The 111,005-nt window shown below is 74.9% G+C and carries 102 protein-coding genes, 6 tRNA genes and 2 pseudogenes; 26 read left to right on the top strand and 84 right to left on the bottom strand.

From position 1 onward, the window contains the following. Positions 1-148: 148 nt before the first annotated feature. The 4 genes from ACHZ99_RS28505 to pyrR form a co-directional block, all read right to left on the bottom strand. Positions 149-742, bottom strand: coding sequence for a hypothetical protein (locus ACHZ99_RS28505; RefSeq protein ID WP_420307658.1), 594 nt, complete (start codon positions 740-742; stop codon positions 149-151). Beyond that, entirely contained in the window at positions 739-2,034 is a 1,296-nt protein-coding gene (locus tag ACHZ99_RS28500) for a dihydroorotase (RefSeq protein ID WP_420307657.1), read from the bottom strand. The genes ACHZ99_RS28505 and ACHZ99_RS28500 overlap by 4 nt, the downstream gene beginning before the upstream one ends. Further along, a complete protein-coding gene (locus ACHZ99_RS28495; RefSeq protein WP_420307656.1) occupies positions 2,031-3,026 on the bottom strand; it encodes an aspartate carbamoyltransferase catalytic subunit in 996 nt (331 codons plus the stop codon). The genes ACHZ99_RS28500 and ACHZ99_RS28495 overlap by 4 nt, the downstream gene beginning before the upstream one ends. A 93-nt stretch (positions 3,027-3,119) precedes the next feature. Further along, a complete protein-coding gene (pyrR, locus tag ACHZ99_RS28490) occupies positions 3,120-3,689 on the bottom strand; it encodes a bifunctional pyr operon transcriptional regulator/uracil phosphoribosyltransferase PyrR (protein ID WP_420307655.1) in 570 nt (189 codons plus the stop codon). 227 nt (positions 3,690-3,916) lie between these two features. Here pyrR and ACHZ99_RS28485 point away from each other — a divergent pair, with 227 nt between their 5' ends. Then, positions 3,917-4,420, top strand: coding sequence for a transcriptional regulator (locus ACHZ99_RS28485; RefSeq protein WP_018836716.1), 504 nt, complete (start codon positions 3,917-3,919; stop codon positions 4,418-4,420). Positions 4,421-4,823: 403 nt separating this feature from the next. Here ACHZ99_RS28485 and nusB read toward each other — a convergent pair. The 5 genes and pseudogenes from nusB to ACHZ99_RS28460 all read right to left on the bottom strand — a co-directional run. After that, positions 4,824-5,258 (bottom strand): annotated as a pseudogene (gene nusB / locus ACHZ99_RS28480) (transcription antitermination factor NusB); the annotation flags it as partial. Between the two features lies 1 nt (position 5,259). Next, the gene (gene efp / locus ACHZ99_RS28475) at positions 5,260-5,826 is read right to left on the bottom strand and encodes an elongation factor P (RefSeq protein WP_420307654.1); all 567 of its coding nucleotides are present in this window, start codon (positions 5,824-5,826) and stop codon (positions 5,260-5,262) included. Positions 5,827-5,892: 66 nt separating this feature from the next. Next, positions 5,893-6,999: a M24 family metallopeptidase gene (locus ACHZ99_RS28470; protein ID WP_420307653.1), complete on the bottom strand. Its 1,107-nt coding sequence runs from the start codon at positions 6,997-6,999 to the stop codon at positions 5,893-5,895. Positions 7,000-7,089: 90 nt separating this feature from the next. Beyond that, positions 7,090-7,824, bottom strand: a complete 735-nt coding sequence (locus ACHZ99_RS28465) for an AAA family ATPase (RefSeq protein WP_420307652.1) — start codon at positions 7,822-7,824, stop codon at positions 7,090-7,092. 143 nt (positions 7,825-7,967) lie between these two features. Continuing rightward, complete coding sequence (locus ACHZ99_RS28460; RefSeq protein WP_420307651.1) at positions 7,968-8,180, bottom strand: hypothetical protein; 213 nt, start codon at positions 8,178-8,180, stop codon at positions 7,968-7,970. A gap of 183 nt (positions 8,181-8,363) precedes the next feature. Between ACHZ99_RS28460 and ACHZ99_RS28455 the strand changes: the two genes are divergently transcribed. The 3 genes from ACHZ99_RS28455 to ACHZ99_RS28445 are packed head-to-tail and all read left to right on the top strand — an operon-like array spanning position 8,364 to position 13,311. Then, a complete protein-coding gene (locus tag ACHZ99_RS28455; RefSeq protein WP_420307650.1) occupies positions 8,364-10,931 on the top strand; it encodes a protein kinase domain-containing protein in 2,568 nt (855 codons plus the stop codon). After that, entirely contained in the window at positions 10,928-11,761 is an 834-nt protein-coding gene (locus ACHZ99_RS28450) for a serine/threonine-protein kinase (RefSeq protein WP_420307649.1), read from the top strand. Before ACHZ99_RS28455 ends, ACHZ99_RS28450 begins: the two co-directional genes overlap by 4 nt. Beyond that, entirely contained in the window at positions 11,683-13,311 is a 1,629-nt protein-coding gene (locus ACHZ99_RS28445; protein WP_420307648.1) for a PQQ-binding-like beta-propeller repeat protein, read from the top strand. The genes ACHZ99_RS28450 and ACHZ99_RS28445 overlap by 79 nt, the downstream gene beginning before the upstream one ends. A gap of 52 nt (positions 13,312-13,363) precedes the next feature. Here ACHZ99_RS28445 and aroQ read toward each other — a convergent pair whose 3' ends face one another. The 15 genes from aroQ to ACHZ99_RS28370 form a co-directional block, all read right to left on the bottom strand. Continuing rightward, the gene (aroQ, locus tag ACHZ99_RS28440) at positions 13,364-13,804 is read right to left on the bottom strand and encodes a type II 3-dehydroquinate dehydratase (protein WP_420307647.1); all 441 of its coding nucleotides are present in this window, start codon (positions 13,802-13,804) and stop codon (positions 13,364-13,366) included. Beyond that, positions 13,801-14,928: a 3-dehydroquinate synthase gene (gene aroB / locus ACHZ99_RS28435; protein ID WP_420307646.1), complete on the bottom strand. Its 1,128-nt coding sequence runs from the start codon at positions 14,926-14,928 to the stop codon at positions 13,801-13,803. The genes aroQ and aroB overlap by 4 nt, the downstream gene beginning before the upstream one ends. Beyond that, a complete protein-coding gene (locus tag ACHZ99_RS28430) occupies positions 14,925-15,497 on the bottom strand; it encodes a shikimate kinase (RefSeq protein ID WP_420307645.1) in 573 nt (190 codons plus the stop codon). The genes aroB and ACHZ99_RS28430 overlap by 4 nt, the downstream gene beginning before the upstream one ends. Beyond that, entirely contained in the window at positions 15,494-16,678 is a 1,185-nt protein-coding gene (gene aroC / locus ACHZ99_RS28425) for a chorismate synthase (protein ID WP_420307644.1), read from the bottom strand. The genes ACHZ99_RS28430 and aroC overlap by 4 nt, the downstream gene beginning before the upstream one ends. A 148-nt stretch (positions 16,679-16,826) precedes the next feature. After that, entirely contained in the window at positions 16,827-17,663 is an 837-nt protein-coding gene (locus ACHZ99_RS28420; RefSeq protein WP_420307643.1) for a shikimate dehydrogenase, read from the bottom strand. Beyond that, complete coding sequence (gene mltG / locus ACHZ99_RS28415; protein ID WP_420307642.1) at positions 17,663-19,303, bottom strand: endolytic transglycosylase MltG; 1,641 nt, start codon at positions 19,301-19,303, stop codon at positions 17,663-17,665. Before mltG ends, ACHZ99_RS28420 begins: the two co-directional genes overlap by 1 nt. A 78-nt stretch (positions 19,304-19,381) precedes the next feature. Further along, positions 19,382-19,846: a Holliday junction resolvase RuvX gene (gene ruvX, locus ACHZ99_RS28410; RefSeq protein WP_420307641.1), complete on the bottom strand. Its 465-nt coding sequence runs from the start codon at positions 19,844-19,846 to the stop codon at positions 19,382-19,384. Between the two features lie 43 nt (positions 19,847-19,889). After that, complete coding sequence (alaS, locus tag ACHZ99_RS28405) at positions 19,890-22,559, bottom strand: alanine--tRNA ligase (RefSeq protein WP_420307640.1); 2,670 nt, start codon at positions 22,557-22,559, stop codon at positions 19,890-19,892. Then, positions 22,559-22,909, bottom strand: a complete 351-nt coding sequence (locus ACHZ99_RS28400) for a DUF6167 family protein (RefSeq protein WP_420307639.1) — start codon at positions 22,907-22,909, stop codon at positions 22,559-22,561. The genes alaS and ACHZ99_RS28400 overlap by 1 nt, the downstream gene beginning before the upstream one ends. Before the next feature lie 5 nt (positions 22,910-22,914). Further along, entirely contained in the window at positions 22,915-23,394 is a 480-nt protein-coding gene (locus ACHZ99_RS28395; protein ID WP_420307638.1) for a DUF948 domain-containing protein, read from the bottom strand. A gap of 181 nt (positions 23,395-23,575) precedes the next feature. Continuing rightward, positions 23,576-24,187 carry a 30S ribosomal protein S4 gene (rpsD, locus tag ACHZ99_RS28390; RefSeq protein WP_420307637.1) on the bottom strand — a complete coding sequence of 204 codons (612 nt, stop codon included), beginning with the start codon at positions 24,185-24,187 and terminating at the stop codon, positions 23,576-23,578. 129 nt (positions 24,188-24,316) lie between these two features. Continuing rightward, the gene (locus tag ACHZ99_RS28385) at positions 24,317-25,702 is read right to left on the bottom strand and encodes a replication-associated recombination protein A (RefSeq protein ID WP_420307636.1); all 1,386 of its coding nucleotides are present in this window, start codon (positions 25,700-25,702) and stop codon (positions 24,317-24,319) included. A gap of 34 nt (positions 25,703-25,736) precedes the next feature. After that, a complete protein-coding gene (locus tag ACHZ99_RS28380) occupies positions 25,737-26,378 on the bottom strand; it encodes a vitamin K epoxide reductase family protein (RefSeq protein ID WP_420307635.1) in 642 nt (213 codons plus the stop codon). 185 nt (positions 26,379-26,563) lie between these two features. Further along, positions 26,564-27,850 (bottom strand): histidine--tRNA ligase, encoded by a 1,287-nt coding sequence (gene hisS, locus ACHZ99_RS28375; protein WP_420307634.1) that lies wholly within the window; start codon positions 27,848-27,850, stop codon positions 26,564-26,566. Next, positions 27,847-28,566 (bottom strand): MBL fold metallo-hydrolase, encoded by a 720-nt coding sequence (locus tag ACHZ99_RS28370; protein ID WP_420307633.1) that lies wholly within the window; start codon positions 28,564-28,566, stop codon positions 27,847-27,849. The genes hisS and ACHZ99_RS28370 overlap by 4 nt, the downstream gene beginning before the upstream one ends. A 188-nt stretch (positions 28,567-28,754) precedes the next feature. On the opposite strand from ACHZ99_RS28370, the gene ACHZ99_RS28365 reads away from it, so the two are divergent. Together ACHZ99_RS28365 and ACHZ99_RS28360 are read left to right on the top strand one after the other, a co-directional pair. Continuing rightward, on the top strand, positions 28,755-29,603 hold the full coding sequence (locus tag ACHZ99_RS28365; protein WP_420307632.1) for a peptidylprolyl isomerase: 849 nt from the start codon (positions 28,755-28,757) through the stop codon (positions 29,601-29,603). Positions 29,604-29,832: 229 nt separating this feature from the next. Next, positions 29,833-31,062, top strand: a complete 1,230-nt coding sequence (locus ACHZ99_RS28360; protein WP_420307630.1) for a DUF349 domain-containing protein — start codon at positions 29,833-29,835, stop codon at positions 31,060-31,062. Between the two features lie 87 nt (positions 31,063-31,149). On the opposite strand, the gene ACHZ99_RS28355 is transcribed toward ACHZ99_RS28360, so the two are convergent. From ACHZ99_RS28355 to pgsA, 15 genes are all read right to left on the bottom strand, one after another. Next, positions 31,150-33,648, bottom strand: a complete 2,499-nt coding sequence (locus ACHZ99_RS28355) for a RelA/SpoT family protein (RefSeq protein ID WP_420307629.1) — start codon at positions 33,646-33,648, stop codon at positions 31,150-31,152. Positions 33,649-33,781: 133 nt separating this feature from the next. After that, entirely contained in the window at positions 33,782-34,330 is a 549-nt protein-coding gene (locus tag ACHZ99_RS28350; protein ID WP_420307628.1) for an adenine phosphoribosyltransferase, read from the bottom strand. Next, positions 34,327-35,592: a protein translocase subunit SecF gene (gene secF, locus ACHZ99_RS28345; RefSeq protein WP_420307627.1), complete on the bottom strand. Its 1,266-nt coding sequence runs from the start codon at positions 35,590-35,592 to the stop codon at positions 34,327-34,329. Before secF ends, ACHZ99_RS28350 begins: the two co-directional genes overlap by 4 nt. Before the next feature lies 1 nt (position 35,593). Continuing rightward, entirely contained in the window at positions 35,594-37,393 is a 1,800-nt protein-coding gene (gene secD, locus ACHZ99_RS28340) for a protein translocase subunit SecD (RefSeq protein WP_420307626.1), read from the bottom strand. Positions 37,394-37,552: 159 nt separating this feature from the next. Beyond that, the gene (gene yajC / locus ACHZ99_RS28335; protein ID WP_420307625.1) at positions 37,553-38,041 is read right to left on the bottom strand and encodes a preprotein translocase subunit YajC; all 489 of its coding nucleotides are present in this window, start codon (positions 38,039-38,041) and stop codon (positions 37,553-37,555) included. 162 nt (positions 38,042-38,203) lie between these two features. After that, on the bottom strand, positions 38,204-39,247 hold the full coding sequence (ruvB, locus tag ACHZ99_RS28330) for a Holliday junction branch migration DNA helicase RuvB (RefSeq protein ID WP_420307624.1): 1,044 nt from the start codon (positions 39,245-39,247) through the stop codon (positions 38,204-38,206). A 70-nt stretch (positions 39,248-39,317) separates the two neighbouring features. After that, positions 39,318-39,941, bottom strand: coding sequence for a Holliday junction branch migration protein RuvA (gene ruvA / locus ACHZ99_RS28325; protein ID WP_420307623.1), 624 nt, complete (start codon positions 39,939-39,941; stop codon positions 39,318-39,320). Beyond that, a complete protein-coding gene (gene ruvC, locus ACHZ99_RS28320; protein WP_420307622.1) occupies positions 39,938-40,597 on the bottom strand; it encodes a crossover junction endodeoxyribonuclease RuvC in 660 nt (219 codons plus the stop codon). Before ruvC ends, ruvA begins: the two co-directional genes overlap by 4 nt. Positions 40,598-40,709: 112 nt before the next feature. Beyond that, positions 40,710-41,462 carry a YebC/PmpR family DNA-binding transcriptional regulator gene (locus tag ACHZ99_RS28315; RefSeq protein WP_420307621.1) on the bottom strand — a complete coding sequence of 251 codons (753 nt, stop codon included), beginning with the start codon at positions 41,460-41,462 and terminating at the stop codon, positions 40,710-40,712. 58 nt (positions 41,463-41,520) lie between these two features. After that, complete coding sequence (gene pdxT, locus ACHZ99_RS28310; protein ID WP_420307620.1) at positions 41,521-42,123, bottom strand: pyridoxal 5'-phosphate synthase glutaminase subunit PdxT; 603 nt, start codon at positions 42,121-42,123, stop codon at positions 41,521-41,523. Positions 42,124-42,134: 11 nt separating this feature from the next. Continuing rightward, positions 42,135-43,055, bottom strand: coding sequence for a pyridoxal 5'-phosphate synthase lyase subunit PdxS (pdxS, locus tag ACHZ99_RS28305; RefSeq protein ID WP_420307619.1), 921 nt, complete (start codon positions 43,053-43,055; stop codon positions 42,135-42,137). 177 nt (positions 43,056-43,232) lie between these two features. Next, a complete protein-coding gene (locus tag ACHZ99_RS28300; RefSeq protein WP_420307618.1) occupies positions 43,233-43,787 on the bottom strand; it encodes a hypothetical protein in 555 nt (184 codons plus the stop codon). 3 nt (positions 43,788-43,790) lie between these two features. Further along, positions 43,791-44,960, bottom strand: coding sequence for a glycosyltransferase family 4 protein (locus ACHZ99_RS28295; RefSeq protein WP_420307617.1), 1,170 nt, complete (start codon positions 44,958-44,960; stop codon positions 43,791-43,793). After that, positions 44,957-45,832 carry a phosphatidylinositol mannoside acyltransferase gene (locus ACHZ99_RS28290; RefSeq protein WP_420307777.1) on the bottom strand — a complete coding sequence of 292 codons (876 nt, stop codon included), beginning with the start codon at positions 45,830-45,832 and terminating at the stop codon, positions 44,957-44,959. The genes ACHZ99_RS28295 and ACHZ99_RS28290 overlap by 4 nt, the downstream gene beginning before the upstream one ends. A gap of 20 nt (positions 45,833-45,852) precedes the next feature. Next, entirely contained in the window at positions 45,853-46,578 is a 726-nt protein-coding gene (pgsA, locus tag ACHZ99_RS28285) for a phosphatidylinositol phosphate synthase (RefSeq protein ID WP_420307616.1), read from the bottom strand. 255 nt (positions 46,579-46,833) lie between these two features. Between pgsA and ACHZ99_RS28280 the strand changes: the two genes are divergently transcribed. After that, on the top strand, positions 46,834-49,032 hold the full coding sequence (locus tag ACHZ99_RS28280) for an elongation factor G-like protein EF-G2 (RefSeq protein WP_420307614.1): 2,199 nt from the start codon (positions 46,834-46,836) through the stop codon (positions 49,030-49,032). Between the two features lie 140 nt (positions 49,033-49,172). Next, complete coding sequence (locus tag ACHZ99_RS28275) at positions 49,173-50,786, top strand: hypothetical protein (RefSeq protein ID WP_420307776.1); 1,614 nt, start codon at positions 49,173-49,175, stop codon at positions 50,784-50,786. Between the two features lie 16 nt (positions 50,787-50,802). On the opposite strand, the gene ACHZ99_RS28270 is transcribed toward ACHZ99_RS28275, so the two are convergent. Further along, positions 50,803-52,260: a PLP-dependent aminotransferase family protein gene (locus ACHZ99_RS28270; RefSeq protein ID WP_420307613.1), complete on the bottom strand. Its 1,458-nt coding sequence runs from the start codon at positions 52,258-52,260 to the stop codon at positions 50,803-50,805. A 63-nt stretch (positions 52,261-52,323) separates the two neighbouring features. On the opposite strand from ACHZ99_RS28270, the gene ACHZ99_RS28265 reads away from it, so the two are divergent. Next, positions 52,324-53,526, top strand: a complete 1,203-nt coding sequence (locus ACHZ99_RS28265) for a trans-sulfuration enzyme family protein (RefSeq protein ID WP_420307612.1) — start codon at positions 52,324-52,326, stop codon at positions 53,524-53,526. 12 nt (positions 53,527-53,538) lie between these two features. Here ACHZ99_RS28265 and ACHZ99_RS28260 read toward each other — a convergent pair whose 3' ends face one another. Both ACHZ99_RS28260 and thrS read right to left on the bottom strand, forming a co-directional pair. Further along, positions 53,539-54,099 carry an HIT family protein gene (locus ACHZ99_RS28260; RefSeq protein ID WP_420307611.1) on the bottom strand — a complete coding sequence of 187 codons (561 nt, stop codon included), beginning with the start codon at positions 54,097-54,099 and terminating at the stop codon, positions 53,539-53,541. A 54-nt stretch (positions 54,100-54,153) separates the two neighbouring features. Beyond that, the gene (thrS, locus tag ACHZ99_RS28255; protein WP_420307610.1) at positions 54,154-56,136 is read right to left on the bottom strand and encodes a threonine--tRNA ligase; all 1,983 of its coding nucleotides are present in this window, start codon (positions 56,134-56,136) and stop codon (positions 54,154-54,156) included. A 561-nt stretch (positions 56,137-56,697) separates the two neighbouring features. Here thrS and ACHZ99_RS28250 point away from each other — a divergent pair. Continuing rightward, a complete protein-coding gene (locus ACHZ99_RS28250) occupies positions 56,698-57,426 on the top strand; it encodes a 3'-5' exonuclease (RefSeq protein ID WP_420307609.1) in 729 nt (242 codons plus the stop codon). A gap of 69 nt (positions 57,427-57,495) precedes the next feature. Here the strand turns inward: ACHZ99_RS28250 and ACHZ99_RS28245 are convergent. The 3 genes from ACHZ99_RS28245 to ACHZ99_RS28235 all read right to left on the bottom strand — a co-directional run bounded on the left by ACHZ99_RS28245 (position 57,496) and on the right by ACHZ99_RS28235 (position 58,197). Beyond that, positions 57,496-57,567, bottom strand: a tRNA-Val gene (locus ACHZ99_RS28245). Between the two features lie 52 nt (positions 57,568-57,619). Beyond that, complete coding sequence (locus tag ACHZ99_RS28240) at positions 57,620-58,072, bottom strand: SRPBCC family protein (RefSeq protein WP_420307608.1); 453 nt, start codon at positions 58,070-58,072, stop codon at positions 57,620-57,622. Positions 58,073-58,125: 53 nt separating this feature from the next. Beyond that, positions 58,126-58,197, bottom strand: a tRNA-Val gene (locus ACHZ99_RS28235). A gap of 300 nt (positions 58,198-58,497) precedes the next feature. On the opposite strand from ACHZ99_RS28235, the gene ACHZ99_RS28230 reads away from it, so the two are divergent. Together ACHZ99_RS28230 and ACHZ99_RS28225 are read left to right on the top strand one after the other, a co-directional pair. Then, positions 58,498-58,911, top strand: coding sequence for an SsgA family sporulation/cell division regulator (locus tag ACHZ99_RS28230; protein WP_018836768.1), 414 nt, complete (start codon positions 58,498-58,500; stop codon positions 58,909-58,911). 186 nt (positions 58,912-59,097) lie between these two features. Then, a pseudogene (locus tag ACHZ99_RS28225) lies at positions 59,098-59,655 on the top strand (CGNR zinc finger domain-containing protein); the annotation flags it as partial. A 127-nt stretch (positions 59,656-59,782) separates the two neighbouring features. Here the strand turns inward: ACHZ99_RS28225 and ACHZ99_RS28220 are convergent. Beyond that, entirely contained in the window at positions 59,783-59,935 is a 153-nt protein-coding gene (locus tag ACHZ99_RS28220; RefSeq protein ID WP_199850565.1) for a hypothetical protein, read from the bottom strand. Positions 59,936-60,087: 152 nt separating this feature from the next. Continuing rightward, positions 60,088-60,567 (bottom strand): hypothetical protein, encoded by a 480-nt coding sequence (locus tag ACHZ99_RS28215; RefSeq protein ID WP_420307607.1) that lies wholly within the window; start codon positions 60,565-60,567, stop codon positions 60,088-60,090. A 128-nt stretch (positions 60,568-60,695) separates the two neighbouring features. Here ACHZ99_RS28215 and ACHZ99_RS28210 point away from each other — a divergent pair, with 128 nt between their 5' ends. Beyond that, positions 60,696-61,208 (top strand): DsbA family protein, encoded by a 513-nt coding sequence (locus ACHZ99_RS28210; RefSeq protein WP_420307606.1) that lies wholly within the window; start codon positions 60,696-60,698, stop codon positions 61,206-61,208. A 43-nt stretch (positions 61,209-61,251) separates the two neighbouring features. Here ACHZ99_RS28210 and ACHZ99_RS28205 read toward each other — a convergent pair whose 3' ends face one another. From ACHZ99_RS28205 to ACHZ99_RS28195, 3 genes are all read right to left on the bottom strand, one after another. Continuing rightward, the gene (locus tag ACHZ99_RS28205; RefSeq protein ID WP_420307605.1) at positions 61,252-62,082 is read right to left on the bottom strand and encodes a GNAT family N-acetyltransferase; all 831 of its coding nucleotides are present in this window, start codon (positions 62,080-62,082) and stop codon (positions 61,252-61,254) included. 132 nt (positions 62,083-62,214) lie between these two features. Further along, complete coding sequence (locus ACHZ99_RS28200) at positions 62,215-63,054, bottom strand: aminotransferase class IV (RefSeq protein WP_420307604.1); 840 nt, start codon at positions 63,052-63,054, stop codon at positions 62,215-62,217. Then, positions 63,051-64,121, bottom strand: a complete 1,071-nt coding sequence (locus ACHZ99_RS28195; RefSeq protein ID WP_420307603.1) for a chorismate-binding protein — start codon at positions 64,119-64,121, stop codon at positions 63,051-63,053. The genes ACHZ99_RS28200 and ACHZ99_RS28195 overlap by 4 nt, the downstream gene beginning before the upstream one ends. Positions 64,122-64,274: 153 nt before the next feature. Between ACHZ99_RS28195 and ACHZ99_RS28190 the strand changes: the two genes are divergently transcribed. From ACHZ99_RS28190 to ACHZ99_RS28165, 6 genes are all read left to right on the top strand, one after another. Beyond that, a tRNA-Gly gene (locus ACHZ99_RS28190) sits at positions 64,275-64,347 on the top strand. 26 nt (positions 64,348-64,373) lie between these two features. Then, positions 64,374-64,444, top strand: a tRNA-Cys gene (locus ACHZ99_RS28185). Between the two features lies 1 nt (position 64,445). Then, positions 64,446-64,520, top strand: a tRNA-Val gene (locus ACHZ99_RS28180). Positions 64,521-64,655: 135 nt separating this feature from the next. Next, positions 64,656-65,891, top strand: coding sequence for a GNAT family N-acetyltransferase (locus tag ACHZ99_RS28175; protein ID WP_420307602.1), 1,236 nt, complete (start codon positions 64,656-64,658; stop codon positions 65,889-65,891). A gap of 241 nt (positions 65,892-66,132) precedes the next feature. Continuing rightward, complete coding sequence (locus tag ACHZ99_RS28170) at positions 66,133-67,299, top strand: S1 family peptidase (protein WP_420307601.1); 1,167 nt, start codon at positions 66,133-66,135, stop codon at positions 67,297-67,299. 113 nt (positions 67,300-67,412) lie between these two features. Beyond that, positions 67,413-67,484: transfer RNA gene (locus tag ACHZ99_RS28165), tRNA-Val, on the top strand. Positions 67,485-67,561: 77 nt separating this feature from the next. Here ACHZ99_RS28165 and ACHZ99_RS28160 read toward each other — a convergent pair. The 4 genes from ACHZ99_RS28160 to ACHZ99_RS28145 form a co-directional block, all read right to left on the bottom strand. Then, positions 67,562-67,849: a zf-TFIIB domain-containing protein gene (locus tag ACHZ99_RS28160; protein WP_420307600.1), complete on the bottom strand. Its 288-nt coding sequence runs from the start codon at positions 67,847-67,849 to the stop codon at positions 67,562-67,564. Positions 67,850-67,916: 67 nt separating this feature from the next. Then, positions 67,917-69,245, bottom strand: coding sequence for a phosphotransferase (locus tag ACHZ99_RS28155; protein ID WP_420307599.1), 1,329 nt, complete (start codon positions 69,243-69,245; stop codon positions 67,917-67,919). Between the two features lie 300 nt (positions 69,246-69,545). After that, a complete protein-coding gene (locus tag ACHZ99_RS28150) occupies positions 69,546-69,752 on the bottom strand; it encodes a hypothetical protein (RefSeq protein WP_420307598.1) in 207 nt (68 codons plus the stop codon). Positions 69,753-69,937: 185 nt separating this feature from the next. Further along, positions 69,938-70,192 (bottom strand): hypothetical protein, encoded by a 255-nt coding sequence (locus ACHZ99_RS28145; RefSeq protein WP_420307597.1) that lies wholly within the window; start codon positions 70,190-70,192, stop codon positions 69,938-69,940. A 170-nt stretch (positions 70,193-70,362) separates the two neighbouring features. Between ACHZ99_RS28145 and ACHZ99_RS28140 the strand changes: the two genes are divergently transcribed. Next, positions 70,363-71,655: a protein kinase domain-containing protein gene (locus tag ACHZ99_RS28140; protein WP_420307596.1), complete on the top strand. Its 1,293-nt coding sequence runs from the start codon at positions 70,363-70,365 to the stop codon at positions 71,653-71,655. Positions 71,656-71,757: 102 nt separating this feature from the next. Here ACHZ99_RS28140 and ACHZ99_RS28135 read toward each other — a convergent pair whose 3' ends face one another. The 7 genes from ACHZ99_RS28135 to ACHZ99_RS28105 form a co-directional block, all read right to left on the bottom strand. Further along, positions 71,758-72,639: a TrmH family RNA methyltransferase gene (locus ACHZ99_RS28135; protein WP_420307595.1), complete on the bottom strand. Its 882-nt coding sequence runs from the start codon at positions 72,637-72,639 to the stop codon at positions 71,758-71,760. Positions 72,640-72,713: 74 nt separating this feature from the next. Then, entirely contained in the window at positions 72,714-73,955 is a 1,242-nt protein-coding gene (gene cobA / locus ACHZ99_RS28130; RefSeq protein ID WP_420307594.1) for a uroporphyrinogen-III C-methyltransferase, read from the bottom strand. A 163-nt stretch (positions 73,956-74,118) separates the two neighbouring features. Then, positions 74,119-78,300 (bottom strand): nicotinate-nucleotide--dimethylbenzimidazole phosphoribosyltransferase, encoded by a 4,182-nt coding sequence (gene cobT, locus ACHZ99_RS28125; protein ID WP_420307593.1) that lies wholly within the window; start codon positions 78,298-78,300, stop codon positions 74,119-74,121. 391 nt (positions 78,301-78,691) lie between these two features. Beyond that, positions 78,692-79,972, bottom strand: a complete 1,281-nt coding sequence (gene cbiE, locus ACHZ99_RS28120) for a precorrin-6y C5,15-methyltransferase (decarboxylating) subunit CbiE (protein ID WP_420307592.1) — start codon at positions 79,970-79,972, stop codon at positions 78,692-78,694. 112 nt (positions 79,973-80,084) lie between these two features. Continuing rightward, complete coding sequence (locus ACHZ99_RS28115; protein WP_420307591.1) at positions 80,085-80,690, bottom strand: GNAT family N-acetyltransferase; 606 nt, start codon at positions 80,688-80,690, stop codon at positions 80,085-80,087. A gap of 77 nt (positions 80,691-80,767) precedes the next feature. Then, positions 80,768-82,288 (bottom strand): MetQ/NlpA family ABC transporter substrate-binding protein, encoded by a 1,521-nt coding sequence (locus ACHZ99_RS28110; protein WP_420307590.1) that lies wholly within the window; start codon positions 82,286-82,288, stop codon positions 80,768-80,770. Continuing rightward, positions 82,285-83,316, bottom strand: a complete 1,032-nt coding sequence (locus ACHZ99_RS28105; RefSeq protein ID WP_420307589.1) for a methionine ABC transporter ATP-binding protein — start codon at positions 83,314-83,316, stop codon at positions 82,285-82,287. Before ACHZ99_RS28105 ends, ACHZ99_RS28110 begins: the two co-directional genes overlap by 4 nt. Positions 83,317-83,896: 580 nt before the next feature. Here ACHZ99_RS28105 and ACHZ99_RS28100 point away from each other — a divergent pair. Then, the gene (locus ACHZ99_RS28100; protein WP_420307588.1) at positions 83,897-84,265 is read left to right on the top strand and encodes a hypothetical protein; all 369 of its coding nucleotides are present in this window, start codon (positions 83,897-83,899) and stop codon (positions 84,263-84,265) included. Then, positions 84,258-84,713 carry a hypothetical protein gene (locus tag ACHZ99_RS28095; protein WP_420307587.1) on the top strand — a complete coding sequence of 152 codons (456 nt, stop codon included), beginning with the start codon at positions 84,258-84,260 and terminating at the stop codon, positions 84,711-84,713. Before ACHZ99_RS28100 ends, ACHZ99_RS28095 begins: the two co-directional genes overlap by 8 nt. Here the strand turns inward: ACHZ99_RS28095 and ACHZ99_RS28090 are convergent. Genes ACHZ99_RS28090 through ACHZ99_RS28080 form a run of 3 tightly spaced genes read right to left on the bottom strand, consistent with a single transcriptional unit; the run spans position 84,646 to position 86,999 of the window. Continuing rightward, entirely contained in the window at positions 84,646-85,170 is a 525-nt protein-coding gene (locus ACHZ99_RS28090; RefSeq protein ID WP_420307586.1) for a GNAT family N-acetyltransferase, read from the bottom strand. The two genes, ACHZ99_RS28095 and ACHZ99_RS28090, sit on opposite strands and share 68 nt — an antisense overlap. 52 nt (positions 85,171-85,222) lie before the next feature. Then, positions 85,223-85,777 carry a sigma-70 family RNA polymerase sigma factor gene (locus tag ACHZ99_RS28085; RefSeq protein WP_420307585.1) on the bottom strand — a complete coding sequence of 185 codons (555 nt, stop codon included), beginning with the start codon at positions 85,775-85,777 and terminating at the stop codon, positions 85,223-85,225. A 52-nt stretch (positions 85,778-85,829) separates the two neighbouring features. Next, entirely contained in the window at positions 85,830-86,999 is a 1,170-nt protein-coding gene (locus tag ACHZ99_RS28080) for a glycerophosphodiester phosphodiesterase (protein ID WP_420307584.1), read from the bottom strand. 216 nt (positions 87,000-87,215) lie between these two features. On the opposite strand from ACHZ99_RS28080, the gene ACHZ99_RS28075 reads away from it, so the two are divergent. Beyond that, on the top strand, positions 87,216-87,902 hold the full coding sequence (locus ACHZ99_RS28075) for a lysophospholipid acyltransferase family protein (RefSeq protein WP_420307583.1): 687 nt from the start codon (positions 87,216-87,218) through the stop codon (positions 87,900-87,902). Positions 87,903-87,959: 57 nt separating this feature from the next. Here ACHZ99_RS28075 and ACHZ99_RS28070 read toward each other — a convergent pair whose 3' ends face one another. The 10 genes from ACHZ99_RS28070 to ACHZ99_RS28025 all read right to left on the bottom strand — a co-directional run bounded on the left by ACHZ99_RS28070 (position 87,960) and on the right by ACHZ99_RS28025 (position 98,703). Further along, entirely contained in the window at positions 87,960-89,258 is a 1,299-nt protein-coding gene (locus ACHZ99_RS28070) for a sensor histidine kinase (RefSeq protein ID WP_420307582.1), read from the bottom strand. Further along, positions 89,255-89,926 carry a response regulator transcription factor gene (locus tag ACHZ99_RS28065; protein ID WP_420307581.1) on the bottom strand — a complete coding sequence of 224 codons (672 nt, stop codon included), beginning with the start codon at positions 89,924-89,926 and terminating at the stop codon, positions 89,255-89,257. Before ACHZ99_RS28065 ends, ACHZ99_RS28070 begins: the two co-directional genes overlap by 4 nt. 9 nt (positions 89,927-89,935) lie before the next feature. After that, positions 89,936-90,853 carry a S1C family serine protease gene (locus ACHZ99_RS28060; protein ID WP_420307580.1) on the bottom strand — a complete coding sequence of 306 codons (918 nt, stop codon included), beginning with the start codon at positions 90,851-90,853 and terminating at the stop codon, positions 89,936-89,938. Between the two features lie 11 nt (positions 90,854-90,864). Beyond that, positions 90,865-91,815: a VWA domain-containing protein gene (locus ACHZ99_RS28055; protein ID WP_420307579.1), complete on the bottom strand. Its 951-nt coding sequence runs from the start codon at positions 91,813-91,815 to the stop codon at positions 90,865-90,867. A gap of 658 nt (positions 91,816-92,473) precedes the next feature. Further along, a complete protein-coding gene (locus ACHZ99_RS28050) occupies positions 92,474-93,442 on the bottom strand; it encodes a DUF58 domain-containing protein (protein WP_420307578.1) in 969 nt (322 codons plus the stop codon). Then, positions 93,439-94,512 carry an AAA family ATPase gene (locus ACHZ99_RS28045; RefSeq protein ID WP_420307577.1) on the bottom strand — a complete coding sequence of 358 codons (1,074 nt, stop codon included), beginning with the start codon at positions 94,510-94,512 and terminating at the stop codon, positions 93,439-93,441. The genes ACHZ99_RS28050 and ACHZ99_RS28045 overlap by 4 nt, the downstream gene beginning before the upstream one ends. Next, a complete protein-coding gene (locus tag ACHZ99_RS28040; protein WP_420307576.1) occupies positions 94,509-94,745 on the bottom strand; it encodes a hypothetical protein in 237 nt (78 codons plus the stop codon). Before ACHZ99_RS28040 ends, ACHZ99_RS28045 begins: the two co-directional genes overlap by 4 nt. Before the next feature lie 179 nt (positions 94,746-94,924). Then, positions 94,925-95,896 (bottom strand): aldo/keto reductase, encoded by a 972-nt coding sequence (locus ACHZ99_RS28035; RefSeq protein ID WP_420307575.1) that lies wholly within the window; start codon positions 95,894-95,896, stop codon positions 94,925-94,927. A 120-nt stretch (positions 95,897-96,016) separates the two neighbouring features. Beyond that, positions 96,017-97,441: an argininosuccinate lyase gene (gene argH, locus ACHZ99_RS28030; RefSeq protein ID WP_420307775.1), complete on the bottom strand. Its 1,425-nt coding sequence runs from the start codon at positions 97,439-97,441 to the stop codon at positions 96,017-96,019. Between the two features lie 65 nt (positions 97,442-97,506). Further along, entirely contained in the window at positions 97,507-98,703 is a 1,197-nt protein-coding gene (locus ACHZ99_RS28025) for an argininosuccinate synthase (RefSeq protein WP_420307574.1), read from the bottom strand. Positions 98,704-98,964: 261 nt separating this feature from the next. Between ACHZ99_RS28025 and ACHZ99_RS28020 the strand changes: the two genes are divergently transcribed. Further along, positions 98,965-99,519, top strand: a complete 555-nt coding sequence (locus ACHZ99_RS28020) for a GNAT family N-acetyltransferase (protein ID WP_420307573.1) — start codon at positions 98,965-98,967, stop codon at positions 99,517-99,519. Positions 99,520-99,618: 99 nt separating this feature from the next. Here ACHZ99_RS28020 and ACHZ99_RS28015 read toward each other — a convergent pair whose 3' ends face one another. The 9 genes from ACHZ99_RS28015 to ACHZ99_RS27975 form a co-directional block, all read right to left on the bottom strand. Further along, positions 99,619-99,942, bottom strand: a complete 324-nt coding sequence (locus ACHZ99_RS28015) for a DMT family transporter (protein ID WP_420307572.1) — start codon at positions 99,940-99,942, stop codon at positions 99,619-99,621. Positions 99,943-100,029: 87 nt separating this feature from the next. Beyond that, positions 100,030-100,554: an arginine repressor gene (locus ACHZ99_RS28010; protein ID WP_420307774.1), complete on the bottom strand. Its 525-nt coding sequence runs from the start codon at positions 100,552-100,554 to the stop codon at positions 100,030-100,032. 7 nt (positions 100,555-100,561) lie between these two features. After that, a complete protein-coding gene (locus ACHZ99_RS28005) occupies positions 100,562-101,767 on the bottom strand; it encodes an acetylornithine transaminase (RefSeq protein ID WP_420307571.1) in 1,206 nt (401 codons plus the stop codon). Continuing rightward, positions 101,764-102,714: an acetylglutamate kinase gene (gene argB, locus ACHZ99_RS28000; RefSeq protein WP_420307570.1), complete on the bottom strand. Its 951-nt coding sequence runs from the start codon at positions 102,712-102,714 to the stop codon at positions 101,764-101,766. The genes ACHZ99_RS28005 and argB overlap by 4 nt, the downstream gene beginning before the upstream one ends. Next, complete coding sequence (argJ, locus tag ACHZ99_RS27995) at positions 102,711-103,874, bottom strand: bifunctional glutamate N-acetyltransferase/amino-acid acetyltransferase ArgJ (protein ID WP_420307569.1); 1,164 nt, start codon at positions 103,872-103,874, stop codon at positions 102,711-102,713. The genes argB and argJ overlap by 4 nt, the downstream gene beginning before the upstream one ends. Before the next feature lie 85 nt (positions 103,875-103,959). Then, the gene (gene argC, locus ACHZ99_RS27990; protein WP_420307773.1) at positions 103,960-104,988 is read right to left on the bottom strand and encodes an N-acetyl-gamma-glutamyl-phosphate reductase; all 1,029 of its coding nucleotides are present in this window, start codon (positions 104,986-104,988) and stop codon (positions 103,960-103,962) included. 143 nt (positions 104,989-105,131) lie between these two features. Next, on the bottom strand, positions 105,132-106,889 hold the full coding sequence (locus ACHZ99_RS27985; protein WP_420307568.1) for an FAD-dependent oxidoreductase: 1,758 nt from the start codon (positions 106,887-106,889) through the stop codon (positions 105,132-105,134). A 131-nt stretch (positions 106,890-107,020) separates the two neighbouring features. Further along, positions 107,021-107,596: a histidine phosphatase family protein gene (locus ACHZ99_RS27980; protein WP_420307567.1), complete on the bottom strand. Its 576-nt coding sequence runs from the start codon at positions 107,594-107,596 to the stop codon at positions 107,021-107,023. A gap of 21 nt (positions 107,597-107,617) precedes the next feature. Next, positions 107,618-108,070: a GNAT family N-acetyltransferase gene (locus ACHZ99_RS27975; RefSeq protein ID WP_420307566.1), complete on the bottom strand. Its 453-nt coding sequence runs from the start codon at positions 108,068-108,070 to the stop codon at positions 107,618-107,620. A gap of 132 nt (positions 108,071-108,202) precedes the next feature. On the opposite strand from ACHZ99_RS27975, the gene ACHZ99_RS27970 reads away from it, so the two are divergent. Further along, positions 108,203-108,406, top strand: coding sequence for a DUF1918 domain-containing protein (locus tag ACHZ99_RS27970; RefSeq protein ID WP_420307565.1), 204 nt, complete (start codon positions 108,203-108,205; stop codon positions 108,404-108,406). Positions 108,407-108,428: 22 nt separating this feature from the next. Here ACHZ99_RS27970 and ACHZ99_RS27965 read toward each other — a convergent pair whose 3' ends face one another. After that, complete coding sequence (locus ACHZ99_RS27965) at positions 108,429-109,718, bottom strand: glycoside hydrolase family 10 protein (protein WP_420307564.1); 1,290 nt, start codon at positions 109,716-109,718, stop codon at positions 108,429-108,431. A 182-nt stretch (positions 109,719-109,900) separates the two neighbouring features. Here ACHZ99_RS27965 and ACHZ99_RS27960 point away from each other — a divergent pair, with 182 nt between their 5' ends. After that, positions 109,901-110,761 carry a 3-hydroxybutyryl-CoA dehydrogenase gene (locus ACHZ99_RS27960; protein WP_420307563.1) on the top strand — a complete coding sequence of 287 codons (861 nt, stop codon included), beginning with the start codon at positions 109,901-109,903 and terminating at the stop codon, positions 110,759-110,761. Positions 110,762-111,005: the final 244 nt, after the last annotated feature.

Genomic DNA, 111,005 nt, shown 5'->3' with positions numbered 1-111,005 from the left:
GCTTCGTCCTTGGCCGCCGGGCTGGCGGTTGCGGCCTGTGGAGCTGGTGTAAGACCTCGGCTTGGGTTCGTCCCGGGGGCTGCCGGCCGAGAAGCAGGAAGGGTCTCCGGGCGACTGGGGGCGCTCCGCCCCTGCGGTGGAGTGGAGGTCAACGTGGGCCTTCCGTGGTCTTCGGCAACGGCTCACTCGTGGGCACGGCGCCCTGGATGAGCCGCTCCAGAGCGGCCACCCAGGCGCCGTGCTCAACGGCCCTGTCCGAGCGGAACCCGGAGTCGTACTCCGCGCCGCCGTGCTCCCAGGTGACCACCAGCAGGCCGCCCTCGGTGAGGACCTTGCCGGCGATGGCCTTGTCGAGCCGGGCGCCGCGCAGCCGCGCGGCGGGGACGAAGAAGTCCGTGGCCCCGGGGCGTACGACCGCGAGGCCCCCTTCGGTGAGGGTCAGCTCGACGCGGCTGCGTACGCCCAGGCCGTGAGCGACGATGCGGTCGAGCCACTGCCCGGCGGCGGTGGTGCCGTGGTAGCGGCCGGTGAGCACGAGGCGCTCCGGGCCGGTCTCCTCGGGGATCGGGGGCAGGTCCGGGATGCCGGACTGGAGCTGGCCGCGCCACTTCCAGCCCTCGCGCATCAGCCAGTAGACCAGGGCGATGAACAGGAGCAGGCCGACGATCCAGCCGATGCGGGCCGCCCAGTCGGTCACGGGCTGCGACTGCCGCTCGTCGGCGAGCAAGGTGGCGAACGTCACGCCGGCTCACCCCCGGCGAGGGTGGCCCGGCCGCGCAGGAACGTGTGCGTGACCCGGCCCGGCAGCTCGCGGCCGGCGTAGGGGGTGTTGCGGCTGCGGGAGACGAAGTGCTGCGGGTCCACCCGGCCACGGTATGCCGGGTCGAGCAGGGTGAGGTTGGCGGGCTCGCCGGGGGCGATGGGCCGGCCGTGGCCTTCGAGGCGGCCGATGGCGGCCGGGCGGCGGGACATCCGGTCGGCGACGCCGGGCCAGTCCAGCAGGCCGGTGTCGACCATCGTCTGCTGGACGACGGACAGCGCCGTCTCCAGGCCGACCATGCCCATGGCGGCGGCGGCCCACTCGCAGTCCTTGTCCTCCTGCGGGTGCGGGGCGTGGTCGGTGGCGACGCAGTCGATGGTGCCGTCGGCCAGCGCCTCGCGCAGCGCGCGCACGTCGGTCTCGGTGCGCAGCGGCGGGTTGACCTTGTAGACGGGGTCGTAGGAGCGGACCAGCTCGTCGGTGAGGAGGAGGTGGTGCGGGGTGACCTCGGCGGTGACGCGCCAGCCCTTGGACTTCGCCCAGCGCACGATCTCCACCGAGCCGGCGGTGGACAGGTGGCAGATGTGCACCCGGGAGTCGACGTGCGCGGCGAGCAGCACGTCCCGGGCGATGACCGACTCCTCGGCGGCCGCGGGCCAGCCGCCGAGACCCAGCTCGGCGGAGACGACGCCCTCGTTCATCTGGGCGCCCTCGGTCAGCCGCGGCTCCTGGGCGTGCTGCGCGACGACGCCGTCGAACGCCTTCACGTACTCCAGCGCCCGGCGCATGATCACGGCGTCGTCGACGCACTTGCCGTCGTCGGAGAAGACCACGACGCCGGCCGCCGACTCGTGCATGGCGCCCAGCTCGGCGAGCTGCTTGCCGCCCAGCCCCACGGTGACGGCGCCGACGGGCTGCACGTCGCAGTAGCCGGACTCGCGGCCGAGCCGCCAGACCTGCTCGACCACGCCGGCGGTGTCGGCGACGGGGAAGGTGTTGGCCATCGCGTGCACGGCGGTGAAGCCGCCGCGGGCGGCGGCGCGGGTGCCGGTCAGGACGGTCTCGGAGTCCTCGCGGCCGGGCTCGCGCAGGTGGGTGTGCAGGTCGACCAGGCCGGGCAGCAGCACGTGCCCGGCGGCCTCGACGACCTCGGCGCCGTCGGCCGGCAGCGCCGCGCCGGGCTCGCCGACCGCGGCGATCGTCTCACCGTCGACCAGGACGTCCCGCGCCTCGCCGCCGAGGACCTGCGCGCCGCGGATCAGGGTCTTGCTCATCGGTCGGTCTCCTCGGTGCGTGCGGTGGTCGGGGCGGGGGCGGCCGGTGCGTCGCCCGGGGCGGCGCCGCCGAGCAGCAGGTAGAGCACGGCCATGCGGATGGAGACGCCGTTGGCGACCTGCTCGACCGCGGTGCAGCGGGGCGAGTCGGCGACCTCGGCGGTGATCTCCATGCCGCGGTTCATCGGGCCCGGGTGCATGACGAGGGCGTGCTCGGGCATGCGCGCCATCCGGTCGCCGTCGAGGCCGTAGCGGCGGGCGTACTCGCGCTCGGTGGGGAAGAACGCGGCGTTCATCCGCTCCCGCTGCACCCGCAGCATCATCACGGCGTCGGACTTCGGCAGCACGGCGTCCAGGTCGTACGAGACCTCGCACGGCCAGGTCCCGACGCCGACCGGCACCAGCGTGGGCGGCGCGACGAGGGTGACCTGGGCGCCGAGGGTGTGCAGCAGGAGCACGTTCGAGCGGGCGACGCGGCTGTGCAGGATGTCGCCGACGACCGTGACCCGGCGGCCGTCGAGGCCGCCGCCGGTGCCGGGGGCGAGGTGGCGGCGCATGGTGAAGGCGTCGAGGAGCGCCTGGGTGGGGTGCTCGTGGGTGCCGTCGCCGGCGTTGACGACGGAGCCGTTGATCCAGCCGGAGGTGGCCAGCCGGGCCGGCGCGCCGGAGTCGTGGTGGCGGATGACGACGGCGTCCGCGCCCATCGCCTCCAGGGTCAGGGCGGTGTCCTTCAGCGACTCGCCCTTGGAGACGGACGAGCCCTTGGCGGAGAAGTTGATCACGTCGGCCGAGAGCCGCTTGGCGGCGGCCTCGAAGGAGATGCGGGTGCGGGTGGAGTCCTCGTAGAAGAGGTTGACCACCGTGCGGCCGCGCAGGGTGGGCAGCTTCTTGATGGGCCGGTCCGCGATCCGGGCCAGCTCCTCGGCGGTGTCGAGGATCAGCACGGCGTCGTCGCGGGACAGGTCGGCGGCCGAGATGAGATGGCGCTTCACTGGGTGCTCCGGGGTGTCGGGTGTGCGGCGGGTCGCGCGCCGCGGGCCACGGGGGCGTACTCCCCCCACGGCCGGCGGGGCGGGGCGGGCGCCCTACTTGGAGCCGAGCAGCACGGCGTCGCGGCCGTCCTGTTCGGTGAGCTGGACGCGGACCGTCTCCCGCAGCGACGTCGGGAGGTTCTTGCCGACGTAGTCGGCGCGGATGGGCAGCTCGCGGTGGCCGCGGTCGACGAGGACGGCGAGCTGCACGGCGCGGGGTCTGCCGATGTCGTTCAGCGCGTCGAGCGCGGCGCGGATGGTGCGGCCGGAGAAGAGCACGTCGTCCACGAGCACCACCAGCCGGCCGTCGATCCCCTCCGCGGGGATGTCCGTGCGGGCGAGCGCGCGGGGCGGGCCCATGCGCAGGTCGTCGCGGTACATGGTGATGTCGAGCGAGCCGACGCCCGACTGGCCGAACTTGCTGCCGGTGATCTCTTCGAGCTTCGCGGCGAGCCGGTGGCCGAGCCACACGCCGCGGGTCGGGATGCCCAGGAGCACCACGTCGTGCGCGCCTTTGGTGCGCTCCACGATCTCGTGGGCGATGCGGGTCAGCACCCGCTGGATGTCCGGTGCCTCCAGGACGGGGCGCGCCGGGTCGGGGCCGCCGGTGCCATGCGTGTCCATACGGAAAGGACCCCCTTCCCCGCCTCACGGGACGGGCGTTAAAGGACGTCAGGTCCCCTCCACCGTAGCAGCGGGGCCGGACACCGCCGCCGCCGGGCTCCCGCCGGACCGCTGCCGCGCGCGTACCACCCTCATGGGTGGCGCCCGGATGAATCTTCCGCTTGACGAAGCCAAGTTACGCTGCGTAACCTCACAGTGAGTTACCAGACTGTCGTCCGGGGAGCCATATGTCCAGCGAATACGCCAAACAGCTCGGGGCCAAGCTCCGGGGCATCCGTACCCAGCAGGGCCTCTCACTGCACGGCGTGGAGGAGAAGTCCCAGGGGCGCTGGAAGGCCGTCGTCGTCGGGTCGTACGAGCGCGGGGACCGTGCGGTCACCGTGCAGCGCCTGGCGGAGCTGGCGGACTTCTACGGGGTGCCGGTGCAGGAGCTTCTCCCGGGTTCGGCGCCCGGCGGGGCCGCGGAGCCGCCGCCGAAGCTCGTGCTGGACCTGGAGCGCCTGGCCCAGATCCCCGCCGAGAAGGCGGGCCCGCTCCAGCGCTACGCGGCGACGATCCAGAGCCAGCGCGGGGACTACAACGGGAAGGTCCTCTCGATTCGCCAGGACGACCTGCGCACGCTCGCGGTGATCTACGACCAGTCGCCCTCGGTGCTGACCGAGCAGCTGATCGGCTGGGGCGTCCTGGACGCCGACGCCCGCCGCGCGGTCGTGGTCCACGAGGACGCCTGACGGCCGCCCGGCAGCAGAAACGTACCGCCGTCGGCGGGCCGGACCCGGATGGGTCCGGCCCGCCGACGGCGGCGTGCGTTCGAGGCGCGCGGGCGCGGCGGCCAGGCGGCTCCGCCGGGACCCGGCGCCGGACGGATTCCGGGGCTCCGCCCCGGACCCCGAGGACCGGCGCGTCCCCGGACCGGCGCCGGAGCTAGCCGGCCTCCGGCCGCGGGGTGCCGTCCGGCGCGTCCTCCGCCGCGGCGGCGCCCGGTGCCCGCGTCGCCGCCCGGGCGGCGGGGCCCCCGGCCTCCGCCGTGGCCGGGCCGTCGCCCCGCGGGGCGCTCCCGGCCCCGTCCGGGACGTCGTCGCCTTCCGGATCCGCGCCGGCCTCCGGAACGGCCTCGGCCGCCTCCCCGCCGTCCTCGGCGGTGGTGCGGCGCAGGCGCGGCTTCAGCTCCTGGAGCCGGCCCAGCAGGCCGTTGACGAAGCCGGGCGAGTCGTCCGTGGAGAACTCCTTCGTCAGCTGCACCGCCTCGTCGATCGCGACGGCGTCCGGCGTCTCGTCCTCCCAGATCAGCTCGTACGCGCCGAGCCGAAGGACGCTGCGGTCGACGACCGGCATCCGGTCGAGGGTCCAGCCGACCGCGTACGCGCCGAGGAGCTCGTCGATGCGGGCGGCGTGTGCCGCGTAGCCCTCGACCAGCCGCCGGGTGAAGTCGCCGACCGGCGGCTGCCGCGGGTCGGTCCGGCCCAGCCGGATCCAGTCCTCCAGCACCTCCCCGGCGGGAGCCCCGCGCTGGTCGGACTCGAAGATGATCTGGAACGCGCGCTTGCGCGCCGTGTTCCGTGCGGCCACGTCAGCCGCTCACGCGGCCGAGGTACTCGCCGGAGCGGGTGTCGACCTTGATCTTCTCGCCGGTGGAGATGAACAGCGGAACCTGGATGGAGTAGCCGGTCTCCAGCTCGGCCGGCTTGGTGCCGCCGGTGGAGCGGTCGCCCTGCACGCCCGGGTCGGTCTGCGCGATCGTCAGCTCGACGGCCGCGGGCAGCTCGACGTACAGCGGCGTGCCCTCGTGCAGCGCGACGGTCGTGTCGAAGCCCTCCAGCAGGTAGTTGGCGGTGTCGCCGACCGTCTTGGGGTCGACGTGCAGCTGGTCGTACGTCTCCATGTCCATGAAGACGAAGTACTCGCCGTCCTTGTACGAGAACTGCATGTCCCTGCGGTCGACGGTGGCCGTCTCGACCTTCACACCGGCGTTGAACGTCTTGTCGACGGTCTTGCCGGAGAGCACGTTCTTCAGCTTCGTACGGACGAATGCGGGACCCTTGCCGGGCTTCACGTGCTGGAACTCGACGACGGACCAGAGCTGGTCGCCGTCGAGCTTGAGCACCAGGCCGTTCTTCAGGTCGTTCGTGGTGGCCACGTCGTGAAATCTCCTGGACTGCGTGGACGACGGAGGAGGCCCGGTACTCCCGCGACCCGGCCGGGGTCAGAGGGCGAGCAGTTCCTTCGTCGTGATGGTGAGTAGCTCGGGACCGCCGTCCGCCGGCGAGCGGACGACGAGCGTGTCGTCGATCCGGACCCCGCCCCGGCCGGGGAGATGGACTCCCGGCTCGACGGTGACCGGCACACGAGCGTCCAGTTTACCCATCGACGTCGGGGCCAGCCGCGGGTCCTCGTGGATTTCCAGTCCCACACCGTGGCCGGTGAACGGCCCGGCCCCCTCGCCGTGGCCGGCGGCGGCGAGCACCTGCCGCGCCGCCCGGTCCACCTCGCGGTACTCCGCGCCCGGCGTCAGCGCCTCCCGGCCGGCCCGCTGCGCGGCGAAGACCAGGTCGTACAGCTCGATCTGCCAGTCGTCGGGGGCGGTGCCGACGACGAAGGTGCGGCCGATCTCGCAGCGGTAGCCGCGGTAGCGGGCGCCCAGGCAGACGCTGAGGAAGTCGCCCTCCTCCACCCGCCGGTCGGTGGGTACGTGCCCGGCGCGGCCGGCGTGCGGGCCGGTGCCGACGGCGGTGGGGAACGCCGGGCCCTCGGCGCCGTGGTCGACGAGCCGCCGCTCCAGCTCCAGCGCCAGGTGGCGTTCGGTCCGGCCGACGAGGATGGACTCCAGCAGTTCGCCGAGCGCCTGGTCGCCGATCTCGGCGGCGACGCGCAGGCAGGCGATCTCCTCGTCGTCCTTGACGAGCCGCTGCTGCTCCACCGCGCGGGCCAGGTCGGTCAGCGCGAGCCGGGGCGCGACGGAGGCCAGCGCGCGGTGTCTGGCCACGGTCAGGTGGTGCTCCTCGACGGCCAGCGCGGTGGCGCCGCCGGCGGCGGCCAGCCCGGTGGCGGCCACCGCGGCGTCGCCGTCGGGGGCGCCGAGGGCGTGGACGCGCAGGTCGTCGGGCTGCGGCGCGCCGGCCGGGTCCTGCGCGGGGTCGCCGGGGCGGACGAGCAGGTCCTCGCCGGTGCCGAGCAGCAGGACGGATCCCGGCGGGGCGCAGCCGGCGAGGTAGCTGATGTTCGCCGGCCGGGAGACCAGCACGGCGTCGCTGCCGGCCGCCTCGCAGTGGGAGCGCAGCCGGGTACGGCGGGCAGCGTGCACCTCGGGCATGATCCGAGCCTAGGGGGGTCCGGCGGCCGGGGCCGCGCAGGCGCGTCCGTACGGGCGGCGGGCCCGGCCGGGCCCGCCCGGGGGCGGCGGCTACCAGGCCGGGGGGCTCGCCAGGCTGCGCCCGACGACCTCGTCGAGCATGCGGACGGTGGCGGGCACGTCGTGGCGGGAGTTGTCGATGATGGGCAGCCCCGAGCCGTACCAGCCGGCCATCCGGCCGTGGATGCGGGCGACTTCCTCGTCGGCCAGCCGCCGGTTGCCGGTGCGCGCGGCGTTGCGGGCGAGGACGGACTCCAGCCCGGGCAGCAGCACCACGGGCAGCAGCCCGGGGCCGACGTGCCGCTTCCAGCCGCCGAGGCCGACCACGGGGCGGTCGGGGAAGACGGCGTCGTCGAGGATGCAGGAGATGCCGTTGGCCAGGAAGTTGCGGGCGGCGAAGCCGCAGGTGCGGCGGGCCAGCCGGTACTGCGCCTCGGAGTGGTCCGTCCAGCCGGCCTGCGGGTCGGCGAACCCGGCCCGCACCCACTCGCGTACGTCGTCGAGGCTGATGTGCGCGGTCGGCACCCGGCGGGTGTCCGCCCAGTGCCGGGCCACCGTGGTCTTGCCGGCCCCGGCCGGGCCGATGAGCAGCACCGCCACCGTCGGTGGCGGTGCGCCGTGCGGCATGGGCGCGGGCGGCGGGCTGGGCAGCGTGACCGGGCCGCCGACCGGGAGCTTGATGTGGCCGGTCGTCTCCACCGCGTCGTGCGGCCCGGCCGCCGGCGGCGGGCCGCCCGGCCCCGGTCTGCCCTGGGGCGGCTGCGGAACCCCCACTGCGTGCTGCATGCCGTGCACCCTCGCTCTTCACCCGTTGCGTACCGACACCCCGGCTGGTCACGGCCGTACGGCGGTACGGGGCCCGTAGCCCCGCACGGTACCGGTACGACCCACCGTGGTGGGAACGATCCTGCCAGGAGCCTCGCGGGGACCTAGTCCCAGGTGTGCCCTCCCCCCAGCAGAAGGGTGTGCTCCAGCACGTCCTCCATCGGATCGTCGATCTGCCCGGTGCGCAGGATCGCGAAACTCGATCCGAACGAGACGTCGCCGTCGTAGTGCTCGTCGGCGGCCGCCACCCCGCCCGTCAACCCCGCGCCGGCCGGCGCCGTGACCACCGCGACGGCCACCCGTGCCCAGATCCTCATCCGTGTTTCTCCTCGTCGTCGACGTTTCTGACGGGGACTCAGAGGTCCCTCCCTCTTATCCGCGGCGGACGCGGTGAGGTTACGGCTTCGCGACGAGGAGAAGATCCGGAACTCCGGCGGCGGTGCACGGCGTCTCTGTCGGGCGGGCGGCGGGAGTCCTTCAGACCGGCGAGGGAGCGGCGGATGGGTGCAGGGCGGGAGGCGGGCGGCGGGCCGCGGTTCGGTCCGTACCGCGCGGTCGGGCTGCTCGGGCGGGGCGCGATGGGGCAGGTGTTCCTCGCCCGCGACGGCACCGGCCGCCCCGCGGCCGTGAAGGTCGTGCACTCCTTCCTGGCCCGCGACCCCGAGTTCCGCGTCCGGTTCGCCCGCGAGGTGGCCGCGGCGGGGGCGGTGACGAGCCCCTGCACGGCGGCGCTGCTGGCCGCGGACCCGGACGCGGCGCGGCCGTGGCTGGCCTCCACGTACGTCGAGGGGCCGACGCTGGGCGCGCTGCTGCGGGCGCACGGGCCCCTGGGCGAGGAGCGGTCGCGGGCGCTGGCGGGGGCGCTGGCGACGGCGCTCGGCGCGATCCACGCGGCCGGGATCGTGCACCGGGACCTGAAGCCGGCGAACGTGATCGTGGGCGCCGGCGGTCCGTGCGTCATCGACTTCGGGGTGGCCCGCGCGACCGACGCCACCCGGCTGACCGGGACGGGCGTGCTGATGGGCACGGCCGGGTACGCGGCGCCGGAGCACCTCACCCGGGGGGTCTCGTCGCCGGCCGGCGACGTGTTCGCGCTGGGGGCGGTGCTGGCGACGGCGGCGACGGGGCGCCGCCCGTTCGGCGACGGTCCCGCGCACGCGGCGGCGTACCGGACGGTGCACGGGGAGCCGGATCTGGCCGGGGTGCCGGAGTCGCTGCGGGAGCTGGTGGCGGCCTGTCTGGCGAAGGACCCGGATCGGCGGCCGACGGTGGCGGCGGTCGCCGAGGCGGCGGGTTCCGCGGGGCCGGCGGGCGGGGTGTCGTGGGCGTTCGCGGCGGCGGTACGGAACCGGGAGGCCGCGGCCGTACGGGACCCGGAGGCGGACGGCGGCGCCGACGCGGCAGGGGGCCCGGGGGCCGACGCCGCGGGGCCCGGACCGGACGCCGCGCCCGCGGCCCACGGACCGGCCGCGGACGCGCCGTCCCCCGGACGCCACCGGGACGCCGCCCCGGCCGGCGCGCCCCTCGGCGTCTTCGGCCCCGCCCCGCCGCCGGTACCCGCCGGCCCGCCCCCGCCCGTCACCCCCGGCGCACCGCGGTACGGCCGCATCCGCCGCCGGGGCGCGGCCGCGGCCGCCGGCGTCGCGGTGCTCGCGGCCACGGCCGTCCTCGCCGCCACCCTGCTCGGCGGCGGCGGGGAGGACACCCCGGCCGCCGGCGGCGGCACGCCGCCCGGCGCCGACGGCCGCGGCCGGCCCGCGGCGTCCGGCTCCCCCGTCACCGACCCCGCCGAGCCGGGCGGCGACCGCGCCCTGCCCGAGCCGGCCGGAGTCGTCGAGGACGTCTCCATGGCGGCCGGCCCGTGGACCGTGGAGTGGGACAACCGCCCGCCGGAGCCGGGGGCCGGCGAGGACGTCAACGAGGTCCGGGACATGGGCCTCCTCGGCGGCTGGCTCACCGACGACGTCGTCGTCAGCGCCAACGAGCACGACGTACGCGGCTACGACCGTGCCGACGGGGACCTGGTGTGGACCGCGAAGCCGCCGGCCGAGGGGCTGGTGCCGTGCGCCATGTCGCGCACCGTGAGCGGCGGCCGGGGGGCCGTCGCGTACGGCACCACCGACCGGCCCGACAAGGGCTGCGACCACCTCGCCGTCCTCGACGTCGACGACGGCGGCATCGTCTGGCGCACCGGGCTGCGCCCGGAGAAGGGCGGCGACGAGTGGGTCCGCACGACGGTCGGCATCGTGGGCGACCGGGTCGTCGTCCGGTCGTACTCCGGGCTGGTCGGCTACGCCCTCGACGACGGCCGCGCGAGGTGGCTGCGCACCCCGGACGCGGACGGGTGCGCGCTGGGCGACGCCGCCGTGGGGCGGACGTCCGTCGCGATGGTCACCGTCTGCGGCGGGGACGCCGACCGGCGGCGCGCCGACCAGCCGAGCGCCGCCCGGTTGCGGGTCGCGCAGCTCAACGCGGACGACGGCACCGAACGCTGGTCCACGGAGCTGGGCGCGGGCATCACCGGGGGCAGCATCGAAACCGTCGAGCCCGTCGCCGTACGCACCTCCGCGGAGGGCTCCGACGACCTGCCGCTCCAGGTCTTCGGCCCGGACGGGACCGCGCACGAGCCGCTGGCCGGCAAGCAGCCGTTCGGCCACGTCTACACGAGCAACTTCGGCGACCTTCTCTCGCCCCAGGTCGTCGGCTGGCGGGACACCCTCGTCACCACGTACTCCGCCGGGCCGAAGGAGCACCCGGTCTTCGGCATCGCCGCCTACGACGCCCGCGCCGGCAAGTGGCGCTGGCACCGCCGGCTGCCCGGCGACGCCATCGGCGAGGTCTACGGCCTGGACGACGACGGCGTGCTCCTCGGCAGCTCGGAGAAGGTCTTCGGCGACATCCCGCTGCTGCGGCTCGCCCTGGCGGACGGGGACATCCGCACGGGCGGCACGCTTCCCCTGCTGATTCCCGGCGTCGACACGCTGCTGGCCCGAGAGGACACCTTGGTCATCTTCGACTCGCCGACTTCCACCGAGGGCATGGCGCTGCTGACCGCGCCGGACGCATGACCGCCCCGCCCGGGGCCGGGCCCGGGGCGGGCGGCCACGAGCCGGGCGGCCCGGAGCCGCACCCGCCGGAGCCCGGCGCCCGGGTCGGCCCGTACCGGCCGGTGCGGCTGCTCGGCGCGGGCGGCATGGGCGAGGTGCACCTCGCGCGCGGCGACGACGGCAGGCACGTGGCGCTGAAGCTGGTGCACGAGGAGCTGGCCGCCGACCCCGAGTTCCGGGCGCGCTTCCGTCAGGAGGTGGACGCCGCGCGCCGGGTGCTGAGCTTCTTCACCGTGCCGCTCGTCGCCGCCGGGCCCGACGACCCCGTGCCCTGGCTGGCCACGCAGTACGTCCCCGGCCCCTCGCTGGCGCACGCGGTGGCGGCGGACGGGCCGCTGCCGTCGCGCCGGCTGTGCTCGCTGGCCGCCGCGCTCGGCGAGGCGCTGGTCGTGGTGCACGGCGCGGGGATCGTGCACCGCGACCTCAAGCCGTCGAACGTCCTGCTCGCCGACGACGGGCCGCGGGTGATCGCCTTCGGGATCGCGCGCGCCGCCGACGCGACCGGCCTGACCGGCACGGGCATGGCCATCGGCACCCTCGGCTACGCCTCCCCGGAGCAGCTCGTCGGCGACGGCCCGGTGGGCCCGGCCGGCGACGTGTACTCCCTGGGCGCGGTGCTGCTGTACGCCGCGACCGGGCGGCCGCCGTACGGCGACGTGCCGGCGGCGACGCTGGCGTACTGGACGGTGCACGGCACGCCCGACCTCACGGGGTGCCGGCCGAGCTGCGGGACCTGGTGCGCCGCTGCCTGGCGCGCGAGCCCGCGGACCGGCCGACGCCGGCGCAGGTGATCGCGGCGGCGCGGGCGGCGGAGTCGCCGGAGCTCCAGCCCCGGCCGGAGCCGCCCGCGGCCGCCGGCGGCACCACCACGTCGTACCCGCTGCCGCCGCCCCACTCCCCCACGGCCGCCCCGGCGCGGCCGGCGCCGCGCCGCGGCCGGCTCCGCGGGCCGGCGGCCCGGCCCGTGGCCGCGGCCGCGACGGCGGCGGTGACGACGGCCGCGCTGCTGGCCGGCGCGTTCCTCTTCCTCCCGGACGACGACGGCGGCGGCCCGGCGGCGCGGCCGTCGGCCTCGCCCGGCGATCCCGGAAAGGGCGCCGACAAGACCGGGGACGGCGGCCGTACCGCGGCGCCCGAGCCGTCCGGCCCCGCCGCCGACACCGCCGCCGCGGTCACCGCCGCCGGCGACCGGGTCCGCGACTGGCGCGCCCCGGCCGAGGGCGGCGAGAACGAGACGGCGCTGGTCGGCGGGTGGCTCACCGGGCACACGGCCGCCCGCACCGACTCCCGCGGCACCGTCGGCATCGACCCCGCGGACGGCGGGCGGCTGTGGTCCGTACCGCCCCCGGAGGGCTCGTCGGTGGCGTGCGAGACGTCGCTCGGCCGCACCGCCACGTACGACGGGGTCGGCGCGGTCGTCTACGGCGACCGGGAGGACGACCGCGACGAGTGCGACACCGTGGGCGCGGTCGACACCGCCACCGGCCGGCTGCTGTGGCACGAGGAGATCGGCGGGTCCTCGACCCGCACCTGGACGGTCGGCATGTCCGGCGGGCGGCTCGTCGTCGCCGCCGAGAAGGGCATGGCCGGCCTCGACCCCCGCACCGGGGACGAACGCTGGCACCGTACCGACGGCATCGACGGCTGCTCCCTCACCGACGCGCTGACCGGCCCGCGCACGGTCGTGCTGATGGAGACGTGCGGGCGGGCCACCGACCCCAACACGGTCGTGGAGCTGGACTCGGCCACCGGCGAGGAGCGCTGGCGCTTCACCCTGCCGGACAACGCCACGCGCGCGCTGCCGCTGACCGCGGAGCCGGTGTCGGTCTCGCTCCGCCGGGGCGGCGACGGCAGCGAGGACGCGCTGCTGGTCTTCGACCGGACCGGCAAGCACCACCACGAGATCCCGCAGCGGTCCGCGGCCGGCGAGCTGAACCTCGACGCCGACGAGAACGCCGACATGCCGTGGATCGGCGCGCACGGCGACACCCTGGTCGTCGCCGCCTCGTCGTCGGGCCTGGCGTCGTCGAACCGGCTGACCGCGATCGACGCCGTCACCGGGAAGATCCGCTGGGACGAGGACGTGGCCCTGGGCACCCCGGTGATTCTGGCGGCGGACGGCGAGTCGGTGACGGTGCGCACCGAGTTCGGCTCCACGGACGAGGTGCACCTGGTGAGGTACGCGCTGGACGACGGGGACGTCCTCGCCGACGGCACGCTGCCGGCGCGGTTCGCGGAGCCCTCGGACCGCCGGGTGGTCGCGGCGGGCGACCTGGTGGTGTCGTTCTTCGGGCGGCTGCCGACCGGCGCGGAGGGCTACGCCGTCCCGGCGGACGGCTGACGGCGGGCGCGCCGACGGCCCGTACCGTACGGGCCGTCGCCGCACCCGGCGCTCAGGACGCGGCCAGGTCCTCCGCCAGCGCGCGCAGCGCCAGCCGGTACGAGCCGATGCCGAACCCGGCGATCGTGCCGGAGGCCACCCCGGCGATCACCGAGGTGTGCCGGAACTCCTCGCGCGCGTGCGGGTTGGAGATGTGCACCTCGACCAGGGGCGCCGTGCGCTGCGCCGCCGCGTCCCGCATCCCGTACGAGTAGTGCGTGAAGGCGCCCGGGTTGATGACGACGGGCAGCCGGCCGTCCGCGGCCTCGTGCAGCCAGCGGATCATCTCGGCCTCGTCGTTGGTCTCCCGCACGTCGACCTCGAAGCCCAGCTCCTTGCCGAGCGCGGTGCACTGCTCGACGAGCCCGGTGTAGGACGTGGCGCCGTAGACGTCGGGCTCGCGGGAGCCGAGGCGGCCGAGGTTGGGCCCGTTGAGCACCAGGACACGCGTCATGCGGCGGCCTCCCCGTCCCCTGCCGCGATCTCGGCGTGCGCGGCGAGCAGCATCGCCGGGTCGGGCCCCTCCAGCACGGCGGGTCTGGCCAGGCCGTCGAGGACGATGAAGCGCAGCAGGTCGCCGCGGGTCTTCTTGTCCACCTTCATCGTCTGGAGCAGCTTGGGCCACTGGTCACCGCGGTACGTCACGGGCAGCCCGACGGCGCGGAGCACCGCGCGGTGCCGGTCGGCGGTGGCGTCGTCGAGGCGGCCGGCGATCCGGCCCAGCTCGGCGGCGAAGACCATGCCGACGGAGACGGCGGCGCCGTGCCGCCACTTGTAGCGCTCGTTCTTCTCGATCGCGTGGCCGAGGGTGTGCCCGTAGTTGAGGATCTCCCGCAGGCCGGACTCCTTGAGGTCCGCGGAGACCACGCCGGCCTTGACCCGGATCGCGCGCTCGACCAGCTCGGCGGTGTGCGGGCCGGCGGGGGTGCGGGCGCCTTCGGGGTCGGCCTCGATCAGCTCCAGGATCGCCGGGTCGGCGATGAAGCCCGCCTTGATGACCTCGGCGAGGCCGGAGACGTAGTCGTGGACACCGAGGGAGTCCAGCGCGGCGAGGTCGCACAGCACCCCGGCGGGCGGGTGGAAGGACCCGACGAGGTTCTTGCCCTCCGCGGTGTTGATGCCGGTCTTGCCGCCGACCGCCGCGTCCACCATGCCCAGCACGGTCGTCGGCACCGCGACCCAGCGCACGCCGCGCAGCCAGGTCGCGGCCACGAAGCCGGCGAGGTCGGTGGTGGCGCCGCCGCCGACGCCGACGACGGCGTCGCTGCGGGTGAAGCCCGACTGGCCGAGCGCCCGCCAGCAGTACGCGGCGACCTCGGCGGTCTTGGCCTCCTCGGCGTTCGGCACCTGGATGACGACGGCCTCGTACCCCTGGCCCGCCAGGTCCTCGCGCAGCGTGCCGCCGGTCTCGGCGAGCGCCTCCGGCACGAGGACCGCGACGCGCCGGGCCCGCTCGCCGATCAGCCGGGGCAGCTCGCCGAGGAGCCGCCGGCCGACGACGGCCTCGTACGGCTCCGTGCCGGCGGTGCCGCCGATGTGGATGCGGGTGGCCTCGGCCCCCTCGGCGCTCGGTGTCATGCGGGGTGGTTCTCCAATGCTGCGAGTACGAGCTCGGCGACCTCGTCCGGCGTGCGGCCGGCGGTGGTGACGGTCGCGCGGGCGACCTGCGTGTAGTGCGGGCGGCGCTGCTCCATCAGGGTGCGCCACTGCTGGCGCGGGTTGACGGCGAGCAGCGGGCGGGGGGCGTCGAGCCCGACGCGCTTGACGGCGTCGGCGAGTTCGACGTCGAGGAAGACGACGCGGTGCGCGGCGAGCAGCTCGCGGGTGGCGGCGTCCATGACGGCGCCGCCGCCGAGGGCCAGCACGCCGGGGTGCTCGGCGAGCGCGGCGCGCACGGCGGCGCGCTCCAGGGCGCGGAAGGCGGGTTCGCCGTCGTCGTAGAAGATGTCGGGGATGGGCTTGCCGGCGGCCTTCTCGACGTCCTCGTCGGTGTCGCGGACGGTGGTGCCGAGGCGGGCGGCGAGCACGGCGCCGACGGTGGACTTGCCGGCCCCGGGCGGGCCGACGAGCACGACGGCGGGGCCGTCCGGCCGGGCCGCGGCGGCTGCGGTGTCGGGGCGCTCGCGGCCCTCGGTGCTGCTGGTCATCGGATCGCCATGTTCTCCAGGTAGCCACGGACGTTGCGGGCGGTCTCCGGGACGCTGTCGCCGCCGAACTTCTCCGCCACCGCGTCGGCCAGCACCAGCGCCACCATCGCCTCCGCCACGATGCCGGCGGCGGGCACGGCGCAGACATCGGAGCGCTGGTGGTGCGCCTTGGTGGCCTCGCCGGTGGCGACGTCGACGGTGGCCAGGGCCCGCGGCACCGTGGCGATGGGCTTCATCGCGGCGCGTACCCGCAGGCGCTCGCCGGTGGTCAGCCCGCCCTCGGTGCCGCCGGAGCGGCCGGAGGAGCGGCGGATGCCGTCGTCGGTGCCGACGATCTCGTCGTGGGCCTGGGAGCCGGGGACCCGGGCGAGCGCGAAGCCGTCGCCGAGCTCGACGCCCTTGATGGCCTGGATGCCCATGAGCGCCCCGGCCAGCCGGGAGTCCAGCCGGCGGTCCCAGTGCACGTGCGAGCCGAGGCCGACCGGCACGTCGTACGCGACGACCTCGACGACGCCGCCGAGGGTGTCGCCGTCCTTGTGGGCCTGGTCGATCTCCGCGACCATCGCGTCGCTCGCGCCCTCGTCCAGGCAGCGCACCGGGTCGGCGTCGAGCCGCACCACGTCGGCCGGGACGGGGACGCTGCCGTACGGGGCGCGGGCGCCGCCCAGCTCCACGACGTGCGAGACCACCTCGATGCCGGCGGTCTCCTTCAGGTACGAGCGGGCCACCGCGCCGAGCGCGACCCGGGCCGCCGTCTCCCGGGCGGAGGCCCGCTCCAGCACCGGGCGGGCCTCGTCGAAGCCGTACTTCTGCATGCCGGCGAGGTCGGCGTGGCCGGGCCGCGGGCGGGTCAGCGGCTCGTTCCGGCCGAGGCCCGCCAGCTCGGCCGGGTCCACCGGGTCGGCGGCCATGACCTTCTCCCACTTGGGCCACTCGGTGTTCCCGATCATGATGGCGACCGGGGAGCCGAGGGTCAGGCCGTGGCGTACGCCGCCGAGGAAGGTGACCTCGTCGCGCTCGAACTTCATCCGCGCCCCGCGGCCGTACCCCAGCCGGCGGCGGGCGAGGTGGTCGGCGACCAGGTCGGTGGTGACGGGCACCCCGGCGGGGAGGCCCTCCAGCGTCGCGACGAGTGCCGGGCCGTGCGATTCCCCTGCGGTGAGCCAGCGCAACCTGCTCAACGGTGCTCCCTTTCGAGTGCGAGTTCCTCGCCTCGATCCTCCCACGCTCCGGGCCGCGCCCCGGTCCAGGTCCACGTTCTGGACGGGGTGACAGGCAGGTTCTTGCACCTTCCGGCGCCCCGGGCCGCCCGCCCGCCGGGCCGCCGGGTCAGACGGCGCGGGTGCGGAGCGCGGCCTCGCCGGCCTCCCGCATCGCCGCCAGCGGCGCCCGGGCGACGCCCGTCATCTGCTCGACCTGGAGCACCGCCTGGTGCACCAGCAGGTCGAGACCTCCGACGACTGTGCCGCCGCGCGCGTCCCAGGCCGCGGCGAGCGGGGTGGGCCACGGGTCGTAGAGCACGTCGAAGAGGGCCCCGGGGCGGTCCGGGACCCGGGCCGCCAGCTCGTCGGTGGCGCCGGCCGGGGTGGTGGCGACGATCAGCGGGGCGTCGAAGGCGGCGGCGGCCTCCGACCAGTCGGCGCAGCGCACCGGGACGCCGAGGCGCTCGCCCCACTGCTCCATCTCCGTCGCCCGGGCGGCGGAGCGTACGTACGCCGTGACCTCCCCCGCGCAGACGGTGGCGAGGGCGGCGAGCGCGGAGGAGGCGGTGGCGCCGGCGCCGAGGACGGCGGCGCGCTCGGCCTTCTCGATGCCGCGTTCGCGCAGCGCCGCCACCATGCCCGGGATGTCGGTGTTGTCGCCGAAGCGGCGGCCGTCGCCGTGCAGCACGACGGTGTTGGCGGCCTCGACGGCCCGGGCCGTGGCGCTGACCTCGTCGAGCAGGGGGATCACCGCGCGCTTGAGCGGCATGGTGAGCGAGAGCCCGGCCCACTCCCCCGGCTGAAGGCTGTCGAGGAAGCCGGAGAGCCGCCGCTCGTCGACCTCGTAGCGACCGTACGTCCAGCCGGTCAGGCCCAGTTCGCCGTACGCGGCGCGGTGCAGCACCGGCGACAGCGAGTGGGTGATGGGCGAGCCGAGCACGGCCGCGCGCCGGGGCCGGTCCATCAGTCGCCCTTCTCGCGCTGCTTCTTGTTGAACTCCTCGACGTTCCGGTCGTGCTCCTCCTTGCTGGCGGTGAAGCGCGTGTCGCCCTCCTCGACGGTGACGAAGTAGAGCCAGTCGCCCTCGGTCGGGTCGAGGGCGGCGTTGATGGCCCGCTCGCTGGGGTTGTCGATGGGGGCGGGCGGCAGACCGGCGTGGAGGTAGGTGTTGTACGGCGAGTCGAACTGGGTGTCCTGGTTGGAGATGTTCAGGTCCGACTCGCCCTTGGCGTAGTTGATGGTGGAGTCGAACTGGAGCATGCCGTTGGTGGCGGTGTTGTCCGGCTTCAGGCGGTTGTAGATGACCCGCGAGACCTTGCCGAACTCCTCCTTCGACTGCCCCTCCGCCTCGATGAGGCTGGCGATGGTGAGGATCTCGTAGGGGGTCATCCCCGTCTTGTCCGCCTTCTCCGCCAGGCCGATCTCGGTGTACTTGGCGTTGGCCCGCTTGACCATCTCGCGCAGCAGCTTCTTGGGGTCGGTGCCCTCGGCCGCGGAGTAGCTGGAGGGCCACAGGAAGCCCTCGGGGTTGCCCTCGGCCCAGTCGGGCAGGCCGAGGCCGCCCTTCTCCGCGACCTTGGCGGTGGTGTCCTCCTTGAGCCCGAGGTGCTCGTCGATCATCGCGTAGACGGCGGTGGCGCGGCGGCCCTCGGGGATGACGAGCTGGTTGGCGGCCTCCGGGCTCAGCATCAGCTCGACCGCGGCCTCGCCGGACATCTCCTTGTGCAGGGAGTAGGAGCCGGGGTGGAGCATCTCGGAGCCGGCGGCGTCGATGAACGCCTGGACGCTCTTGACCACGCCCTTCTCCTTGAGGAGGTTCCCCATCTGCGTGATGCTCGCGCCCTCGGGGATCTCGACGGTCACGTTGCCGTGGCCCTCGCCCGCGTAGTCGGGGGCGGCGCCGAAGCGGTCGCTCCAGAAGTTGTAGCCGACGTAGCCGAGGCCGCCGAGGCCGGCGGCGAGCACGAGGGCGACGACGAAGCAGGCGCAGCCGTTGCGCCGCTTGGCGCCGCGGCGGTTGCGGCCGGCGCTCCGGCCGCCGCGGCGGCCCTCGCGGGGCTCGTCGGGGTCGTCGTCGCCGGGGGTGCCGTCGTCGAAGAAGGGGTGGTCGTCGCGCTCGGGCGGGGCGGAGGCCGGGTCCCAGTCCTCGCGGGGGCGGCGGCCGTCCGGGCCCGGCCGGCCGGGCTGCGGGCGGCGCGGCGGCTGCTGCTGGTGCGGGGACTGCTGGTGGGGCGGCGGCTGCTGCTGGTGGCCGGGCGGTGGCTGGTGGCCGGGCTGCTGGTGCGGCTGCGGCCGGCGCGGGTGCGGGTTCGGCGGCGGATAGGCGTCCGGCGTGCCGTAGTAGTCGGGCTGCGGCGCGGGCGCGGCGTAGGGGTCGGCCAGCGGCATCCCGCCGGTGGTGTCCCAGCCGCCCGGGTACTGCGGTGTCTGGCCCTGGTCCCAGGCGGCCTGGGACTGCTGCGGATAGTACTGCTGCGGCTGCTGCCCCCCGTAGTGGTGGTGCCCGGTGCCGGGCTGCCCGTCCGACCAGTCCTGCTGCCCGCCGTAAAGGCTGTCGTCGGGCTGCCAGGCCTGGGAGCCGGGGTTTTGGCCGTAGTCAGTCATCAGTCCCCTATGCCGCGTGACCGCCGGTGCTTTTATACGACGGGTGCCGTGTCCGCGCGGAACGTTACCGTATCGCGATCACTCGGCGACTTCGACGCTCTCACCCGGAGCGGCACCCGACGCCCGTTCGGCCTCAAGCGCGTTCTGGAGGATGACAACTGCCGCCACCTGGTCGACAACCGATCGCCCCGAGCGGCTCGACCTCCCGGCCGCACGCAGGTTCTGCGCGGCCGTCACCGTGGACATGCGTTCGTCGACGAGCCGTACGGGCACGGGGTGGACCCGCCGCGCCAGCTTCTCGGCGAAGCCGCGCACCTTGGCGGCGGCCGGACCCTCGCCGCCGTGCAGCGAGCGCGGCAGGCCGACGAGCACCTCCAGCGGCTCGTACTCCTCGGTCAGCGCCGCCAGCCTGCGGTACGCCGCCGGCAGGTCCCGGCCCGGCACGGTCTCCACGGGCGTGGCGAGGACGCCGTCGGGATCGCAGGACGCGACCCCGATCCGGGCGTCCCCGACGTCCACCGCGAGCCGGCGCCCGCGGCGCATCACGCCGCCCTCCGGCGGCCGCCGCGCAGGCTGCCACCGCGCATCAGGCGGCGGCCTCCGCCACGCCCCGCTCGACCGCGGCCACGGCCTCGCCGACGGCCGCCGGGTTCTGCCCGCCGCCCTGGGCGAGGTCGGGCTTGCCGCCGCCTCCGCCGCCGAGCGTCTTCGCGGCCGTACGCACCAGGTCGCCGGCCTTCAGACCGCGCTCGCGGGCGGCCTCGTTGGTGGCGATCACGGTCACCGGACGGTCGCCGGCGACGGAGAAGAGCGCCACGACGGCCGGCCGGTCGCCGGGGATCCGGCCGCGTACGTCGAGGACGAGCCTGCGCAGGTCCTCGGCCGCGGTGCCGTCGGGCACCCGGGCGGCGACGAGCGCGACGCCGCGCACGTCCCGGGCGCCCTCGGCGAGGCCCGCGGCGGCCTGCAGCACCTTCTCGGCGCGGAACTTCTCGATCTCCTTCTCCGCGTCCTTCAGCCGGGCGAGCATGCCGGAGATCCGCTCGGGCAGCTCCTCCGGGCGGCCCTTGAGCAGCTCGGTGAGCTGGTGGACCACGGTGTGCTCGCGGGCGAGGAAGTTGTAGGCGTCCACGCCGACCAGGGCCTCCACCCGGCGCACCCCGGCGCCGATGGAGGACTCGCCGAGCAGCTTGACCAGCCCGAGCTGGGCGGTGTTGTGCACGTGCGTGCCGCCGCACAGCTCCTTGGAGAAGTCGCCGATGGTGACGACGCGGACCCGGTCGCCGTACTTCTCGCCGAACTCGGCGAGCGCGCCCTGCTTCTTGGCCTCCTGCATCGACATGACCTCGGCCTGCACGTCGAGGTCGCGGGCGAGCACCTCGTTGATCTTCTGCTCGACGTCGCCGAGGACGCCGTTCGGCACGGCGGCGGGGGCGCCGAAGTCGAAGCGGAAGCGGCCCGGGGCGTTCTCGGAGCCGGCCTGGGCGGCGGTCGGGCCGAGGGCGTCGCGCAGCGCCTGGTGGGTGAGGTGGGTGGCGCTGTGGGCGCGCGCGATGGCGCGCCGCCGGGTCACGTCGATCACGGCGAGGGCGGGCTCGCCGACGGTGACCTCGCCGACCTGGACGACGCCCTTGTGCACGCTGACGCCGGGCACGGGCTGCTGGACGTCGCGCACCTCGACCACCGCGCCGGAACCGAGGCGGATCCGGCCGGAGTCGGCGAGCTGGCCGCCGCCCTCGGCGTAGAAGGGGGTGCGGTCGAGGATGACCTCGACCTCGTCGCCCTCGGTGGCGGCGGGGGCGGCCACGCCGCCGACCAGCAGGCCGACGACGGTGGACTCGGCCTCGGTGTGGGTGTAGCCGGTGAACTCGGTGGCGCCGGCGGAGTCGGCCACCTCGCGGTAGGCGGACAGGTCGGCGTGGCCGGTCTTCTTCGCGGCGGCGTCGGCCTTGGCCCGCTCCCGCTGCTCCTTCATCAGCCGCTGGAAGCCGTCCTCGTCGACCGTCAGGCCCTGCTCGGAGGCCATCTCCAGGGTGAGGTCGATGGGGAAGCCCCAGGTGTCGTGGAGCAGGAACGCCTTGTCGCCGGGGAGCACGCCGGAGCCGGCGGCCCGGGCCTCGGTGACGGCGGTGTCCAGCACGTTGGTGCCGGCCTTGAGGGTCTTGAGGAAGCGGGCCTCCTCGGCGAGCGCGACCGACTCGATGCGCTTGCGGTCGGTGACCAGCTCCGGGTACTGCTCGCCCATGGTGGTGATGACGACGTCGACCAGCTCGCCGACGACGGGGCGGTCGGCGCCGAGCAGCTTCATGTTGCGCACGGCACGGCGCATGATGCGGCGGAGCACGTATCCCCGGCCCTCGTTGCCGGGGGTGACGCCGTCGCCGATGAGCATGACGGAGGCGCGCATGTGGTCGGAGACGACGCGCAGCGAGACGTCCGAGTGCTCGGCGGCGCCGTAGCGGGTGCCGGTCAGCTCCTCGGCCTTGTCGATGACGGCCCGCGAGGTGTCGATCTCGTACATGTTGTGCACGTCCTGCAGGATCATCGCCAGGCGTTCGAGGCCGAGGCCGGTGTCGATGTTCTGCTGCGGCAGGTCGCCGAGGATCGGGTAGTCCTTGCCCTTGCCGGGGCCGCGCACGTACTGCATGAAGACCAGGTTCCAGATCTCCACGTAGCGCTCGCCGTTGACGGCCGGGCCGCCCTCCTCGCCGAACTCGGGGCCGCGGTCGTAGTTGATCTCGGAGCAGGGGCCGCAGGGACCGGGCACGCCCATGTCCCAGTAGTTCTCCTCCTTGCCGAGGCGCTGGATGCGCTCGGGCGGCACGCCGACGACGTCGCGCCAGATGCGCTCGGCCTCGTCGTCGTCCTCGTAGACCGTGATCCACAGGCGCTCGGGGTCCAGCCCGTAACCCCCCGCGTCCTGCGGGCCGGTGAGCAGCTCCCAGGCGAGGGTCGCGGCGCCCTCCTTGAAGTAGTCCCCGAAGGAGAAGTTGCCGCACATCTGGAAGAACGTGCCGTGCCGGGTGGTCTTGCCGACCTCGTCGATGTCCGGGGTGCGGATGCACTTCTGCACGCTGGTGGCGCGCTTGTACGGCGGGGTGGCCTCGCCGAGGAAGTACGGCTTGAAGGGGGCCATGCCCGCGTTGATGAGGAGCAGCGTGGGGTCGTCGGCGATCAGCGACGCCGACGGCACGACGGTGTGCCCACGCTCTTCGAAGAAGCGCAGCCAGCGGCGGCGGATTTCGGCCGACTCCATCAGTGGTCCTCTTTCAGGTCGCGATTGCGGTGGTGCGGGTTGCGGTCGTGCGGCCGGCGCCGGGCGGCCTTCCGTTCGAGCTGCGCCTTGGCGCGCTGCCCGGGCAGCTCCGCGGGGCGGCCGCGGAGGCTCAGCCCCAGGACGTCGTTGAGCTGGTCCTCGCGCTCGGCCATCGCCGTGCGTACGTCCTGCGCGAAGAGCAGGGCGCGGCGGCCGGTGTCCACGGCGCGGTTGGCGGCGGTGGCCGCGATGCTCTCGGGGGTGACGCGGCGCAGCGCCCGCTGCGCCCGGAGGGTGGCCCAGACGCCGGTGGCCACACCGGTCGTGAACCAGAAGGTCCGACGGAACATCGCTTTCAGCCCTTTCTGCGCCTGGCGGAGAAGCCCCGGCGGGCGGCGGGCACCCGGGCGGTCGCGGCCGCGGCGGCCCGCGCGGGCCCGCCGGCCGGGCCGGCGACGATCACGTCGCCGTCGCCGTCCGCGGGCGCCCCGCGGTGGCGGCCGAGCGCGCGGCGCACCCCGTATCCGAAGGCGGCGACCTTGACCAGGGGGCCGCCGAAGGCGGTGGAGACGGTGGACGACAGCGCCGAGGCGTTCGCCGTGACCTCCTGGACGTCGGAGGCGATGGCGTCGACGCGGGCGAGTTGCGTGTTCGCCGAGCGGACGGTCGCGCCGGCGTCCGCGAGCAGCGGGACGGCCTCCTCGGTCACCCGGGTGACCAGCTCACCGGCGGCGCGGAGCGTCTGCGCGAGCCGGAAGAGGGCCACGGCCAGGAACGAGACCAGGATGGCCCAGAAGACGGCCACGAGGATGCCGGCCACCTCTCCACCGGACACGTTGCACCGCTCCTTCGGGACGGGGGGTCTGCGCTGCCAGGGGCAGGGTCCGACCCTATCGCGCCGGACCGACAGCGCCGTACCGGATTACCCCCCGGGCACCGGGGAGTTGCGCGAGCGGATTGTACGTTGCGCATACCGCCGCGTACGTTCCGTGCGCCCCGCCAAGGGCGCGGGGCCGTCAGCGGGCGTAGTACTCCACGACCAGCTGCTCGTCGCAGACCACGGGGATCTCGCGGCGGTTCGGGTCCCGGTCCAGCCGGAAGGCGAGGGCCGGCAGGTTGACCTCCAGGTAGCGGGGGGTCTCGCCGTCCGGGGCGTAGCCGCCCTCGCGCGCCACCTGGAAGGGGTACTTCTCGCGGCTGCGCTCGCGGACCTTGACGACGTCGCCGGGGCGGACCCGGAAGGACGGCTTGTCGACCTTGCGGCCGTTGACCTCGATGTGGCCGTGCACGACCATCTGCCGGGACTGGTAGACGGTCCGGGCCAGCCCGGCGCGGAGGACCAGCGCGTCCAGGCGGCGCTCCAGCTCGACGATCAGCGCCTCACCGGTCTTGGCCTGCACCTTGGCCGCGCGCTCGTACGCCCGGACGAGCTGGCGCTCGCTGATGTCGTACTGGGCGCGCAGGCGCTGCTTCTCCAGCAGCCGGACCTTGTAGTCGCTGGTCTGCTTGCGGCCGCGGCCGTGCATGCCGGGCGGGTACGGGCGGCTCTCGAAGTACTTGGCGGCCTTCGGGGTGAGCGGGATGCCGAGGGCCCGCGACTTGCGGACCTTGGGGCGCGGCTGGTTCACGCGGTTCCGTCCTCCTTGAGAAAGTTAGGTAAGGCTTACCTTAAAGGGTTTTCGCGCTCGCACGCGACAACCCTGGGTAACACCCCAGAGATTTCCGGCATTCCCGGCGGCCGGGCGCCGTGATCCGCGTCACCCGGAGCTGTCCGGCCCGCCCGGTCCGTCCGGCCCCGCCCCCGCCAGCCGCTCCCGCACCCGCTCGACCACCTCGGCGTAGCGCGCCTCCGCGCCGTACCGCGTGGGTTCGTAGTACCGCCGGCCGTGCAGGGCGTCCGGCGCGTACCGCTGGGCGGCGATGGCGCCGGGGACGTCGTGCGGATACACGTACCCCTGGGCGTGGCCCAGCTTCTCCGCGCCCTTGTAGTGCCCGTCCCGCAGATGGGCCGGCACCGGGCCCGCCCGGCCGGCCCGGACGTCGTCCATCGCGGCGCCGATCGCCTTCGTCACCGCGTTGGACTTCGGGGCCAGCGCGAGCGCCACCGTGGCGTGCGCCAGCGTCAGCGCCGCCTCCGGGAAGCCGATCATGGCCACCGCCTGGGCCGCCGCGACCGCCGTCTGCAACGCCGAGGAGTCGGCCAGGCCGATGTCCTCGCTGGCGGAGATCATCAGCCGCCGGGCGATGAACCGCGGGTCCTCGCCCGCCTCGATCATGCGCGCGAGATAGTGCAGCGCGGCGTCCACGTCCGAGCCGCGCACGGACTTGATCAGGGCGCTCGCCACGTCGTAGTGCTGGTCGCCGTCCCGGTCGTACGCCACGGCGGCGCGGTCCACCGCCGCCTCCAGCGTCGGCAGCGACACCTCCGCCTCGCCCTGCGCCAGCGCCGCGCCGGCCGCGGCCTCCAGCGCCGTCAGCGCCCGGCGCGCGTCGCCGCCGGCGATCCGCAGCAGGTGCTCCTCGGACTCCCCGGGCAGCGTCACCGCGCCGCCCAGGCCGCGCTCGGCGGCGACGGCCCGGCGCAGCAGCCCGCGCACGTCCTCGGCGGTGAGCGGCTCCAGCGTGAGCAGCAGCGAGCGGGACAGCAGCGGGGAGATGACCGAGAAGTACGGGTTTTCCGTGGTGGCGGCGATGAGCGTCACCCAGCGGTTCTCCACGGCGGGCAGCAGGGAATCCTGCTGGGCCTTGCTGAAGCGGTGGATCTCGTCGAGGAAGAGGACGGTCTCCTTGCCGTACCCGCCGGCGGCGCGGCGGGCGCCGTCGATGACCGCGCGGACCTCCTTGACGCCGGCCGTGATCGCGGACAGCTCCACGAAGCGCTTCCGGGTGGCCTGGCTGACCACGTACGCCAGGGTCGTCTTGCCCGTGCCGGGCGGGCCCCACAGCAGCACGGACGCCGGGCCGGCCGGCCCCCCGGCGCCCTCGCCGACCAGCCGGCGCAGCGGCGCGCCGGGCTTGAGGAGATGCTGCTGGCCCACGACCTCGTCGAGGCTGCGCGGGCGCATCCGCACGGCCAGCGGCGAGCTGGCGGGGTCCTTCTCCCGGCGCTCTTCGGCGGCGGCGGTGAACAGGTCGGGCTCCACGCTTCCCGAGCCTATGCCACGGGACCGACAGCGCTCAGAGGAGCGTCTTCCAGTACGACCACCAGCGGATGCCGATCAGGATGAGCAGCGTCCCGTACCAGAGGACGGGCACCACCCAGTTGAACTCCAGCACCGCCTCGCGCACCCGCGCCGAGACCGGGAAGACGCCGGTCTTCACGTTGTGCACGGTGATGTACCAGAACAGCAGGATCGTCACCGCCCAGACCAGGCAGCACCACAGGCACAGCGAGCCGATCTCGTACAGCGAGGAGTACTGGAGGAAGGAGACGAACCCGACGCCGAAGAGCGAGCCCGCCCACAGGCCCGTCCACCACCAGCGGCGGTGCCGGCCGCCGGCCAGCAGGCCGACGCCGATCACGACGAGCATCGGGAAGGCGATCCAGCCGACGAACGGGTTCGGGAAGCCGAACACCGACGCCTGCCAGCTCTTCATGATGTTGTTGCAGGACAGCACGGGGTTGAGGCTGCAGGCCGAGACGTAGTCCGGGTTCTCCAGCAGCTTCATCTTGTCGTGCGTGATCACCGCCGTCGCCACCGTGCCCAGCGTGCCGCAGATCATCAGCAGCCAGGCGAACGGCCGGCTCGCCCCGATCAGCCCGGATTCGGTCGGGTCCTCGCGCCGGGGCGATGCCGTTCTGGTTGCGGTCGTGGTCATCTCGCTGCTTCCGTGGACTCGGGGTGCCGGTGGCGGCACCCATTGTGCCGCAACGCGGGGCGGTCGGGCACCGGTGCACCGGCCCCCGGCCGGTCTCCGCCGGCCATCCACCGGCAGGGGTCAACGATGCCCGCCCGCGCGTTCGACCGGCGTAAACGCGCCCGTCACCGCGCCACCCCCAGGGGTCAGGAGAGCAGCCCCCGCAGCTCGCCCACGACCGCGTCCAGCGCCACCGGCCGCTGCTCGCCGCTGCCGAGGTCCTTCAGCTGCACCACGCCCTCGTCGAGGTCCCGCTCCCCGGCCACCAGCGCGTAGCGGGCGCCGGAGCGGTCGGCGGACTTCAGCGCGTTCTTCAGCCCCTTGCCGCCGAAGGCGAAGTCCGCCGCGACCCCGGCCCGGCGCAGCTCCGTGACCACGCCGAAGAGCGTCCTGCGGGCCCGCTCGCCGAGGGCGGCCGCGTACACCTCGGTGGCGGCGGGCAGGTCCAGCGCGACGCCCTCGGCGTCGAGCGCCAGCACCGTACGGTCCACGCCCAGCGCCCAGCCCACCGACGGCAGCGCGGGGCCGCCGATCATCTCCGACAGCCCGTCGTAGCGGCCGCCGCCGCCGATGGCGGACTGCGCGCCGAGGCCGTCGTGGACGAACTCGAAGGTGGTGCGGGTGTAGTAGTCGAGGCCGCGGACCAGCCGGGGGTCGTCCTCGTAGCCGACGCCGGCCGCGGTCAGCAGCTCGCGGACCTGCTCGTGGTACGCCTTGCACGCCTCGCACAGGTGGTCGCGCATCAGCGGGGCGGCGTCGAGCTGCGCGCGGACCTCGGGGCGCTTGTCGTCGAGGACCCGCAGCGGGTTGATCTCGATCCGCTCGCGGGTGGGCCCGTCGAGGTCGAGGCCGCGCAGGAAGTCCTGGAGCGCGGTGCGGTACGCGGGCCGGCACTCCTGGTCGCCGAGGGAGTTGAGCAGCAGCCGGAAGCCGGTCAGCCCCAGCGCCCGGTAGCCGTCGACGGCCAGCACGATCAGCTCGGCGTCCAGCGCCGGGTCCTCGGCGCCGATGGCCTCGGCGCCGACCTGGGAGAAGTGCCGGTAGCGGCCCTTCTGCGGGCGTTCGTAGCGGTAGTACGAGCCGGAGTACCAGAGCTTGACGGGCAGGTTGCCCTGCTTGTGCAGGTTGCTCTCCAGCGCCGCGCGGAGCACGGAGGCGGTGCCCTCGGGGCGCAGCGCCAGCTCGTCGCCTCCCTTGGTGGTGAGGGTGTACATCTCCTTGGTCACGATGTCGGTGGACTCGCCGACGCCGCGGGCGAAGAGCCGTACGTCCTCGAAGCCGGGGGTCTCGACGTAGCCGTAGCCGGCGCGGCGTACGGGCGCGGCGAACGCCTCACGGACGGCGAGGAAGGCCGCGGAGCGCGGCGGGACCAGGTCGTAGGTGCCCCGGGGGGCGCGGAAAGCCGGTGAAGTGCTCACGGAGGGTGTCGTCACATTCGTCGTCGGGGGCGGAGCGGGGCGGCCGGGCCGCCCGCCTGGCCGGCGGCCATCTCCTTGAGGAAGGGGTTGGCGGTGCGCTCGCGGCCGATGGTCGTCTGGGGGCCGTGCCCGGGGAGCACCACGGTCGAGTCGTCGAGCGGCAGGCACACGCGGGCCAGCGACTCCAGGATCTCGTCGCCGTCGCCGCCGGGCAGGTCGGTGCGTCCGATGGAGCCGGCGAAGAGCAGGTCGCCCGAGAAGAGGACCTGCGGCACGTCCGGCTGCTCGGGCAGCCGGAAGGTCACCGACCCCTTGGTATGGCCGGGCGCGTGCGCGACGGTGAGGCTCAGCCCGGCCAGCTCCAGCTCGGCGCCGTCGGCCAGCTCGGCCACGTCGTCCGGCTCGCCCACGGTCAGCTCGCCGAGCAGCGGCGCCCCGACGGCCAGGCCGAGCGCCTTCTCCGGGTCGGCGAGCATGTACCGGTCGGCCGGGTGGATCCAGGCGGGCACGTCGTGGGCGCCGCAGACCGGGATCACCGAGGCGACGTGGTCCAGGTGCCCGTGGGTGAGCACCACGGCGACCGGCTTGAGCCGGTGCTTGGCGACGGCCTCCGCGACGCCGTCCGCCGCCCGGTGCCCGGGGTCGACGATCACGCACTCCTCGCCCGCGGCCGGCGCGAGGAGATAACAATTGGTGCCCCATGCGCCCGCGGGGAACCCGGCAATGAGCACGATCGTCCTTCACCTGTCGGTTGTCGGCGGCGGCGGTGCCGCGGGCCCGCGCGCGTGGGCGGGGCCCGGAATTGCGGCCGTTCTGAGACTACCGGCGCTCCTCATCCGGCAGCGAATCGATATACGGTACGGCACACGGAATTCCGGTTCACGAACGCGTGTGACAGCGACCTGAGGGAGAAGACGCGGTGGTCAGCAGGGACCAGCGGAGGCGGCAGCTCGCCCGGGAGAAGTACGAGCGGCAGCAGCGCAGGCGCGCCGACCGCAGAAAGCACAACCGCAAGCTCGCGGCGATCATCGCCGCCCCGCTCGTGGTGGTGATCACCGCCGTCACGGTCGCGGCCGCCACCGGCTTCGGGTCGGACGACGACGACAAGAAGAAGGACGACGCCGCGGCGCCGAGCGCGAGCCCGTCGGAGAAGCCGCACGACCCCTGCGGCAAGCCGGAGAAGGGCAAGGCGTCGAAGAAGACGTGGAAGAAGGAGCCGAAGCTCGACGTCGACGAGTCCGCGACGTACACGATGACCCTGTCGACCACCTGCGGCGACATCGGCATCGAGATGGACGCGGGCAAGGCGCCGCACACCGTGAACAACATGCGGTTCCTGGCCGGCGAGGGCTACTTCGACCACAGCCCGTGCCACCGGCTGACCAACCAGGGCATCTTCGTGCTGCAGTGCGGCGACCCCGCCGGCACCGGCCAGGGCGGGCCCGGGTACACGATCCCGGACGAGAACCTCAAGGACAAGTCGGTCAAGGGCGGGACGTACCCGGCGGGCACCGTGGCGATGGCCAACACCGGCCAGAAGGACTCCGGCGGCAGCCAGTTCTTCCTCGTCTACCAGGACAGCCAGCTGCCCCCGAACTACACGCCGTTCGGCACGCTCACCGAGGAGGGCACCGCCACCCTCAAGATGATCGCCGAGGCGGGTGCCCAGCCGCCGGACCAGACCGGCAACACCGCCCCCAACGCGACCGTGGTCATCAACAAGGCCACCGTCACCGAGGGCACGAAGGAGCAGGAGACCGACCACTGAGTCAAGGCCGCCCCGCGTCGTTACGGGATTGGTCTCGCGCGGGATGCGGACAGCCGGCCCGCCGTTCGCCTATGTTGGCGTTGTGCAGGTGCGGGGGTGCCGGCGGCAGTCGTTGACACCCGCCGCCGGATCGGCCGGATCCGGTACCCCATCCCCCTTCCGGCCGCAGACAACTGTGGACGACGCCGCCGGGCTGCCGGGCCTGCCGGGCGTCATGTGAGGAGGCGCTGTGAGCAGCGACCCATGGGGCCGGGTCGACGAGACGGGCACCGTGTACGTGCGTACCGCCGACGGCGAACGAGTCGTCGGCTCCTGGCAGGCGGGCTCGGCCGAGGAGGCGCTCGCCTACTTCAAGCGCAAGTACGAGGGCCTGGTCGTGGAGATCGGCCTCCTCGAACGCCGGGTGCAGACCACCGACCTGTCCGCCAAGGACGCCACCGCCGCCATCGACCACCTGCGCGAGCAGGTGACCGAGGCACACGCGGTCGGCGACCTCGACGCGCTGGCGAAGCGCCTCGACCGGCTGGTGGAGGCGGTCGGCGCCCGCCAGGAGGAGCGCAAGGCGGCCAAGGCCCGGCACCAGGTCCAGGTGCGCGAGTCCAAGGAGGCCGTGGTCGCCGAGGCGGAGGAGCTGGCCCAGAGCGAGCAGTGGCGGGCGGCCGGCGAGCGGCTGCGGGAGCTGGTGGAGACCTGGAAGGGCCTGCCGCGGCTGGACCGCAGGAGCGACGACGAGCTGTGGCACCGCTTCAGCCACGCCCGCTCGGCGTTCTCCAAGCGCCGCAAGGCGCACTTCGCCTCCCTGGACGCCCAGCGCGAGGAGGCCAGGCGGCGCAAGGAGAAGCTGGTGGAGGAGGCGGTGGCGCTCTCCGACTCCCGCGAGTGGGGGCCCACGGCCGCCCGCTACCGCGAGCTGATGGCCGACTGGAAGGCCGCCGGCCGCGCCCAGCGCGACCAGGAGGAGGACCTGTGGGCCCGCTTCCGCGGCGCGCAGGACGTCTTCTTCCAGGCCCGCAGCGAGGTCTTCGCCGAGCGGGACCACGAGCAGCGCGAGAACCTCACGCGCAAGGAGGAGCTGGTCGCCGAGGCGGAGAAGCTGCTGCCGGTCACCGACCTCAAGACCGCCAGGGCCGCCTTCCGCACGATCAACGAGCGGTGGGAGGCCATCGGGCACGTACCGCGCGACGCCCGGGCGAAGATCGAGGCCCGGATGCACGCCGTGGAGCGCGCCCTCGGCGAGGCGGAGGAGACCGAGTGGCGCCGTACGAACCCGGAGGCGCGGGCGCGCGCCGAGGGGCTGACGGGACAGTTGCAGGACGCCGTCGACAAGCTCCACCGGCAGATCGAGCAGGCCCGGGCGCAGGGCAACGACGCCAGGGCCGACAAGCTCGCCCGCGAGCTGGAGGGGCGGCAGGCGCTGCTCGACCAGGCGCTCAAGGGCCTGCGGGAGTTCGGCGGCTGAGCCCGGCCGCGGCCGGTACGTGACGAGGGCCCCGCCGGGACGGCGGGGCCCTCGTCGTCGCTACGGGGACGGGGCCGGCGGGCGCGGTCAGTTGTTCCGCGCGGAGGTGACCCGGTACACGTCGTAGACGCCCTCGACCTTCCGTACCGCCTTCAGCACGTGCCCCAGGTGCTTCGGGTCGCCCATCTCGAAGGTGAAGCGCGAGGTGGCCACCCGGTCGCGGGAGGTCTGCACGGCCGCGGACAGGATGTTCACGTGCTGGTCGGACAGCACGCGCGTGACGTCCGAGAGCAGCCGGGAGCGGTCCAGCGCCTCCACCTGGATGGCGACGAGGAAGACCGACGACTGCGTCGGCGCCCACTCCACCTCGATGATCCGCTCCGGCTGCTGCGACAGGGACTCGACGTTGACGCAGTCGGCGCGGTGCACGGAGACGCCCTTGCCGCGGGTGACGAAGCCGATGATCGGGTCTCCGGGCACCGGCGTACAGCAGCGGGACAGCTTCACCCACACGTCGTCGACGCCCTTGACGATCACACCGGGGTCGTTGGCGGCCCGCCGCTTCCGGGTGCCGGGCAGCGGCGGGGCGCTCTCCTCGATGTCCTCGGTGGCCGCCTCCTCGCCGCCGAGCGCCTGGACGAGCTTCTGCACCACGTTCTGCGCGGAGACGTGGCCCTCGCCGATGGCCGCGTAGAGCGCGGAGATGTCGGGGTAGCGCATCTCGTGCGCGATGGTGACCAGGGAGTCGCCGGTGAGGATGCGCTGGATCGGCAGGTTCTGCTTGCGCATCGCCCGCGCGATGGCGTCCTTGCCCTGCTCGATGGCCTCGTCGCGGCGCTCCTTGGAGAACCAGGCGCGGATCTTGTTGCGCGCGCGGGGCGACTTGACGAAGTTCAGCCAGTCCCGGGAGGGGCCGGCGCCGGGCGCCTTGGAGGTGAAGACCTCGACGGTGTCGCCGTTGTCGAGCGCGGACTCCAGCGGTACGAGACGGCCGCCGACCCGCGCCCCTATGGTCTTGTGCCCGACCTCGGTGTGCACCGCGTAGGCGAAGTCGACGGGGGTGGCGCCGGCGGGCAGGGCGATCACGTCGCCCTTGGGCGTGAAGACGAAGACCTCGTTGCGGGAGAGGTCGAAGCGCAGCGCGTCGAGGAACTCGCCGGGGTCCTCGGTCTCCTTCTGCCAGTCGATCAGCTGGCGCAGCCACGCCATGTCGTTGACCTGCTCGGACTTGGCGCCCTTGCGGGTGCCGGCGCCCTGCTGGCGGGTGGCGCCGCCGGTCGCCTCCTGCTTGTACTTCCAGTGCGCGGCGATGCCGTACTCGGCGCGGCGGTGCATGTCGAACGTGCGGATCTGGAGCTCGACGGGCTTGCCCTCGGGTCCGATGACCGTCGTGTGCAGCGACTGGTACATGTTGAACTTGGGCATCGCGATGTAGTCCTTGAACCGTCCGGGGACGGGGTTCCACCGCGCGTGGATGGTGCCCAGCGCCGCGTAGCAGTCGCGGACCGAGTCGACGAGGACGCGGATGCCCACCAGGTCGTAGATCTCGGCGAAGTCGCGGCCGCGCACGATCATCTTCTGGTAGACGCTGTAGTAGTGCTTCGGGCGGCCGGTGACGGTCGCCTTGATCCGGGCGCTGCGGAGGTCCTGCTGGACCTCGTCGATGACGACCGCCAGGTACTCGTCCCGCTTCGGGGCGCGCTCGGCGACCAGGCGGACGATCTCGTCGTACATCTTCGGGTAGAGGATCGCGAAGGCGAGGTCCTCCAGCTCCCACTTGATGGTGTTCATGCCCAGCCGGTGAGCCAGCGGCGCGTAGATCTCCAGGGTCTCGCGGGCCTTCTGCTCCTGCTTCTCCCGGCGCAGGTAGCGCATGGTGCGCATGTTGTGCAGCCGGTCGGCGAGCTTGATCACCAGGACCCGGGGGTCCTTGGCCATGGCGACGACCATCTTGCGCACGGTCTCCGCCTGCGCGGCCTCGCCGAACTTGACCTTGTCCAGCTTGGTGACGCCGTCCACCAGCAGCGTCACCTGGTCGCCGAAGTCGCGCCGCAGGTCCTCGAGCCCGTACTCGGTGTCCTCCACCGTGTCGTGAAGCAGGCCCGCCATCAGCGTGGCGGGGTCCATGCCCAGCTCGGCCAGGATCGTGGTGACGGCCAGCGGGTGGGTGATGTACGGGTCGCCGCTCTTGCGCTTCTGGCCGCGGTGCCAGCGCTCGGCGACCTGGTAGGCGCGCTCTATCTGGCGCAGCGTGGCGGTGTCGGCCTTCGGGTCGTTCCCCCGCACTATCCGCAGCAGCGGCTCCAGCACCGGGTTGTACGGGCTCTGCCGCTGCACGCCGAGGCGCGCCAGCCGGGCCCGCACCCGGCTCGGCGAGCCGCCCCGGCCCGCCTGCCCGGCACCGTGGCCCGAGGCGGGCTCGACGCGCGCGGGAGCGGCCGGCTGCACCCGCCCGTCCGGCGGCGCGGCACGGCGGCCGCCCGACCCGTTCTCCGCGGCCCGGGCGGGCTGCGGGCGTTCCGCCGCGGCGGGCTGCCGCGGGTTCTCGGGCGGCGCGGCGGTGGACCGATGAGCCTCGTCTGGCAAGAGCACTCCTTGACGGTGGACGGCCCACGGGGAGATCCCCGGAACTGCCATGGTATCTGCCGCCGCGCCCACGCCACCCGGCAACCGCCGCACCCGGCCCCCGGCCGGGCGGAAAACCCCTGCTCAGCGAGGGTCAGACGGTGACGAGGGCGTCGAGCGGAGCACCGTCGAGCGCCTGCTCGACCCGCGTCCGGCCGGCCAGGAAGCCCAGCTCCAGCAGCACGGCCAGGCCGGTGACGCTGCCACCGGCCCGCCGGATGAGCTGCACGGACGCCTCGGCGGTGCCGCCGGTGGCCAGCACGTCGTCGATGACCAGCACGCGGTCGCCGGGCTGGAGGGCGTCGGCGTGTATCTCGATCTCCGCGGCGCCGTACTCCAGGTCGTACGAATGCCCGAGCGTGGCGCCCGGCAGCTTCCCGGCCTTGCGTACGGGCACGAAGCCGATCCCCGCGCGCACCGCCACCGGCGCGCCCAGGATGAAGCCGCGTGCCTCCAGGCCGACGATCTTCTGCGCGCCCTGCCGCCGGCAGACCTCGGTCAACGCGTCCGTGAGCACGGCGAACGCCTTCGCGTCGGCCAGCAGCGGGGTGATGTCCTTGAACATCACGCCCGGCTGCGGGTAGTCCGGCACGTCCTGGATCCGGCTGAGCAGCAGCTCCCTGCTCCCGTCGGGCAAGCTCACCGCCGCTTGCCCCCCGACCGGCCGCCGCGGCTGCCGGAGGGCCGGCCCCGGCCGCGCTGCCGGGACACCGGCTGCTGCCGCCGGCCCTGGGCCCGCGGCGGCCCGACGGCGCCCCGGGCGGAGTCGGGCTCGTCCTCGGGCTCGCCCACCTCGACGGCCACCGTGCCGGGCTCCAGCTCGTCGTCCACGACGATCGAGACGCCCGGCTCGGCCTCGCGCCGGCCCGACGCCTTCTCGCCGCGGGCGCCTGCGCCGCGCCCGGCCGACCCGCCCTCGCCGCGGGCGGCGGCGCGGGCGTCGGCGGCGCGGCGGGCCGCCACGCGCTTGTTGTGGTCCTTGACGGCCGGGTCGCGCTCCTTGAAGTCGACCACCAGCGGGGTGGCGATGAAGATCGAGGAGTACGCGCCGGCGGCGAGGCCGACGAACAGGGACAGCGCGATGTCGTTGAGCATGCCGCCGCCGAGGACGCCGCCGCCGATGAACAGCAGGCCCGCGACCGGCAGCAGGGCCACGACGGAGGTGTTGATGGAGCGGACGAGGGTGCCGTTGAGGCTGCGGTTGGCCGCCTCCCGGTAGGTGAAGCCCGTCTGTTTGGTGATGCCCTTCGTGCTCTCCTTCAGGCCGTCGAAGACCACGACCGTGTCGTACAGCGAATAGCCGAGGATGGTCAGCAGGCCGATGACGGTGCCCGGGGTGACCTCGAAGCCGACGATCGTGTAGACGCCGACGGTGATCGTCAGGTCGTGGATCAGCGCGATGAGCGCCGCCATGGCCATGCGCCACTCGAAGGCGATGGCGAGATAGATCACCACCAGGACCATGAAGATCCCGAGGCCCTGCCACGCCTTGTTCGCGATGTGCTCGCCCCAGCTCGGACCGACGAGCTGGTTGTTGATCCGCTGCGGGTCGACGCCCAGCTCCTCGGCGAGCGCCGCCCGGACCTCGTCGGCCTGCTGCGTCTCGACGGTGGCGACCTGGATGCGGAGCTTGTCGCCGCCCAGCTCCTGCACGATGGCCTGGTGCCCGGAGACCTCCTCGGCGACCTCCCGCGCCTCCTCGACCGAGGTCTGCGACGACGGGGTCGTGAAGACCGCGCCGCCCTCGAACTCGATGCCCATGTTCAGGCCGCGGATCAGAAAGCCCGCGATCGCGATGATCGTGATGAGGATCGAGACGCCGTACCAGAGGAACCGCTTGCCGACGAAGTCGTAGCCGGCCTCACCGCGGTAGAGCCGGGCGCCGAGGCTGCCGAGGCGCGACATCTCAGACCTCCTTCGGGTTGACGGGGCCGGCGGCGGCGACGCGGCGCGGGCGGCCGCGCAGCGGTGGCCTGGCTCCCAGCCTGCGGGGATCGAGCCCGGACCACGGGTGCCCGCCGGCGAAGAAGCGCTTCCGGGCGAGGATGGTCATCACCGGCTTGGTGAAGAGGAAGACCACGACGACGTCGAGGAGGGTGGTCAGGCCCAGCGTGAAGGCGAAGCCCTGCACCTTGCCGACGGTGACGGAGAAGAGCACGGCCGCGGCGAGGAACGACACGAAGTCGGACACCAGGATGGTCCGCCGGGCCCGCGGCCAGCCGCGCTCCACCGCGGGGCGCAGGGTGCGGCCCTCGCGGATCTCGTCGCGGATGCGCTCGAAGTAGACGATGAACGAGTCCGCCGTGATGCCGATCGCCACGATCGCGCCGCAGACCGCCGGGAGGTTCAGCGCGAACCCGATGCCGGGGCCGAGCAGCGACATGATCGTGTAGGTGAGGGCGGCGGAGACCAGGAGGCTGACGACGGCCACCAGGGCGAGCCCGCGGTAGTACACGACGAGGTAGAGGACCACCAGCGCCAGCCCGACGGCGCCGGCGATGAGGCCGGCCTCCAGCTGCTGGTCGCCGAGCGCCGGCGAGACGGTGGTGACCTCGGACTCCTCGAAGGACAGCGGCAGCGCGCCGTACGACAGGACGTTGGCCAGCTCCTCGGCCGACTCCTGGTTGAAGCTGCCGGAGATCTGCGCCCGGCCGCCGGTGATCGACTCGTCGACGGAGGGCGCGGAGACGACCTCGCCGTCCAGCTCGATGGCGAACTGGTTGTTCGGCGGGGCCTGGGCGGCGAGCTTGCCGGTGACGTCGGCGAACTTGTCGGAGCCCTTGTCGTTGAACTCCAGCTGCACGATCCAGCCGGAGCCCTGCTGGGCGTCGTAGGTGGCGGAGGCGTCGTCGACGTCCGTGCCCTCGACCTCGGCCGGGCCGAGCGCGTACTTGTACGCCCCGTCGCTGTCGCAGGCGACGACCGTGTCGGTCGGCTTGGCGTTCTCGCCGACCTTGGTGCGCTCCTCGGGGTCGGAGCAGTCCAGCGCGGTCAGCTTCTTCTGCACGTCGGCGGGGATCTGGCCGGTGGGCGCCTGCTGGCCCGGGGGCGGCGTCTCGCCCGGGGCCGGGGTCGAGGCCGGCGGCTGCGAGTCGCCCGGGCTGGGCGAGTCGTCGGCCTGGGCGAGGCCCTCGGACAGGGCCCGGCCCTGCTCGGTGGCGCCGTCGCTGGGGCTCGCCTCGTCGGAGGCGGTCTCGGACGGGGACGGCGAGGAGGAGGCGTCGTCGCCCTTGTCGCCCTTGTCCTTGCCCTGCTTCCCGGATTCGGAGGCGCTCGGCGACGGCTGCGGCGCCTCGTTCACGGTGTACGAGAGGACGGGGCGGAAGAACAGCCGCGCGGTGGTGCCCACCTGCTCGCGCGCCGCCTTCTGGTCGGTGCCCTTGGGGATGTTGACGATGATGTGCCGCGAGCCCTGCGTCTGGACCTCGGCCTCCTGCACACCGAGGCCGTTGACGCGGCGCTCGATGATGTTGACCGCGGTGTCCATGTTGGTGGAGTTGATCGCGTTCTCGCTGCCCGGCTGGGTCTTGGCCTCCAGCGTGATGCTGGTGCCGCCGGCGAGGTCGATGCCCAGTCGCGGGGTGGTGTGCCCGGAGAGGAACATCCCGCCGGTGAGCGCGGCGATCGCGGTCAGGATCAGCAGCAGGGGCCGCCAGGGCCTGCCCTGAGTTCCCTGGGACCTGCGGCCCGATTTCGGTGCTGCCACCTTCTCGATTCTCCTGTCCAGACACCGCGCGGCGCGGCTCGCCGCGCGGTCACGAAGTGTAGCCCCGCGGTGCCGCGAGGCGAAAAGTGACCGGTCTCCCGTCGACCGCGGGCCCGGCGGGGCCGCCGCGGGGGTGCGGGGCCGCCGACGGGGCCGCGGTCACTTCTTTGCGGAGCCGCCGTTCTTCTTCTCGTCCTCGTCGGCGTCGTCCACGACATCGGCGTCGTCGGCGGCGTCGGCGTCCTCTCCCTTGCCGAGGTCGATCTTGTCCGCCTTCCCGTCGTCGTCCGCGTCGTCGCCGTCGTCGGCGGTGCCGGTCAGCGAGGAGGCGTCGTCGGGGGCGGTGATCTCCTCGTCGAACTCCGGAGCGCCGTGCACGATGCGGTTGTACTCGGTGTCGTCCAGGACGGCGCCGATGGCGTTCTTCGCGTAGATCGCGTGCACTCCCGGCGCCACCTCCAGCAGGAGGGTGTCCTCGTGGACCTCCTTGACCGTGGCGTACATGCCGCCGACGGTCCGCACGCCGCTGCCCGGCTGCAATTGGTCCCGCATGCTCATCATCTGGCGCTGCTTGTTCTTTGCCGAACGGGTCATCAGGAACATCGCCCCGATGAGCACGATGAACGGCAGGAGAATCGCGATATCCACGGTGTCCGGGTTTCCTTCGTATGGCCGCGTTCGCCACGGCCTCGTTCGGGGGGCGGGGGTGCCCTCCGGTTCCGGAAGGCGTCGGCGGAGTCTAATGCGACATCCGCCCTGGGAACAACGCCCGGCATGTCACCGTCGTTCCGACGGGGCGGGGCCGGCGCCTCAGAAGGCGGTCTGCTGTATTCCGCCGCCCGGCTGCGGGGGCGTGAGCCCGAGGTGGGCCCAGGCCGCCGGGGTGGCGACCCGGCCGCGGGGGGTACGGGCCAGCAGCCCTTCGCGGACGAGGAAGGGCTCGGCGACCTCCTCGACCGTCTCCCGCTCCTCCCCCACCGCCACGGCCAGCGTGGACAGCCCCACGGGGCCGCCGGAGAAGAGCTTGAGCAGCGCGCCGAGGACGGCGCGGTCGAGGCGGTCCAGGCCGCGGTCGTCCACCTCGTAGACCTCCAGGCCGCGGGCGGCGATCTCGCGGGTGATCACGCCGTCGGCCTTGACCTGGGCGTAGTCCCGCACCCGGCGCAGCAGGCGGTTCGCGATCCGGGGGGTGCCGCGGGACCGGCCGGCGATCTCGGCGGCGCCGGCGGTGTCGACGGACACGTCGAGCAGGCTCGCCGAGCGGTGCAGGACGCGCTCCAGCTCGGCCGGCGTGTAGAACTCCATGTGGCCGGTGAAGCCGAAGCGGTCGCGCAGCGGCGGGGGCAGCAGCCCGGCCCGGGTGGTGGCGCCGACGAGGGTGAAGGGCGGCAGCTCCAGCGGGATGGCGGTGGCGCCGGGGCCCTTGCCGACGACGACGTCGACGCGCAGGTCCTCCATCGCCATGTAGAGCATCTCCTCGGCCGGGCGGGACATGCGGTGCAGCTCGTCGAGGAACAGCACCTCGCCCTCCTGGAGGGAGGAGAGGATCGCGGCGAGGTCGCCGGCGTGCTGGATGGCGGGGCCGGAGGTGATGCGGATCGGGGCGGCCATCTCGGCGGCGACGATCATCGCGAGGGTGGTCTTGCCGAGGCCCGGGGCGCCGGAGAGCAGCACGTGGTCGGCGGCGGCGCCGCGCTGGCGGGCGGCGCGCAGCACCAGGTCGAGCTGCTGGCGCACCCGCTCCTGGCCGACGAACTCGGCGAGGTCCTTGGGGCGCAGCGCGGTCTCCACCGCCCGGTCGTCGGCGTCGGCGGCCGAGTCCACCAGCCGCGGGTCGGCGTCCTCCCAGGTCATCGTGGTTCCGTCCGTCGTGGTGGGGCTGCTGGTTCGGTGTGCGGTACGCGCCGGGGGCCGGGCGGCCGCGTCATCGGGCGCGGTTCAGGGTCTGCAGGGCGGCGCGCAGCAGCTGCGGCAGCGGCGGGGGCGCGGCGCCGTCCGCCTCCGCCTGCGGCGCGACGGCGGTGACGGCCTCGTCGGCCTCGCGCGGCGCGTACCCCAGGCCGGTGAGCGCGGCGTGCAGCTGCTCGCGCCAGCCGGCGGCCGGGGCGGCGCCGGCCTGCCGGGCGGCGGGGCCGCCGGTGCCGAGCGGCTCGCCGAGCCGGTCCTTCAGCTCCAGCAGGAGCTTCTGCGCGCCCTTCTTGCCGATGCCGGGGACGGCGGTCAGCGCCTTCTCGTCGCCGGTGGAGACGGCGAGGCGGAGCGCGTCGGGGCGGTGCACCGCGAGCATGGCCTGGGCCAGCCGCGGGCCGACGCCGCTGGCGGTCTGCAGCAGCTCGAAGACCTGGCGCTCGTCGTCGTCGGCGAACCCGTAGAGCGTGAGGGAGTCCTCCCGGACGACGAGGGAGGTGGCCAGCCGGGCGTCCTGGCCGACGCGCAGCGTGGCCAGGGTGTCGGGCGTGCACTGCACGGCCATGCCGACGCCGCCGACCTCGATGACCGCGGCGCCGGGGCCCAGGGCGGCGACGGGGCCGCCGACGAAGGCGATCATGCGGGGTTCCTCCGGGTCTCGCGGTCCGGCGGCTCCGGGCGGTCCCGGCCCGGACCGTCGGCGGGCGGGGCGCCCCGGCCGGGCCGGCGGGCGGTGCGCCGCGCCCCGGGGGGCGCGGGCCGGACGGCCGCGGCGCCGGGCGCGGGGGCGGCCGCGCCCCGGGCGCGCGCCAGCCGGTCCTGCGCGGGGGCGCGCCACAGGTGGCAGATGGCCAGCGCCAGCGCGTCGGCGGCGTCGGCCGGCTTCGGCGGGGCGTCGAGCCGCAGCAGCCGGGTGACCATGGCGCCGACCTGCGCCTTGTCGGCGCGTCCCGAGCCGGTGACGGCGGCCTTGACCTCGCTGGGGGTGTGCAGCGCGACGGACAGGCCGCGGCGGGCGGCGCAGAGCAGGGCGACGGCGCTGGCCTGGGCGGTGCCCATGACGGTGCGGACGTTGTGCTGGCTGAAGACGCGCTCGACGGCGACGGCCGCGGGCTCGTGCGCGTCGAGCCACTCCTCCACGCCGCGCTCGATGAGCAGCAGCCGCTCGGCGGCCGGGGCGTCGGACGGAGTCCGTACGACGCCGACGGCGACCATCCGCAGCGCCCGGCCCGGCGCTCCGTCGACGACGCCGATGCCGCACCGCGTCAGCCCCGGGTCCACTCCGAGCACCCGCACCGCCGCCCCCTCTCGTCTGCGCGCGTACGTGTGTGCAGGCTACCGGCCGGCACCGACAACGCGGCCGAAGGGCCCGCCGGATGTCGGGCCCTTCCCGGCGCGCTCGTACGGCTCAGGCGGTGGCCTTCTCCATGACCTCGTCGGAGACGTCGAAGTTGGCGAAGACGTTCTGGACGTCGTCGCTGTCCTCCAGGGCGTCGATCAGCCGGAAGATCTTGCGCGCGCCCTCCTCGTCCAGCTCCACCTGCATGGTGGGGACGAAGTTGGCCTCGGCGGAGTCGTAGTCGATCCCGGCGTCCTGCAGCGCGGCGCGGACCGCGACCATGTCGCCGGCCTCGCTGAGCACCTCGAAGGACTCGCCCAGGTCGTTGACCTCCTCGGCGCCGGCGTCCAGCACGGCGGCCAGCACGTCGTCCTCGCCCAGCCCGGCCTTGGGGACGATGATCACGCCCTTGCGGTTGAACAGGTACGCCACCGAGCCGGGGTCGGCCATCGAGCCGCCGTTGCGGGTCATGGCGACGCGGACGTCGGAGGCGGCGCGGTTGCGGTTGTCCGTCAGGCACTCGACGAGGACCGCCACGCCGTTGGGGCCGTACCCCTCGTACATGATCGTCTCGTACTCGGCGCCGCCCGCTTCCAGACCCGCGCCGCGCTTGACCGCGCTGTCGATGTTCTTGTTCGGGACGGACTGCTTCTTTGCCTTCTGGATCGCGTCGTACAGCGTGGGATTGCCGTCCGGGTCGGGTCCCCCCTGCCGCGCCGCGACCTCGACGTTCTTGATCAGCTTGGCGAAGAGCTTTCCTCGCTTGGCATCGATCACGGCCTTCTTGTGCTTGGTGGTTGCCCACTTAGAGTGGCCGGACACAGCCCCGCTCCATTCCGCGTTCCGCGCATTCGACTAACCGACAACGAACGCGTCGATCCTACCGGTGGCCCTCGTCCCGCCCGGCGCACATGGCGGCGAAGAGCGCGTGCACGCGGTGGTCCCCGGTCAGCTCCGGGTGGAACGACGTCGCCAGCAGCGGCCCCTGCCGGACGGCGACGGCGTGCCCGCCGACCTCCGCCAGCCGCTCCACCCCGGCGCCGGTGGACTCCACCCAGGGCGCCCGGATGAAGACGCCGTGCACCGGGCCGCCCGGGACGCCGGCCACCTCCAGCGGCACCTCGAACGACTCGTTCTGCCGCCCGAAGGCGTTGCGCCGCACGATCATGTCGATGCCCCCGACGGTCTCCTGGCCGGAGCGCGGGTCGAGGATCTTGTCCGCGAGCATGATCATGCCGGCGCAGGAGCCGTACGCGGGCATGCCCGCGCGCACCCGCTCGCGCAGCGGCTCCAGCAGGCCGAAGGCGACGGCCAGCTTGGACATCGTGGTGGACTCGCCGCCGGGGATGACCAGGCCGGACACCTCCGCCAGCTCCGCCGGCCGGCGGACCGGCACGGCGGTCGCGCCGGCCTCGCCCAGGGCGGCCAGGTGCTCGCGTACGTCGCCCTGGAGGGCGAGGACGCCGACGACGGGGGCGGCCACGGGGTCCGTCCTCACCAGCCCCGGCCGGCGTAGCGCTCGGAGTCGTCCAGGGTGTCGAGGTTGATGCCGACCATGGCCTCGCCGAGGTTGCGGGAGGCGTCCGCGACGACCTTCGGGTCGTCGTAGAAGGTGGTGGCCTTGACGATGGCGGAGGCGCGCCTGGCCGGGTCGCCGGACTTGAAGATGCCGGAGCCGACGAAGACGCCCTCGGCGCCGAGCTGGCGCATCAGCGCGGCGTCGGCGGGGGTGGCGACGCCGCCGGCGGAGAACAGCACGACGGGCAGCCTGCCGAGCCGCGCCACCTCGGCGACCAGCTCGTACGGGGCGCGCAGCTCCTTGGCCGCGGCGTACAGCTCGTGGTTGTCCAGGCCGCGCAGGGCGCCGATCTCGTTCTTGATCTGGCGCAGGTGGCGGACGGCCTCGACGACGTTCCCGGTGCCGGCCTCGCCCTTGGAGCGGATCATGGCGGCGCCCTCGGCGATGCGGCGCAGGGCCTCGCCCAGGTTGGTGGCGCCGCAGACGAAGGGGGTGGTGAAGGCCCACTTGTCGGAGTGGTTGACCTCGTCGGCGGGGGTGAGCACCTCGGACTCGTCGACGTAGTCGACGCCGAGCGCCTGGAGGATCTGGGCCTCGACGAAGTGGCCGATGCGGGACTTGGCCATCACGGGGATGGAGACGGCCTCGATGATGCCCTCGATCATGTCGGGGTCCGACATGCGCGCCACGCCGCCGTCCTTGCGGATGTCGGCCGGGACCCGCTCCAGGGCCATCACCGCGACGGCGCCCGCGTCCTCGGCGATCTTCGCCTGCTCGGGCGTGACGACGTCCATGATCACGCCGCCCTTGAGCTGCTCGGCCATGCCGCGCTTGACGCGGGCGGTGCCGGTCTCGGGAGCCGACGGCTGGGGGGCGGAGCTGGGCGTGCTGGACACGGTGGAACCTCGCAGGGGTGAAGGGTACGGAGCGATATCTCTATCGTAAACACGTTCGGGCTACGGCCCCGAGCGCGCGCCACGGTCAAGGAAACCCCAGGCGGGAGGCGTGGGGAAAGAGCCAATCGCAAGGCTGTGGCCGTCGCGCCGGGCGGCCCGGCGGACCGGGCGTGCGGCTCAGCCCGCCGGGGCGCGGTCCGTCAGCGCCGGCGGCGGCTCGTCGTCCATCTCCACCGCCAGCGGGAACGGCGCGTGCCCGGCCAGCCGGAACCAGCGCACCTTGCGGTGCCGCCGCAGCGCCCGCGCCGCCCGTACCGCGTCGTTGTGGAAGCGCCGCGCCATCGGCACCCGCCGCGCCGCCTCCGCCAGCTCGTGTACGGCCTCGTCCCCGCCCGGCGCCCCGCGCACCGCCTCCACCTGCTCCGGGGCCTCGAACACCGCCCGCAGCGCCTGGCTCAGCTCGCTCTCGGCGACCTCGCGCTGGTCCTCCTCCGCCTGCCGGGCGGCGTGCGCCGCCTCGTACAGCACGATCGAGGCGGCCGGGTCGAGCAGGCCGCTGGTGGCCAGCTCCTGCGCCACCGAGGCGCGCCGGAGCAGCTGGGCGTCGAGGGCCGCCTTGGCGGCGTCGATGCGGGTGTGCAGCCGGTCGAGCCGCCCGGCGGTCCAGCTCAGGTAGACGCCGACCAGGCAGAGCGCGACCGCGACGAGCAGGAGCGTCAGCGGGGTCGTCACGGGTCACGCCTCCCGGTCGCGGGCGGGGCCGAAGCGGGCCCAGCGGCCGGCGCGCTCGTCCTCGGCGACGGACGCGGCGCCCTGGGTGACCGTCTCGTACACCGCGAGGACGTCCGCGCCGACCGTCGACCAGTCGAAGCGCTGTACGTGCCGGCTGCCGCGCTCCCGCAGCCCGGCCCGGCGGCCGTCGTCCAGCAGCAGCCGCGCCGCCCGCTCGGCCAGGTCCCCGGCGTCCCCGCGCGCGAAGACCTCCCCGGCCGTGCCGCCGTCCAGCACCTGCACGAACGCGTCGAGGTCGGCGGCGAGCACCGGCGCCCCCGCCGACATCGCCTCGACGAGGATGATGCCGAACGACTCGCCGCCGGTGTTCGGCGCCACGTAGAGGTCGACGCTGCGCAGCAGCCGCGCCTTGTCCTCGTCGCCGACCATCCCCAGGAACTCCACCCGCTCGCGCACCCGCGGCGGCAGGTGCGCGGCCACCTCCGCCCGGTCCCCGCGCCCGGCGACCAGCAGCCGGGCGTCCGGTACCCGTTCGAGGATCCGCGGGAACGCCTCCATCAGCACCGGCAGCCCCTTGCGCGGCTCGTCGATACGGCCGATGAAGCCGATCGTCCGGCCCTGCCACCCGGCCTTCGGCTCGGCCCCGGCGAAGAAGGACACGTCGACGCCGTTGGGGATGACGACGGCGTCCCCGCCCAGGTGCTCCACGAGCGTGCGGCGCGCGTACTCGCTGACCGCGATCCGGGCGCTGATCTTCTCCAGCGCCGACTGGAGGATCGGGTACGCGGCGATCATGCCGCGCGAGCGCGGGTTGGACATGTGGAACGTGGCCACGATCGGCCCCTTCGCCGCCCAGCAGGCCAGCAGGGCGAGCGACGGCGCGGCCGGCTCGTGGATGTGCAGCACGTCGAAGTCGCCGTCGCGCACCCAGCGGCGCACCCGGGCGGCGGACAGGAAGCCGAAGTTGATGCGCGCCACGGACCCGTTGTACGGCACGGGGACGGCCCGGCCGGCCCAGACGACGTAGCCGGGCAGCGGCGTGTCGTCGTCCGCGGGGGCGAGGACGGAGACCTCGTGACCGGCGGCGATCAGGTGTTCCGCCAGGTCGCGGACGTGGAACTGCACCCCGCCGGGCGCCTCCCAGGAGTACGGGCAGACGATCCCGATCCTCACCGCGGCGCCCCGCCGCCGAGGTCGTCCAGCCAGAAGCGCTGGAGCATGTGCCAGTCCTCCGGGTGGTCGGCGATGCCGGCGGCGAAGTCGTCGGCCATGGCCTGCGTCATGGCGGCGGTCTTCTCGGCGCGGGTGCCGGTGTCGGGCACCGCCACCGGCGGGTGCACCCGGCCCCGCAGCACGGGCGAGTCGTCGTACCAGAGCGTGACGGGCAGCAGCAGCGCGCCGGTCTGCTGGGCGAGCAGCGCGGGGCCGGCGGGCATGCGGGCGGTGGAGCCGAAGAAGTCCACCTCGACGCCGGCGGCGGACAGGTCGCGGTCGGCGACCAGGCAGACCAGCCCGCCGTCGCGCAGCCGCCGGGCGAGGGTGCCGAAGGCGTTCGCGCCGCCGTGCGCCAGCACCTCCATGCCCAGGCTCTCCCGGTAGGCGACGAAGCGGTCGTACAGCGACTCCGGCTTCAGCCGCTCCTGCACGGTGGTGAAGGGCACGCCCAGCTTGGTGGTGACCCAGGCGCCGGCCAGGTCCCAGTTGCCCATGTGCGGCAGCGCGAGGATGACGCCGGTGTCGCCGGCGATGCCGTCCTGGAGCCGGTGGACGTCCTTGGGGTCGAAGCCCTCCCGGATGCGCTCCTTCCGCCACGCGGGCAGCCGGAAGGACTCCATCCAGTAGCGCATGTACGAGCGCATGCCGGCCCGGCTCAGCTCGGCCAGCCGCTCGGGCCCGGCGTCCGGGACCACGCGCGCGAGATTCGACCTCAGCCGCCGTACGCCCTTGCCGTCGCGGCGCCAGGCGGTGTCGGCGATGCGCCTGCCGAGGGCGGCGGCGGCGGGCTCGGGCAGCCGTTTCACGGCGGCCCAGCCCAGGCCGTACATCCCGTCGGTCAGGCGCTCCCTCACGCGCGCTCCTGGTCCGCCGCCGCGCCTGAGTCTGCCGAGGGCGGCTGCGGCGGGCCGCCGCGCGGCGCGGGCGGCGGCAGCGGGTCGGCGGCGTCCTTCTCGGCGGCCTCCCGGCGCACGGTGACCATCCGCTGCAGGAGGGTGACGGCGCTGCCGGCGGCGACCACCCAGAGCGCGATCGGCAGCAGGATGTCGATATGCGGGATGCCGAAGGCGGTCTCCATGCCCGCGAAGCCGGCGAGCACCAGGGTGATGACCAGCCGGTCGGCCCGCTCCATCAGGCCGTTGACCTTCACCGGCAGCCCGATGCTCTCGCCGCGCGCCTTCGTGTACGACACGACCTGGCCGCCGGCCAGGCAGAAGATCGCCACCGCGCACATCATGAGGTCGTCGCCGTCGCCCGCGTACCAGAGCGCGATGCCGCCGAAGACGGCGGAGTCCGCCGCCCGGTCGAGCGTGGAGTCCAGGAAGGCGCCCCAGCGGCTGGCGCGGCCGGACTGCCGGGCCATGGTGCCGTCGATCAGGTCGGAGAAGACGAACAGGGTGATGACCGCAGCGCCCCAGAAGAACTCCCCGAGCGGGAAGAAGACCAAGGCCCCCGCCATCACCCCGAGGGTGCCCACCAGGGTGACGGTGTCGGGGCTGACGCCGCGGCGCAGCAGCATCGCGGCGATCGGTGCGAAGACACGCGTGAAGATCGCACGCGCGTACTTGTTCAGCATGGTCGTCCCAGGGTTTGCCGGTCGCCGGGCCCCGCGGCACGCCGGGGGCCCGTCGGTGGAAGTCGCTCAACGTAGCGCAGCCATCGTAGCCAGCGCCCGGGAGGGGCCGCGCGGGCCGGGCGCCGGGCCGGGCCGGGGCCGTACCCGGGCCGCCGCGGAACCCGTACGGGCGTCCGGGGCCGTCCGTGCTATGGACGGGGTCTGGCCACGGTGCAAAGCTCGAATGCACCGCACGTGTCAACGGAGGCGAGACACATGGGTGACAAGGCAAACGCACACCCCGGAGCCGCCGGCAGGGCAGCGGCGGCCGCCCGGCCCTCCGACATTCGGAACGTGGCGCTGGTCGGCCATAGCGGATCCGGTAAGACGACGCTGGTGGAGGCGCTGGCGCTGACCACGAAGGCGCTCTCCCGGGCCGGCCGGGTCGAGGACGGCGGCTGCGTATCCGACTACGACGAGATCGAGCACCGCCAGCAGCGCTCGGTACAGCTCTCGCTGGTCCCCGTCGAGTGGGACAGCATCAAGATCAATCTCCTGGACACCCCCGGCTACGCCGATTTCGTCGGGGAGCTGCGGGCCGGTCTGCGGGCAGCGGACGCGGCCCTTTTCGTCGTCTCGGCCGCGGACGGCGTGGACGGCGCGACCCGGATGCTGTGGGAGGAGTGCGCCGCGGTCGGCATGCCGCGCGCGATCGTCGTCACGCACCTCGACGCGGCGAGATCCGACTTCGACCAGATGACCGAGACCTGCCGGGAGGCCTTCGGCGGCGACGACCCCGACGCCGTGCTGCCGCTGTACCTCCCGCTGCTCGGCGCGGCGGGCGGCGACGGCCACGTGCCCGTACGCGGGCTGATCGGGCTGCTCACCCAGCGCGTCTTCGACTACTCCGGCGGCGCCCGCGCGGAGCGCGCGCCCACGGCGGAGGAGCTGCCGCTGATCGAGGAGGCGCGCAACCGGCTCATCGAGGGCATCATCTCCGAGAGCGAGGACGAGTCCCTCATGGACCGCTACCTCGGCGGCGAGGACGTCGAGGTCAAGACGCTCGTCGCGGACCTGGAGAAGGCCGTCGCGCGCGGGGTGTTCCACCCGGTGCTCGCCGCCGCGCCCGCCGCCGAGGGCGGCACGCAGGGGCTGGGCACGGTGGAGCTGCTGGAGCTGATCACCGGCGGCTTCCCCACCCCGCTGGAGCGGGAGATCCCCGACGTCGCCACCGTGCGCGGCGCGGCCCGGCCCCCGCTGGCCTGCGACCCGGCCGGGCCGCTGGCCGCCGAGGTGGTCAGGACCTCCTCGGACCCGTACATCGGCAGGCTGTCGCTGCTGCGCGTCTTCTCCGGCACCCTGCGCCCCGACCAGACGGTGCACGTCTCGGGGCACGGCATGGCGGACCGCGGGCACGAGGACCACGACACCGACGAGCGGATCGGCTCGCTCACCGCCCCGTTCGGCAAGCTCCAGCGCCCGCTGGACGCGGCGATCGCCGGCGACATCGCCTGCGTCGGCAAGCTGACCGGCGCGGAGACCGGCGACACCGTCTCGGCCAAGGAGGAGCCGCTGCTGATGGCGCCGTGGGCGATGCCCGACCCGCTGCTGCCGGTGGCCATCGAGGCGCACACCAAACAGGACGAGGACAAGCTGTCGCAGGGGCTGGCGCGGCTGTGCGCCGAGGACCCGACGATGCGGCTGGAGCAGAACGCGTCCACCCGGCAGCTGGTGCTGTGGTGCCTGGGCGAGGCGCACCGCGACGTGGCGCTGGAGCGGCTGCGCACCCGGTACGGCGTGCAGGTCGACGCCGTCGACCACAAGGTGTCGCTGCGGGAGACGTTCTCGGGCCGGTCGGCGGCGCGCGGGCGGCACGTGAAGCAGTCCGGCGGCCACGGGCAGTACGCCATCTGCGACATCGAGGTCGAGCCGCTGCCGGAGGGCTCGGGCATCGAGTTCGTGGACAAGGTGGTCGGCGGCGCGGTGCCGCGGCAGTTCATCCCCTCGGTGGAGAAGGGCGTACGCGGCCAGGCGGTGAAGGGCGTGGCCACCGGCTATCCGCTGGTCGACGTGCGGATCACGCTCGTCGACGGCAAGGCGCACTCGGTGGACTCCTCCGACGCCGCGTTCCAGACGGCGGGCGCGCTGGCGCTGCGGGAGGCCGCCGCGCAGGTGCAGATCCACCTGCTTGAGCCGGTCGCCGAGATCGGCGTGCTGGTCGCCGACGAGTACGTGGGCCCGGTGATGAGCGACCTGTCCGGGCGGCGCGGCCGGGTGGTCGGCACCGAGCAGTCGGGCGGCGGGCGGACGCTGGTGCGCGCCGAGGTGCCGGAGTTCGAGATCGGCAGGTACGCCGTGGACCTGCGCTCCCTGTCGCACGGCACCGGCCGGTTCGACCGGTCGTACGCCCGGCACGAGCCGATGCCGCAGCAGTTGGCCGCCAAGATCCGCGATCGGCAGTCCGGCGACGGTTGACCGCGGCTAGGCTGGGGCACATTGGTGGTCGGGCCCGCTGCCCGCGGGCCCGGCCCCATCACCGGGGCGGACGCGCGGCGTTGGGGGCGGCAGTGGCTGGTTCAGAGGGACTGGACTTCGACTTCGCCCCGCGCGCGCAGGTGCCGCTCTCCGGCGCCCAGGGCCAGACGGCCGCCACGCACGCGCTGGCCTCCGTCGCGTACCGGGACAACCCGGTCGCCAAGCTGCTCGACGCCAACAACGACTGGAGCAAGTCGGACTTCAAGAAGGGCAGGCTCTCGCTCTTCGAGCCGAACCTGGGCGAGGCGTTCGCGCGCGCGGTCACGGTGCGGATGCTCGCCGACGGCCGCAAGCCGCTGATCCAGTCGTTCGGCATGGAGCCGCAGGCGGTGCTGGAGCACTGCCTGGCGGCCAACCGCTACCGCAAGGAGCGCGACTCCCGGCTGACCATCGTGATGGCCGTCTTCGGGCTGCTGTTCCTGCCCGGGGTGCTGTTCTGGCTCGGCGTCTTCCAGCTCCGCCGCACCCTCGCCGGCGCGGCCGACAAGCGCGTCGGCGCGGTGGGGTACGTCCTGCTGGGCATCCTCGGCCTCGCCGCGATCTACCTGTTCCTCACGCTCCCCGTCGACGGCCTGCTCAGCGTCTACCTGCGCGGCCTGCTGGTCGCGCCCGTCGTCGGCTGGTTCTGGGCCAGCCGCATCTGCGAGAAGTACGCCAAGGGGCTGCGCGAGCACTGGAGCGCGCTGCTGGCCGGCGGCGGCCTCGGCGCCAAGATCCCCGAGGCGGTCCCGAGCAACCCCGGCGAGGCCAGCGCGGAGCGGCTGCGGCTGGGGCTCGCGAAGCTGTCGGCGGAGCAGCACAGTAACGTCGTCTTCTACGCCGGCCCCAAGGGGATACTCGGCATGGGCACCCGCTGGGGCTCCTGGCAGCTGGCGGAGGACCTCAAGCCGAAGCGGTCCGGCGCCGAGATCCACCCGTTCCGCAGCTGGGACGTGGTCAAGGCGGTGCACGACCAGCTGCGGATGCTGGAGCGCACCCCGCTGCACACCGGCGGCTTCCCGCCGCCCGCGATAAAGCACTGGATCGTCGCGCCGATCGGCGAGGGCGCCGGCGAGGTCGCCCGGCCCGGCGGCACCGTCGTCGACGGCTACTCCGTACGGGACTTCGAGGTCCAGCGGATCTGCAACGAGCAGCAGTTCGGCGCGGGCAACCGGCACTACCTGGGCGTGCAGTTCACGCTCTGGGACGGCCAGCTGATCATCACGCTGCTGGTCTCGGTGACCGTGCTCCACGAGACGCTGCGCATCGAGGTCACGGGCCACGCGCTCGGCCCGGTGCACCCGCTGTTCACCAGCAAGCCCGGCCGCGAGACCAAGACCGTGAGCGGCGTGAAGTTCTGGGAGACCAAGGAGAAGCCGCTCCCCCTGGTCCGTACCCGCGAGGTGGTGCGGCTGGCCGCGCGGGCGCCGTTCACCTGGTACCCGCCGCTCCTCGACTACCTCGGCGGCAAGCTGAAGCTCCCCGAGCCCTTCGGGCTGCGGCACGTGTGGGCCGACAAGCCCTGGCGGCACCGCTTCATGGCCGACGACGCGCTGCGCGCGGCGACCCCGGTGCTGCGGGTGGTGCACGCGGCCGCGCTGCGGGTGCTGGAGGAGAACGACGTCGACACCACCGACTTCGGCTCCCGGTCGCTGGCCCTCAGCGGCATGGTGCAGAGCGCCGAGCCCCGCCGGGCGGACGTGTACGACGCCTGACGGCGCGGCCCCCGGGTCAGACCGTCACGCCGCCGAGGGCGGCGGGCGCCGCCGGGCGGGAGCCCCCGTCGTACGCCGCCCAGGCCGCCGCCAGCCGCCCGACCGCCTCGGTGAGCACCGCCGGCGGGGAGCAGAAGTGCAGCCGCAGGTACGGGCCGCTGCCCCCGGCGGCGTCCACGCAGGCGCCGGGCAGCACCGCGACCCCGTGCCGGAGCGCCACCTGCGCGAAGGTCACCCCGTCCCCGTACGGCAGCCGCAGCCACACCGTCTGCCCGCCGCGCACCGGCGGGCAGTCCCACGCGGGCAGCAGCCGGGCCAGCTCGGCGCGCAGGTGGTCGTGGCCGCGGCGCAGCCCGGCGCGGCGGCGGGCGAGCAGCGGCTCGTACGACGCCAGCAGCGAGACGGCGACGAGCTGGGCCGGCACGTCCGTGCCCAGGTCGTGCACGGCCTTGAGCCGGGCGAGCCGGGCGACCAGGCCCGCGGGCGCGCGCACCCAGCCGATGCGCAGCCCGCCCCACACCACCTTGCTGAGCGAGCCGACGCTGATCACCTCGGCGCCGCTCGCCGCGCAGCCCGCCAGCACCGGCGGCGGCGCGTCGTCGAACGCCAGGTCCGCGACCACCTCGTCGTCCACCAGCGGCACCCCGAAGCGCCCGGCCGCCGCCACCAGCCGCCGGCCGCGCAGCGGCGGCAGCACGGCGGCGGTGGGGTTCTGGTGCACGGAGCCGACGTACGCCAGCGCCGGGCGGTGCTCCGCCAGCGTCCGCACCGCCGCGTCCACGTCGATCCCGGCCGCGCCCACGGGCACCGGCCGCAGCACCGCGGCCGCCTCCCGGAACAGGTCGAGCGCCCCCGGGTACGCCGGCGCCTCCACCAGCACCGGGTCGCCGGGGCCGACGAACAGCCGGGTCAGCAGCGCCAGCGCCTGCTGGCCGCCGGTGGTGACGAGGATCTGCGCGGGGTCGGTGGGGATGCCCCGCGCCGCGTAGCGGGCGGCGACGGCGGCGCGCAGGGCGGGCAGCCCGGCGGGGTGGTAGCCGAGGCCGGAGGCGGGCAGGTCGAGGTCGCGGTACGCCTCGGCCAGCTCCGGCGGCGGGGCGTCCGGGGCGGCGCAGCTGAGCGGGATCACGCCGTCGGACGGCTCCAGCAGGTGCAGGAAGAGCGGGTTCGCGGTCTCCGCCGCGCGCCCCGGCACGAGCGCCGCCTCCGCGACGCGCGTGCCGCTCCCCTGCCGCCGCACGACCCGGCCCTCCTGCCGCAGCACGCCGTACGCCGCCACCACCGTCGTCCGCCCCACCGCCAGCGCCGCCGCGAGCGCCCGCTCCGGCGGCAGCGCCGCGCCGGGGCGCAGCCGGCCCTCGTCGACCAGCCGCCGCAGCCGGGCGGCGAGCAGCGCGTACAGCGGGCCGCGCCCGGCCGACCAGCGGCCGAGGGCGGCCACCAGGTCGGAGGCCCGCACGTCGTCGGTGTCCATGGCGGACCAATCTCCCGGAATTGGCCCTGTTCCGGCAACCCATTCGCCACGGAGACTTCCGGCATGAGCGACGACCTGCACCCCTCGACCCGTACCGCCCACCCGCCCGTGCCCGAGCCCGAGGGCAGCCGCCCGGTGACCGTACCGATCCACCAGGGCCACGTCTTCACCTTCGACTCGGCCGACGCGCTCGCCGCCGCCTTCCACGACCCGGACGGCGCCTACCTCTACAGCCGCTTCGGCAACCCGACCGTCCGCGCCCTGGAGGACGCCGTCAGCGGCCTCGAAGGCGGTGCCGGCGGGCTGGCCTTCGCCTCCGGCATGGGCGCCATCAACGCCGTCCTCGGCACCCTGCTCTCCGCCGGCGACCACGTCGTCGCGCAGCGCTCCCTCTACGGCGGCACGTACGCCACGCTCGCCGACCTCGCGGAGCGCTGGGGCGTGTCGGTCACGTACGTCTCCGGCCGGGACGCCGACGAGGTACGGGCCGCGCTCACCCCGCGCACCCGGCTCCTGTACCTGGAGACCATCGCCAACCCCACCACCGCCGTCACCGACCTGCCCGCGCTCCTCGCCGCCGCCGCGGAGGCCGGCGTCCCCGGCGTCGTCGACAACACCTTCGCCACCCCGCTGCTGTGCCGGCCCCTCGACCACGGCGCCGCCGTCGTCGTCCACTCCGCCACCAAGTACCTCGGCGGCCACGCCGACATCCTCGGCGGCGTGGCCGTCTTCCGGGACGCGGAGCTGCACCGCCGGGTCTGGGGGCACGCCGTGGAGCAGGGCGCGGCGGCGGACCCGTTCGCGGCGTGGCTGACGCTGCGCGGCATGGCGACGCTGGCGCTGCGCGTCGAGCGGCAGTCCGCGACGGCGCTGACGCTGGCCGAGCGGCTGGCTACGCACCCGGCCGTCGCCCGGGTGCGCCACCCCGGGCTGCCGGACCACCCGGACCGGGCGACGGCCTCCCGGCTGCTCGCCGCGGGCGGCGGGGTGCTGGCGTTCGACCTGGCCGGCGGCCGGGACGCGGGGCGCCGGTTCGTGGAGTCGCTGCGGCTGGCGCTGCTGAGCCCGTCGCTCGGCGACGTGAAGACCCTCGTCATGCACCCGGCGAGCACCTCGCACCGGCAGCTGGACGCCGCGGCGCTGGCGGCGATGGACATCGGCGAGGGGACGGTGCGGGTCGCGGTGGGCATCGAGCACCCGGAGGACCTGTGGGCGGACCTGGAGCAGGCGCTGGCGAAGGCAACGGGCGCGGCGGGGGCCGCGTAGGGCCGGGCGGGGTCAGTCGCGGGGCCAGGCGTCGGCGAGCATCGCGCGGGTGTCCGCGAGCAGCTGCGGGAGCACCTTGGTGTGGCCGACGACGGGCATGAAGTTCGTGTCCCCGCCCCACCGCGGCACCACGTGCTGGTGCAGGTGCGCGGCGATGCCGGCGCCGGCGACCGGGCCCTGGTTCATGCCGAGGTTGAAGCCCTGCGCGCCGGACGCGGTGCGCAGGGCGGTCATCGCGCGCTTGGTGAAGTCCGCCAGCTCGTCGGTCTCGGCATCGGTCAGCTCGGTGTAGTCGGCGACGTGCCGGAACGGGACGATCATGAGGTGCCCGCCGTTGTAGGGGTACAGGTTCAGGACCGCGTAGACCTGCGAGCCGCGGGCCAGGATCAGCCCGTCCTCGTCGGACTTCTCCGGGATCGCGCAGAACGGGCACCCGTCGCCGGCGGCGGTGCCGGTGGGCTTGTTCTCCCCCTGGATGTACGCCATGCGGTGCGGCGTCCACAGCCGCTGGAACTGATCCGGGGTGCCGACCCCGAGCTGCTGCTCCGGCTCACTGGTCATGCTCAGCAGCATATGGCGTACGACCGCGTGGGCCGGGCCGAGGGCCCCGTCCCGGCCCGCGCCGGATCACGCCCCGGCGCGCTCCGCGACCGCGCGCGCGACCTCGTCGATCGCGTCGTCGATCGGCACGCCGTTGTTCTGCTCGCCGCTGCGGTAGCGGAAGGAGACGGCGCCCTTGGCCATGTCGTCGTCGCCCGCGATCAGCATGTACGGAACCTTGGCCTTCTGGGCGTTCCGGATCTTCTTCTGCATCCGGTCGGACGAGGAGTCCACCTCGACCCTGAGGCCCCTGGCCCGCATCTTCGCGGCGACCTCCCGCAGATACGGCACGTGGTCGTCGCCGATCGGGATGCCGACGACCTGCACCGGCGCGAGCCACGCCGGGAAGGCGCCCGCGTAGTGCTCCAGCAGCACCGCGAAGAACCGCTCGATGGAGCCGAAGAGCGCGCGGTGGATCATCACCGGCCGCTGCCGCGAGCCGTCGGCCGCCGTGTACTCGAGATCGAACCTCTGCGGCAGGTTGAAGTCGACCTGGATCGTCGACATCTGCCACGTCCTGCCGATGGCGTCCTTCGCCTGCACGGAGATCTTCGGCCCGTAGAACGCCGCCCCGCCCGGGTCCATGACCAGCTCCAGGCCCTGCTTCCCGGCGGCCTGGCGGAGGATCTCGGTGGCCTCCTCCCAGCTCTCGTCCGAGCCGACGGACTTCTGCGGATCGCGGGTCGACAGCTCCAGGTAGAAGTCCTCCAGGCCGTAGTCGCGCAGCAGGTTCAGTACGAAGGTCAGCAGCGAGTCCAGCTCGCCGGCCATCTGCTCCCTGGTGCAGTAGATGTGCGCGTCGTCCTGGGTGAAGCCGCGGGCGCGGGTCAGGCCGTGCACGACGCCGGACTTCTCGTACCGGTAGACGGTCCCGAACTCGAACAGGCGCAGCGGCAGCTCGCGGTACGAGCGGCCGCGGGCGTCGAAGATCAGGTTGTGCATGGGGCAGTTCATGGGCTTCAGGTAGTAGTCCTGGCCCTCATCGAGCTGCATGGGCGGGTACATGCCGTCCGCGTACCAGTCCAGGTGGCCCGACTTCTCGAAGAGCTTCCCCTTGGTCGCGTGCGGGGTGTAGACGAACTCGTAGCCCGCCTCCTCGTGCCGCCGGCGCGCGTAGTCCTCCATCACGCGGCGCACGACGCCTCCCCTGGGGTGGAAGACGGCGAGGCCCGAGCCGATGTCCTCGGGGATGGAGAAGAGGTCCAGCTCGGCGCCGAGCCGGCGGTGGTCCCGCTTCTCGGCCTCGGCCAGGAACTCCAGGTGCGCCTTCAGCTCGTCCTTCGACGGCCAGGCGGTGCCGTAGATGCGCTGGAGCTGCGGGTTCTTCTCGCTGCCGCGCCAGTACGCGGCGGCGGAGCGCATCAGCTTGAAGGCCGGGATCATCCGCGTCGTGGGCAGGTGCGGGCCGCGGCAGAGGTCCTTCCAGCACAGCTCGCCGGTCTTGGCGTCGAGGTTGTCGTAGATCGTCAGCTCGCCGGCGCCGACCTCCGCGGACGCGCCCTCGGCGGCGTCGGCGGCGCTGCCCTTGAGGCCGATCAGCTCCAGCTTGTACGGCTCGGCGGCCAGCTCCTCGCGGGCGTCGGCGTCGGTGGTGACGCGGCGGGAGAAGCGCTGGCCGCGCTTGACGATCTCCTGCATCTTCTTCTCGACGCGCTTGAGGTCGTCGGGGTGGAAGGGCTCGGCGACGTCGAAGTCGTAGTAGAAGCCGTCCTTGACGGGCGGGCCGATGCCGAGCCGGGCCTCGGGGAAGAGCTCCTGGACGGCCTGGGCCATGACGTGCGCGGTGGAGTGCCGCAGGATGTCGAGGCCGTCGGGGCTGCCGATCTCCACCGGCTCGACGACGTCGCCGTCGGCGACCTCGTACGCGAGGTCCTTCAGCGCGCCGGCGACGCGGGCGGCGATCACGGTGCGCTCGCCGGGGAACAGGTCGGCGGCCGTCGTGCCCGTCGTGACCACGCGCTCTTCCCGCTCGGCGGCATCGCGGCTGATGATCACACGGACGTCGGACACGGGGTCTCCTTCGCGAGGGGGCGGGGCGCCGCGCGGACGGCGGCACGGCGTGAATCGTACCGAGCCGAAGGACCGCGCGGCGAAATCAGGCGGCGGCCGGGGAACCGCGCGGGCTCAGCCGTCGCCGCACGCCTCGCCGGGCGGCGTCCGCGCCGCGGCGGCGTCCGCGCCGGGCGTGCCGCAGCCGCACCCGGCCCGCGCCGGTGGCTGCGGACCGGCCGAGCCGGGTGACGGCTGCGGTGAGCCGGACCGGGAGGGGAGGGCTCCCGGTGCCGGTGGCGGTGCCGCGACTCCGGCCGGCCGGGCACGGCCCGCCGGGGAAGCGGGCGGCCCGGCCCGGGCCGCGCGGGGGCCATGGCCCGACCGCCTTCCACCCGATGCCGGGCGGGTGACGGGGGCGGACCTCCGCGGGCGACCGGAGGTTGCGCGGACCCTCACTCTCTGTTGTCACCGCGTCGGCTCTCCGCCAAACAACCGGAGTTCGAATCCGGTGTGTTGCGGGTATCACCCGGTCGGTGGCCGGACCTCCACCACCCGTAAAACTCCAGGGAGTTGGGGCTGATGACGCTCTGGTACGAGGGGCCGCTGGCGGCCTTCGACACCGAGACGACCGGCGTGGACATCGAGCGCGACCGAATACTCTCCGCAGCCGTCGTGGTGCAGCCCCACATCACCTCGCCGCCCCGCCGGACGTCGTGGCTCGTCTCCCCCGACGTGGAGATCCCGGAGTCGGCCACGGCGGTGCACGGGCTGACGCTGCCGCATCTGCAGCGCCTCGGCCGCTGGCCGGCGCCGGTGATGGAGGAGGTGGGCCGGGCGCTGGCGGCGCAGTGCGCGAGCCACGTGCCGCTGGTGGTGATGAACGCCCCGTTCGATCTGACGCTGCTGGACCGCGAGTTACGGCGGCACCGCGCCTCGTCGCTGCCGAAGTACCTGAGCGGCGCCCCGCTGTGCGTGCTGGACCCGCTGGTGCTCGACCGGCACCTCGACCGCTACCGCAAGGGCAGCCGCACCCTGACGGCGCTCTGCGGGCACTACGGCGTCGACCGGGCGGGGGCCCACGAGGCGGGGGCGGACGCGACGGCGGCGCTGCACCTCGTACGGGCCATCGGCCGGCGCTACGCGGAGCGGCTGGGCGACCTCAGCGCGGCGGAGCTGCACGCGCGCCAGGCGGTCTGGCACGGCGCGCAGGCGCGCGGCCTGACCGCGTGGTTCGCGCAGAACGGCTCGGACGAACGCTGCGACCCGGCCTGGCCGTTGCGTACGAGCGGGCTCGCGACGGCGGCCTGACGCGCGGGGCGAGGCGCGGCCGGAACGCCCGAGGGCCGCTCCGCAGGATGCGGAACGGCCCTCTCCGGGTGGGCGATACTGGGATCGAACCAGTGACCTCTTCGGTGTGAACGAAGCGCTCTCCCCCTGAGCTAATCGCCCGGAAGCGCCGTGGTGGCGCGGCCAGAACCATACAGGGCGGCGGGCCGGGTGTTCAAACCCGTTGCCGCAGCAGGGCCAGCAGGCCACGCCTGCCGGAGCGCATCATCCAGGCGTGGTTGGCGGCGAAGAAGGGCCGCCCGGGCAGCGCGAGCAGCCGCAGCGAGGGCCGGGTCAGGTCCACCCGCTGAGCGAAGACGGCGCGGGTGCCGCCGGGACGGGCGGAGACGGTCCAGCGGGCCCAGCCGGTCAGGTCGCCGGTCATCTCGATCCGGAGCACCCCGGCCGCGGGGTCCTGCCGCACGGCGCGCGCGGTGACGCGCAGTTCGTACGGGAGCACGGAGCGGAAGACGGCGGTGCCGCTGCGGTCGTCGAGCGGCACGACCCGGCGGACCTGCGGCCACCAGGAGGGGTAGGCGGCCGGGTCGGCGAGGATGCCGTAGACGACGGAAGGAGGCGCGCCGGGCAGGTCCCACACGGCGCGGAAGCGGAAGCGGCTCGGGGCCATACCGCGAGTCTGCCGGGCCGCGCCCGCCGCGGACAGGGCCGCCGGCCGGCTCGTGGGCGATACTGGGATCGAACCAGTGACTTCTTCGGTGTGAACGAAGCGCTCTCCCGCTGAGCTAATCGCCCTCGCGCGACACCAGGTTACCCGAAGTGAGCACCCGCGTGTTCCCGGCGGCCGACCTTCCCCGCGCGCCTCCGTCACACCACGCCCGATCCCCGTTACTCTCCGCATCCATGAAGCCCAAACTATCCGCGCCGGAGAGTTCACCGGAACGGCCCTGCTCTGCGAATGCCCACTAGGCCGTACGAACTACGAAAAACATCACAAAACAGTCAGAGGGGTTTACAACGCCCCGGTAGGTGGCATGTCGACTTCGCCGACGTGCGAATCCCCGAGCGCACACTGAGCGAAAGGCCCTGGCGCTTATGAACCACACGGTCAGCTGCGAGCTGCACCTGCGCCTCGTTGTGTCGAGCGAGTCTTCCCTGCCTGTCCCCGCAGGTCTGCGGTACGACACCGCGGATCCTTACGCCGTGCACGCCACCTTCCACACCGGCGCCGAAGAGACGGTCGAATGGGTGTTCGCCCGCGACCTGCTCGCCGAAGGGCTCCACCGCCCGACCGGCACCGGAGACGTCCGCGTCTGGCCGTCCAGGAGCCACGGCCAGGGCGTCGTCTGCATCGCCCTCAGCTCGCCCGAGGGCGAGGCTCTGCTCGAAGCCCCGGCGCGGGCTCTGGAGTCCTTCCTGAAGCGCACGGACGCCGCCGTGCCGCCCGGGACGGAGCCACGCCACTTCGACCTCGACACCGAGCTCTCGCACATCCTCGCGGAGAGCTGAGGCGACAGGAGGCCATCCCTCACCGTCCGTAGCCGTCAGCCTCGGGGAGACGGCCGGACCACCACCGCACCAGCGCAGTACCGGACACCGTCGTCGTCCACCGTGGCGACGGCGGTGTCGCGCGTTGGCTAGAGTCGGCGGCAGACCGGCCAGGGGAATGCGCGGCCCGACCAGGGGAGCGGAACGGTGCTGATCAATCACGACACCCGGTGCGCGCTCGACATCGTCGTGGCGCTGCTGAACACCGACACCGGCGACGGGGGCGCGGAGACGGACGCCCTGCCGGACGTGGGCGCGCTGCAGGGCTTCGTCGACGAGCACGACATCAGCGGCATCGAGGCGCTCTGCCCCTCCGACGTGGCCGCGGTGCGGGCCGTACGGAGCGACCTCTCGGCCGTCTTCGCCGCCCCGGACGACCGGTCGGCGGCGGAGCGGCTCAACGCGATCGTGGCCGCCGCCGGCACCACGCCGCAGCTGACGGACCACGACGGCTACGAGTGGCACGTGCACTACTTCGCGCCCGGCGCCTCCGTCGCGGAGCACCTGGCCGCGGACGGCGGGATGGCGCTGGCGTTCCTCGTCGTCGCCGGGGAGCGGGAGCGGCTGCGCCGGTGCGAGGCGCCGGACTGCGGCCGGGCCTTCGTCGACTACTCCCGCAACCGCTCCCGCCGCTACTGCTCCAGCCGCACCTGCGGCAACCGGCTGCACGTGGCGGCGTACCGGGCGCGCCGGCGCGAGGCGGCGGCCGGGAGCGGCAACGGCGGGAGCGGGGACAGCGCCGACAGCGCCGACAGCGGGGACAGCAGGGACAGCGGGCACGTCCCGGGCGACGGGACCGGTACGGGGACGGCGGCGGCCGGCGAGGCGGCGCTCACCAGCCGATGAGGTCGTAGACCGACGTGCCGAAGATCAGCACGCCGACGACGGTGAGGAAGAGCATCAACGGCGGCTGGGACAGGGCGAAGAGGCAACCGCGGGGCTCGGCGGGGGCGGGCGGCCGCGGTGCGGGCGTGTGATCGTTCATCTCGCGCAGATGATTGCGCAGGCACGCATACCCACGTGGGCAACACGCCAGGAAAACCCGGCCCGTTCGCAAAGATCAGCCATGCCCGGGCGGGCTCCGCGGCCGAAGATCGACTCAGCGGCGGCGCAGGGTAGTTCGGCGGGTCCGCAGCGTCAGATTCCGTGCTTCTTCAGGATCGCCTCGATGTCGGAGAAGTCCTCGTCCCCGGACCCGGACTTCTGCTTCCTGCCGCCGGCCGCCGGGGCCGATCCGGCCGCGCCGTCCGCCCGGCCGCCGAGCGCGGGCCGGGACGCCGCGGGCGCCGCCGCCGGGGCGGCCGCCGCGCCGCCGCCCGCCTTGCGCTTGCTCCGCTCGCCGACGAGGCGCTGGATGACCCACAGCACCACGGCGACGGCGAGCACGCCGAAGCCGCCCCATACCGTGGGGTCGAAGGCCAGGTCCGTCGCCCAGTCCCCGGTCGCCTCGCCGACCTCGCGGCCGAGTTCGGCCAGCCCCGCCATGGCCAGGCCGATGGGCACCAGCGACAGGGCGGCGATCTTCGTCGCCCGCCGGAACTTGCGCCGGTACGCGCTCAGGAACGCGATCGCGAGCCCCGCCGCGGAGAGCGCGGCGCAGACCGTAGTGGTGAACATGCCTCCATCGTGCACCCGAACGCGTCGCGATTGCCATGGTGCGGCACGGCATGGGGGACATCTCCGGGTCCGGCTCGTCCGCAGGACCGAGACGACGGTACACCGCGGGGCCTGGAAGACTGGCGCTCATGGAGAACGATGTGAACGGCCCGCCCGTCCTCGACGTGTGGTGTGAGCTGCAGTGCCCGGACTGCCGTACGGCGCTCGCCGACCTGCGCGCGCTGCACGCGCGCTACGGGGACCGGCTCGACATCCGGCTGCGCCACTTCCCGCTGGACCGGCACCAGCACGCCATGGCGGGCGCCCAGGCCGCCGAGGAGGCCGGCGTGCAGGGGAAGGGCTGGGAGTACGCGGAGGCGGTGCTGGCGCGGGCGGAGGAGTTCGGCAAGCGGGGCGAGCCGCTGCTGGTCGAGGCGGCCCGGGAGCTGGGCCTGGACGCGGAGGAGGTGGAGACCGCGCTGGTGGACGGGCGGCACTTCCTGGTGGTGGACGCGGACGTGGCCGAGGGCAGGGCGATCGGGGTGACGGGGACGCCGACGTACGTCATCGGGGGCGAGCGGCTGGACGGCGGCAAGAGCCAGGAGGGGCTGCGGGAGCGGATCGAGGAGATCGCGGACCGGCTGCTGGCCGCGGCGGGCTGACGGCGCGCGGCCGAGCGGGCCGGGCGGCTAGGATCAGCTGAGCTCAGATCAGCGGCTTGCGCAGGTGGTACGCGGTCGGGCGGTAGCCCAGCGACTCGTACAGCCGCAGCGCCACCTCGTTCCCGGCGTAGACGTGCAGCCCCACGGTGCGCAGCCCGGCCGCCCGGCACTCCCGCTCCGCGACGAGCATCAGGGTCCGGCCGTGGCCCCGCCCGCGGTGCTCCGGCGCGACCGTCACGGAGTAGACGTACGCGCCCGTCGCGATCAGCGGCCGCAGCGCGATCCAGATCGTGCCGACCGCCGCCCCGCCGTGCTCCAGCACGCGCAGCGCCACGTCGGGGGTGGCGGCGCCATCCGGCAGCAGCGCGTCGTGGTCGGCGTGCGCCCGGCTCCGCGCCGCCTCCGGCGTCATCCCCCGGTCCCGCCAGCGCCGCGCGGTCTCCTCCGCCTCCGCGGTCCGCCAGGCCGGGTACTCGGCCGGCGTCAGCGGCCGGACCACGGCCCCCGGCGGCGGCTCCGGCGCCTCGCCCGGCTCCTTGTCCATGGTGCGGCCGGTCTCGGTGTAGCCGAGCGCCGCCGCCAGCCGCAGGCCGACGGCCGCGCGGGCGTCGAGGCTGAGCACGACCTCCCGGCAGCCCCAGCCGCGCAGCACCTCCTCGGCCGCCAGCGCGGCCACCGTGCCGCGGCCGCGGTGCCGCTCGGGCTTGTGGATCCGCAGGCTGCGGACGCGGCCGGAGGCGGGGCCGAGGCGGGCGTCGGTGGCCAGCTCGACGTCGCCGACCGGGCGGCCGTTGACGCAGACGGAGAACGCGCGGGTGCGGCCGCCGTCCGCCTCGCGCCGCTCGGCGCCGGCCGGGCGCAGGTGGGTCGTCATCGCTTCCCCTTCGTCCTCGCCCCGCTCGGCGGCTTCCGCGCCCCGTCCCGCGGTGCGCGCGGGCCGGTGTTCCTCCGGGTCCTCGTTCGTCCGGCTCCCCCGTAGTCCGTACGTTCCCACGGGGCGGGCGGTCTACGGGTCCACGTCGGCCGCGGACCGCTCGGCGAACACCTGCATCGCCTTCGCCGTGACCGGGCCGAGGGCGCCGGGCAGCTCGCCGCCGTCGAGGCGGCGCACCGCCTGCACGTCCCGCAGCGAGGAGGTCAGGAAGACCTCCTCCACCTCGCCGCCCCCGGCGAGCACCGAGAACGGCAGGTCCGTCTCGCGGGCGCCGGTCCACTCCAGCACCAGCTGCCGCGTGATCCCGGCCAGGCAGCCGGAGTCGAGCGGCGGGGTGTGCAGCTCGCCGCCGAGGACGACGAAGACGTTGGAGCCGGTGCCCTCGCAGAGCCGGTCGCGGGTGTTGGCGAAGAGGGCCTCGCTGGCGCCGGCGTCGTGGGCGCGGGCCAGCGCGACGACGTTCTCCGCGTACGAGGTGGTCTTCAGGCCGGTGACGGCGCCGCGCTCGTTGCGCGTCCAGGGGACGGTGACGGCGGCGGTCTCGTCCGGCCGCGGCTCGGCGGCGGCGAGGGCGACGACGAGGGTGGGGCGGCTGTCGTCCGGGCCGCTGCGGTGCGAGGACAGCGGCGCGGCGCCGCCGGTGTACGTGATGCGCAGCCGGCCGTGCGCCACCGGCTCGGCCGCGAGCACCGCCGCGCAGGCCCGCCGGACCTCGTCCAGGTCGGGCTCGGGCAGGCCGAGGCCGCGGGCGGAGCGGGCCAGCCGGTCCAGGTGCCGGGTGAGGGCGAAGGCGGTGCCTCCGGTGGCCTTGAGCGTCTCGAAGACGCCGTCGCCCACGGTGATGCCGTGGTCGAACACGGACACCCGGGCGTCCGCCACCTCGCGCAGTCCGCCGTCGAGCCAGACCTTCATGAGCGTACGGTCCCTCCACTCGTGACTTCCCTCTCCGACGCTACCCCGAGCAGCCGGGATGCCTTCAATTCGGTCTCCCGCCACTCCCGCTCCGCGTCCGAGCCCCAGGTGATGCCCGCGCCGGTGCCGAAGCGCAGCGCGGGGCCGCCGGCGGCGCCGCGGTCGATCCAGAACGTGCGGATGCCGACGGCCAGTTCGCCGGTGCCGCGGTCGGCGTCGACCCAGCCGACGGCGCCGCAGTACGGGCCGCGGGGCGCGGTCTCCAGCTGGTCGATGAGGCGCAGGGCGCTGCTCTTCGGCGCGCCGGTGATGGAGCCGGCCGGGAAGGTGGCGCCGATCAGCTCCGCCCAGCCGGCGCCGGGGGCCGGCTCGCCGCGGACGGTGGAGACGAGGTGGACGAGGCCGGGGTGCTCCTCGACGGCGCAGAGGGCTGGCACGGTGACGGAGCCGGGGGTGCAGAGGCGGCCGAGGTCGTTGCGCACCAGGTCGACGATCATGACGTTCTCGGCGCGGTCCTTCGCGGTGAGGTCGGCGGCGGTGCGTCCGGTGCCCTTGATGGGGCGGGACTCGGCGGTGCGGCCGGTGCGGCGCAGGTACAGCTCGGGGGAGGCGGTGGCGACCTCGACGCCGTGCGCGGGCAGCCGGACGACGCCGGCGTACGGGGCGGGGTTGCCGCGGGCGAGGACGGCGCCGAGGGCGTCGGCGTCGGCGGTGTCCGCGGCGGCGGGCGGGAGCGGGGCGGTGAGGATGCGGCACAGGTTGACCTGGTAGACGTCGCCGGCGGCGATGTGCTCGCGTATGCGGTGCACCCGCGCGACGTATCCGGCGCGGTCGAGCGACGACGTCCACGCCCCGGGGTCCGGGCCGCGCCAGCGCCGCGCGCGCCGGGCGGCGGGGCGCGGGTCGGGGCGTACGTCGCCGAAGCGCGCGCACAGCACCCGGCCCTCGTACCCGACGACCACGGCCCACCAGCCCGCGGAGTCGAGCGCGGCCGGGTCGGCGGTCACGTCGCGCAGGTCGGAGGCGACGAGACCGCCGAAGCGGGCGAGCGGTGCGAGGCGGGCCACGCCGCGAGTCTAGGACGGCCCGCGGCCGCCGGCCGCCGGGCTCACCCCCGGGCCGGGGGCCGGGCGCGTGCCGGAAACGAATTTGAGCTGGCCCCGGAATCCGCTAAGGTTCATGACTACCGGAAGGGCCTCGCGGCGCTTCCGACACGACCGGCGGACGTAGCTCAGTTGGTAGAGCATCACCTTGCCAAGGTGAGGGTCGCGAGTTCGAGTCTCGTCGTCCGCTCGATGGGGGTCTCACGGGCCCCCGCTGGTGGAGTGGCCGAGAGGCGAGGCAACGGCCTGCAAAGCCGTCTACACGGGTTCAAATCCCGTCTCCACCTCGGACGATTAGCTCAGCGGGAGAGCGCTTCCCTGACACGGAAGAGGTCACTGGTTCAATCCCAGTATCGTCCACCACGCGACGAGCGATCCCTGTCCGCGTACGGCGCGGGCAAGGGTCGCTTTCGTCGTTTTTGCACGGTTTCACGGCACGGATGCCCGGAGCGGGCAGAGCGACGTGCAGGGATCGGGCATGACGGATAGTGTCGAAATATGAACGACCGTGCTGCCATTGCGTTCCGCGAAATACCCGAGAGCGACCTCGACCGGGCTCAGGAGCTGGCCTACCTCGTCTTCCACGAGAAGCCCGAGGACGAGCTGCGCAAACGCCACCGCGAACTGCTGGCGGGCTGCCTGCGCATCGGCGCGTACGACGCGGACACCCTGGTCGGCATGGTCGCCGCCCTGCCGTTCACCATGGCCGTGCCCGGCGCCGAACTCCCCTGCCCCGGCCTGACCTTCGTCTCCGTCGCGCCGACCCACCGGCGCCGCGGGGTGCTCTCCGGAATGATCGGCGAGCTGTTCGAGCGGTGCACCGCCGAGGGGTGGCCGATGGCGGTGCTGTGGGCGTCGGAGACCGCCATCTACGGGCGCTTCGGCTTCGGCCCCGGCACGTACGGCACGACCGTCGAGATCGACTCCCGGCAGCCGCTCCGGCTGCGGATCAGCCCGGACGAGCGGCCGCTGCGGCTGGTGGACCGGGCGCACGCCCCCGCGCTGCTCGGCCCGTACTACGACCGCACGCGCGCCGCACGCGCCGGCCGGCCGGCGCGCAGCGAGGAGTGGTGGGCCAAGGAGTGGATGGTCGAGCGGGACCCGGACGACGAGGACTTCTCGCCGCCGCGCGTCGTCGCCCTCGGCGACCCCCTCGCCGGCTACGCCGTCTACCGCACCAAGGACGAGGGCGACCGCCCCGGCACCCCCGGCCTCGTCCGCCTCGACGAGCTGGAGGCGGACACCCCCGCCGTGGCCGCGGCCCTCTGGCGCTACCTCGCCTCCCTCGACCTGACCGGCACCGTACGGGCCTGGGGCCGCCCGCTCGACGACCCGCTGCTGCTCTTCGCCGCCGACCGCGACCAGGTGCGGGTCACGAGCACGTTCCCGGCGCTGTGGGTGCGGCTCACCGACGTGGGCAAGGCCCTGCGGCGGCGCGCCTGGGCCGCCCCGGCGGACGTCGTGCTGGCGGTGACCGACTCCGCGCTGCCGGCCAACGCGGGCACGTACCGGCTCACCGCCGCGCCCGGCGCCCCGGCCGCGTACGAGGGCGTCGACGCGGCGCCGGACCTCACCGTGGACGTGCGCGACCTGTCCGCCGCCTACCTCGGCGGCTCCCCCCTGGCCGCGGCGGTCCGTGCGGGCCTGGCCGTCGAGCACACCGCCGGCGCGGCCGACGCGCTCGACGCCGCGCTGCGCACGCCGCTGCTGCCGCACACGGTCGAGGAGTTCTAGGCCCGCCTCCCTTCTCGCTTCTCCCTGCCTCTCCCCTCGCCTTTCCCTTTCCCTGTCCACGTCCGTTCCGCCACGGCCGTCCGTCCCGTACGGGACCGGGCGGCCGCCTTCTGGTGCCTGCGAAAGGTCTGGACAAATCTGCGGGCCCGTGCTGTGGTGTCAGCGCACCGATTGAGAGCGCTCTCAACTCTCTGAGTTCCACCCCCACTCGACGCGAGGGAACTACAGAAAGAGGTCCGCAGTGAGACGCACATCGAGAGGCACGTCGAGACGCACCCTCGGATTAGGGCTCGGTCTGTCCGCACTCCTGCTGGTGAGCACCTGGGGCGGGGCCGCCGCGCTCACCCCCGCGGCGGGCGCGGACCCCGGGAAGGAATTCTCGCCCGGGCTGCTGACCGCGCTGGAGCGGGACCTGGGCCTGACGGCCGACCAGGCCCGGGAGCGGCTGGCCGACGAACGCCGGGCCGGCAAGGTCGAGAAGAAGGCCGAGCGCGCCGCCGGATCCGCCTACGCCGGTTCGTGGTTCGACGCGGACAGCGGCAGGCTCACCGTCGCCCTCACCGCCCCGCGGCGCGCGGACGCGGTACGCGCCGCGGGCGCGGACGTCACCGTCGTCGAGCACAGCGCCGCGCGGCTCGACGCGACCAAGAAGCGGCTCGACGAACTGTCCGCGCCCGCCGGCGTGGCCAGTTGGCACGTCGACGCGCGCGCCAACACCGTCCGGGTCGACGTCGTGGCCGACCGCCGCGACGACGCCGCCGTCGCCGCATTCCTCGAACGGGCCCGCGCCGCGGGGCCGGTCGAGGTCGGGACGGTCGCCGAGGCGCCGAGCACCTACGCCGCCGGGACCGTGGGCGGCGACCCGTACTACACCGGCAACGTCCGCTGCTCCATCGGCTTCTCGGTGCACGGCGGCTTCGTCACCGCGGGCCACTGCGGCAACACCGGCGCGGCGGTGCGCGGCTGGGACGGCTCGCACATCGGCACGTTCCAGGGCTCGTCGTTCCCCGGCAACGACTACGCCTGGGTCAACGTCGGCAGCGGCTGGTGGACCGTGCCCGTGGTCCTGGGCTGGGGCACCATCCCCGACCGGCTCGTCCGCGGCTCGGCCGAGGCCCCGGTGGGCTCCTCCATCTGCCGCTCCGGCTCCACCACGCACTGGCACTGCGGCACGCTGCTGGCCAAGAACGAGACGGTCAACTACAGCGGCGGCGCCACCGTCCACCAGCTGACGAAGACGAGCGTCTGCGCCGAAGGCGGCGACTCCGGCGGCTCCTTCATCAGCGGCGACCAGGCGCAGGGCGTCACGTCGGGCGGCTGGGGCAACTGCAGCAGCGGCGGCGAGACCTGGTATCAGCCGGTCAACGAGATCCTCGCCCGCTACGGGCTGACACTGCACACCGCCTAGCGCGGCGCGCGCCGTGCGGCCACCCGCCCCTCGCCGGTGGCCGCACGGACCGCCGATGATCATGGACTTGCGATGCCGGTCGGCGCGTGGAAGTATCTGGGCGCAGACACCGCGCGCGGTTAGCTCAGCGGGAGAGCGCTTCCCTGACACGGAAGAGGTCACTGGTTCAATCCCAGTACCGCGCACAGCAGCAGGACGGAAAAGCCGGAAGGGCCGGAGCGAATCGCTCCGGCCCTTCCGCCGTCGGCCCGTGGCGTCCGGGTCAGGACGAGAACAGCATCCGGGAGAAGCCGCCCTTGCGGTGGCCGTAGTGCCCGTGGCCGCCGTGGTGGCCGCCGCCCCAGCCCGGGGCCTGCTGCTGCGGGTAGCCCTGGGCGGCCGGCGGCGCGGGCGGCGGCGGCGCCTGCTGCGCCCACTGCGACTCAAGCCGGCTCAGGGTCTCCAGCTCGCCGTAGTCCAGAAAGATCCCCCGGCACCCGCTGCACTGCTCGATCTGAACGCCGTTGCGGTTGTACGTCTGCATCGGCGCACGGCACTTGGGACACTGCATGCTCGCCCTCAACTCCTCAGCTCTCCCGGCCGCCGGGGATGACGGTCGGCGGCCATGGCTGCACAGCCTACGACGCGCCGCCCGGCCGCGTCCCGTCCCCTGTCGGGTCCCCCGCACCGGCGGCCGCACCGCCGTCCGCCGCGGCCATCCGGGCGCAGGCGGCCAGCAGATCGCGGTCGGCGTCGTCCAGGGGACGTACGCCGGTCGCGGCGTCCACGAGGGCGCGGGCGGCGAGCTGGACGGTGAGGGCGCGGGCCGGTATGTCGACCTCGGGCGGCCAGAGGCCGCCGCCGGGGGCGACGGCGGGGCCGCCGGCGGCGCGGTAGCCGTCGAGGAAGGCGGCCCAGTCCGCCGCGGGGATGAGGCCGGTGGCGTAGCCGGCGGCGGGGCGGGCGAGGTCCCAGGCGGGCTCGCCCAGGCCGAGGTCGTCGACGTCGATGAGGTGCCAGGGCCCGTCGGGGGCGGGGTGGCGGACGAGTTGGCCGAGGTGCAGGTCGCCGTGGCAGAGCAGGGCGCGCGGCTGGGCGCAGGGGTCGGCGTCGCGGGCCCAGGCGGGCAGCCCCTCCCAGGCGCGCAGCACGAGGTCGGCCGCGGAGGCGCGGCCAGGCGCGGGCGGCGGGGGCTGTGGCGGGAGTGGGCCGGGGGCGGAGCGGTGCGGGGCTGTGGGCGCGGGCACGTACGGGGACGGGCACGGGGGCGCGGGCGCGGGCGGGGTCGTAGGCGCAGAGCCGGGCGGGGACGTGGGCGCAGACCCAGGCGGAGAAGTGGGAGCAGACCCGGGCGAGGACGTGGGCGCAGACCCAGGCGAGATCGTGGGCGCAAACCCGGGCGGGGACGTGAGCGCAGACCCGGGCGAGGTCGTGAGCGCAGACCCGGGCAAGGTCGTGGGCGCAGACCCGGGCGGGGACGTGGGCGGGGTGGCGGGCGCGGGCCCGGGCGAGGTCGTGGGCGCGGGGGCCGGGGTGCCCGCCGTCGTGCGCAGCGCCGCGACGGCGCGGGCCGCGTTCGCCGGGCCGGTCATCGGCGGCAGCGGCCCCGGCAGCCCGGCCACCGGTATCGCGTGCAGCCGGGCCGTCAGCCGACCCGCCTCCCGCCATGGCGCGGCCTCGGGTGCGTCCGGCGCCACCGCGGTCCCGTACGGCCAGCGGCTGACGTGCCGGCCGTCGACGGGGCCGGTCAGCTCGCCGAGGGGGGCGAGCAGGATGCCCTTGAGGAGCGGGTGCGCGGCGATCCGTATCCGGGCGGCGAGGTCGGCGGGGCCCAGCCGCGGGGCGTGGGCCTTGAGCACGGTGCCCCCGCTGCGTATGACGGTGACGTCCGGGCGGTCGACGAGCACCGCGGGCTCGCCGGCCCCCCGGCTCAGCTCCGCCAGCCGGTCGACGAGGCGTGCGCGCACCGGCTCATCCTACGGCCCGGCGTGGGGGATCTCGCCGGGTCGGAGAGCGCCGCTGGTTCGGCACGGGCCGAAACGGCAGGTCGGGGCCCGTACCCCGGCAGCCTGCGGGAACGATACGGGGGACGCGGGACGCGCTACGCGGTGTGCGGGCGGCGCCGCCGTCCGCGACGCCCCCGGACAACGCGTAGCCCGGGCGTCTCCCCAGACGCCCGGGCGTACACGTCCGTCCGCCGCACCCCCGTCCCCACGGGGCTGAGCCGGCTGTCCCCGGCCCGGGCCGCTCTCCCGGGCCTGACGGGGCTACTGCCCCATCATTCCGGCCACGGACGACGCATGGGTGATGACCGCTTCCCAGCCGCCGAAGACGACGGTGAGCACGATCGCCAGGGGCAGCACCATGGCGAGGGCGACCAGCGGGTGCCGGCGCTCCGGCGGCGGTGCGCCGAACGCGGCGAGCGCCCCGGCGACGGCCTCGGGCCGTGCGGTGTGCTCCGCTGTTCTCTCCATGGCTCCCACTCCTGATGTTGGGGCGGCGGGCGTCCGACCTCGGGGGACGAGTACTGCGCCCGCCGCTTGACGACAACATTAGGGAAGTGATCGGCACGGGTCGTCATGCCCGCGTATCGATTGCCTGGCCTCCCGGAGGATGACTGCGGCGCGAAGTCGCTACTCCCGTGGGTGGAGACCGCGTACTACGAGCCAGGGTCTTCCCGGAGGGGGACCTCGACGTCCGTGCGCGGCACCGGATGCTCCACCAGGGCGAGGACCCTGGTGGCCATGAACCGCGCCGTGCGCACCACCGAGCCGCTGCGCGTCACCTCGCTCACCTCGACCACGCCCCGGCGCACCGACGTCTCGACCCTCCGGCCGGCGCGCGAGGCCACCACCTGGTACGTCCTCGTCGTGTCCCCCGCGTCCACGACTATCTCCACTCGGTCGCCCTTCACCTGTCCCGCATCCCCCTTCCTCGGGGCCGCACTTGGGCCCGGCCATACCTCCAGGATCCCACCCGGGACTGACAATTCGGCCCGCCGCACGGCGCCCTGCCAGCGCGAGCGGCGCTCAAGTCCGTAAGCTGTGCACGGCAGACAGACCGGGCAGCGGGGATGGTTACGGCATGGCGATGATGCGGCTCCGTCGTGAGGATCCGCGTGTCGTCGGCTCGTTCCGGATCCACCGGCGGCTCGGCGCGGGCGGCATGGGCGTCGTCTACCTGGGCTCCGACCGGCGCGGCCAGCGGGTCGCGCTCAAGGTGATCCGGCCCGACCTGGCGGAGGACCAGGAGTTCCGCTCGCGGTTCGCCCGCGAGGTCTCGGCGGCGCGCCGCATCCGCGGCGGCTGCACGGCCCGGCTGGTGGCGGCCGATCTGGACGCGGACCGGCCGTGGTTCGCCACGCAGTACGTGCCCGGCCCCTCCCTGCACGACAAGGTCGGCGACGAGGGGCCGCTGGCGGCCGCGCGGGTCGCGGCGATCGGCGCGGCGCTCTCCGAGGGCCTGGTCGCCGTGCACGAGGCGGGCGTGGTGCACCGCGACCTGAAGCCGTCCAACATCCTGCTGTCCCCCAAGGGCCCGCGGATCATCGACTTCGGCATCGCCTGGGCGACCGGCGCGTCCACGCTGACGCACGTCGGCACGGCGGTCGGCTCGCCCGGCTTCCTGGCGCCCGAGCAGGTGCGCGGGCAGCCGGTGACGCCGGCGAGCGACGTGTTCTCGCTGGGCGCCACCCTCGCGTACGCGACCACGGGCGACTCGCCGTTCGGGCAGGGCAGTTCCGAGGTGATGCTCTACCGGGTGGTGCACGAGGAGCCGCTGCTCGACGGGGTGCCGGACGCGCTGGCGCCGCTGCTGCGCACCTGTCTGGCGAAGACCCCGGACGACCGGCCGTCGACGCTCCAGCTGTCGCTGCGGCTGAAGGAGATCGCGGCCCGCGAGGCGCACGGCGCGGGGCCGGAGCCCGCGCCGCCGCGCCGGGCCGCCGCGGAGCGTACGGACCCGGGGCCGACGGCCGCGCACCGGCCGCCGACGCCGCGGGCGACGGGTGCGGGCCGCCCGGGTCCGGGGGCCGGACCGGGCGGCGGGCCGGGCGCCGCGCAGCGGCCCGGGGCGCCGGGTGCGGGGCGGCCGGGCGCGGCGCAGCGGCCCGGCGCGGCCCAGGGCCCCGGCCCGGCCAGCGCCCGGGGCCCGCCGCGCGTCCCGCGCCGCCGCAGCGGCCGGGGCAGCGCGCGGGCGGCGGCGGAGCGGCGCGGGGGCCGGCGGCGGAGCGCGGGCGGGCGGCCGAGCCGCGTACCCACGGGTCCCGGAGCGGGCCGCGCGAGGGCGCCGGGGCGGCGTCGGCGCACGGCCCGGCGGCCCCGGCCCCGCGCAAGTCCGCGCCGCCGCGCCGGCCGGCGCCGGACCGGGCGCGGCTGATGCGGCAGCGGCTGATCGTGTTCGTGACGGTGACGCTGCTGGTCGCGCTCGGCATCGCGGCGGCCCAGGGCTGCCAGGGCCCGATCTAGTACCGCCGGCGGATCACTCCGGCGCCGCGCCGCCCGGGTGATCGGCCACGCCCGGCGCGGCCGGCCGACGGTTTTCGGCCACGTCCCCCGGACCGGTCGCCACCGCGTAGAACGCGACGGCCGCGGCGGCGCCCACGTTCAGCGAGTCCACCCCGTTCGACATCGGGATCCGCACCCACCGGTCCGCCGCCCGCAGCGCCCGCGGCGACAGCCCGGCGCCCTCCGTGCCCAGCAGCAGCGCCGCCTTCGGCAGCCGCTGCGGCGCCGCCTCGGTGATCGGCTCCGCCGCCGGGTCGGGGGTGAGGGCGACGAGGGTGAAGCCCGCCTCGCGCACCGTCTCCAGGTCGTGCGGCCAGGAGGCGAGCCGCGCGTACGGGACGTTGAAGACGGCGCCCATGGAGACCTTCACCGACCGCCGGTACAGCGGGTCCGCGCAGTCCGGCGAGAGCAGCACCGCGTCCATGCCGAGGGCCGCGGCGCTGCGGAAGACCGCGCCGACGTTGGTGTGGTCGTTGACGGTCTCCAGCACGGCGACGCGGCGGGCCGCGGCCAGCAGCCCGGCGGCGTCGGGCAGCGGCTTGCGGCGCATGGAGGCGAGCGCGCCGCGGTGCACGTGGTAGCCGGTGACCTGCTCGGCAAGCTCGAAGCCGACCACGTACACCGGCGCCGGCAGCGCGTCGATGACGTCCCGCATCGCGTCGACCCACTTGGCGGAGAGCATCATGGAGCGCGTCTCGTAGCCGGTCTGCACCGCCCGCCGGATGACCTTCTCGCCCTCGGCGATGAACAGCCCCTCCGCCGGTTCGCGCCGGCGGCGCAGTTCGACGTCGGTGAGGTTCGCGTAGTCGGAGAGGCGCGGGTCGTCGGGGTCGTCGATCGTGATGAGTTCTGCCACAGGGTGATCCTGCCGTGCCGCGGGCGGAATCCCGACGCCGGGGTACGCGCCCGGGCCGCCGGCGCCGCCGGCCGTCAGCCGGCCGGCCGGGCCGCCACCTCGCCGACGACGATCACCGCCGGCGGCCGCACCGCCGCGCGCTCGACCGCCGCCGCGGCCGTGGCCAGCGTGGCGTCCACCCGCCGCTGCGCGGCCGTCGTGCCCTCCTGCACGACCGCCACCGGCGTTCCGGGGTCGCGCCCTTCGCGTACGAGCGTCTCCGCGATGGCCCCGATCCGCTCCACCGCCATCAGCAGCACCAGCGTGCCGCGCAGCCGCGCGAGCGCCGGCCAGTCCACGAGCGAGCGCTCGTCGTCGGGGGCGACATGGCCGCTGACGACGGTGAACTCGTGCGCCACCCCGCGGTGCGTGACCGGGACACCCGCCGCCGCCGGGACGCTGATCGCGCTGGTGACGCCCGGTACCACCGTGCACGCCACGCCCGCCGCCGCCAGCGCCTCCGCCTCCTCCATGCCGCGGCCGAAGACGAACGGGTCGCCGCCCTTGAGCCGGACGACCGCCCTGCCCGCCCGGGCGTGCCCGATCAGCGCGTCGTTGATGGCCTGCTGGGCCATGGCCCGGCCGTACGGGATCTTCGCGGCGTCGATCACCTCGACGTACGGCGGCAGTTCGTCCAGCAGGTCGCGGGGTCCCAGGCGGTCGGCGATGACGACGTCGGCCTCGGCGAGCAGCCGGCGGCCGCGGACGGTGATGAGGTCCGGGTCGCCGGGGCCGCCGCCGACGAGGGCGACGCCGGGGACGCGTGTGCGGTGGTGGGGCGCGCTGAGCGTGCCGTCGCGCAGGCCCTCCACGACGGCGTCGCGGACGGCGGCGGAGCGGCGCGGGTCGCTGCCGGTGAGCACGGCGACGGTGACGCCCTCGCTCCGGCCGGTGGCGGGGGTCCAGGCGGTGGCGGCGGAGGCGTCGTCGCTGCGTACGCACCAGACGCGGCGGCGCTCGGCCTCGGCGGAGGCGGCGGCGTTGGCCTCGGGGTCGCGGGTGGCCACGACGGCGTACCAGGCGTCCGCCAGGTCCCCGTCCGCGTACCGCCGCCGCTCCCAGGTCAGCTCCCCGGCATCGGCCATCGCCTCCACGGACGGGGTGGCGGACGGCGAGACGAGGGTGACCCGGGCGCCGGCGGCGAGCAGCGCGGGCAGCCGGCGCTGGGCGACCTGGCCGCCGCCGAGGACGACGACGCGCCGGCCCGAGAGGCGCAGGCCCACGGGGTACGCGAAGGCGTCGGAACCGGAGGCGGGAGGGGCGGGGGGACGGGACATGGCGAAGCGGCTCCTCGTACGGTGTGCCGGCCGCTGCGGCGTCGGAGCGGCGGTTCGTCGCGGACCGGCCGGCGCCGGGGGCGTGGCGCGCACGGCCCGCGGTGCCAACCCTATGGCCTGCGCCGAAGCGGCGCCGCGGGCGCCCCGGGGCGTACGCGCGCGCTCAGCCCTTCTCCGTCACGCCCGCCGCGTCGAACGTCGCCACCTCGTGCATCGCCCGCGCCGCGCTCTGCACCAGCGGCAGCGCCAGCAGCGCGCCGGTCCCCTCGCCGAGGCGCAGGTCGAGGTCGATCAGCGGGCGCAGCCCCAGCTTCGTCAGCGCCGCCGCGTGCCCCGGCTCCGGGCTGCGGTGGCCCGCGATGCACGCCGCCAGCGCCTCCGGCGCCACCGCGCGCGCGACCAGCGCCGCCGCGCCCGCGCTCACCCCGTCCAGGACGACGGGCGTGCGCAGCGCGGAGCCGCCGAGGATGAAGCCGACGAGCGCGGCGTGCTCCAGGCCGCCGACCGCGGCGAGCACGCCGATCGGGTCGGCGGGGTCGGGGCGGTTGACCTCGATGGCGCGGCGGACGGCCTCGACCTTGCGGGCGTGCGTCTCGTCGTCGATGCCGGTGCCGCGGCCGGTCACCTCGGCGGGCTCGGTGTCGGTGAAGACGGCGATGACGGCGGCGGACGCGGTGGTGTTCGCGATGCCCATCTCGCCGGTCAGCAGCGCCTTGTTGCCCGCCGCGACCAGGTCCCTGGCGGTCTCGATGCCCACCTCGACGGCGCGGAGCGCCTCCTCCCGGGACATCGCGGGGCCCACGGTCATGTCCGCCGTGCCCGCGCGCACCTTCCGCGGCACGAGCCCCGCCGCGGCGGGCAGCTCGGCGGCCACCCCGGCGTCCACGACGCACACCTCGGCGCCGACCTGGGTGGCGAAGGCGTTGCAGACGGCGCCGCCGCCGAGGAAGTTGGCGACCATCTGGCCGGTGACCTCCTGCGGCCAGGGCGTGACACCCTGCGCGTGCACCCCGTGGTCGCCGGCGAAGACCGCGACGGCCGCGGGCTCCGGCACCGGCGGCGGGCACGTACGGGACAGGCCGCACAGCTGCGCCGAGATGATCTCCAGCACGCCCAGCGAACCGGCCGGCTTCGTCATCCGCTTCTGCCGCTCCCACGCCTCGCCGAGCGCCTTGGCGTCCAGCGGGCGGATGCCCTCCAGCGTCTCGGCGAGCAGGTCGTGCGGGTCCTCGCCGGGCAGCGCGCGGCGGCCGTAGCTCTCCTCGTGGACGACCCACGACAGCGGGCGGCGCTTGGACCAGCCCGACTGCACCAGCTCCGGCTCGTCCGGGAACTCGTCGACGTAACCGACGCACAGGTACGCCACGACGTCCAGGTGCTCCGGCAGGTCCAGCTCGCGGACCAGCTCGCGCTCGTCGAAGAAGCTGACCCAGCCGACGCCGAGGCCCTCGGCGCGGGCGGCGAGCCAGAGGTTCTCGACAGCGAGGGCGGAGGAGTACGGGGCCATCTGCGGCTGGGTGTGGCGGCCGAGCGTGTGCCGCCCGCCGCGGGTGGGGTCGGCGGTGACGACGATGTTGACCGGGGTGTCCCGGATGGCCTCGACCTTCAGCTCCTTGAACTGCTTGGCGCGGCCCTTCGGCAGGCTCTTCGCGTACGCCTCGCGCTGGCGCCGGGCCAGCTCGTGCATGCGGTGGCGGGTCTCCTCGGCGCGGATGACGACGAAGTCCCAGGGCTGGGAGTGGCCGACGCTGGGGGCGGTGTGGGCGGCCTCCAGGACGCGGAGGAGCACCTCGTGGGGGACGGGGTCGGAGCGGAAGCCGTTGCGGATGTCGCGGCGTTCGCGCATGACGCGGTGGACGGCGGCGCGTTCGGCGTCGGCGAAGCCGGGCGCGGCGGGGTCGGCGGCCACGGCGCCGGGGGCGGCCGCGGGGTCGGGGGCGCCGGTGGCGGCGGGCGCGGAGTCCGCGTCGGTGGCGGCGGAGTCGGGCGCGTCTGCCGCGGGCGCGTCTGCGGCGGGCGCGGGATCCGCAGGCACGTCTGCCGCAGGCACGGGGCCCGCGGGCGCGGGGTCCGTCGCGGCGGTGGCGGGGTGGGTCGCGGCGGCGGGCGCCGGGGTGCCCCCGGGCGGCGTCGACGCGGCCGGTGCCGGGCCGACGGCGGCAGGCCCGGGTGCCGGGGTGGCCTGTGCCGGTACGGCGGCGCCGGGAGCCGCCGCCGGGTCCGGGGTCTCCGCGTCCCCGCCCGGGGCCGCGGAGGCGGCGGCCGCGACGGGCGCGTTCACGGCGGAGCCGCGCCGCCGCCGGCCGCGGAGCTGCGCCACGGAGGCGCCGGCGCGCGGGACGGGCACGGCGGTCTCGTCGCCGGCGTCCGGGGCCACGGCCGCGGCGTCGGTCGCCCCGTCCGCGGCAGCGCCCGCGTCGCCCGCCTGGGCGGCCCGGGCCGTCTGGGGCGCCTGGGCGCCGTTCTGGATGCCGAGCGACACGCCGCGCCGGGCTCCGGCGGCGGCGTGCACGGCACCCGGGGCGGGCGCGGCCTCGTCGCTCGCGCCCCGCGCGGCGGGTACGGCGGGCTGCCCGCCGGCCGCCGCCGGGCCGTGCGCCGCCCGCGCCCTGGCCCCGTTGACGGGCTGCCCGTTGGTCACGGCGTGGAGCACGACACCGTCGGCGGGCGATGGTTCGGCGGAGTCGCCCGGACGGTCCGTACGGGACGGTGAGTCGTCGGCGGCGTGCGCGTCCGGCCGCGCCGCGTCGACGGGTTCGACCGGCTCCTGCTCGACGGCGGGTGCCGGAGAGCCGTGACCTGCCTGGCTGTCGGCCGCGGCGGCGGCCGGGCCGCTCTCCGCGGCCTCATCGGCCCCGGCCGCCGGGTCCTGACCGCCCGTCCCGGCCCGGGCGTTGCTGCCGGGCCCTCCGTCGCCTGCCGCCTGCGGCCCGGCCGCACCGACGACCTGGCCGCCGGACGCCGGAGTCCCGGGGCCCTGCGCGGCGGAACCCTGACCGGCTCCCGTGCCGCCCGCGATGTCGGCCGCCCCGGGCCCGGAGTCGTCGGCCCGCCCGTCCGCCGCGGCGTTGTCCGCGCTGCCGTCCGCAGGCCGACCGGCCGCGCCCGGCCGCGCTGCGGCGCCGGGCTGTTCGTCCCGTACCTCGTGCGGCACCGCCGTGGTCGCGGCCTGGGCCGCGTCGCCGCCGCCGGATCCGGTGGCGGGTACGGCGGCCGGCGCGGCCGCGTCCGCCGGTCCCCCGCCGGCGGCGGGTCCGTCCTGGTCGCCGGCGGCCGTCGTGGCCCGGGCGGGCATCGAGACGCCGCGGCCCAGCGAGGCGCCCGCCGAGGCCGCCGCCCGCGCGACGGCGGCCTGGGCCGCGTCCACGCCGGCGCTCACGCGGGTCGGCGCGGGCTGCGCGCCCGCGGTCCCGGCCGCGTCGGCCGGTTCGGCGCCGGCGTCCGGGGATGTCCCGGCGCCGTCCTGCGCGGCCGGTGTTCCGGACGCCTCGTTCGCCGCAGGGGCCGCCGCCGTGGCGCCGTCCCGGGCGGGCGCCGCCTCGCCGGGGTCGTGCGGCTGCGCCGGGGCGACCGTTTCTGCGTGGGCCGGGTGCGAGACGGCGGCCCAGCCCGCCGGGGCGGGCGGGATCTCGCCGAGCTGCGGGCCCGGCAGGTGGGTCGCGCCGGCCCGGGTGACGTCGAGGTACTCGGGGCCGGTGGTCGGCGGGCCCGGTGTGCGCAGCGGCGGGTGCGGCGCCTGGCCCGCGGCCTCCGCCACCTGCTGCGGTACGGGGCCGGCCGCGGCCGGCACGGACTCCTGCGGCACGGTCGCGGCCGCGTCGCCAGCGGCGCCGACGGCGCCCGCGGCCGCGTGCCCGGCGGCCGCGGCGGCCGGATCGGCTCCGCCCGCCGGCGCCGCCTCCGCCGTGGCCGGCGTGCCCGGTCCGGTGCCCGGCTCCTCCGGTCCACCCGGCGCTTGAGCCGCCGAACCGGCGCCCGTGGCCGTCGCGTTGCCGCCCTCCGCCGCGCGCGCCGGGCCGCGGTCGGCGAGCGAACGCACCACTCCCCCGGCCGTCTCCGGCACCGGCGGGCCCATGTGCAACGGCCGCCGCTGCCCGCCTGTCGCCGGCTCGGCGCCCGCCGCGGGCGCCGCCGTCCGCGGGTCGGTCCACGCGCCCTGCGCGCCGGGCAGGAACAGCAGGTCGTCGTCGTCCGCCGCCGGTGCCGCCGCGGGCTCGGCCGCCGGCCGGGGTGCGGTCTCCGGCGCGGTCTCGGGGTTCCCCGCGGAAGCGGGGGCGGGGTGCCCGCCGGCGGCGTCGTCCGGCCCCGGCTGGTGCCCCTCCGGGAGCTTGCCGGTGTCAGTCATGCGTCCGTACCCCTCGCCCATCGCTCCAGCTCCTTCTCCGACCGTTCGTCCGGCAGCAGTCCCTTCGGGACAGACCGGCCGCCCATAGCTAGAACGAGCACACCCCGCCCGGCGGCACGACCGCTCCGGCAGGGTTTACGTTCCCGACAACTGCGACAAGACCCCCGGACATTACCGGCATTCGGGAACGCTGCCACGAAAGCCTGGTCACGGCACAACAGTCGGCCAGCCTACCCGCAATCCGCACGCGGGTCCGGCTGGGGTCGAGGCCCGCGGGCGCGGCCCGGTGCACCGCGGGGAGCACCCGGCGCACGCCTCCCGCGCGCCCGGAGCGCGCTCGCGCGCACCAGCCGCCCGGCCCCCGGGTCAGCCCACCGCCCAGCCCCCCGGCTCAGCTCCCGCGGCTCCCGGCGATCAGGAACACGACGCTCCGCTCCCGTTCCCGCCACCCCGTGCCCTGCCCCGCGTCCGCCGGCCCCTCCGGGTCGAGGTCGACCGACTGCAACAGTGAGCACTCCACCGCGTATCCCGCGTCCGCCAGGGCCCGTACGACCTCCTCGGCGCCGTCCCGGGTGCGGGCGTGCGCGACGATCCGCTCCGGGCGCCGGGCCGCGCACTCGGCGACCACCGCCGCGCCGCCGCCGCCGACCCGGACGACGTCCGGCTCGGGCAGGTCGTTGAGCACGTCGGGGGCCTCGCCGTGGACGGTCTGGAGCAGCACCCCGAAGCGCCGGGCCGCCGCGGCGGCGCGGGCGCAGGCGTCGGGGTCGCGGTCCACGGCGAGGACGGCGGCGCCGAAGCGGGCGGCCTCGACCGCCGCCGCGCCGCTGCCGGAGCCGATGTCCCACACCAGATCCCCCCGGCGCGGCCCGAGCCGGGCGAGCTGGACGGCGCGCAGCTGCGGCGCCTCGCCCGGGTCCGGGGCGGCGGCGTACTCGGTGGCGGCCAGGCTCCAGCCGCGCTGCGCGGGCGGGTAGCCGGCGTCGTGGCCGGCGAGCCAGCCGCCGGCCGCCGCGGCCCCGCCGCCCTGGCCCGCGGACCCGGTGACACCGCCGGCGCCCGTGGCGAAGCCGCCGCCGATCACCAGCGTCACGTTCGGGTCGCGCCACACGTGCTCCGCCACCTTGTCCGACGTCAGCACGGTCACCCGCTCCTGCGCCCCGCCCAGCTCCTCGCAGATGACGAAGGTCCGGTGCACGTCCCGCAGCAGCAGGGCGAGTTCGGCGGGGCCCGCGCCGGGCGAGGTGAGGACGGCGACCTTGGGGTGCGCCCGGCAGACGTTCACGGCCCGGCGGAGGTTGCGCTCGTGCGCGACGACGACCTGCGCGTCGTCCCACGGCATCCCGGCCCGGGCGAAGGCGGCGGCGACGGACGAGACCGCCGGCAGCACCTCGACCTCCAGCCCGTGCTCGGGGGCGCGCAGGGTGCGTACGACGCCGAAGAAGCCCGGGTCGCCGTCGGCCAGGACCACCGCGGTGCCGCGGTGCCGGGCGATCCGGCGCGCCGCGAGGCCCACGCTGCCCAGCCGGATCCGCTCGGCGCCGGGCGGCACCTCCGGCAGGGCGAGGTGGTGCGCCGCCCCGGCCACCAGGCTGGCCGCGCCGAGCGCGGCGCGCGCCGCGTCGGTCAGCGGGGAACCGTCCCACCCGATCACGGTGACGCGGTCCGCCATCGCTCACTTCTCTCCTGGTCGTCGGCCGGGGGTGCGCCGGCGCCCCGGCGCCCGCGCCCGGACCGCGGGGGCCGTCGCGCACACGCGCGGGCGCGCCGGAGGCAAGGGAGCGTCAGAGCACACTACTCCCGCCGTCCGCGTCCAGGTCCTCGGGCAGCAGGCTCCAGACGATCAGGTCGGTGCGGATGTCGGTCCAGCCGCCGTCCTCGGTGCGCGTGCGCGCTATCCAGGCGTTGCGCAGCACGCCCTCGCTGATGCCGCCGATCTTCTGCGCGACCTGCTGCGCCGCGGTGTTGTCCGCGGCGGTGCGCAGCTCCATGCGCTCGAACTTCTGCGCGTCGAAGAGCCAGCGCGCGACGCAGAGCACGGACTCCGCGGCGTACCCCTCGCCGCGCGCCCAGGGGGCGACGACGAACCTGGCCTCGGAGGCCAGCGTGCGCCAGTCGGTCCGCCGCAGGTGGACGTTGCCGACGAGCCGCTGGGTGAGGAACTCCGACACCGCGAAGACGATGCCCCGGCCGCCGGTGCGCTCGGCCGGGGCGATCCGCGTCACCCAGTCGCGGGCGTCGTCCCGGGTGTACGGGTGCGGCGCCTGTGTCCACGCGGTGACGGCCTCGTCGTTCATCATCTCCGTCAGCGCCGGCACGTCCTCCTCGTCGAACGGTCGGAGCACCAGCCGGTCCGTGCTGAGGGAGACGTCCGGGAAGGTGGATGACATGCGCTTCTCCGAGTGCGTGGACCGACGAGAGCTGACCTACGACAGCATGCAGCATCCGCGCCCGGATGTGCCACGCATCAGCCCACGGGACCGAACACCGGTACGGACGAGGGGAACTCCTTCTCCAGGAACGCCTTGGTCTCCGGGGAGTTCAGCAGCTCGCCGAGCTTCCCGATCGCCGGATCGTCCACGTCGGCGGACCGTACGGCGAGGATGTTGACGTACGGGTTGCCCTCGGCCTCCTCCAGCGCCAGGGAGTCGGTCCGCGGGTCGAGGCCGGAGTCGATGGCGTAGTTGCCGTTGACGACGGCGGCGTCGACGTCCTGGAGCGCCCGCGGCGTCTGGGCCGCCTCCAGCTCGCGGATCTCCAGGCCGCGGTCGTCGGCGACGTCGTCCAGGGTGGCGTTCAGGCCGGTGCCGTCCTTCAGCTCGATGAGGCCCTGGGCGTCGAGGAGGTGCAGGGCGCGGCCCTCGTTGGTGGTGTCGTTGGGTACGGCGACGGTGTCGCCGGCGCCGAGCGCGGCGACGTCGTCGGCGGCGTCGGAGTACAGGCCCAGCGGTTCGACCAGCACGCCGACGGTGGGGACGATGTCGGTGCCGTTCTTGTCGTTGTAGTCGCCGAGGAACGGGGTGTGCTGGAAGAAGTTGGCGTCGACCTCGCCGGTCGCGACCGCCTCGTTGGGCTTGACGTAGTCGGTGAACTCGCGGACGCGCACGTCGATCCCGGCGTCCTCGGCCAGGTTGTCCTGCACGAACTTCAGGATCTCGCCGTGCGGCGTGGGCGTCGCGGCCACGGTGACGGTGTTCTCCCCTCCGTCGCCGCCGTCGGAGGTCAGGGAGGCGGTGCCGGCGGTGAGCGCGCCGACGAGCGCGACGCCGGCGACCGCGGTGACGCCCGCCCGCGCGGGGCGGGAGACGCGCAGGTAGGCGGCGCTGCGGGTGCTGCGGTCGCTGAGGCTGCGGACGAAGAAGTCGCCGATCAGCTGGACGACGTTGACCAGGAGGACGAGCAGCACGACGGTGACGAGCATGACGTCGCCCTCGTAGCGCTGGTAGCCGTAGCGGATGGCGACGTCGCCGAGGCCGCCGCCGCCGACCGCGCCGGCCATCGCGGAGTAGCCGACAAGGGCGATGACGGTGGTGGTCAGCCCCGCGACCAGGGACGGGAGCGCCTGCGGCAGCAGGGCCTTGCGGACGACGGTCCAGGTGCCGCCGCCCATCGCCTGCACGGCCTCGGCGAGGCCGGCGTCGACCTCCCGTACCGCGGTCTCGACCAGCCGGGCGAAGAACGGGATGGCGCTGAGGGCCAGCGGCACGATGGCGCCCTTGAGGCCGATGGACGTGCCGACCAGGGAGCGGGTGAACGCCGTCAGCGCCAGCATCAGGATGATGAACGGCAGCGAGCGGCCGATGTTCACGACGAGCCCGATGACCCGGTTGACGAGGAGGTTCTGCAGCGGCCGGCCGCGGTCGGTGAGGACCAGCAGCACGCCCAGCGGGGTGCCGAGGACGACGGCGACGAGCGCCGCCCAGCCGACCATGGCCAGCGTCTCCCAGAGGCCGGTCAGCAGCTCGGGGCGTATCTCGGTCCAGCTCACTTGGCACTCTCCAGGGCGGGCAGGGCGGGCAGGGCGGCGGCGCCGGCGCCGACCGGGTCGATCTGCAGGCCCTGCTCGCGCAGGAAGCCCAGGGGGACGACGTTCTCCTCGTACGGGCCGGGCAGCTCGATGCGCATCCGGCCGACCTGCCGGCCGCCGACGGTGTCCATGGCGGCGCCGAGGATCGACACGTCGATGTTGTACGTGCGCGACAGGTGGGAGATGACCGGGCGGCCGGCGGTGTCGCCGTGGAAGGTGATGTCGACGACGGTGCTGGTGGCGCCGTGCGCCTCGCCGCCCACGGGGAAGAGCTGGGCGGCGATCTCGGAGCCGGGGGTGGCCAGCAGCTCGTCGAGGGTGCCGGACTCGGTGACGCGGCCGTCGCGCATCAGGGCGGCGGAGTCGCAGACGGCCTTGACGACGTCCATCTCGTGAGTGATGAGCAGGACCGTCAGGCCCAGCTCGCGGTTGAGTTCGCGCAGCAGCGCCAGCACGGAGCGGGTGGTCTCGGGGTCGAGGGCGGAGGTGGCCTCGTCGGAGAGGAGGACCTGCGGGTCGCCGGCGAGCGCGCGGGCGATGCCGACGCGCTGCTTCTGGCCGCCGGACAGCTGCGCCGGGTACGCCCTGGCCCGGTCGGCGAGGCCGACGAGGCCGAGGAGGTCGAGCGCCTTGCGGGCGCGCTCCCGGCCGGACAGGCCCAGGATCTCCAGCGGCAGTTCGACGTTGTCCTGCACGGTGCGGGCGCTCAGCAGGTTGAAGTGCTGGAAGATCATGCCGATACGGGTGCGGGCGGCGCGCAGGTCGCGGCCGCCGAGCGCCGTGAGTTCCTGGCCTGCGACCGTGACGGTGCCGGAGTCGGGGCGCTCCAGGAGGTTGATGCAGCGGATGAGGGTGGACTTGCCGGCGCCGCTGCGGCCGACGACGCCGAAGACCTCGCCCTCGCGTACGCGCAGGTCGACTCCGTCGAGCGCGGCGGTCTCGCGGCCTCGGGTGCGGTAGACCTTCTTCAGGTCCGCAACTGTGATCACGTGGGTTCCATGGCTCTCGGGTGCCCGGCCGCGGGCGCGGGCGGGCACGGCGCGGCGCGCTCGCGGCGGAGCGCGCTGCTCGGATGACGGGGGTGGCGGATCGCTCCCGGCGGCGGCGCGCACGGCGGCGCGGCGCGGCCCGGGCACGCGGGCTCGGCTCTCGGCACACGGCCGTGCGGGGCACGGCGGCTTCAGCGGCCCGCGGACTCGCTTCGGGGCGCGAGTCGCGTGGCGGGGGCCCTCAGCGGTGCATTCGACACATGCGGCGAGCACCGGGCGTCATGTTCCTCGCCTCGGTCGCACTGCGGCTGCTCGTCGTGGTCATGCGGCCCAGTAAAACAGATGGCCGGCGCGGCCCGGGCTCGCCGTCCGCATTGCGGACAGCCCGGCCCACACCGCCGCCCACGTCCCCGCACACCGCCCTGACCTGCACGGACGAGGGTGCGGCGGGTCCGTCGCGGGGAGCGGCGGGGAGGGGGCGCTGTGGTCAACGCCACGGCCGGGGCCCGGTGGCCGGAAGCGCGCGTACGGTGCCGGGACCCGGATCCGGGGGCCCGCGGGGACGCAGTAAGGTCGAGTCATGTTCACCCCCTTGACGATCGCGGTCGCGCTGGCCGCGCTCGCTCTGGCGGCCTGGTGCGGGTACGCCGCCGTCAAGGATCAGCCCACGAAGGACTGGCACTTCGGCGGCATGGCCGTGGTGACGGTCCTCGCGCTGGCCCAGGTGGTCGTCGGCCTCGTGCAGCTCGGCCGCGGCGAGGACCCGGACGAGGGCACGGCGGTGTTCGTCGCGTACCTGCTCGCCGCCGGGTTCGCGGTGCCGGCGACCGGCGTGCTGTCGCTCTCGGAGCGCACCCGCTGGGGTTCGGCGACGGTGGCGGTCGGCGGGTTCGTCCTGGCGGTGCTGCAAGTGCGGCTGTACGACATCTGGGCGGGCACCGGTGGCTGAGCGGCGGCCGGCGGCCGGAGAGCCGCGCGAGCGTGCCCGGCTGTCCGGCGGGCCGGGGCGGCTGATCCTCACGCTGTACGGCGTCTTCGCCGTCGGCGCCACGTCCCGGGCGGTCTACCAGCTGAGCACGCAGTTCGACGAGGCGCCGCTGGCGTACGTGCTGTCCGCGCTGGCCGCCGTCGTCTACGTCTTCATCACCGTCGCCCTCGCGCGCGGCGGCGAGACCGCGCGCCGGCTCGCCCTGGTGTGCATCACCGCCGAGCTGGTCGGGGTGCTGGCGATCGGCACCTGGACCGAGGTGCAGCCCTCCGAGTTCCCGGACCAGACCGTGTGGTCCGACTACGGCCGCGGCTACCTCTTCCTGCCCGTCATCCTGCCGGTCATCGGGCTGTGGTGGCTGAGGAGACAGCGGACGGAGCGCCGTCCAGCGGAGCCTTCTCCAGGGTGACCAGGCTCAGTCGCGCGCTGACCCGCTCCGTGCCCACCGGCTCGTAGCCGAGCCGGCGGTAAAGGCGCAGGTTCGCCTCGCTGCGGTGCCCGGTGAACAGCTGGTACCGCTTGACCTGCGCCCCGCCCTCCGCGAGCCGGGCCTCCATGGCGAGCAGCAGCCGGGCGCCGAGGCCGTGCCCCTGGAGCCGGGGGTGGACGATGAGCCGGCCGATGACGGCGGTGCCGTTCTCCTCGACGGTGCCGCGTACGGCGCCGACGACCTCCTCCCCGAGGCGGGCGACGACGGCGGCGCCGCGGCCGAACTCGGCGCGCAGCTCGTCGAGGGTCTCGGTGAGCGGCGGTATGCGGTAGTCGCCGTAGAGGGCGGCCTCGGCCTGGTAGCAGAGGTACTGGAGTTTCAGGACTTGCTCGGCGTCGTCGTTCGTCGCCGGCGTGATCGTCACACTCTTGCCCATGCCGCGCCCGCCTCCCTTGTCACCCCGGTAGCCAGGCCGCACACCCTGCGGCCTACCGCGTGTTTCCCCGCACTTCACCCGGCGCAACCTCCGCCGTGAGCATTCTGCGCAGCGCGGTCAGGCAATGGCTACGGACCGGGCCGAGACTTCCCTGTGATATTGCCAACTCGCCCGAGATATCCCGGTACGTGGGGTCGCCTCCGTCCAGCAGCGCGGCGAGGAGCCCGGGGCAGCGGCCGGGCAGCCGGCGCACCGCCGCCCGCAGGGCGCGGCGGTGCTCGGCGGCGACCACGGCGCCCGCGGGGTCCGGCCCGTACCCGCCCGCCCCTTCGGCCCCGTACGCCCCCGGCCCCGCCGCGCCGTACGGCACCTCGCGCCCGGCCCGCCGCCGCGCGGCGCGCACCTCGGCCCGTACCGCCGCCCGCACCCACCCGGCGTCCGCCGGCGCCGCCGCGCGGTCCCGTTCCAGCAGCCGCAGCAGCACGCCCTGCTCGACGTCCGCCGCCTCGACCCCGGCCGCGTACGCCTCGGCCGCCGCCTCCGCCCGCAGCAGCGGGCGCAGCGCGGCGGCCGGGCCGGGTTCGTCGTCGTCGCACTCCTGGGTCACGGAAGGGTGCGACGCGCGGACGGGGGCCGCCGGTTGCCGGCGGCGACGGGCCTCACCCCTTCGAGAGGAAGTCGTCCCGGGCGAGGAGCCCGGTGTCGGGGTTGTCGGTGAAGATGCCGTCGATGCCCGTCTCGAAGTAGACCTGGAACGCGCCGAAGGCGTCGCCGTAGGCCGCCGGGTCGGTGCCGGTGCGGAAGTCCGCCGGGAGGAAGGTGTTCTCGTTGCGCATCGTGTACGGGTGCAGCACGAGACCGGCGTCGTGCGCGTCCTGAACCAGCGTGGTGGGCTCCAGCAGCCGGCCGGCAGAGTCCTTCGGGATGATCAGGTTCACGGTGGGCCCGATGCCCTTCGCGAAGCCCGCGATCCACGCCAGCCCCTCGGGCGTGACCAGGTCGGCGACGGTGCGCGGGTCACCCGCCTGGACGAAGTCCCACGGCCGCGAGGACGCGCCGCTGAGCAGCACGACGACCGGGCAGTCGACCAGCCCGGCGAGCCGCTCGACGCTCGTCGGCTCGAACGACTGGAGGAACACCGGCGAGTGGCGCCGGTCCCGGCCGTAGCGGCGCAGCAGGCGGGCCAGCGGCCGCTCCAGCTCCAGCCCGATCGACCTGAAATAGGACGGGTGTTTGGTCTCCACGTGGAGCCACACCGCCCGGCCGGTGCCGCGCCGCTGCTCCTCGGCCCACCGCAGCACCTCCTCGAACGTGGGCACCTCCCAGCGGCCGTCGTAGAGGGTGTTGCGCTGCCGCACGTCGGGGATGCGCTCCGTGGCGCGCAGCGTCTTCAGCTCGGCGAGGGTGAAGTCCTCGGTGAACCAGCCGGTGATCTCCCGGCCGTCGACCGTCTTGGTGGTCCTGCGGCCGGCGAACTCGGGGTGGTCCGCGACGTCGGTGGTGCCGCCGATCTCGTTCTCGTGGCGGCAGACGAGGTGGCCGTCCCCGGTCGGGACGAGGTCCTGCTCGATGACGTCGGCGCCCATGTCCAGCGCGAGCTGGTACGCGCCGAGGGTGTGCTCCGGCCGGTAGCCGCTGGCCCCGCGGTGCGCGATCACCGCCGGGTTCGGCAGCCGCCCGCCGTGGCCGCCGTGCCCACCGCGGCCGCCGGGCCCGGCGGCCCGCGCCGTACCGGGCAGGCCCACCGCCGCCGCCGCGCCGCCCAGCGCGGCCGCGCCCAGCACCGCCCGTCTGGCGGGGTTCTGCCGCTCCGTACCGCCGTCGCTCATGTCAGCCACCTCTCCGTCGTGCCCGCGCCGTACGGCGCCTCGACAAAAGACGGCCCGATGCTAGGACGCGGCGGCGCGGATACGGGAGACGTGCGGCGGCGTGCTTGTGAAATCGGCGGCAACACTGCGTCCCGGGCGGTTGAATCCGGGGTGGGAACCGTGCGGACAGGCGGGTATGGTCGCAGGCGTCACCACCACGACCGGAGGATCCTTCCCTTGTTCCGCGTTCTGATCAAGGTGTTTCTCGGCCTGCTCATGCGGGTGCTGTACCGCCCCCGGGTGGAGGGCCACGAGCACATTCCCGGCACGGGCCCGGTCGTCCTCGCCGGCAACCACCTCACCTTCGTCGACTCGATGTTCCTCGGCCTGATCGTGAAGCGGCCGGTGTTCTTCATCGGCAAGGACGAGTACGTCACGGGCAAGGGCGTCAAGGGCCGGCTGATGGCCTGGTTCTTCACCTCGGTCGGGATGATCCCGGTGGACCGGGACGGCGGCCGCGGCGGCGTCGCGGCGCTGATGACCGGCCGCCGGATCCTGGAGGAGGGCCGGGTCTTCGCCATCTACCCCGAGGGCACCCGCTCCCCCGACGGCCGGCTGTACCGGGCGCGTACCGGCGTGGCGCGGCTGACGCTGATGACCGGCGCGCCGGTGGTGCCGTTCGCGATGGTCGGCACGGAGAAGATCCAGCCGGGCGGCTCCGGCCGCCCGCGCATCGCCCGCTTCACGGTGCGCTTCGCGGAACCGCTGGACTTCTCCCGCTACGAGGGCATGGACCGCGACCGCTACGTGCTGCGCGCGGTGGCCGACGAGGTGATGAGCGAGGTCATGCGGCTGTCCGGGCAGGAGTACGTCGACGTGTACGCCACGAAGGTGAAGTCGGCGCCCGAGGAGTCCGCCGCCTGAGCGGTCCGCGATCCGGCCCGCGGCCCGGGCCGTACGGACCGACCGGCGCCCCGGCGCCTACTTCTCCAGCACCTCCCCCGCCGGGCCCGCCGGGCCGTCGTCCCCCGGGCCCCGCACTTCCGCGGGCAGCTCGTCCGGCGGCCCCGCCGCCCGCCCCGCGCCGGGCGCCGCGGCCGCCCCGCCGACGTTTGGCAGCCACAGCACGAACGTGCTGCCCGCGCCCACCCGCGAGAACAGCCGCGGCCGCCCGCCGTGCGACTCCACGATCTGCCGCACGATCGCCAGCCCCAGCCCCGCGTGCCGGTCCCGGGGCCGGCCCTCGGGCCCGGTGCCGCCGCGCCAGAACCGGTCGAACACCCGGGCCTGCTCGCCCTCGCCGATGCCCGGGCCCGCGTCCTGCACCGCGATCCACAGCCAGCCCTCCGCCCGGCCGGCGGCGACGGTGATGCGGGTGCCGGCGGGCGCCAGGCGCACCGCGTTGGAGAGCAGGTTGCCGACGGCCCGGCGCAGCGCGTACGGGTCGCCGATCAGCACCAGGCCCTCGTCCAGCCGGCGCCGGATGACCAGCCCCCGCTCCGCCGCCAGCGGCGCGAACTCCTCGCACGCCTCGTCCGCGACCGCCGCCAGGTCCACGTCCGCGTCGGCGAACGCGGCGGCCGACCGGCGCGCGGTGGCCAGCAGGTCCTCCACCAGCCGCGTCATCCGCGTCGTGGCCCGGTCGACCACGGCGACGGCGCGCCGCCGCTCCACCGGGTCCGACTCCTCGACCGAGAGCACCGCGTCGAGGTTGGCCCGGATGATGGCCAGCGGGGTGCGCAGCTCGTGCGAGGCGTCGTCGACGAGCTGGCGCTGCGCGGCGAAGGCGCCGTCGAGCCGGTCGAGCATGGAGTCGACGGTGTCGGCGACCATACGCAGCTCGTCGCGCGGCCCGTCGAGGCGGATCCGGCGGGAGAGGTCGCTGCCGGCCTGGATCTCCTCGGCGGTGCGGGCGATGGCGCGGACGGGGCGCAGCGCCCGGCCGGAGAGCACCCAGCCGGTGCCGAGGCTGGCGGCGGCGACGCCGCCGAGGACGGCGAAGGAGAAGTTGCGCAGGTTGCCCAGCGTCTCGTAGTTGACGGCCGCCTCGACGTCCTCGGCCTTGACGACGTCGATCTCCCCGACCGCCACGCCGTCGACCTGCTTCTCGGCCCGCAGCTCCTTGCTGACCGGGTGGGCGTCGCCGCTGCGCTGCACGGCGACGTACGCGCCGCCGAGGACCAGCGCCGTCAGGCAGAACACCAGCACCGAGTAGAGCACGGTGAGCCGGAAGCGGATGGTGTGGACGAACGCCGGCAGCGGCAGCCGGGGCCGCCTCACGGCGCCTCCTCCTTCAGCCGGTAGCCGTGCCGGATGACGGTCTCGATCAGCGGCTCGTCCTGGCCGGTGACCTTGCGGCGCAGCGAGCCGACCGTGACCCGCACGGTGTTGGTGAACGGGTCGGCGTTCTCGTCCCAGACGTGCTCCAGCAGCTCCTCCGCGGAGACGACGCGGCCGGGCCGGGTCATCAGGTAGTGCAGCACGCCGAACTCCTTGGGCGTCAGCCGCAGCGGGCGGCTCCCCCGGTACGCCTCGAACCGGGCGGTGTCCAGCCGCAGTTCGCCGACCTCCACGACGGAGGTGCCGCCCTCGTCGCGGCGCAGCAGGGCCCGTATCCGCGCCAGCAGCTCGGGCAGCGCGAACGGCTTGACGAGGTAGTCGTCGGCACCGGCGTCGAGGCCGCGCACCCGGTCGGCGAGGCGGTCGCGGGCGGTGAGCATCAGGATCCGCGGCCCGCCGGGGGCCGCGCGTATCTCCCGGCAGACGGCGAGGCCGTCGCCGTCCGGGAGGGTGAGGTCGAGCAGCACGAGGTCGTAGTCGTTCACCCCGAGCCGCTCCATCGCGCCGTCCACGTCGGCGGCGGTGTCGACCGCGTACCCGGAGCGTACGAGCCCGACCCGGAGCGCGCCGACCAGGTCCTCTTCGTCCTCGATCACGAGAATCCGCATGCGACGAACCTAATCGCCGTCGATGATCGAGTCCGCCGCCCGGACCGCGTCCTCGACGGGCACGGCGAAGCCGATGCCGATCGAGCCGCCGCCGCCCCGGTCGAGCGAGGCGATGGCGGTGTTGACGCCGACGACCCGGCCGCCCGCGTCCACCAGGGGGCCGCCGGAGTTGCCGGGGTTGATGGAGGCGTCGGTCTGCACCGCGCGCTGCCGGGCTCCGCCGCCGAGGGAGACCTCGCGGTCGACGGCGCTGACGATGCCGGAGGTGACGGTGCCGGACAGGCCCAGCGGCGAGCCGACCGCGAGGACGGAGTCGGCGACGGACAGGTCCGCGGAGCGGCCCATGGCCAGCGGGCGGGGGGCGTACGCGCCGGCCACCTCCAGCACCGCCACGTCCCGGCCGGTGTCGCGGCCCAGCACCTCCGCGTCGACCCGGCGGCCGCTGTGCAGCACGACGGAGGCGTCGGCGGCGTCGCCGACGACGTGGGCGTTGGTGAGGACGCGGCCGCGGTCGTCGAAGACGAAGCCGGAGCCCTGCCGCCCGCCGGCCTGCACCGACACCACGCCGGGCAGCACCCGGGCGGCGACGCCGTCGAGGTCGCCGGGGACCCGCCCGGCGGCGGCCGGTGAGGGCGCGTCGGCCGCCGCCTCCTCGCCGCCCCCGGGGCCGCGCAGGTCGCCGGCGGCGAACCCAGCCGCGCCGCCGGCGAGGACCGCGGCGACGCCGGCGGCGGCCAGGGCACGGTTCGCCGCCCGGCGCGGCGCGGGGGGCGGGGCCGGTGCGGGTAGCGGTGCCGGGGGCGCGGGGTACGGGGGCGCCGGCCGCCCGGGACCGGCCTGCGGCCCCGGGTCCGCGGCGCCGGCGCGTACCCCGGCGGTGAACGCGGGGCCGCGGGGCTCGCCGAGGCCGCTGCGGGGATGGGTCACGGTCGATCTCCTCACGGTAGGCGCGAGAACCACAGCAGGGACGTGGCCGCCGCCAGCAGCGCCGCGACCAGCGCACCGGCCACGAACCACTGCCATATCCCGCGCTCCTCGGTGCGATGGCCGACGGAGCTGCCGATGTCCTCGTAGACGTCCTCCAGCTCCGCGCCGGAGGCGGCCTCGTGGAACGCCCCGCCGGTCGCGGCGGCCAGCTCCGCCAGCGCGGGCCCGTCCACCGGCACCGGCACGCTCTGCCCGCCGGCCAGCTCGATGGTGCCGCCCTCGGTGCCGTACGCGATCGTGGACACCGGGATCCCGGCGGCCACCGCCTCCTCCGCGGCGGCGGGCGTGCCGCGGCCGGTGGTGTTCTGCCCGTCGGAGAGCAGGACGACGTGGGCGGGCGGCGGGCGGCGCTCGGCCTGTTCGTCCAGCGTGCGGATCGCCCCGGCGGACGAGAACACCGCCTCGCCGATCGCGGTGCCCTGCCGGGTGTCCAGCCGGTCGAGCGCGCGGCGCATGGCCTCGCGGTCGGTGGTCGGCGGCAGGGCGACGGCGGCGGTGCCGCTGAAGGTGACGAGCCCGACGTTGAACCGCTCCGGCAGCTCCGCGACGAACGTCCGGGCGGCGTCCTGCGCGGCGGTGAACCGCGACGGCCGCACGTCGGTCGCCCGCATCGAGGCGGACACGTCCAGCGCCACCATGATCGTCGCGCGTTCCCGGGGCACCTGGGTCTCGGCGGTGGGCCGGGCGAAGCCGACGACGAGCAGCCCGGCCATGGCGCAGAAGGCGGTGGCGGGCACGTGCCGGCGCCAGCCGGGGCGCCGGGGCATGACCTTGTCGAGCAGGTCGACGTTGGTGAAGCGCACGGCGTAGCGGCTGCGCCGGGCCTGCATGACGACGTAGACGACGACGAGGGCGGCGAGCGGCACGAGCAGCACGAGCCACCCGGGCGAGGCGAGACTCACGCGTCACCTCCGGGGAGTCGGCCCGTACGGGGCCGGGGCGGACGGGTGCGGTCGGCGGGAGGTGCTCCGGGCGCGCGGGCGACGGCGACGGCGGGATGCCACCGCGCCCGGGCGACACACGTACGGCGTCTGTGCACCGCCCCGACGCCGTCCGGGCGACGCACCGGCCCGGCCGTTCCGGTGCACGCGGGGCGGCGGCTGTCCCGGCGCCCGGGCGGACGGCGCGGCCAGCGCCCCCGCCCCGGCCGGGCACGGGGGCCACTCCCACCCGGACACCGAGGCCGCCGCCCCGGGCACCGCACGCCCGGACGCCGACACGGCCTGGACGCGCAGCCGCCGCGCGAACCCGGGACCTGGACACGACCGCCCCGATGCCCGCACGCCCCCGACCCCACCCGGCCCGGGGCACCGGGACCTCCGGCGCCGGGCCCCCGGCACCCGGACCGGAGGCCACACGCCCGGACACCGGGTCCGCCGCCCCGGGTGGTGCACGCCCGCGCGCCGACACCGTCCAGGCGCGAAGCCGCCGCACGGACCCGGCACCCGGACACGGCCGCTCCGATACCCGTACCCCGGCCCGCGGACAGCGGGGCCACCGGCCCCGCCCGGCTCGGGACATCCGCTCCGGCGCCGGACCGCCCGGCAACCGGACCGGAGGTCATGCCGCACCGCCCGTCCCGGGCCGCCGCGCGGCCGCCCGCTGCGCGGCCGCGTACCGCGCGATGTCCCGCACCCAGTCGCGGTCCGTACGCAGCCGCAGCCGCGCCGCGCCCGCGGTCCGCAGCGCCCGGCCGATCTCCTCGCGCTGCCCGGCCGCGGCGGCGGCGTACCGCTCCCGCACCCGCCGGGAGTGCGTGGGGACCTCCCGGCGCCGCCCCGACTCCGGGTCGACGACGGTCAGCAGCCCCACCGCCGGCAGCACCAGCTCCCGCGGGTCGACGACCTCGACCGCGAGGACCTGCTGCCGTCGCGCGAGGGCCCGCAGCGGGGCCTCCCAGCCCGGTTCGAGGAAGTCGGAGACCACGGCCACCAGCCCGCGGCGGCGCTCCGTGCGCCGCAGCGCCGAAACGCCCTCCGCGAGGGTGTGGGCCTGCGGCCCGGCGGGCACGCGGGGGCGTTCGAGCGCGGTGCGCAGGACCCGCATCAGGTGCCGCCGGCCGCCGCGGGCCGGGAGGCGCTGGAGGCCGTCGGGGCGGACGAGCAGGGCGCCGAGCCGGTTGCCGGCGCGCTCGGTGAGGAACGCGACGGCCGCGGCGGCGCCGACGGCGAGGTCGCGCTTCTCCATCCGGCCGGTGCCGAAGTCCATGCTGGCGCTGGCGTCGAGGACGATCCAGGTGGTCAGTTCGCGGTCCGCGAGCGTCGTGCGCACGTGCGGGACGGTGGTGCGCGCGGTGGCGTTCCAGTCCATGCGGCGGACGTCGTCGACGCCCGGGGTGTAGTGGCGGCTCTCGTCCGGCTCGCCGCCGGGGCCGGGGACCAGGGCGGAGTGGTCGCCCTGGAGGAGGCCGTCCGGGCGGCGGGTGAACAGGAGCCGGAGGTGGTGGAGCGCCTGGTCGGGGGTGAGTTCGCCGAGCGACGGCGACCCGGGTGCTCCCGCCGCGCCCGCGGCTCCGCCGGGGGTGCTCATGCCGCCCTCCCCGCCTTCCCGATCCCGCCGGGGTCGTCGCCGGCCGCGGCGTCCTCGGCCTGGTGCGGCGCGACCCGCGGCTGCGGCACCGCGGCGAGCACCTCGTCGACGACGGAGCCGGGGGTGACGCCGTCGGCCAGGGCGTCGAAGGACAGCACCAGCCGGTGGGCGATCACCTCGTGCGCGAGCGCCGCGATGTCGCCCGGCAGCACGTACTCGCGCCCGCGCAGCAGCGCCAGCGCCCGCGCCGCCGCCACCAGCCCGAGCGTGGCCCGCGGCCCCGCGCCGTACGCGAGCCGCCCGCCGCCCGCGGCGTCGCCGGGGGCGGCGAGTTCGCGGGTGGCCAGGACGAGACGTACCGCGTACTGCGCGAGGGCGTGGTGGACGAACACCTCGTCCGCGCGCCGCTGGAGGGCCGCGAGGGTCTGCGGCGTCAGCACCGCGCGGGCGGCGGGCGGGGCGACGCTCATCCGGTAGAGGATCGCCAGCTCCTCGTCCTCGGTGGGCGCGGTGACGTCGACCTTGAGCAGGAAGCGGTCGCGCTGGGCCTCGGGGAGTTCGTAGACCCCCTCGGACTCGATGGGGTTCTGGGTGGCGAGGACGAGGAACGGCTCGGGCATGGGGAGGGTCCGGCCGCCGATGCTGACCTGCCGCTCGGCCATGACCTCCAGCAGTGCGGACTGGACCTTGGCCGGGGCGCGGTTGATCTCGTCGGCGAGGACGAAGTTGGCGGCGACCGGCCCGGGTTCGACGGTGAACGTCTCGCTGGAGGGCCGGTAGATGCGGGTGCCGGTGATGTCGGACGGCACCAGGTCGGGGGTGAACTGGATGCGGTGGAACGTGCCGCCCGACACGGTGGCGAGGGTGGCCGCCGCCAGCGTCTTGGCGACCCCGGGCACGCCCTGGAGCAGGCAGTGCCCGCGGGCGAGCACGGCGGTCAGCAGCCGTTCGACCATCCGGTCCTGGCCCACGATCACCCGCTTGACCTCGAAGAGCGCCTGCTCCAGGAGCGCCGCCCAGGGGCCCGCCGCGAGGGCGGGCCCGGGGGCGGCGGAGGCGGTGGACGTCACAGGTCGCCCGCGTTCTCGGCGGCGCCCGGGGACGCCGGTGAACCGCCCTTCTCCGGGCAGTCCTTGCCGGCGGCGCTCCAGGCGCCGGCGGCCTCGCGGTCCTCGTGGACCACGAGCCGTACGCCGGGCTTCTCGTCCCCGCGGTCGGTCGGGCCGGTTGCGCCGGTGGCCAGGCCGGCCACGGCGAAGGCGGCGGCACCGGCGACCGAGAACCTCTGTATACGACGGGACATCGGGTCTCCTCCGTCAGACGACTGCGTGACCGCATGTCATCACCGGAGGGCGAAAATCCCCTTAAAGCCGCCGCGCGCGGGGGGCGTTGGAGGGGGGCGCCGTGCGCCGCGGGGCGGGCGGCGCGGACCCGGCCACGGCGTGCCGCCCGCGGCCCGCGGCCCCGGCGGCCCGGCGGGCGCTACGCCCAGGGCGTCGCCGCGCGGCGGCGCCAGTAGTCGGCGGCGGGCTCCGCGAGCGCCGCGAGGCGGTCGCACTGCTCCGGGTCAAGGTCGACGGCCGCGGCGGCGAGGTTGGAGTGCAGCTGCGCGGCGGTGGCGGCGCCGGAGAGCACGACACCGGCCCACGGCATGCGCAGCACCGCGGCGAGCGCGACGGCGTCGGGCTCGGCGCCGGTCTCGGCGGCGACGGCGCGCAGTTCGGCGGGGGCGGCGGCGCCGGCCAGCCGGCCGTTCGCCAGGCCCTCCTTGACGATCACGGTCAGCCCGGCGTCGTGGGCCTCGGCCAGCGCCTCGCCGGCGGCCGGCTCCAGCACGTTGTACGTGCTCTGCACGGTGTGGAACAGCCGCTCGCCGTCGACGGTGACCTCCAGCGCGGCGCGTACCGCGGCGGCCTGCTCCGGGCCGCTGGTGGAGAAGCCGACGGTGACGCCGCCGGCGGCCAGCTCCGCGAGCCGGGCGTGCAGGGCGGTGTCGGTCAGCGCCGGGCTGTCGGGGGTGAGGGAGTGGATCTGGTAGAGGTCGAGGCGGTCGCCGAGGACCTTCGCGGACTCCGCGCGCTGGCGGTCGTAGGCGTCGGCGCCGTGGTCCTTGACCTCGTGCACCTCGGCGTCCTGGCGCCAGTCGCCGACGTACGCGTAGCCCCACTTGCTGCCGACGACCGCGTCCCGGGCGTCGGGGCGCTCCCGCAGCCAGTCGGCGAGGAACTCCTCGGCGCGGCCGTAGGAGCGGGCGGCGTCGAAGTACCGCACGCCCTGGGCGTAGGCGGCGTCCAGCAGCTCGTGGGTGCGGGTGCGCATGGCCTCGACGGTGCGCGCGGGCGGCAGGTCCTCGGCGCGGCCCGTGGTGAGGTAGGCGGGGCGGCCCACGGCGGCGAGCCCGAAGCCGATGTGGGCGGCGGGCGTCGTCACTGCGGCCAGTCGGTCGAACGCCATCGCGGGCTCCTACGTCCTCGGGGCGGCTGCCGGGCCCGTCCACCGTAGAAGACGGGCCCCGCCCCGGTCAGCGCCCGACACGGGTTTCGCCGCCGCGGCCCCCCGCGGCGGGCCGCTGTGCTACGCCCCGGGGCCGGCGGGGCGCCCGGCGGCCGCCCAGCGCAGCTGCGCCGCCACGTCCTCCCGCACCTCCGCGAGCTGCGCCGCCACCGCCGCCGGCGCGGTGCCGCCGCGGGCGTCGCGCGCGGCGAGGGCGCCGCGGACGGTGAGCACGCCGCGCACCTCGGGCGTCAGCTGCGGGGAGACCTTCGCGAACTGCTCGTCCGTGAGCTGGTCCAGCTCGATGCCCTCGGCCTCGCAGACCTTGACGCACTCCCCCGCGGCCTCGTGCGCGACGCGGAACGGCACGCCCTGCCTGACCAGCCACTCGGCGATGTCGGTGGCGAGCGAGAAGCCGGCCGGGGCCAGCTCCTCCAGCCGCTCCCGGTTGACCGTGAGGGTGGCCGTCATGCCGGTGAAGGCGGGCAGCAGGACCTCCAGGGTGTCGATCGAGTCGAAGACCGGCTCCTTGTCCTCCTGCAAGTCCCGGTTGTACGCGAGGGGGAGCGCCTTCAGCGTCGCCAGCAGCCCGGTCAGGTTGCCGATCAGCCGGCCCGACTTGCCGCGCGCCAGCTCGGCGATGTCCGGGTTCTTCTTCTGCGGCATGATCGAGCTGCCGGTCGAGAAGGAGTCGTGCAGGGTGACGAAGGAGAACTCCTTCGTGGCCCAGAGGATGACCTCCTCCGCGATCCGGGAGACGTCGACCCCGATCATCGCGGTGACGAACGCGAACTCGGCGGCGAAGTCCCGCGCCGCCGTCCCGTCGATGGAGTTGCCCGACGAGCCGCGCTCGAAGCCCAGCTCCGCGGCGACGGCCTCGGGGTCCAGGCCCAGCGAGGAGCCGGCCAGCGCGCCGGACCCGTACGGCGAGACGGCCGTGCGCTCGTCCCACTGCCGCAGCCGCTCGGCGTCCCGGGAGAGCGCCTGGGCGTGCGCGAGCACGTGGTGGGCGAAGAGGACGGGCTGCGCGTGCTGGAGGTGGGTGCGGCCCGGCATGGCGACGTCCGGGTGCGCCTCGGCGAGGCCGACGAGGGCCTGCTGCAGCTCGGCGAGCAGGCCGCCGAGGGTGCGGGCGTGGTCGCGCAGGTACATCCGGAAGAGGGTGGCGACCTGGTCATTGCGGGACCGCCCGGCGCGCAGCTTGCCGCCCAGCTCCGGGCCGAGCCGCTCCAGCAGGCCGCGTTCGAGGGCGGTGTGCACGTCCTCGTCGGCGACGGTGGCGGTGAACGCGCCGCTCTCGACGTCCGCCGCCAGCCGGTCGAGCCCGGCGAGCATCCGCGTCAGCTCGTCCGCCGTCAGCAGTCCGGCACGGGCCAGGACGCGCGCGTGCGCGCGGGAGCCGGCGATGTCGTACGGGGCGAGCCGCATGTCGAAGTGGACGGACGCGGAGAGCCGCTCCAGCGCCGCCGCGGGGCCGTCGGCGAACCGGCCGCCCCAGAGCTTCACGTCCTGCGGCGGCGCCCCCTGCTCCCCCGCGCCCGTGTCCGTACCCGTGCCCGGTGCGTCGTCGCTCACCGGGCCAGGTCCCGGCCGGCCGCGATCTTCGAGGACAGGCCGAAGATCTCGATGAAGCCCCGGGACATCGACTGGTCGAAGGTGTCGCCGGTGTCGTACGTGGCGAGGTTGAAGTCGTACAGCGAGGCGGGCGAGCGCCGGCCGGTGACGACGGCCCGGCCGCCGTGCAGCGTCATCCGGATCTCGCCGGTGACGTGCTCGTTCGCCTCCTGGATGAAGCCGTCCAGGGCCCGCTTGAGCGGCGAGAACCACAGGCCGTCGTAGACCAGCTCGCCCCACCGCTGCTCGACCTGCCGCTTGTAGCGCGCCAGCTCCCGCTCGACGGTGACGTTCTCCAGCTCCTGGTGGGCGGTGATCAGCGCGATGGCGCCGGGGGCCTCGTAGACCTCCCGGGACTTGATGCCCACGAGCCGGTCCTCGACCATGTCGATCCGGCCCACGCCCTGCGCGCCGGCCCGCTCGTTGAGCTGCTGGACGGCCTGGAGCACGGTGACCGGGCGGCCGTCGAGCGCCACGGGCACGCCGCGCTCGAAGGAGATGACGACCTCGTCGGCCTCGCGCTCCGCGGCGGGGTTCTGGGTGTACTCGTAGACGTCCTCGATCGGCGCGTTCCAGATGTCCTCCAGGAAGCCGGTCTCGACGGCCCTTCCGAAGACGTTCTGGTCGATGGAGTACGGGGACTTCTTGGTGGTGGCGATGGGCAGGCCCTTGTCCTCGCAGAAGGCGATGGCCTTGTCCCGGGTCATAGCGTAGTCCCGGACGGGGGCGATGCACTTCAGCGACGGGGCGAGGGAGGAGATGCCGGCCTCGAAGCGGACCTGGTCGTTGCCCTTGCCGGTGCAGCCGTGCGCGACGGTGCCGGCGCCGTGCTTGTGGGCGGCGGCGACGAGGTGCTTGACGATGGTGGGCCGGGAGAGCGCGGAGACCAGCGGGTACCGGTCCATGTAGAGGGCGTTCGCCTTGATCGCCGGCAGGCAGTACTCGTCGGCGAACTCGTCCCGGGCGTCCGCGACCTCGGCCTCCACGGCGCCGCAGGCCAGCGCGCGCTTGCGGATCACGTCGAGGTCCTCGCCGCCCTGGCCGACGTCCACGGCGACGGCGACGACCTCGGCGCCCGTCTCCTCGGCGATCCAGCCGATGGCGACGGAGGTGTCCAGGCCGCCCGAGTAGGCGAGTACGACGCGCTCGGTCACGGGAGTCTCCTTAGGATGCATACGCGGACTGGAATAAGTATGCAGCACTCCGTATGTTTCGTCAAAGCGCCGCGCGCCCGGCGCGCCCGCGGCCCTCCGGGCACGGGTACGGGCCGGGCCGCCCCGCTCGGCCGCCCCTGCGGGATCGCCTGCTCCCGGGGGGCTCAACGACCGCCGAGGGCACCCCCGTACGGTGATCCCCACGGCTGTGACGACGCGCGCCGAGGTGACGCGCGGGGCCGCGGGAGACGGGACGCACCGATGCTGAGCACACCCCTGGGCGAGGGCGCCGAGCTGACCACGATGGAGCCGTGGCAGGCCGCCGAGCTCGCCGCGTTCACCGACCGGCACCGGGCGCACCTGGAGCCGTGGCTGCCCTGGACGTACGTGGTCCACGACGAGGCGAGCGCCCGGCGCTTTCTGCAGAAGTACGCCGACAGCCAGGCCCGCGACGCCGGCCGGATCTTCGCCATCCGGCTGGACGGCGAGCTGGTCGGCAACATGATCTACCGGCTCTTCGACACCGAGCAGGGCTCCTGCGAGCTGGGCGCCTGGCTGGCGCCCGAGGCGCAGGGCCGCGGGCTGGTCACCCGGGCGGCCGGCCGGATGATCGACTGGGCGGTGGACGTACGCGGCCTGTCCCGCGTCGAGTGGCTGGTCAACCCCGCGAACAAGGCGAGCATCGCGGTGGCGCGGCGCCTGGGCATGACCCACGAGGGCACGATGCGCAGCCTGTTCGAGATGGCCGGCGAGCGGCACGACATGGAGCTGTGGGCGCTGCTGGACCACGAGTGGCGGGAGACGCGCGGCCGGTGACCCCGCCGCCGCGGGCGCCGGAGATCGCCGTACCCCTCCCGCCGTACCCCGCCGTCCGCGGCGGCGGGGCGGCTCCGGCCCCGGGGCGCGCCGCCGGGCTCAGTGCGCCCCGCCCATCTCCAGCGCGACCACCCCGGCGGCGACCAGCACCAGCCCGCCGACCTGCACCCCCGTCAGGCCGTCGCCGAGGAACGCCGCCCCGACCAGCGCCACCAGGGCGACGCCGGCCGCCGCCCAGATCCCGTACGCGATCCCGATGGACATGCCGCGCTTGAGCACCATGCTGAGCAGCGTGAACGCGCTGAGGTAGCCGACGACCACCACGATCGACGGGACCAGCCTGGAGAAGCCGTCCGACAGCCGCAGCGAGACCGTCGCCGTCACCTCGCTGAGGATCGCCCCGATCAGCAGCACGTAGGTCATGATCCGCCCCTCCCCGCGTCTCCGGGGACCCACTGAACACCATCCCGGGCCGTCCGGGGGGCGCGGGGGGCGTACGGAACGGCGCGGTCAGCGCTCGCGCTCCGCCAGCTTCAGCAGGTGGTCGGCGAGCGACCGGCCGCCCGACGGGTCGCGGCTGATGACCATCAGGGTGTCGTCGCCCGCGATGGTGCCGAGGATCGCGGCCAGCTCCGCCGCGTCGATCGCGGACGCGAGGAACTGCGCGGCGCCGGGAGGGGTGCGGAGCACGACGATGTTGGCCGACGCCTCGGCGGAGATGAGCAGCTCCCCCGCGAGGCGGGCCATGCGCTCCTCCTTGGCCGACTCCCCCAGCGGCACCTGCGGGGTGCGGAAGCCGCCCTCGGAGGGGACGGCGTAGATCAGCTCGCCGCCGGTGTTGCGGATCTTGACCGCGCCCAGCTCGTCGAGGTCGCGGGAGAGGGTCGCCTGCGTCACCGTCAGGCCGTCGTCGGCGAGGAGCTTGGCGAGCTGGCTCTGCGAGCGGACCGGCTGCCGGTTCAGGATGTCGACGATCCTGCGGTGGCGTGCCGTGCGCGTGTGCGGCACGGCGGGACCGTTGTGCTCCTCGGACATCGTCACGTCACTCTCCGGCTCGTCGTGGCTCCACGGCGGGATCCGCCGCGTCGAGCACGGCGGGCAGCGCGGCGAGCAGGGCGTCCGCCTCCGCCTCGCCGAGGATCAGCGGCGGGGCGAGCCGGATCACGTCCGGCGCCACCGCGTTGACCAGGAATCCCGCTGCCTGGGCCGCCTGTTGCACCTGAGGTGCGACGGCCCCGGTGAGCACCATACCGAGCAGCAGCCCCGCGCCACGCACATGGTCCACGAGCGGGTGCCCGAAGCCCCGTATTCCCTCCTGGAGCCGCTCCCCCACGCGCTTGACCCGCTCCAGCAGCCCCTCGGCCTCGATCACGTCGAGCACCGCCAGCGCGGCGGCGCAGGCGACCGGGTTGCCGCCGAAGGTGGAGCCGTGCTTCCCGGGGGTGAGCAGGCCGGCGGCCGGCCCGAAGGCCAGCGTGGCGCCGATCGGCAGCCCGCCGCCGAGGCCCTTGGCGAGGGTGACGACGTCCGCCTCCACGCCCTGCGCCTGCGCGGCGAACCAGTGGCCCGTACGCCCCACGCCCGTCTGCACCTCGTCGAGGACGAGCAGCGTGCCCGTCGCCCGGGTGATCTCGCGGGCGGCGGCGAGGTAGCCCTCCGGCGGCACCACCACGCCGTTCTCGCCCTGCACCGGCTCGACGATCACCAGCGCCGTGTCCTCGGTGACGGCGGCGCGCAGCGCGTCGGCGTCCCCGTACGGCACGTGGGTGACCTCGCCCGGCAGCGGCCCGAAGCCCCGCTGCTTGCCGGGCTGCCCGGTGAGCGCGAGGGCCCCCATGGTGCGGCCGTGGAAGCCGCCGTCGGTGGCCACCATGTGCGGACGGCCCGTCAGCCGGCCGATCTTGAACGCCGCCTCCACCGCCTCCGCGCCCGAGTTGGCGAAGTACACCCGGCCCGGCCGGCCGGCGAGCTCCAGCAGCCGCTCGGCGAGCGCCACCGGCGGCTCGGCGACGAAGAGGTTGGAGACGTGGCCGAGCGTGGCGATCTGCGCCGAGACGGCCTCGACGACCGCCGGGTGGGCGGTGCCGAGGGAGGTGACGGCGATGCCGCCGACGAAGTCCAGGTACTCGTTGCCGTCGGCGTCCCACAGCTTCGCGCCCGCGCCGCGGACCAGGGGCAGGCGGGGGGTGCCGTAGTTGTCCATGAGCGCGCCCTGCCAGCGCCCGGTCAGCTCCGCGTTGCCGCTCATGCCGCGCTCCCCTCCGCGTCCGGCACGACCATCGTGCCGATACCCTCGTCCGTGAAGATCTCCAGCAGGATGGAGTGCGGCACCCGGCCGTCGATGACCCGCGCGGTGTGCACGCCGTGGCGCACCGCGTGCAGGCAGCCCTCCATCTTCGGGACCATGCCGCTGGCCAGGCCGGGCAGCAGCAGTTCCAGCTCGCCGGCGGTGAGCCGGCTGATGACCTCGTCGCTCTCCGGCCAGTTCTCGTACAGGCCCTCGACGTCGGTGAGGACCATCAGGGTCTCCGCGCCGAGCGCGGCGGCCAGCGCGGCGGCCGCGGTGTCGGCGTTGACGTTGAAGACCTCGCCGGCCGCGTCGGTCTCGTCGGCGGAGCGGGCGACGGAGGAGACGACCGGGATGCGGCCGTCGGCGAGCAGCGCCTCGATCGCGCCGGTGTCGATGGCGCTGACCTCCCCGACGCGGCCGATGTCGACCGGCGCGCCGTCGACCAGCGGGCGGTGCCGGGTGGCGGTGATGGTGTGCGCGTCCTCGCCGGTCAGGCCGACGGCGAAGGGGCCGTGCTCGTTGAGCAGCCCGACCAGCTCGCGCTGCACCCGGCCGGCGAGCACCATCCGTACGACGTCCATCGCCTCCGGCGTCGTCACCCGCAGCCCCGCGCGGAACTCGCTGGCCAGGCCGTGCCGGTCGAGCTGCGCGCTGATCTGCGGGCCGCCGCCGTGCACGACGACGGGCCGCAGGCCGGCGTGCCGGAGGAAGACGACGTCCTGGGCGAAGGCGCGCTTCAGGTCGTCGTCGACCATGGCGTTGCCGCCGAACTTGACCACCACGACCTTGCCGTGGTGGCGGGTCAGCCACGGCAGCGCCTCGATGAGGATCTGCGCCTTGGGCAGGGCGGTGTGCTTGCGGGTGGGGGTGGTCGGGGCCGCGGGTGCCGCGGGGGTGGCGGTCACGAGCTGTACGCGCTGTTCTCGTGGACGTAGTCCGCGGTCAGGTCGTTGGTCCAGATCACCGCGCCGGCATCACCCGCCGCCAGGTCCGCCACGATGTGCACCTCGCGGAAGCGCATGTCCACCAGGGCGCGGTCCTCGCCGAACGAGCCCTCCTTGCACACCCACACGCCGTTGATCGCGACGTTCAGCCGGTCCGGCTCGAAGGCGGCGGACGTGGTGCCGATCGCGGCGAGCACGCGGCCCCAGTTGGGGTCCTCGCCGTGGACGGCGCACTTGAGGAGGTTGTTGCGGGCGATGGAGCGGCCGACCTCGACGGCGTCGTCCTCGCACGCGGCGTTCACGACCTCGACCTTGATCTCCTTGCTGGCGCCCTCGGCGTCGGCGATGAGCTGCCGCCCGAGGTCGTCGCAGACGGCCCGTACCGCCTCGGCGAACTCCGCCTCGCCCGGCCGGACCCCGGAGGCGCCGGAGGCCAGCAGCAGCACGGTGTCGTTGGTGGACATGGCGCCGTCGGAGTCGAGGCGGTCGAAGGTCGTACGGGTCGCGGCGCGCAGCGCGGCGTCCAGCCCGGCGGCGGGCACGTCGGCGTCGGTGGTGAGGACGACGAGCATGGTCGCCAGCCCCGGCGCCAGCATGCCGGCGCCCTTCGCCATGCCGCCGACCGTCCAGGACGCGCCGTCCACCCCGGCGGTGACCTCCGCGGTCTTGTGCACGGTGTCGGTGGTCTTGATGGCGATGGCGGCCTTCTCACCGGCGTGCGCGGACAGCTCCGCCGCGGCCCGCCCGACGCCGGGCAGCAGCTTGTCCATCGGCAGCAGCGTCCCGATCAGCCCGGTGGACGCCACGGCGACCTCCGCGGCGCTGTGCCCGAGGACCTCGGCGACGCGCTCGGCGGTGGCGTGGGTGTCCTGGAAGCCGCGGGGGCCGGTGCAGGCGTTGGCGCCGCCGGAGTTGAGGACGACCGCGGACACCTCGCCGCCCTTGACCACCTGCTCGGACCAGACGACCGGGGCCGCCTTGACCCGGTTGGCGGTGAAGACGCCGGCGGCGGCGCGTCGCGGCCCCTCGTTGACCACGAGGGCCAGGTCCGGGTTGCCGTTCTCCTTGATTCCGGCGGCGATGCCCGCCGCCGTGAACCCTTTCGCTGCCGTGACGCTCACTGTGTCTCCTCGTTCGCTTCTCCGCCCGCGCGGCGCGAGCGCGGTTCGCTGTGCGGGGCCGGCCGGGCAGCCGCGCGTGCGACGCTCACGGTGCCACTCCCGTCATGGAGAGCCCCAGCTCCTCGGGGAGCCCCAGGGCGATGTTCATGCTCTGCACCGCGCCGCCGGCGGTGCCCTTGGTGAGGTTGTCGATGGCGCTGACCGCGACGATGCGGTGCGCGTTCTCGTCGTACGCGACCTGGAGCAGCGCCGCGTTGGAGCCGGTGACCGCGCCGGTGGCCGGCCACTGGCCGGGCGGCAGCAGCCGGACGAACGGCTCGCCCTGGTACGCCTTCTCGTACGCCGCGCGCACCGCCTCCGCCGTCGTCCCCGGCCGGGCCCGCGCCGTGCTGGTCGCGAGGATGCCGCGGGGCATCGGGGCCAGGGTCGGGGTGAAGGAGACCGTGACCGGCTCCCCCGCGACGGCGGCGAGGTTCTGGCTGATCTCCGGCGTGTGCCGGTGCCCGCCCCCGACGCCGTACGGGCTCATGGAGCCCATCACCTCGCTGCCGAGCAGGTGCGGCTTGAGCGCCTTGCCGGCGCCGGAGGTGCCGGAGGCGGCGACCACGACGGCCTCCGGCTCGGCGAGCCCGGCGGCGTACGCCGGGAACAGGCCGAGGGACACGGCGGTCGGGTAGCACCCGGGCACCGCAATGCGCCGGACCCCGAGGAGCGCGTCGCGGTGCCCGGGCAGCTCGGGCAGCCCGTAGGGCCAGGTGCCGGCGTGCGGTGTGCCGTAGAACCGCTCCCACGCGGCGGCGTCGGCGAGCCGGTGGTCGGCGCCGCAGTCGACGACGAGCACGTCGTCGCCGAGGGCCGCGGCGACGGCGGCGGACTGCCCGTGCGGCAGCGCGAGGAACACCACGTCGTGCCCCGCGAGGGCGGCGGGCGCCGTCCCGGCCAGCTCGCGGCCGGCGAGCGGCGCGAGGTGCGGCTGTATGTCGCCGAGGAGCCTGCCGGCGTTGGCGTGGGCGGTGAGCGCCCCGATCTCGACCCCGGGGTGCGCCAGCAGCAGCCGCAGCAGCTCCCCGCCCGCGTACCCGCTCGCCCCGGCCACTGCCACCCGCACGGTCATCCGCTCCTCCTCGCTCACGGCATGACTATACGTACCACGGCAGAGCTATGCAAAGGAGATACGGGCGGGCCGGGGCAGGGCACCGCGTGGCATGCGTGGCGGAACCTCCGACGGCGGGCCGCGCGGCCCGAGCGGTCGCGGGCTCAGCTCTTCGGCGGGACCTCCGGGATCGGCAGCAGCAGTGTGCCGAACGCGCCCTCCGGCACCGCCGGGTCGCGCGGGGCGACCGGGCGGACGCGGGTGTACGGGCGGTCCTGGGCCGGGCGGGGGTCCTCCTCGCCCTTGTTGGGCCACAGCGCCATCGCCCGCTCCGCCTGCGCCGTGATCGTCAGCGACGGGTTCACGCCGAGGTTCGCGGAGACCGCCGAGCCGTCCACGACGGAGATCCCCGGGTGGCCGTACAGCCGGTGGTACGGGTCGATGACGCCGTGCTCCGCGTCCTCACCGATCGGGCAGCCGCCGAGGAAGTGCGCGGTCAGCGGCCTGCCCATCAGCTCGCCCAGGTTCGTCCCGGCCACCCCGCCGATCTGCTCGGCGAGCACCCGCGCCGCCTCCGCGCCCTCGGGGATGTGCACCGGGTTGGGCGCGCCGTGCCCCTGGCGGGCCGTGAGCAGGCCCTTCCCGAGGCCCTTGTCCTTCAGGTGGGTGGTCAGGGAGTTGTCGTGGGTCTGCATGACGAGGCCGATGATGGTCCGCTCGGACCAGCGGTGGGTGGTGGCCGTGCGCGCGACCAGCACCGGGTGACGCAGGTACGCGCCCAGCACGCGCAGCGCCTTGGGGAGCCTGCCCTCGGCCCGGTACTGCGGGACGCACAGCAGCGCCATGGCGTTGGAGCCCTTGCCGTAGCGCACGTTCTCGATGTGCGTGGTGGAGTTGGGGTGGATCGAGGAGGTGATGGCCACGCCCTTGGTGAAGTCCAGCTCGTCCGCGCCGTGCTTCTTGCGGTACGTGCGCGGGAAGGTCACCGCGCCGACCAGCGCCTCGGAGTTCGTGCGGGTCAGCTCGCCGAGCCGCGGCGAGAGCCCCGGCAGCCGGCCGGCGGACCGCATGCGGTGCAGCAGGGTCTGCGTGCCGTACGTGCCCGCCGCGACCACCACGCGGTCGCAGCGCAGCACCTCGCGTGCGCCGCGGCGGCGCCTGTTCGTCGGCACGGTGGTCACCTCGTAGCCGCCGCCGGCGACCTCGTGGACGTCGACGACGGTGGTGAGCGGGTGGATGACGGCGCCGCGCCGCTCGGCGAGGTGGAGGTAGTTCTCCATGAGGGTGTTCTTGGCGCCCCAGCGGCAGCCGGTCATGCACGAGCCGCACTGCAGGCAGGCGGTGCGCTCGGGCCCCGCGCCGCCGAAGTACGGGTCGGGGACGGTCTCGCCGGGGGCGGCCTTCGCGGCGCCGTCGGCGTCGTGTCCGTCGCCGTAGAAGACGCCGACGGGGGTGAGCCGGAAGGTGTCGCCGACGCCCATGCGTTCGGCGGTGGCCTTCAGGTACTCGTCCGGGGCGGTGGTCGTGGGGTTCTGCCGCACGCCGAGCATCCGGCGCGCCTGGTCGTAGTACGGGGCCAGCTCCTCCTGCCAGTCGGTGATGCGGCCCCACTGCGGGTCCTGGAAGAAGGCGGGCGGCGGCACGTAGAGGGTGTTGGCGTAGTTGAGCGAGCCGCCGCCCACGCCGGCGCCGGCGAGCACCATGACGTTGCCGAGGAGGTGGATGCGCTGGATGCCGTAGAGGCCGAGGGAGGGGGCCCACAGGTAGTCGCGCAGCCGCCAGGAGTTCTTCGGCAGCTCATCGCGGGTGAACCTGCGCCCGGCCTCCAGTACGCCGACCTTGTATCCCTTCTCGGTCAGCCGCAGGGCGGCCACCGAGCCGCCGAAGCCGGAACCGATGACGATCACGTCGTACGAGCCCATCGATGATCGCTCCTCGCCCACGCGGTGCCACAAAAAACCTACTTGGCAGTAGACTTACTTAACCGTAGGGAGTTGGCAATGGCCCCGACATCATCCGCCCACCACGATCCCGCGTCCACCCGCACCGGCGCTCACACCCAGCTGTCGACATGGAGACTCCACCGCCCCGGCCGGCCCGTCAGGCCGACGGTCGACAGCGGCATCACGTCGATGTGCCAGTACGACGCGGGCGGCGCCCGCAGCGCGTAGACCAGCGCGGCCCGGATGATCGACGGCTCCGTGACGGCGAGCACGTGGCAGCCGTCGTCCACCGGGCGGGTGTCCAGCCAGCCGCCTATCCGCTGGATGAAGGCGATCAGCGGCTCGCCGCCGTGCGGCGCGGAGTGCGGATCCGCGAGCCACGCGTCCACGTCGCGCGGCTCGGTCATCATCACCTCCTCCAGCGTCCGCCCCCGCCACCGGCCCATGTCGCAGTCGCGCAGCGCGACCTGGACCAGCGGCGCGAGGCCGAGCACCCGGCCGGTCTCGCGGGACCGCTGGGTGGGCGAGCAGTACCGCAGGTCGGCGGCGGCGAGCGGGGAGAACACCGGAACGGCACGTTCGGCCGCACCCCAGCCCGCCGCGTCCAGGGGCCGGTCGTCGTCGAAGCGCTCCGCGAGCCGCGCCGAGTTGCGGGCCGCGGCGAGCAGCGTGAGACGAACGTTCATGCGGCGATGGTAGGAGCGCGATCACGCTGTGCCCAGAGCCATCCACTGGGTCGGATCGGCGAGGGGCTCGAAGCCGAACCTCGCGTACACGCCGTGCGCGTCGCCGGTGGCCAGGAGGACGCGGCGCAGCCGGTACGGGGCGAGGTGGTCGCGGACGGCGGCGACCAGCCCGCCGCCGATCCCGGCGCCGCGGGCGCCGCGGGCCACGTAGACGTCGCAGAGCCAGGCGAAGGTGGCGCGGTCGGTGACGACGCGGGCGTACGCCACCTGCCCGCCGGGGGCGGCGGGGCCGGCGGGGGTGCCTGCCGGGGCGTAGACGCCGAAGTTCAGCGAGTTGTCGATCGCGGTGTCCTGCTGCTCACGACCCCGGCCGAGCGCCCAGTAGGCGTCGGTGGACAGCCAGTGGTGGACGAGCGCGCGGTCGAGCCGGGCGGGGTCGGTGGACAGCTCGTAGGGGGCGGGTAGGTGATCCATGCGCCGAGCCTGGCACGCGCCCGGTGGCCCGTACACCCGCATTCTCCGGGGAGCCAAGAGCGGCCCGCGACCCTAGACTGGCCGTCACGGACCCAACTTTTCCGTGACGAGCCGGACAGGGAGGTCGACCCCATGCAGGCAGAGGTGGGCGACAAGCTGTGTGTGCACGGTCGCGTCGTCGGGCAGCAGGACCGGACGGCGGAGATCGTCGAGGTCCTGGGCACCGGCGGCGCGCCGCCTTACCGGGTGCGGTACGACGACGGGCACGAGGCGGTGATGTCGCCGGGCCCGGACTCCGTGGTCCGGCATCAGGACCGGGAGCCCGGGCCGGGCTGACGCCGCGGCGCGGCGCGCGCGGCTAGCAGCGCGGCGGCCGCACCCGCTCGCCGTAGTGGTCGGCGACCAGCCGGCTGACCGCGCCCAGCGGGTCCTGCGGCAGCAGCTTCGCGGAGAAGTACATGTTGCCCTGGACCTCCGGGTAGCCCTCGCAGAACGACAGGTGCCGGGACAGCTCCGCCGGGTCGAACCACGCCTCGGGCTGGCCGGCGGCGCCGACCTTGTACAGCGCCTCACCGATGTAGAGGTTGACGCCGGTGCCCGCCACCACGTCGTTCCACCAGGGCACGAGCTTGGCGTAGTCGGCCACCTCGAAGCCGATGTTCCAGTACACCTGCGGGACGATGTAGTCGATCCAGCGCTCGCGCACCCACCTGCGGGTGTCCGCGTAGAGGTCGTCGTACGTCTCCACACCCGCCCGGGTGTCGGAGCCCTCGGGGTCGGTGGCCGCGTTCCGCCAGATCGCGAACGGGCTCACGCCGAACTGCACCTTCCGCCTGGTCCGCTTGATGGCCCGGCCCAGCTCCGCGATCAGCAGATCGATGTTGTTGCGCCGCCAGTCGGCCTTGTCCGCGAAACCGCCGCCGTACCGCTGGTACGTCTCCTCGTCGGCGAACTCCTCGCCCCCGACCGGATACGGGTAGAAGTAGTCGTCGAAGTGCACGGCGTCGATGTCGTAGCGGCGTACGGCGTCGAGGATGCACTTCTGGACGAAGCGGCGGACCGCCGGGATGCCCGGGTTGTAGTAGATCTTGCCGCCGTACGGGACCGCCCACTCGGGGTGCCGGTTCACCGGGTGGTCCGGCACCAGCTTCTCCGCGTGCGCGTCGTTGCGCACCCGGTAGGGGTTGAACCAGGCGTGCAGTTCCAGCCCCCGCCGGTGCGCCTCCCGCACCGCGAAGCCCAGCGGATCCCAGCCGGGGTCGACGCCCTGGGTCCCGGAGAGCCACTCCGACCACGGCTCGTACCGGGACGGCCACATCGCGTCCGCCGTCGGGCGGGCCTGGAAGACGACGGTGTTCAGGTTGCGGTCCGCCGCCTCGTCGAGCCGCGCCAGCAGCTGCCGCTGCTGCTCCGCGGCGCTCAGGCCCTGCCGGACCGGCCAGTCGATGTTCGCCACCGTCGCCACCCACGAGCCGCGCATCTGCCGGTGACGGCCATGCCCGTGCCCGTACCCGTCCGGACGCCCCGCCGCGCCGGCCGTGGCCGCCACCGCGTCGCCCGCCACGGTCACCGCGGACAGGGCACCCACAGCCGCGGCGCCGAACCGGCGCCGGCTGAGGTGCGGTCTTTCGGGAGTGCTGCTCCCCATCTGGATCCTCCGTGTGTCGCCGAGAGCACGAATCCGACTGAGCCAAGTGGTCTGAACCACTCGTCAGTTGCGGCACATCCTCGCCCCCGGCCTCACCCGGGGACAAGAGCCATGCGCTACGCGGGTAACGTCGGGGTCCGAAAGGGTTGCCCACAGGGCAGGACGAGGGACGAGGAGTGACATTGACCGACATCGAACGCGTCGGAGTGGTCGGATCCGGCCAGATGGGCTCGGGCATCGCCGAGGTGTGTGCCCGCTCCGGGCTTCAGGTCGTCGTCGCCGAGACCACCGGCGACGCCCTCGAACTGGGGCGTACCCGCGTCACCAACTCGCTCGCCAAGGCCACCGAGCGCGGCAAGCTGAGCGAGTCGGAACGGGACGAGGCGCTGGCCGCGCTCAGTTTCACGACCGATCTGGGTGAGCTGGCAGACAGCGACCTGGTGATCGAAGCGGTGGTGGAAAATGAGCAGGTAAAGACCGAAATCTTCCAAGTGCTGGACCAGGTCGTCACCCGACCGGACGCCGTCCTCGCCTCGAACACCTCCTCCATCCCCCTGGTCAAGCTCGCCGTCGCCACCTCGCGCCCCGAGCAGGTCATCGGGATGCACTTCTTCAACCCCGCCCCCGTACAGCGCCTCGTCGAGCTGATCCCGGCCCTGACCACCAGCGACGAGACACTGAAGCGCACCGAGTCGCTGGCCCGCGACGTACTCGGCAAACACGCCATCCGGGCCCAGGACCGCTCCGGCTTCGTGGTGAACGCACTGCTCATCCCGTACCTGCTGGCGGCGGTCCGCATGTTCGAATCGGGCATCGCGACACGCGAGGACATCGACAACGGCATGGAGCTGGGCTGCGCACACCCGATGGGCCCCCTGAAGCTCGCGGACCTCATCGGCCTGGACACGGTCGTCTCGGTGGCCGAATCCATGTACGACGAGTACAAGGAGCAGCTGTACGCGACGCCGCCGCTGCTGGCGCGGATGGTCGAGGCGGGCCGCCTGGGCCGCAAGTCGGGCGCGGGGTTCTACTCGTACCAGTAGGTCCGTACGACAGGACCACGGCCGCCGGCCCCGAATCCGTCCGTGACCGGGAGCACCAGGACCAGCCCGGGCATATCCCCGCGTGCGCGGGGAGCAGCGGCACCGCCCGGATCTCCGTCACGACGGAGCGGGTCCATCCCCGCGTGCGCGGGGAGCAGCCTGGGTGGTGGGCTGACGTGGCGCGGCACCTGGGTCCACCCCCGCGTGCGCGGGGAGCAGATCGCACCTTCGGCCCGGAGCGCGG

This window comes from Streptomyces sp. MAR4 CNX-425 (assembly GCF_048656465.1).
In the GTDB taxonomy this organism is placed as follows: Bacteria; Actinomycetota; Actinomycetes; order Streptomycetales; family Streptomycetaceae; genus Streptomyces.
This window is presented reverse-complemented; position numbering and strand designations above follow the sequence as displayed.

What these genes read in the sequence shown, in the direction of transcription:
- ACHZ99_RS28500 (WP_420307657.1), bottom strand. Translation starts at nt 2,034, where the DNA reads ATGAGCAAGACCCTGATCCGCGGCGCGCAGGTCCTCGGCGGCGAGGCG.
- pyrR (WP_420307655.1), bottom strand. Translation starts at nt 3,689, where the DNA reads ATGGACACGCATGGCACCGGCGGCCCCGACCCGGCGCGCCCCGTCCTG.
- ACHZ99_RS28485 (WP_018836716.1), top strand. Translation starts at nt 3,917, where the DNA reads ATGTCCAGCGAATACGCCAAACAGCTCGGGGCCAAGCTCCGGGGCATC.
- ACHZ99_RS28470 (WP_420307653.1), bottom strand. Translation starts at nt 6,999, where the DNA reads ATGCCCGAGGTGCACGCTGCCCGCCGTACCCGGCTGCGCTCCCACTGC.
- ACHZ99_RS28465 (WP_420307652.1), bottom strand. Translation starts at nt 7,824, where the DNA reads ATGCAGCACGCAGTGGGGGTTCCGCAGCCGCCCCAGGGCAGACCGGGG.
- ACHZ99_RS28460 (WP_420307651.1), bottom strand. Translation starts at nt 8,180, where the DNA reads ATGAGGATCTGGGCACGGGTGGCCGTCGCGGTGGTCACGGCGCCGGCC.
- ACHZ99_RS28455 (WP_420307650.1), top strand. Translation starts at nt 8,364, where the DNA reads ATGGGTGCAGGGCGGGAGGCGGGCGGCGGGCCGCGGTTCGGTCCGTAC.
- ACHZ99_RS28450 (WP_420307649.1), top strand. Translation starts at nt 10,928, where the DNA reads ATGACCGCCCCGCCCGGGGCCGGGCCCGGGGCGGGCGGCCACGAGCCG.
- aroQ (WP_420307647.1), bottom strand. Translation starts at nt 13,804, where the DNA reads ATGACGCGTGTCCTGGTGCTCAACGGGCCCAACCTCGGCCGCCTCGGC.
- aroB (WP_420307646.1), bottom strand. Translation starts at nt 14,928, where the DNA reads ATGACACCGAGCGCCGAGGGGGCCGAGGCCACCCGCATCCACATCGGC.
- ACHZ99_RS28430 (WP_420307645.1), bottom strand. Translation starts at nt 15,497, where the DNA reads ATGACCAGCAGCACCGAGGGCCGCGAGCGCCCCGACACCGCAGCCGCC.
- ACHZ99_RS28420 (WP_420307643.1), bottom strand. Translation starts at nt 17,663, where the DNA reads ATGGACCGGCCCCGGCGCGCGGCCGTGCTCGGCTCGCCCATCACCCAC.
- mltG (WP_420307642.1), bottom strand. Translation starts at nt 19,303, where the DNA reads ATGACTGACTACGGCCAAAACCCCGGCTCCCAGGCCTGGCAGCCCGAC.
- ruvX (WP_420307641.1), bottom strand. Translation starts at nt 19,846, where the DNA reads ATGCGCCGCGGGCGCCGGCTCGCGGTGGACGTCGGGGACGCCCGGATC.
- alaS (WP_420307640.1), bottom strand. Translation starts at nt 22,559, where the DNA reads ATGGAGTCGGCCGAAATCCGCCGCCGCTGGCTGCGCTTCTTCGAAGAG.
- ACHZ99_RS28400 (WP_420307639.1), bottom strand. Translation starts at nt 22,909, where the DNA reads ATGTTCCGTCGGACCTTCTGGTTCACGACCGGTGTGGCCACCGGCGTC.
- ACHZ99_RS28380 (WP_420307635.1), bottom strand. Translation starts at nt 26,378, where the DNA reads ATGACCACGACCGCAACCAGAACGGCATCGCCCCGGCGCGAGGACCCG.
- secF (WP_420307627.1), bottom strand. Translation starts at nt 35,592, where the DNA reads ATGTCGCGCCTCGGCAGCCTCGGCGCCCGGCTCTACCGCGGTGAGGCC.
- ruvB (WP_420307624.1), bottom strand. Translation starts at nt 39,247, where the DNA reads ATGACCTGGGAGGACGCCGACCCGCGGCTGGTGGACTCGGCCGCCGAC.
- ruvA (WP_420307623.1), bottom strand. Translation starts at nt 39,941, where the DNA reads ATGATCGCCTTCGTCGGCGGCCCCGTCGCCGCCCTGGGCCCCGGCGCC.
- ACHZ99_RS28290 (WP_420307777.1), bottom strand. Translation starts at nt 45,832, where the DNA reads ATGTACGGCCTGGGCTGGGCCGCCGTGAAACGGCTGCCCGAGCCCGCC.
- pgsA (WP_420307616.1), bottom strand. Translation starts at nt 46,578, where the DNA reads ATGCTGAACAAGTACGCGCGTGCGATCTTCACGCGTGTCTTCGCACCG.
- ACHZ99_RS28280 (WP_420307614.1), top strand. Translation starts at nt 46,834, where the DNA reads ATGGGTGACAAGGCAAACGCACACCCCGGAGCCGCCGGCAGGGCAGCG.
- ACHZ99_RS28270 (WP_420307613.1), bottom strand. Translation starts at nt 52,260, where the DNA reads ATGGACACCGACGACGTGCGGGCCTCCGACCTGGTGGCCGCCCTCGGC.
- ACHZ99_RS28265 (WP_420307612.1), top strand. Translation starts at nt 52,324, where the DNA reads ATGAGCGACGACCTGCACCCCTCGACCCGTACCGCCCACCCGCCCGTG.
- ACHZ99_RS28260 (WP_420307611.1), bottom strand. Translation starts at nt 54,099, where the DNA reads ATGCTGCTGAGCATGACCAGTGAGCCGGAGCAGCAGCTCGGGGTCGGC.
- ACHZ99_RS28250 (WP_420307609.1), top strand. Translation starts at nt 56,698, where the DNA reads ATGACGCTCTGGTACGAGGGGCCGCTGGCGGCCTTCGACACCGAGACG.
- ACHZ99_RS28240 (WP_420307608.1), bottom strand. Translation starts at nt 58,072, where the DNA reads ATGGCCCCGAGCCGCTTCCGCTTCCGCGCCGTGTGGGACCTGCCCGGC.
- ACHZ99_RS28230 (WP_018836768.1), top strand. Translation starts at nt 58,498, where the DNA reads ATGAACCACACGGTCAGCTGCGAGCTGCACCTGCGCCTCGTTGTGTCG.
- ACHZ99_RS28220 (WP_199850565.1), bottom strand. Translation starts at nt 59,935, where the DNA reads ATGAACGATCACACGCCCGCACCGCGGCCGCCCGCCCCCGCCGAGCCC.
- ACHZ99_RS28215 (WP_420307607.1), bottom strand. Translation starts at nt 60,567, where the DNA reads ATGTTCACCACTACGGTCTGCGCCGCGCTCTCCGCGGCGGGGCTCGCG.
- ACHZ99_RS28210 (WP_420307606.1), top strand. Translation starts at nt 60,696, where the DNA reads ATGGAGAACGATGTGAACGGCCCGCCCGTCCTCGACGTGTGGTGTGAG.
- ACHZ99_RS28205 (WP_420307605.1), bottom strand. Translation starts at nt 62,082, where the DNA reads ATGACGACCCACCTGCGCCCGGCCGGCGCCGAGCGGCGCGAGGCGGAC.
- ACHZ99_RS28200 (WP_420307604.1), bottom strand. Translation starts at nt 63,054, where the DNA reads ATGAAGGTCTGGCTCGACGGCGGACTGCGCGAGGTGGCGGACGCCCGG.
- ACHZ99_RS28175 (WP_420307602.1), top strand. Translation starts at nt 64,656, where the DNA reads ATGAACGACCGTGCTGCCATTGCGTTCCGCGAAATACCCGAGAGCGAC.
- ACHZ99_RS28160 (WP_420307600.1), bottom strand. Translation starts at nt 67,849, where the DNA reads ATGCAGTGTCCCAAGTGCCGTGCGCCGATGCAGACGTACAACCGCAAC.
- ACHZ99_RS28150 (WP_420307598.1), bottom strand. Translation starts at nt 69,752, where the DNA reads ATGGAGAGAACAGCGGAGCACACCGCACGGCCCGAGGCCGTCGCCGGG.
- ACHZ99_RS28140 (WP_420307596.1), top strand. Translation starts at nt 70,363, where the DNA reads ATGGCGATGATGCGGCTCCGTCGTGAGGATCCGCGTGTCGTCGGCTCG.
- cobA (WP_420307594.1), bottom strand. Translation starts at nt 73,955, where the DNA reads ATGTCCCGTCCCCCCGCCCCTCCCGCCTCCGGTTCCGACGCCTTCGCG.
- cobT (WP_420307593.1), bottom strand. Translation starts at nt 78,300, where the DNA reads ATGACTGACACCGGCAAGCTCCCGGAGGGGCACCAGCCGGGGCCGGAC.
- cbiE (WP_420307592.1), bottom strand. Translation starts at nt 79,972, where the DNA reads ATGGCGGACCGCGTCACCGTGATCGGGTGGGACGGTTCCCCGCTGACC.
- ACHZ99_RS28115 (WP_420307591.1), bottom strand. Translation starts at nt 80,690, where the DNA reads ATGTCATCCACCTTCCCGGACGTCTCCCTCAGCACGGACCGGCTGGTG.
- ACHZ99_RS28100 (WP_420307588.1), top strand. Translation starts at nt 83,897, where the DNA reads ATGTTCACCCCCTTGACGATCGCGGTCGCGCTGGCCGCGCTCGCTCTG.
- ACHZ99_RS28090 (WP_420307586.1), bottom strand. Translation starts at nt 85,170, where the DNA reads ATGGGCAAGAGTGTGACGATCACGCCGGCGACGAACGACGACGCCGAG.
- ACHZ99_RS28080 (WP_420307584.1), bottom strand. Translation starts at nt 86,999, where the DNA reads ATGAGCGACGGCGGTACGGAGCGGCAGAACCCCGCCAGACGGGCGGTG.
- ACHZ99_RS28065 (WP_420307581.1), bottom strand. Translation starts at nt 89,926, where the DNA reads ATGCGGATTCTCGTGATCGAGGACGAAGAGGACCTGGTCGGCGCGCTC.
- ACHZ99_RS28050 (WP_420307578.1), bottom strand. Translation starts at nt 93,442, where the DNA reads ATGAGCACCCCCGGCGGAGCCGCGGGCGCGGCGGGAGCACCCGGGTCG.
- ACHZ99_RS28040 (WP_420307576.1), bottom strand. Translation starts at nt 94,745, where the DNA reads ATGTCCCGTCGTATACAGAGGTTCTCGGTCGCCGGTGCCGCCGCCTTC.
- ACHZ99_RS28035 (WP_420307575.1), bottom strand. Translation starts at nt 95,896, where the DNA reads ATGGCGTTCGACCGACTGGCCGCAGTGACGACGCCCGCCGCCCACATC.
- ACHZ99_RS28020 (WP_420307573.1), top strand. Translation starts at nt 98,965, where the DNA reads ATGCTGAGCACACCCCTGGGCGAGGGCGCCGAGCTGACCACGATGGAG.
- ACHZ99_RS28015 (WP_420307572.1), bottom strand. Translation starts at nt 99,942, where the DNA reads ATGACCTACGTGCTGCTGATCGGGGCGATCCTCAGCGAGGTGACGGCG.
- ACHZ99_RS28010 (WP_420307774.1), bottom strand. Translation starts at nt 100,554, where the DNA reads ATGTCCGAGGAGCACAACGGTCCCGCCGTGCCGCACACGCGCACGGCA.
- ACHZ99_RS28005 (WP_420307571.1), bottom strand. Translation starts at nt 101,767, where the DNA reads ATGAGCGGCAACGCGGAGCTGACCGGGCGCTGGCAGGGCGCGCTCATG.
- argC (WP_420307773.1), bottom strand. Translation starts at nt 104,988, where the DNA reads ATGACCGTGCGGGTGGCAGTGGCCGGGGCGAGCGGGTACGCGGGCGGG.
- ACHZ99_RS27985 (WP_420307568.1), bottom strand. Translation starts at nt 106,889, where the DNA reads ATGGGCTCGTACGACGTGATCGTCATCGGTTCCGGCTTCGGCGGCTCG.
- ACHZ99_RS27980 (WP_420307567.1), bottom strand. Translation starts at nt 107,596, where the DNA reads ATGAACGTTCGTCTCACGCTGCTCGCCGCGGCCCGCAACTCGGCGCGG.
- ACHZ99_RS27975 (WP_420307566.1), bottom strand. Translation starts at nt 108,070, where the DNA reads ATGGATCACCTACCCGCCCCCTACGAGCTGTCCACCGACCCCGCCCGG.
- ACHZ99_RS27970 (WP_420307565.1), top strand. Translation starts at nt 108,203, where the DNA reads ATGCAGGCAGAGGTGGGCGACAAGCTGTGTGTGCACGGTCGCGTCGTC.
- ACHZ99_RS27965 (WP_420307564.1), bottom strand. Translation starts at nt 109,718, where the DNA reads ATGGGGAGCAGCACTCCCGAAAGACCGCACCTCAGCCGGCGCCGGTTC.